At 37.0% G+C, this 115,343-nt stretch carries 107 protein-coding genes, 1 tRNA gene, 1 other RNA gene and 1 other annotated feature (1 of these 110 running past the window's edge); of the genes, 32 read left to right on the top strand and 77 right to left on the bottom strand.

The window, feature by feature from the left end; all coding sequences use genetic code 11:
- Positions 1–1,430: the 5' portion of a cell wall metabolism sensor histidine kinase WalK gene (walK, locus tag AB3I20_RS05350; RefSeq protein WP_086270682.1), read on the bottom strand. 406 nt of this gene lie to the left of the window's left edge; 1,430 of the gene's 1,836 nt are visible here — the first part of the coding sequence; it begins with the start codon at positions 1,428–1,430; the stop codon falls past the left edge of the window.
- Positions 1,431–1,433: 3 nt separating this feature from the next.
- The gene (yycF, locus tag AB3I20_RS05345; protein WP_067482900.1) at positions 1,434–2,138 is read right to left on the bottom strand and encodes a response regulator YycF; all 705 of its coding nucleotides are present in this window, start codon (positions 2,136–2,138) and stop codon (positions 1,434–1,436) included.
- 625 nt (positions 2,139–2,763) lie between these two features.
- On the opposite strand from yycF, the gene AB3I20_RS05340 reads away from it, so the two are divergent.
- Positions 2,764–3,606, top strand: coding sequence for an IS30 family transposase (locus AB3I20_RS05340; RefSeq protein ID WP_368027060.1), 843 nt, complete (start codon positions 2,764–2,766; stop codon positions 3,604–3,606).
- 60 nt (positions 3,607–3,666) lie between these two features.
- Here the strand turns inward: AB3I20_RS05340 and AB3I20_RS05335 are convergent, their stop codons facing one another.
- The 4 genes from AB3I20_RS05335 to AB3I20_RS05320 form a co-directional block, all read right to left on the bottom strand.
- On the bottom strand, positions 3,667–4,347 hold the full coding sequence (locus tag AB3I20_RS05335) for an MIP/aquaporin family protein (RefSeq protein ID WP_067482903.1): 681 nt from the start codon (positions 4,345–4,347) through the stop codon (positions 3,667–3,669).
- Positions 4,348–4,431: 84 nt separating this feature from the next.
- On the bottom strand, positions 4,432–5,292 hold the full coding sequence (locus AB3I20_RS05330) for a DegV family protein (protein WP_067482905.1): 861 nt from the start codon (positions 5,290–5,292) through the stop codon (positions 4,432–4,434).
- Positions 5,285–5,851, bottom strand: coding sequence for a DUF1836 domain-containing protein (locus AB3I20_RS05325; protein ID WP_067482907.1), 567 nt, complete (start codon positions 5,849–5,851; stop codon positions 5,285–5,287). Before AB3I20_RS05325 ends, AB3I20_RS05330 begins: the two co-directional genes overlap by 8 nt.
- Positions 5,852–6,323: 472 nt before the next feature.
- Complete coding sequence (locus tag AB3I20_RS05320) at positions 6,324–7,016, bottom strand: MurR/RpiR family transcriptional regulator (RefSeq protein WP_067482909.1); 693 nt, start codon at positions 7,014–7,016, stop codon at positions 6,324–6,326.
- 44 nt (positions 7,017–7,060) lie between these two features.
- Here AB3I20_RS05320 and AB3I20_RS05315 point away from each other — a divergent pair, with 44 nt between their 5' ends.
- The 4 genes from AB3I20_RS05315 to AB3I20_RS05300 all read left to right on the top strand — a co-directional run bounded on the left by AB3I20_RS05315 (position 7,061) and on the right by AB3I20_RS05300 (position 10,733).
- Entirely contained in the window at positions 7,061–7,678 is a 618-nt protein-coding gene (locus AB3I20_RS05315; RefSeq protein ID WP_067482911.1) for a hypothetical protein, read from the top strand.
- A gap of 12 nt (positions 7,679–7,690) precedes the next feature.
- Entirely contained in the window at positions 7,691–8,989 is a 1,299-nt protein-coding gene (locus tag AB3I20_RS05310) for a PTS sugar transporter subunit IIC (RefSeq protein ID WP_067482912.1), read from the top strand.
- 586 nt (positions 8,990–9,575) lie between these two features.
- Positions 9,576–9,648 (top strand) — tRNA-Lys (locus AB3I20_RS05305).
- A gap of 662 nt (positions 9,649–10,310) precedes the next feature.
- The gene (locus AB3I20_RS05300) at positions 10,311–10,733 is read left to right on the top strand and encodes a VOC family protein (RefSeq protein WP_067482913.1); all 423 of its coding nucleotides are present in this window, start codon (positions 10,311–10,313) and stop codon (positions 10,731–10,733) included.
- 113 nt (positions 10,734–10,846) lie between these two features.
- Here AB3I20_RS05300 and AB3I20_RS05295 read toward each other — a convergent pair whose 3' ends face one another.
- From AB3I20_RS05295 to AB3I20_RS05270, 6 genes are all read right to left on the bottom strand, one after another.
- A complete protein-coding gene (locus tag AB3I20_RS05295; RefSeq protein WP_368027058.1) occupies positions 10,847–12,574 on the bottom strand; it encodes an ABC transporter permease/substrate binding protein in 1,728 nt (575 codons plus the stop codon).
- Positions 12,567–13,760, bottom strand: coding sequence for a glycine betaine/L-proline ABC transporter ATP-binding protein (locus AB3I20_RS05290; RefSeq protein ID WP_071868952.1), 1,194 nt, complete (start codon positions 13,758–13,760; stop codon positions 12,567–12,569). The genes AB3I20_RS05295 and AB3I20_RS05290 overlap by 8 nt, the downstream gene beginning before the upstream one ends.
- 141 nt (positions 13,761–13,901) lie before the next feature.
- On the bottom strand, positions 13,902–14,534 hold the full coding sequence (locus AB3I20_RS05285) for a GntR family transcriptional regulator (protein ID WP_067482918.1): 633 nt from the start codon (positions 14,532–14,534) through the stop codon (positions 13,902–13,904).
- A gap of 127 nt (positions 14,535–14,661) precedes the next feature.
- The gene (locus tag AB3I20_RS05280) at positions 14,662–14,799 is read right to left on the bottom strand and encodes a FeoB-associated Cys-rich membrane protein (RefSeq protein WP_095803826.1); all 138 of its coding nucleotides are present in this window, start codon (positions 14,797–14,799) and stop codon (positions 14,662–14,664) included.
- Between the two features lies 1 nt (position 14,800).
- On the bottom strand, positions 14,801–16,942 hold the full coding sequence (feoB, locus tag AB3I20_RS05275; protein ID WP_071868946.1) for a ferrous iron transport protein B: 2,142 nt from the start codon (positions 16,940–16,942) through the stop codon (positions 14,801–14,803).
- Positions 16,939–17,412, bottom strand: a complete 474-nt coding sequence (locus AB3I20_RS05270) for a ferrous iron transport protein A (RefSeq protein WP_067482922.1) — start codon at positions 17,410–17,412, stop codon at positions 16,939–16,941. The genes feoB and AB3I20_RS05270 overlap by 4 nt, the downstream gene beginning before the upstream one ends.
- 410 nt (positions 17,413–17,822) lie before the next feature.
- Between AB3I20_RS05270 and nrdH the strand changes: the two genes are divergently transcribed.
- The 3 genes from nrdH to nrdF all read left to right on the top strand — a co-directional run bounded on the left by nrdH (position 17,823) and on the right by nrdF (position 21,342).
- Positions 17,823–18,047, top strand: coding sequence for a glutaredoxin-like protein NrdH (gene nrdH / locus AB3I20_RS05265; protein ID WP_067482923.1), 225 nt, complete (start codon positions 17,823–17,825; stop codon positions 18,045–18,047).
- A gap of 124 nt (positions 18,048–18,171) precedes the next feature.
- Positions 18,172–20,331, top strand: coding sequence for a class 1b ribonucleoside-diphosphate reductase subunit alpha (gene nrdE, locus AB3I20_RS05260; protein WP_067482924.1), 2,160 nt, complete (start codon positions 18,172–18,174; stop codon positions 20,329–20,331).
- A gap of 45 nt (positions 20,332–20,376) precedes the next feature.
- Entirely contained in the window at positions 20,377–21,342 is a 966-nt protein-coding gene (gene nrdF / locus AB3I20_RS05255; RefSeq protein WP_067482926.1) for a class 1b ribonucleoside-diphosphate reductase subunit beta, read from the top strand.
- 435 nt (positions 21,343–21,777) lie between these two features.
- Here the strand turns inward: nrdF and AB3I20_RS05250 are convergent, their stop codons facing one another.
- The 4 genes from AB3I20_RS05250 to AB3I20_RS05235 all read right to left on the bottom strand — a co-directional run bounded on the left by AB3I20_RS05250 (position 21,778) and on the right by AB3I20_RS05235 (position 25,135).
- Positions 21,778–22,488, bottom strand: a complete 711-nt coding sequence (locus tag AB3I20_RS05250) for an MgtC/SapB family protein (RefSeq protein ID WP_067482927.1) — start codon at positions 22,486–22,488, stop codon at positions 21,778–21,780.
- A 113-nt stretch (positions 22,489–22,601) separates the two neighbouring features.
- The gene (locus AB3I20_RS05245) at positions 22,602–23,408 is read right to left on the bottom strand and encodes a PTS system mannose/fructose/sorbose family transporter subunit IID (protein WP_067482929.1); all 807 of its coding nucleotides are present in this window, start codon (positions 23,406–23,408) and stop codon (positions 22,602–22,604) included.
- Positions 23,395–24,189 (bottom strand): PTS sugar transporter subunit IIC, encoded by a 795-nt coding sequence (locus AB3I20_RS05240; RefSeq protein ID WP_067482931.1) that lies wholly within the window; start codon positions 24,187–24,189, stop codon positions 23,395–23,397. The genes AB3I20_RS05245 and AB3I20_RS05240 overlap by 14 nt, the downstream gene beginning before the upstream one ends.
- A 19-nt stretch (positions 24,190–24,208) precedes the next feature.
- On the bottom strand, positions 24,209–25,135 hold the full coding sequence (locus AB3I20_RS05235) for a PTS mannose/fructose/sorbose transporter subunit IIAB (RefSeq protein WP_075491273.1): 927 nt from the start codon (positions 25,133–25,135) through the stop codon (positions 24,209–24,211).
- Between the two features lie 229 nt (positions 25,136–25,364).
- Between AB3I20_RS05235 and AB3I20_RS05230 the strand changes: the two genes are divergently transcribed.
- The 3 genes from AB3I20_RS05230 (at position 25,365) to AB3I20_RS05220 (ending at position 29,217) form a co-directional block, all read left to right on the top strand.
- Positions 25,365–26,072, top strand: coding sequence for a GntR family transcriptional regulator (locus AB3I20_RS05230; protein WP_067482933.1), 708 nt, complete (start codon positions 25,365–25,367; stop codon positions 26,070–26,072).
- Positions 26,073–26,199: 127 nt separating this feature from the next.
- Positions 26,200–27,405, top strand: a complete 1,206-nt coding sequence (locus AB3I20_RS05225) for a glycoside hydrolase family 88 protein (RefSeq protein WP_071868944.1) — start codon at positions 26,200–26,202, stop codon at positions 27,403–27,405.
- Between the two features lie 12 nt (positions 27,406–27,417).
- Positions 27,418–29,217, top strand: coding sequence for a beta-galactosidase family protein (locus AB3I20_RS05220; protein ID WP_075491275.1), 1,800 nt, complete (start codon positions 27,418–27,420; stop codon positions 29,215–29,217).
- Between the two features lie 460 nt (positions 29,218–29,677).
- Here the strand turns inward: AB3I20_RS05220 and AB3I20_RS05215 are convergent, their stop codons facing one another.
- From AB3I20_RS05215 to nagB, 3 genes are all read right to left on the bottom strand, one after another.
- Positions 29,678–30,511: a hypothetical protein gene (locus AB3I20_RS05215; RefSeq protein ID WP_095803827.1), complete on the bottom strand. Its 834-nt coding sequence runs from the start codon at positions 30,509–30,511 to the stop codon at positions 29,678–29,680.
- Positions 30,498–32,240, bottom strand: coding sequence for a DUF2264 domain-containing protein (locus AB3I20_RS05210; RefSeq protein WP_095803828.1), 1,743 nt, complete (start codon positions 32,238–32,240; stop codon positions 30,498–30,500). The genes AB3I20_RS05215 and AB3I20_RS05210 overlap by 14 nt, the downstream gene beginning before the upstream one ends.
- A gap of 692 nt (positions 32,241–32,932) precedes the next feature.
- Positions 32,933–33,634, bottom strand: coding sequence for a glucosamine-6-phosphate deaminase (gene nagB / locus AB3I20_RS05205; RefSeq protein ID WP_067482938.1), 702 nt, complete (start codon positions 33,632–33,634; stop codon positions 32,933–32,935).
- Between the two features lie 236 nt (positions 33,635–33,870).
- On the opposite strand from nagB, the gene AB3I20_RS05200 reads away from it, so the two are divergent.
- Positions 33,871–35,427, top strand: a complete 1,557-nt coding sequence (locus AB3I20_RS05200; RefSeq protein ID WP_067482944.1) for an ABC-F family ATP-binding cassette domain-containing protein — start codon at positions 33,871–33,873, stop codon at positions 35,425–35,427.
- Between the two features lie 90 nt (positions 35,428–35,517).
- Here AB3I20_RS05200 and AB3I20_RS05195 read toward each other — a convergent pair whose 3' ends face one another.
- The 6 genes from AB3I20_RS05195 to rplK form a co-directional block, all read right to left on the bottom strand.
- Positions 35,518–36,699 carry an MFS transporter gene (locus AB3I20_RS05195; protein WP_067482946.1) on the bottom strand — a complete coding sequence of 394 codons (1,182 nt, stop codon included), beginning with the start codon at positions 36,697–36,699 and terminating at the stop codon, positions 35,518–35,520.
- Positions 36,700–36,767: 68 nt separating this feature from the next.
- A complete protein-coding gene (locus tag AB3I20_RS05190) occupies positions 36,768–37,463 on the bottom strand; it encodes a TVP38/TMEM64 family protein (RefSeq protein WP_067482948.1) in 696 nt (231 codons plus the stop codon).
- A gap of 635 nt (positions 37,464–38,098) precedes the next feature.
- Positions 38,099–38,467, bottom strand: coding sequence for a 50S ribosomal protein L7/L12 (gene rplL / locus AB3I20_RS05185; protein WP_067482950.1), 369 nt, complete (start codon positions 38,465–38,467; stop codon positions 38,099–38,101).
- A gap of 50 nt (positions 38,468–38,517) precedes the next feature.
- Positions 38,518–39,021, bottom strand: a complete 504-nt coding sequence (gene rplJ, locus AB3I20_RS05180) for a 50S ribosomal protein L10 (protein ID WP_067482952.1) — start codon at positions 39,019–39,021, stop codon at positions 38,518–38,520.
- Between the two features lie 118 nt (positions 39,022–39,139).
- Positions 39,140–39,265, bottom strand: a sequence feature (ribosomal protein L10 leader region).
- Between the two features lie 82 nt (positions 39,266–39,347).
- Complete coding sequence (rplA, locus tag AB3I20_RS05175; protein WP_067482954.1) at positions 39,348–40,037, bottom strand: 50S ribosomal protein L1; 690 nt, start codon at positions 40,035–40,037, stop codon at positions 39,348–39,350.
- Between the two features lie 108 nt (positions 40,038–40,145).
- On the bottom strand, positions 40,146–40,568 hold the full coding sequence (gene rplK / locus AB3I20_RS05170; RefSeq protein ID WP_067482956.1) for a 50S ribosomal protein L11: 423 nt from the start codon (positions 40,566–40,568) through the stop codon (positions 40,146–40,148).
- A 327-nt stretch (positions 40,569–40,895) separates the two neighbouring features.
- On the opposite strand from rplK, the gene sdaAB reads away from it, so the two are divergent.
- Together sdaAB and sdaAA are read left to right on the top strand one after the other, a co-directional pair.
- Complete coding sequence (gene sdaAB, locus AB3I20_RS05165) at positions 40,896–41,564, top strand: L-serine ammonia-lyase, iron-sulfur-dependent subunit beta (protein ID WP_067482958.1); 669 nt, start codon at positions 40,896–40,898, stop codon at positions 41,562–41,564.
- A 16-nt stretch (positions 41,565–41,580) separates the two neighbouring features.
- Positions 41,581–42,453 (top strand): L-serine ammonia-lyase, iron-sulfur-dependent, subunit alpha, encoded by an 873-nt coding sequence (sdaAA, locus tag AB3I20_RS05160; RefSeq protein WP_067482964.1) that lies wholly within the window; start codon positions 41,581–41,583, stop codon positions 42,451–42,453.
- A gap of 242 nt (positions 42,454–42,695) precedes the next feature.
- Here the strand turns inward: sdaAA and AB3I20_RS05155 are convergent, their stop codons facing one another.
- Positions 42,696–43,169 (bottom strand): helix-turn-helix transcriptional regulator, encoded by a 474-nt coding sequence (locus AB3I20_RS05155; protein WP_067482965.1) that lies wholly within the window; start codon positions 43,167–43,169, stop codon positions 42,696–42,698.
- 128 nt (positions 43,170–43,297) lie between these two features.
- On the opposite strand from AB3I20_RS05155, the gene AB3I20_RS05150 reads away from it, so the two are divergent.
- A complete protein-coding gene (locus AB3I20_RS05150) occupies positions 43,298–43,843 on the top strand; it encodes a hypothetical protein (protein WP_368027057.1) in 546 nt (181 codons plus the stop codon).
- A gap of 480 nt (positions 43,844–44,323) precedes the next feature.
- Here the strand turns inward: AB3I20_RS05150 and AB3I20_RS05145 are convergent, their stop codons facing one another.
- The 5 genes from AB3I20_RS05145 to rpmG all read right to left on the bottom strand — a co-directional run bounded on the left by AB3I20_RS05145 (position 44,324) and on the right by rpmG (position 47,537).
- Entirely contained in the window at positions 44,324–45,424 is a 1,101-nt protein-coding gene (locus tag AB3I20_RS05145; RefSeq protein WP_368027056.1) for a lactate oxidase, read from the bottom strand.
- Positions 45,425–45,545: 121 nt separating this feature from the next.
- The gene (locus AB3I20_RS05140) at positions 45,546–46,379 is read right to left on the bottom strand and encodes an alpha/beta fold hydrolase (RefSeq protein WP_270492991.1); all 834 of its coding nucleotides are present in this window, start codon (positions 46,377–46,379) and stop codon (positions 45,546–45,548) included.
- 168 nt (positions 46,380–46,547) lie between these two features.
- Positions 46,548–47,093 (bottom strand): transcription termination/antitermination protein NusG, encoded by a 546-nt coding sequence (nusG, locus tag AB3I20_RS05135; RefSeq protein ID WP_067482980.1) that lies wholly within the window; start codon positions 47,091–47,093, stop codon positions 46,548–46,550.
- 99 nt (positions 47,094–47,192) lie between these two features.
- Positions 47,193–47,363: a preprotein translocase subunit SecE gene (gene secE / locus AB3I20_RS05130; RefSeq protein WP_067482982.1), complete on the bottom strand. Its 171-nt coding sequence runs from the start codon at positions 47,361–47,363 to the stop codon at positions 47,193–47,195.
- 21 nt (positions 47,364–47,384) lie between these two features.
- Positions 47,385–47,537, bottom strand: a complete 153-nt coding sequence (gene rpmG, locus AB3I20_RS05125; RefSeq protein ID WP_067482984.1) for a 50S ribosomal protein L33 — start codon at positions 47,535–47,537, stop codon at positions 47,385–47,387.
- A 159-nt stretch (positions 47,538–47,696) separates the two neighbouring features.
- Here rpmG and cbpA point away from each other — a divergent pair, with 159 nt between their 5' ends.
- Positions 47,697–48,335, top strand: coding sequence for a cyclic di-AMP binding protein CbpA (gene cbpA / locus AB3I20_RS05120; RefSeq protein WP_067482986.1), 639 nt, complete (start codon positions 47,697–47,699; stop codon positions 48,333–48,335).
- Between the two features lie 286 nt (positions 48,336–48,621).
- Here the strand turns inward: cbpA and AB3I20_RS05115 are convergent, their stop codons facing one another.
- On the bottom strand, positions 48,622–49,119 hold the full coding sequence (locus tag AB3I20_RS05115; protein WP_067482987.1) for a QueT transporter family protein: 498 nt from the start codon (positions 49,117–49,119) through the stop codon (positions 48,622–48,624).
- A 488-nt stretch (positions 49,120–49,607) separates the two neighbouring features.
- On the opposite strand from AB3I20_RS05115, the gene AB3I20_RS05110 reads away from it, so the two are divergent.
- Entirely contained in the window at positions 49,608–50,585 is a 978-nt protein-coding gene (locus AB3I20_RS05110) for a diacylglycerol kinase family protein (RefSeq protein ID WP_368027055.1), read from the top strand.
- Positions 50,586–50,678: 93 nt separating this feature from the next.
- Here the strand turns inward: AB3I20_RS05110 and AB3I20_RS05105 are convergent, their stop codons facing one another.
- The 4 genes from AB3I20_RS05105 to AB3I20_RS05090 form a co-directional block, all read right to left on the bottom strand.
- Positions 50,679–53,249 (bottom strand): ATP-dependent RecD-like DNA helicase, encoded by a 2,571-nt coding sequence (locus AB3I20_RS05105; RefSeq protein ID WP_368027054.1) that lies wholly within the window; start codon positions 53,247–53,249, stop codon positions 50,679–50,681.
- An 18-nt stretch (positions 53,250–53,267) separates the two neighbouring features.
- On the bottom strand, positions 53,268–53,924 hold the full coding sequence (locus AB3I20_RS05100; RefSeq protein WP_067482994.1) for a histidine phosphatase family protein: 657 nt from the start codon (positions 53,922–53,924) through the stop codon (positions 53,268–53,270).
- Positions 53,925–53,981: 57 nt separating this feature from the next.
- Positions 53,982–54,485: a tRNA (cytidine(34)-2'-O)-methyltransferase gene (locus AB3I20_RS05095; protein WP_067482996.1), complete on the bottom strand. Its 504-nt coding sequence runs from the start codon at positions 54,483–54,485 to the stop codon at positions 53,982–53,984.
- Between the two features lie 231 nt (positions 54,486–54,716).
- The gene (locus tag AB3I20_RS05090; RefSeq protein ID WP_368027053.1) at positions 54,717–55,574 is read right to left on the bottom strand and encodes a methyltransferase domain-containing protein; all 858 of its coding nucleotides are present in this window, start codon (positions 55,572–55,574) and stop codon (positions 54,717–54,719) included.
- Between the two features lie 103 nt (positions 55,575–55,677).
- Here AB3I20_RS05090 and AB3I20_RS05085 point away from each other — a divergent pair, with 103 nt between their 5' ends.
- Entirely contained in the window at positions 55,678–56,316 is a 639-nt protein-coding gene (locus AB3I20_RS05085; protein WP_368027052.1) for a copper homeostasis protein CutC, read from the top strand.
- A 220-nt stretch (positions 56,317–56,536) separates the two neighbouring features.
- Here AB3I20_RS05085 and mgtE read toward each other — a convergent pair whose 3' ends face one another.
- From mgtE to AB3I20_RS05065, 4 genes are read right to left on the bottom strand one after another with little or no spacing between them, the layout of a single operon-like run.
- Entirely contained in the window at positions 56,537–57,898 is a 1,362-nt protein-coding gene (gene mgtE, locus AB3I20_RS05080) for a magnesium transporter (RefSeq protein WP_067483003.1), read from the bottom strand.
- A gap of 17 nt (positions 57,899–57,915) precedes the next feature.
- Positions 57,916–58,815, bottom strand: coding sequence for an RluA family pseudouridine synthase (locus AB3I20_RS05075; RefSeq protein WP_368027050.1), 900 nt, complete (start codon positions 58,813–58,815; stop codon positions 57,916–57,918).
- Position 58,816: 1 nt separating this feature from the next.
- Positions 58,817–59,614 carry an NAD kinase gene (locus AB3I20_RS05070; protein ID WP_067483007.1) on the bottom strand — a complete coding sequence of 266 codons (798 nt, stop codon included), beginning with the start codon at positions 59,612–59,614 and terminating at the stop codon, positions 58,817–58,819.
- The gene (locus tag AB3I20_RS05065; RefSeq protein ID WP_067483009.1) at positions 59,611–60,297 is read right to left on the bottom strand and encodes a GTP pyrophosphokinase family protein; all 687 of its coding nucleotides are present in this window, start codon (positions 60,295–60,297) and stop codon (positions 59,611–59,613) included. Before AB3I20_RS05065 ends, AB3I20_RS05070 begins: the two co-directional genes overlap by 4 nt.
- Before the next feature lie 132 nt (positions 60,298–60,429).
- On the opposite strand from AB3I20_RS05065, the gene AB3I20_RS05060 reads away from it, so the two are divergent.
- Positions 60,430–61,005 carry a CYTH domain-containing protein gene (locus tag AB3I20_RS05060; protein WP_067483012.1) on the top strand — a complete coding sequence of 192 codons (576 nt, stop codon included), beginning with the start codon at positions 60,430–60,432 and terminating at the stop codon, positions 61,003–61,005.
- Positions 61,006–61,123: 118 nt separating this feature from the next.
- The gene (locus tag AB3I20_RS05055) at positions 61,124–61,801 is read left to right on the top strand and encodes a ClpXP adapter SpxH family protein (protein WP_071868925.1); all 678 of its coding nucleotides are present in this window, start codon (positions 61,124–61,126) and stop codon (positions 61,799–61,801) included.
- Positions 61,802–61,999: 198 nt separating this feature from the next.
- On the opposite strand, the gene pepF is transcribed toward AB3I20_RS05055, so the two are convergent.
- From pepF to spxA, 4 genes are all read right to left on the bottom strand, one after another.
- On the bottom strand, positions 62,000–63,811 hold the full coding sequence (gene pepF, locus AB3I20_RS05050; protein ID WP_368027049.1) for an oligoendopeptidase F: 1,812 nt from the start codon (positions 63,809–63,811) through the stop codon (positions 62,000–62,002).
- Positions 63,812–63,920: 109 nt separating this feature from the next.
- On the bottom strand, positions 63,921–64,937 hold the full coding sequence (locus tag AB3I20_RS05045) for a competence protein CoiA (RefSeq protein WP_368027048.1): 1,017 nt from the start codon (positions 64,935–64,937) through the stop codon (positions 63,921–63,923).
- Positions 64,938–65,150: 213 nt separating this feature from the next.
- Positions 65,151–65,807, bottom strand: coding sequence for an adaptor protein MecA (locus AB3I20_RS05040; protein WP_071868922.1), 657 nt, complete (start codon positions 65,805–65,807; stop codon positions 65,151–65,153).
- 291 nt (positions 65,808–66,098) lie between these two features.
- The gene (spxA, locus tag AB3I20_RS05035; RefSeq protein ID WP_067483021.1) at positions 66,099–66,497 is read right to left on the bottom strand and encodes a transcriptional regulator SpxA; all 399 of its coding nucleotides are present in this window, start codon (positions 66,495–66,497) and stop codon (positions 66,099–66,101) included.
- Positions 66,498–67,265: 768 nt separating this feature from the next.
- On the opposite strand from spxA, the gene AB3I20_RS05030 reads away from it, so the two are divergent.
- On the top strand, positions 67,266–67,973 hold the full coding sequence (locus AB3I20_RS05030) for an HAD family hydrolase (protein WP_067483023.1): 708 nt from the start codon (positions 67,266–67,268) through the stop codon (positions 67,971–67,973).
- Between the two features lie 110 nt (positions 67,974–68,083).
- On the opposite strand, the gene AB3I20_RS05025 is transcribed toward AB3I20_RS05030, so the two are convergent.
- From AB3I20_RS05025 to AB3I20_RS05010, 4 genes are all read right to left on the bottom strand, one after another.
- Positions 68,084–71,278 (bottom strand): DEAD/DEAH box helicase, encoded by a 3,195-nt coding sequence (locus tag AB3I20_RS05025; RefSeq protein ID WP_095803834.1) that lies wholly within the window; start codon positions 71,276–71,278, stop codon positions 68,084–68,086.
- A gap of 16 nt (positions 71,279–71,294) precedes the next feature.
- The gene (locus AB3I20_RS05020; RefSeq protein ID WP_368027047.1) at positions 71,295–74,447 is read right to left on the bottom strand and encodes an AAA family ATPase; all 3,153 of its coding nucleotides are present in this window, start codon (positions 74,445–74,447) and stop codon (positions 71,295–71,297) included.
- A gap of 6 nt (positions 74,448–74,453) precedes the next feature.
- On the bottom strand, positions 74,454–75,572 hold the full coding sequence (locus AB3I20_RS05015; RefSeq protein WP_067483029.1) for an exonuclease SbcCD subunit D: 1,119 nt from the start codon (positions 75,570–75,572) through the stop codon (positions 74,454–74,456).
- A gap of 152 nt (positions 75,573–75,724) precedes the next feature.
- Positions 75,725–76,342, bottom strand: a complete 618-nt coding sequence (locus tag AB3I20_RS05010) for a 1-acyl-sn-glycerol-3-phosphate acyltransferase (protein WP_067483031.1) — start codon at positions 76,340–76,342, stop codon at positions 75,725–75,727.
- A 132-nt stretch (positions 76,343–76,474) separates the two neighbouring features.
- On the opposite strand from AB3I20_RS05010, the gene AB3I20_RS05005 reads away from it, so the two are divergent.
- Positions 76,475–77,209 carry a tRNA1(Val) (adenine(37)-N6)-methyltransferase gene (locus AB3I20_RS05005; RefSeq protein ID WP_071868919.1) on the top strand — a complete coding sequence of 245 codons (735 nt, stop codon included), beginning with the start codon at positions 76,475–76,477 and terminating at the stop codon, positions 77,207–77,209.
- Positions 77,199–77,474, top strand: a complete 276-nt coding sequence (locus AB3I20_RS05000) for a GIY-YIG nuclease family protein (RefSeq protein WP_075491245.1) — start codon at positions 77,199–77,201, stop codon at positions 77,472–77,474. The genes AB3I20_RS05005 and AB3I20_RS05000 overlap by 11 nt, the downstream gene beginning before the upstream one ends.
- An 81-nt stretch (positions 77,475–77,555) precedes the next feature.
- Here AB3I20_RS05000 and AB3I20_RS04995 read toward each other — a convergent pair whose 3' ends face one another.
- The 4 genes from AB3I20_RS04995 to hisS all read right to left on the bottom strand — a co-directional run bounded on the left by AB3I20_RS04995 (position 77,556) and on the right by hisS (position 83,914).
- The gene (locus AB3I20_RS04995) at positions 77,556–79,535 is read right to left on the bottom strand and encodes an acyltransferase family protein (protein WP_368027046.1); all 1,980 of its coding nucleotides are present in this window, start codon (positions 79,533–79,535) and stop codon (positions 77,556–77,558) included.
- A gap of 293 nt (positions 79,536–79,828) precedes the next feature.
- Entirely contained in the window at positions 79,829–80,704 is an 876-nt protein-coding gene (locus AB3I20_RS04990) for a YitT family protein (protein ID WP_067483039.1), read from the bottom strand.
- 126 nt (positions 80,705–80,830) lie between these two features.
- A complete protein-coding gene (gene aspS / locus AB3I20_RS04985; RefSeq protein WP_368027045.1) occupies positions 80,831–82,600 on the bottom strand; it encodes an aspartate--tRNA ligase in 1,770 nt (589 codons plus the stop codon).
- Positions 82,601–82,615: 15 nt separating this feature from the next.
- Positions 82,616–83,914 (bottom strand): histidine--tRNA ligase, encoded by a 1,299-nt coding sequence (gene hisS, locus AB3I20_RS04980; RefSeq protein WP_270492987.1) that lies wholly within the window; start codon positions 83,912–83,914, stop codon positions 82,616–82,618.
- 424 nt (positions 83,915–84,338) lie between these two features.
- Here hisS and AB3I20_RS04975 point away from each other — a divergent pair, with 424 nt between their 5' ends.
- Positions 84,339–85,286, top strand: a complete 948-nt coding sequence (locus tag AB3I20_RS04975) for an aldo/keto reductase (RefSeq protein WP_271027060.1) — start codon at positions 84,339–84,341, stop codon at positions 85,284–85,286.
- Between the two features lie 199 nt (positions 85,287–85,485).
- On the opposite strand, the gene AB3I20_RS04970 is transcribed toward AB3I20_RS04975, so the two are convergent.
- From AB3I20_RS04970 to AB3I20_RS04935, 8 genes are all read right to left on the bottom strand, one after another.
- Positions 85,486–85,656 carry a hypothetical protein gene (locus AB3I20_RS04970; protein ID WP_169819333.1) on the bottom strand — a complete coding sequence of 57 codons (171 nt, stop codon included), beginning with the start codon at positions 85,654–85,656 and terminating at the stop codon, positions 85,486–85,488.
- A 415-nt stretch (positions 85,657–86,071) separates the two neighbouring features.
- Positions 86,072–86,518, bottom strand: a complete 447-nt coding sequence (dtd, locus tag AB3I20_RS04965; RefSeq protein ID WP_067483047.1) for a D-aminoacyl-tRNA deacylase — start codon at positions 86,516–86,518, stop codon at positions 86,072–86,074.
- A gap of 22 nt (positions 86,519–86,540) precedes the next feature.
- A complete protein-coding gene (locus AB3I20_RS04960) occupies positions 86,541–88,754 on the bottom strand; it encodes a bifunctional (p)ppGpp synthetase/guanosine-3',5'-bis(diphosphate) 3'-pyrophosphohydrolase (RefSeq protein ID WP_067483049.1) in 2,214 nt (737 codons plus the stop codon).
- A 305-nt stretch (positions 88,755–89,059) separates the two neighbouring features.
- Entirely contained in the window at positions 89,060–89,689 is a 630-nt protein-coding gene (locus AB3I20_RS04955; protein WP_218657966.1) for a hypothetical protein, read from the bottom strand.
- Complete coding sequence (locus AB3I20_RS04950; RefSeq protein ID WP_285603196.1) at positions 89,679–90,446, bottom strand: 16S rRNA (uracil(1498)-N(3))-methyltransferase; 768 nt, start codon at positions 90,444–90,446, stop codon at positions 89,679–89,681. The genes AB3I20_RS04955 and AB3I20_RS04950 overlap by 11 nt, the downstream gene beginning before the upstream one ends.
- On the bottom strand, positions 90,447–91,394 hold the full coding sequence (gene prmA / locus AB3I20_RS04945; RefSeq protein ID WP_368027044.1) for a 50S ribosomal protein L11 methyltransferase: 948 nt from the start codon (positions 91,392–91,394) through the stop codon (positions 90,447–90,449). It abuts the gene before it with no gap.
- Positions 91,395–91,407: 13 nt separating this feature from the next.
- Positions 91,408–91,899 (bottom strand): DUF3013 family protein, encoded by a 492-nt coding sequence (locus tag AB3I20_RS04940; RefSeq protein ID WP_067483057.1) that lies wholly within the window; start codon positions 91,897–91,899, stop codon positions 91,408–91,410.
- Positions 91,886–92,545, bottom strand: coding sequence for a DNA-3-methyladenine glycosylase (locus tag AB3I20_RS04935; protein ID WP_368027043.1), 660 nt, complete (start codon positions 92,543–92,545; stop codon positions 91,886–91,888). The genes AB3I20_RS04940 and AB3I20_RS04935 overlap by 14 nt, the downstream gene beginning before the upstream one ends.
- Before the next feature lie 139 nt (positions 92,546–92,684).
- Between AB3I20_RS04935 and AB3I20_RS04930 the strand changes: the two genes are divergently transcribed.
- From AB3I20_RS04930 to AB3I20_RS04915, 4 genes are all read left to right on the top strand, one after another.
- A complete protein-coding gene (locus AB3I20_RS04930) occupies positions 92,685–93,965 on the top strand; it encodes a replication-associated recombination protein A (protein WP_067483061.1) in 1,281 nt (426 codons plus the stop codon).
- Positions 93,966–94,035: 70 nt separating this feature from the next.
- Positions 94,036–94,230, top strand: a non-coding RNA gene (ssrS, locus tag AB3I20_RS04925) — 6S RNA.
- A 79-nt stretch (positions 94,231–94,309) separates the two neighbouring features.
- The gene (locus AB3I20_RS04920) at positions 94,310–94,594 is read left to right on the top strand and encodes a hypothetical protein (RefSeq protein WP_067483063.1); all 285 of its coding nucleotides are present in this window, start codon (positions 94,310–94,312) and stop codon (positions 94,592–94,594) included.
- Between the two features lie 76 nt (positions 94,595–94,670).
- Complete coding sequence (locus AB3I20_RS04915) at positions 94,671–95,147, top strand: universal stress protein (protein WP_067483065.1); 477 nt, start codon at positions 94,671–94,673, stop codon at positions 95,145–95,147.
- A gap of 126 nt (positions 95,148–95,273) precedes the next feature.
- On the opposite strand, the gene AB3I20_RS04910 is transcribed toward AB3I20_RS04915, so the two are convergent.
- The 10 genes from AB3I20_RS04910 to comGA form a co-directional block, all read right to left on the bottom strand.
- Positions 95,274–95,924, bottom strand: coding sequence for a uridine kinase (locus tag AB3I20_RS04910; protein WP_368027042.1), 651 nt, complete (start codon positions 95,922–95,924; stop codon positions 95,274–95,276).
- 182 nt (positions 95,925–96,106) lie between these two features.
- A complete protein-coding gene (locus AB3I20_RS04905; RefSeq protein ID WP_067483069.1) occupies positions 96,107–97,291 on the bottom strand; it encodes an acetate/propionate family kinase in 1,185 nt (394 codons plus the stop codon).
- Positions 97,292–97,316: 25 nt separating this feature from the next.
- The gene (locus AB3I20_RS04900; RefSeq protein ID WP_368027041.1) at positions 97,317–98,324 is read right to left on the bottom strand and encodes a class I SAM-dependent methyltransferase; all 1,008 of its coding nucleotides are present in this window, start codon (positions 98,322–98,324) and stop codon (positions 97,317–97,319) included.
- 171 nt (positions 98,325–98,495) lie between these two features.
- Positions 98,496–98,864 carry a competence type IV pilus minor pilin ComGG gene (comGG, locus tag AB3I20_RS04895; protein WP_368027040.1) on the bottom strand — a complete coding sequence of 123 codons (369 nt, stop codon included), beginning with the start codon at positions 98,862–98,864 and terminating at the stop codon, positions 98,496–98,498.
- Positions 98,842–99,264 (bottom strand): competence type IV pilus minor pilin ComGF, encoded by a 423-nt coding sequence (comGF, locus tag AB3I20_RS04890; RefSeq protein ID WP_067483075.1) that lies wholly within the window; start codon positions 99,262–99,264, stop codon positions 98,842–98,844. The genes comGG and comGF overlap by 23 nt, the downstream gene beginning before the upstream one ends.
- Complete coding sequence (locus AB3I20_RS04885; protein ID WP_368027039.1) at positions 99,224–99,526, bottom strand: hypothetical protein; 303 nt, start codon at positions 99,524–99,526, stop codon at positions 99,224–99,226. Before AB3I20_RS04885 ends, comGF begins: the two co-directional genes overlap by 41 nt.
- A gap of 25 nt (positions 99,527–99,551) precedes the next feature.
- Complete coding sequence (gene comGD / locus AB3I20_RS04880) at positions 99,552–100,004, bottom strand: competence type IV pilus minor pilin ComGD (protein WP_075491251.1); 453 nt, start codon at positions 100,002–100,004, stop codon at positions 99,552–99,554.
- A complete protein-coding gene (gene comGC, locus AB3I20_RS04875; protein WP_071868905.1) occupies positions 99,985–100,296 on the bottom strand; it encodes a competence type IV pilus major pilin ComGC in 312 nt (103 codons plus the stop codon). The genes comGD and comGC overlap by 20 nt, the downstream gene beginning before the upstream one ends.
- The gene (gene comGB / locus AB3I20_RS04870; protein ID WP_086270664.1) at positions 100,293–101,309 is read right to left on the bottom strand and encodes a competence type IV pilus assembly protein ComGB; all 1,017 of its coding nucleotides are present in this window, start codon (positions 101,307–101,309) and stop codon (positions 100,293–100,295) included. The genes comGC and comGB overlap by 4 nt, the downstream gene beginning before the upstream one ends.
- A complete protein-coding gene (comGA, locus tag AB3I20_RS04865) occupies positions 101,287–102,288 on the bottom strand; it encodes a competence type IV pilus ATPase ComGA (protein WP_368027038.1) in 1,002 nt (333 codons plus the stop codon). The genes comGB and comGA overlap by 23 nt, the downstream gene beginning before the upstream one ends.
- 131 nt (positions 102,289–102,419) lie before the next feature.
- Between comGA and ade the strand changes: the two genes are divergently transcribed.
- Entirely contained in the window at positions 102,420–104,147 is a 1,728-nt protein-coding gene (gene ade, locus AB3I20_RS04860; protein ID WP_368027037.1) for an adenine deaminase, read from the top strand.
- A 290-nt stretch (positions 104,148–104,437) separates the two neighbouring features.
- Here the strand turns inward: ade and trmB are convergent, their stop codons facing one another.
- The 4 genes from trmB to AB3I20_RS04840 form a co-directional block, all read right to left on the bottom strand.
- Positions 104,438–105,088 carry a tRNA (guanosine(46)-N7)-methyltransferase TrmB gene (trmB, locus tag AB3I20_RS04855; protein WP_067483086.1) on the bottom strand — a complete coding sequence of 217 codons (651 nt, stop codon included), beginning with the start codon at positions 105,086–105,088 and terminating at the stop codon, positions 104,438–104,440.
- 64 nt (positions 105,089–105,152) lie between these two features.
- Positions 105,153–105,935 (bottom strand): phosphotransferase family protein, encoded by a 783-nt coding sequence (locus AB3I20_RS04850; protein WP_172843754.1) that lies wholly within the window; start codon positions 105,933–105,935, stop codon positions 105,153–105,155.
- Between the two features lie 288 nt (positions 105,936–106,223).
- A complete protein-coding gene (locus tag AB3I20_RS04845) occupies positions 106,224–107,435 on the bottom strand; it encodes an ABC transporter permease (protein WP_067483088.1) in 1,212 nt (403 codons plus the stop codon).
- Positions 107,432–108,166 carry an ABC transporter ATP-binding protein gene (locus AB3I20_RS04840; protein WP_071868901.1) on the bottom strand — a complete coding sequence of 245 codons (735 nt, stop codon included), beginning with the start codon at positions 108,164–108,166 and terminating at the stop codon, positions 107,432–107,434. Before AB3I20_RS04840 ends, AB3I20_RS04845 begins: the two co-directional genes overlap by 4 nt.
- 145 nt (positions 108,167–108,311) lie before the next feature.
- Between AB3I20_RS04840 and AB3I20_RS04835 the strand changes: the two genes are divergently transcribed.
- The 3 genes from AB3I20_RS04835 to AB3I20_RS04825 all read left to right on the top strand — a co-directional run bounded on the left by AB3I20_RS04835 (position 108,312) and on the right by AB3I20_RS04825 (position 110,284).
- Entirely contained in the window at positions 108,312–108,746 is a 435-nt protein-coding gene (locus AB3I20_RS04835; protein WP_067483092.1) for an HIT family protein, read from the top strand.
- Entirely contained in the window at positions 108,739–109,089 is a 351-nt protein-coding gene (locus AB3I20_RS04830) for a YtxH domain-containing protein (RefSeq protein ID WP_095803843.1), read from the top strand. The genes AB3I20_RS04835 and AB3I20_RS04830 overlap by 8 nt, the downstream gene beginning before the upstream one ends.
- A 184-nt stretch (positions 109,090–109,273) precedes the next feature.
- Positions 109,274–110,284 carry a peptidylprolyl isomerase gene (locus AB3I20_RS04825; protein WP_067483096.1) on the top strand — a complete coding sequence of 337 codons (1,011 nt, stop codon included), beginning with the start codon at positions 109,274–109,276 and terminating at the stop codon, positions 110,282–110,284.
- Between the two features lie 82 nt (positions 110,285–110,366).
- On the opposite strand, the gene AB3I20_RS04820 is transcribed toward AB3I20_RS04825, so the two are convergent.
- The 3 genes from AB3I20_RS04820 to AB3I20_RS04810 are packed head-to-tail and all read right to left on the bottom strand — an operon-like array spanning position 110,367 to position 115,223.
- The gene (locus AB3I20_RS04820; protein WP_067483098.1) at positions 110,367–111,311 is read right to left on the bottom strand and encodes a 3'-5' exoribonuclease YhaM family protein; all 945 of its coding nucleotides are present in this window, start codon (positions 111,309–111,311) and stop codon (positions 110,367–110,369) included.
- A 1-nt stretch (position 111,312) separates the two neighbouring features.
- Positions 111,313–114,006 carry an AAA family ATPase gene (locus tag AB3I20_RS04815; RefSeq protein WP_368027036.1) on the bottom strand — a complete coding sequence of 898 codons (2,694 nt, stop codon included), beginning with the start codon at positions 114,004–114,006 and terminating at the stop codon, positions 111,313–111,315.
- Positions 114,003–115,223, bottom strand: a complete 1,221-nt coding sequence (locus tag AB3I20_RS04810; protein ID WP_067483124.1) for a DNA repair exonuclease — start codon at positions 115,221–115,223, stop codon at positions 114,003–114,005. The genes AB3I20_RS04815 and AB3I20_RS04810 overlap by 4 nt, the downstream gene beginning before the upstream one ends.
- Between the last annotated feature and the right edge of the window lie 120 nt (positions 115,224–115,343).

The raw sequence follows: 115,343 nt of genomic DNA, 5'->3' as shown, positions 1-115,343 counted from the left end.
TATTTTTTTTCTTGATTACCAACCATCATATCGAAACGATCAAGTACAAAATTGATTAGCTCATTAAAATTGACGTATTCTAATTGCAGCTGTGTGTGTCCCGTGTCCATTCGAGAAAGATTCAATAAGTCATTGATCATCCGAATCATTCGGTCTGTTTCATCTAAAGTGACCTTCAAAAAGTTCGGTGCAATTTCTTCGTCTTGCCACGCGCCTTCGCTCAACGCTTCAATATAGCTACGCATACTTGTTAACGGTGTGCGTAGTTCATGGGAAACATTGGAAACAAACTCACGACGTTCACGTTCTGTCTTTTCTTGCTCGGTTACATCATGTAAGACAGCAACCAAACCACTAATAAAGCCTGATTCACGACGAATCATGGAGAAATCAACGCGTAAAATCATTTGGTCACTTTCAGTGGAGCCTGTTGAACGATCGAGAACCATTTCATCTGGATTCTCTAATAATTTACGCAACGTATATTCTTCTTCGATGTCAAGCAAGGTCAAAATAGACTGACCAATTGCCTCTTCATTTTTAATATCTAACAAGGATAAAGCCATATCGTTAATCGTAATGACTTTTCCTCGACGATCGGTTGCAATGACCCCATCCGTCATATGCGAAAGGACACTATCCAACCGATTTCGTTCAGCTTCCATCGTATCTTGTGCTTCTTCGATTCGTTCAGCCAACTGGTTAAAAGTATCTGCCAATTGCCCCAATTCATCTTGTCCATGGACTTTTACTTTTCGACTATAGTCACCCCGCGCAATGCGGATAGCTTGTTCGCGCATTTCGCCAATTGGTTGTGTAATCGAACGTGCAACTAAGACCGACACAATCATGGAAATGAATGCCGCAATCAGAGAAGCCGTGAAAAAGATAATCGCTGTGTTACTAATTTCTGAGTACTTTTGTTCAATATCACTTTTGACGTAAAGAGCCCCGATGACGGCATCGCCGGTCGGGGACAGAATAGGCTGAACATTAATATTTACCCGCTTGTCATCTGAATCAAGTGCGACATAACGTTTAGTAGTAAAATCATCAACGGCTACATAATCATTTTTCTTACCGATAGAACTTTGTTCACTTACATCCGTTGTCCCCCGAATGATCCCTTTTTCGTCAACCACACGAATTTCGATAATATCGCTTGAAGCACTATTTTCGATAAAACGTTTGATATTCGCATTGACCTCATCTGGATCTGCCGTATCTTTTCGACTAAGTTCAGGACTAATTGTTGAAGCTAATGAGACAACTGTCTGATTCATATCTTTGATAAAAGTGTTGATCGTGGAGCGCTCCAAACCACGTATAAAATACGCACCAATAATTTCAATCGAAATCAATAAAATCAAAATAAATGTAATGGCGATTTTAAAATTGACTGATCGAAAAAAGCGGACCTTTTTCTTCATTGATTACTCCTGTTCTGGGTTACGCAAGTAGTAACCGACGCCACGACGCGTAACTAAATAGTTCGGGTGACTTGGATTATCTTCGATTTTTTCGCGCAAACGACGTACAGTAACATCAACTGTTCGGACATCACCAAAATAGTCGTAACCCCAAACAGTCTGTAGTAAATGCTCACGTGTCATTACTTGTCCAATATGTTTTGCTAGATAGAAAAGCAACTCAAACTCACGATGTGTCAACTCAATTGTTTCGCCACGTTTCGTTACCATGTAAGCATCTGGGTGGATTGTTAAATCACCAATTGTTAGTTCTGATGGTGTTACCTCTTCCACTTCTTTTGCAGCTGCTGCGCCACGACGTAAATTGGCTTTGACACGAGCTACCAATTCTCGATTCGAAAACGGTTTTGTCACGTAGTCATCCGCACCAAGTTCTAATCCTAAAACTTTATCAATTTCAGAATCTTTTGCAGTTACCATGATGATCGGCATGTCATAAGTTTTACGAACTTCTCGTGCTACTTCTAGCCCATCCATTTTTGGTAACATCAAATCTAATAAAATCAAATCAGGTACTACCTCTTCGACTTTTTCTAAGGCTTCTTCGCCATCGTACGCAGTGTAAACATCGTAACCTTCTTTTGTTAAATTAAACTTAACGATATCCGAAATCGGCTTTTCGTCATCGACAACTAAAATTTTCTTCATAAAGAGCCACCTCTTTTTTATTATTGTCATACCTTTTCATTATACCGTATTTCGAGATTTGTTTCATCCTTGCTTTTGAAATGAAATGGAAACTTAAAAAGGTTGTGGCGCAAAGCGTTTAGCTTCGAAAAAATAATGAGCAACTGACAAAAATAGCTTTTCATATTTTTGGACAGTTGTGAATTATTTCGAGGAGTTGCTTTGGGAACACCGTACATAAGGTTGTGGCACAAAGTGGTTAGCTTCAAGTAATAAGGAATCTTTTCTAAAAATAGCTTTCCATATTTTTAAGAAAAGAGGTCTTATTACCGAAGAAGCTACTTTGGGAACACCGTGAATAAAGATTGTGGCACAAAGCGTTCAAGCCCACAAAAAAACAAGGAACAAAAACACAAAATAGTTTCCTATTTTTGTGGTAACTGTTCCTTATTTTAAATAAATTGATTTTGATATCATATAAAAAGAATTAAATATAAATTACTCTTTCAAAAAATGAATCATTTCCCCAATTTTTTATCTCTTGAATATACACTTTAAGTGCAACAGTTGATTACAAAAAAAGACTCATAGCTAAAATCCAGTTAAAATAGGTTTGTTTAGAACACTATTTGAAAGGAAGACAGCTATGAGCCACTATAACCATCTTACAATACTCGAGCGAGAAAACATATTTTTATTCTTCAATCAAGGAAAGGCTATACGTTCCATTGCTTCTCTTATGAAGCGTAGCCCTTCTACAATATTGAGAGAACTTAAACGTAATACAAAAAATACTACGTATTCTCCTGTGCTTGCTCAAACTATATATTCTTATAGAAAACAGAACTGTGGGCGAAAATTACTCTTGTCTAACAACAGGGTCTGGACTATCGTTCGAAGATTATTTGTAGAAGAACAATGGTCTCCTGAAGAAATTTCTCATCGTTTAAAAAGTGAACGAACTGGTATTGCTATAAGCTACACGACAATTTATCGTGGTATTTATAATGGACTTTTTGAAACAGAGCCTCTAAGCCATGGAAATCGAGGATTGGTTCGTTCACTTAGACGCCGCGGAAAAACAAGACATGCCAAACATCATGTTGAGAGAAGAGGAAAAATTGAGAAGAAACTATCCCTATTTGTTAAGGACACGTTCATTGAATTATTTTCCTCTATCCATCCTAGTCGAGTGAAATCAATCACTCCTGATCGTGGAAAAGAGTTTTCAAAACATTCAGAAATCACGAAAGCTCTTAATGGTGTTCCTTTCTATTTTCCTGATTCGCATGCGCCTTGGCAACGAGGGACAAATGAGAACACCAATGGTTTACTCAGAGAGTATTTACCAAAAAATAAAGAGATGGATAGTGTTACTGATGAAGCAATTGATCAATATATTCTTAAATTAAATTTACGGCCAAGAAAATATTTACACTGGAAAACACCCTACGAAATATTTTTTGGAGTAACGTTGCACTTAATTTGACAATTCAAGCTACTAAAAAAAGCCAGAACATTTCTGTCCTGACTTTTCTTTTAAGAAGGCTTAAGCTTCTACGCTATCGTTTTCAGTATTTAATAGATATTTTGCAACAAGTGCTGCAAGAATCCCACCTACGATTGGCGCAACGATAAATACCCAAACTTGTTCTAACGCTTGACCACCAACTAAAACAGCTGGTGCTAAACTACGTGCTGGGTTAGCTGACATTCCTGTTAATGGAATCCCAACGAAGTGAATCAATGTTAATGACAAACCAATCACTAGACCAGCTAAGCTGCTGTTTCCTTTTGTTTGGCTGGTAACAGTCATGATAACTAATACAAAGATAAAAGTTAAAATAATTTCAACTGATAATGCACCTACTGTACCCATTTCAAAAACATTTTGTCCTAAGTTTTCAACACTTTTACCTGCTGAGTCAAGCAAACCAGATAATGTTAATGAAGCTGCAAATGCCCCAACAACTTGACCTACGATATAATAAACTAATTCAGTAACTGAAATTCTTTTATTCATCCACATTGCAATCGAAACAGCTGGATTCAAATGAGCGCCAGACACAGTACCAATACTGTAAGCTGCTGCAACAATTGTTAAACCAAATGCTAACGCGATGCCAGCAATCCCAACAATCCCTTCTGCTCCTCCGCCTAGTACGGCTGCGCCAGTCCCAACAAAGACTAGAATATAAGTGCCAATAAATTCTGCGATACCTTTTTTCATAAAAAAATACATCCCCTTTCCTTGCAATTATATCATTTTCTTGAAAATTTCCAAGGATTTACATTTCTGAGACATATTTTTCAATCAGGCTTCCAAAATTTGAACACCTACACCTAATAAACCAGGTCCAGTATGAACTACGAGAGCCGGTGAAATTTGGCCAAAATACATTTGTTGCACTTGTGGAAACTCTTGGCGCAACCTTGCTTCCATTGCATGCGCTTCCTCTTCCGCAGCTCCATGTGCGACAGCCAAATTGAAAACTTTTGCATCGCCTACTCGCTCTTTAATTAACGCTACAGTTTTATCCAGACTTTTTTTGCGACCTCTGGCTTTAGCAACCGTGTAATAGATTCCTTCCTCATTACATGAAATGATTGGATTCAATTTCAAAGCTGTTCCTAAAATGGATGCAACTAAACCAATTCGACCACCTTTTTGTAAGTATTCAAGTGTCGCTACATTGAAAAACACTTTCGTTTGCTTCACTAGAGTTTCCAATTTGTTAATCAATGTTTGCCAGTTCACTCCCTCTTCAAGCCATTTTGCTGCCTGAATAGCTGAGAAACCCGCACCAATTCCAATATTTTTTGTATCAAGGATATACGTTTCTAACGCCGTTTGTTGTTCAGCAATCAATCGCACAACATTATAGGTGCCAGATAAGCCACTAGAAATTGTAATTGCTAGCACTTTTTCGTACCCATCTGCTTTGATTTGATCAAAAATAGCAGTAATCGTTTCACCATCAGGTAGTGAAGTTCCTGGAATTTCTGTTGGTAACTTTTCATAAATCTCTTCTGGGGTAATGTCTACCTTATCAATATATTCACGATCTGAATAAATAATTTTCAAAGGAATCATATACATCTGATATTGTTCCATCAATTCTGCCGGAACATCTGTACCTGAATCGACTAAAATTGCAATTTTTTCTTTATTCATTTGGTTTCTCCCCTTTTAGATAATCTGTTTCTAACATAATTGTTTTTTCTGCAAGTAGTTTTAAGGCAAAAGATAATGTCGCCGTTTTGACAGCAATCATTTCGACTGCCATTGTTTGATTTAAAATGAGTGGTGCTTGCTCTTTTCCTTGTGCTTGTTGACTGATTAAATGAATCGCTGCTTCTTGTTCTTCACAAAATAAATTATAGGCTTCACGAATACCAATCACTTTTCCTTGAAACAAAATTCCATCTTTGATTTCTGGAATCGTCAAAACTTGTTTCAAAGTTGTAATCGCGATTAAAAAAGCAACATGTCGCTTATTGTAACGTTTTTTGATTGGCGCTGGAATCAAGCCTTGCTTGACGTAATTATTGACCATTGAGGACGTCAATAATGGATGCTTTTCGCCTTGGATAATCGGTGATAAATAACGATCAATCAGAGTGATTACCTGATCCATGTATAATTCTAAATCGGGTAATTCTTCCCAACGCGGCAAACGAAAGGTTTCAATATCTGTTCCCCACGCAACTAATTGTTCACGCATTTTTTCCATTAGTTCGTCTCCTTTTCTAATTTCATCCACATCATATCAAAGTTATCAAAAACATTCAATCTAGTTTTCAAAACTAGATACTTTCTTAATTTTCATTACACAAAAAATTTGAACAACGTGAACCATCGTCTCGAACAGCAAAAATGATTGACCCAAAATCCTTTTCAGAATTTTAGGTCAATCATTTTTATTAATATAGAAAACTTCTAGCCGGACTTCATTGATACTTTCACCAGAATGCGCGAAGAAAGAACATTTTTTTATAAAATATATTTTTAACAGTTGTACATTAAGCACAGTAAATGTATCCGATTTTCATCTATATTAAGCAAATGGACTTTTTGTGATCTACCCGCTTCCTCTAAACACGTTTATAAATTAACAAACATGTTCACAACTCAAGGAAACCCCTTACAATTTCAAGCCCAATATTTATACTAAGAAATGAAGAAACAGTGGCCACCTCGTTCTTCTACTCAAAGATCGATTTTAACGCTTCACTTAGTAATTGTTCGAATTGATTTAATGCTGTTCCAAAGAAAAGATTAGGTTGATATTCTGACAAAACCTGTGCTGTATATGTCTCTGTACTAATTGTTAACGTTGCTAACTGTCCAATTCGAGAATTTTTTTCGCCAACAAAGGCAATTACATCGATTCGATGATTTTTTGCCATTTCTGCAAGTTCTGTTAAACGAAAAGTATCGCCAGAATTCGAAATAATAATAATCAGAACATCTTTTTCAACATTTTCGCGAAGAAATTCTAAGTGACTGTTAGCTGTTGCACGAAATCCATAAAGATTAAATGTTTCAGAAAAATGATTAGCGATATTTTGAGAAAAACCTGATCCTAAAATCATGATTCTTTTTTCGCGATAGGCGGATAGCAAGTGGACGAACGTATCTCTGTCGGCACTTGAGAAAGTACTTGAGAAATTGTTTGAAGACTGCTTGTTTCCATAAGCAAAAACTAGTTCACTATAACCAGAATAACCAATCTTTTTTGCCATATTAACAATCGTTGCAGTTGAGACATACGTTTCTTTTGCTACGTCACGAATACCTAAATTTTTTAATGTTTCACGGTTTTTATCCATAAATCGCAAAACAGCAGCTTCTGAATCATTCAACTGATATTTTTCAATTAGCGTTTCCGTATTCAACAGGTTCACCTCAAATTCAATTCTTTAGTTAGGAGTATTATATTATGACAGAAAAACAGTTTATTCAAGACCCTTGGGCGAAAATGGTTACTAGAAATGGTTTGCGAGGGGACGAAGTTATTTCCGCGTTACAAAAATCTATTCGTAGAGGAAAAGAAAAAGAAGCCTGTGAATTTGCCTATGAGATGTACATCACTTCACCGCAATTTGAAGAAAAATTATGGCGTCGATTATTAGCTATCAGTGTGGAAGATGTTGGAATGGGAAATTCAATGGCTGCAATCATGATTAATAACTTGAACATGATGCGTAAAGAGTTTCAATATAATGAATCAGATCGTGCAATGTTTTTCTTTCATGCCATTCGTTACTTGTGCGAGTCAGAAAAAGATCGTTCATCTGATTTACTCAAAAATATTGTGATAAAGAGTTTTGCCATGGGTTATGTACCTGAAATTCCAGATATCGCACTCGACAAGCATACAACTCGTGGCCAAGAAATGGGACGAGGTTCAGAACATTTCTTACATGAAGCCAGTAAAGTGGTTCCACAAGCAAAAGTAACTAACAACTACAAAGAACAATATGAAGCAATCATAGAAAAATATGATCCAACGCACGTGGTTCCAAGTACCTTTGTTTTTAATCCTTGGCAAGTATAAGGAGGAAATTTTATGGAAAATTCTACGATCATTACAAAACTCAACGACATGCTTAGCCCTATTGCTGCAAAAATTGGGAATCAGCGACATCTTAAAGCAATTTCTAGTGGTATGATGTTTGGTTTACCGTTTATTGTAATTGGTTCTTTTTTTCTGATTTTTGCTAACCCACCTATCAACTTAGATCAATATACTCCCGAAACAGCCAATTTTTTCCTGAAATTTATGGCAGGCTGGAAAGATTTCGCAGTTGCAAATTATGATTTGATTACTGCACCGTACAATTTAACTATGGGACTTATCGGACTAATTAGTGTTTTTGGGATTGCTTTTTCTCTTGCTAGTGAATACAAAATCAATCCATCTATGAACGGTATGGTCGCAACAGTTATTTTTCTAATGGTATGCACACCTGTGACAGACGGAACGATAAATTTAAATTATTTAGGAACAAATGGATTATTTGTGGCTATTATCATTGGACTTCTGGTTGTTGAAATCAATCGATTATTTGAAGTAAAAGATATTAAATTAAAATTACCAGATACCGTACCACCCATGGTAGCAACCTTTATCAACACCTTGGTCCCGCTATTGACGAATATCATTCTTTTTTATGGAATTAACTTACTCTTCTTGAGTACAACTAAAAAGATTTTCCCAGAAACAATTATGAGCGTGCTAACACCTGCAACTGACATTGCTGGGAGTCTTGGCGGGTTCCTGTTAATAGTTACTTTAGGAAATATCTTATGGTTATTTGGAATTAACGGTTCATCAATTATTTTTCCAATCGTCTTTACTTTGGGGATGGCACAAACTGGACTGAATGCCGAGCAAATGTCTAATGGCGAAACGATGACCCATCTTATGAATCTACAAATGTTCCGCATCTCTGTTTTAGGTGGTGCTGGCGGAACACTTGGTTTAGTCATTTTAATGATGCGTAGCAAAGTTTCAGAATATCGTACGATTGGAAAACTATCGATTATTCCTGGAATTTGTTCCATAAATGAACCAATTATTTTCGGTTTACCCATTGTTTTCAATCCAATTTTGGCAATTCCATTTTTAGTTACGCCAATCGTCTCTTTATTACTAACCTATTTTGCTCAAAAACTGGGATTGATTGGTCTAGGATTTATCGTAGATCCGTCCTTCACACCGTTTTTTGCACAGGCGTATCTTTCAAGTATGGATTGGCGAAATATTGTCTTTTGTCTCGTACTAATTCTTATCAGTGCTGTCATCTATTACCCATTTTTCAAAGTGATGGAAAATAACAAGACGAAACTGGTGAATGAAGAATAATAAACAACTTTGTTTACCCGATTTGCTTAACCCTAAAAGATTTCTTTGTATCTTTTGAAATCGAAAATTTATTATGAATTTTACGAGCTATCCTTCCAAACATTCTTTTGAGAGAGGATAGCTCGTGTCACAAAATGAATAACTGCCTTTTTTAGCGTAACTGCTGATGCTGCAGACAAAATGATCTAAGTTTAGGACCTACTGAAGATTAGCATACCTCAGCTATACTGTTAATTTTGCTAAAATAAGTTTAAAAAAAACTAGCAAATTGGCAGTAATAGTCCAGACTCTTGCTTATTTCCCACAAAAAAACAAGCACGCCAGCCAAAGCATGCTTGTTTTTATTCTCGTTAAGAAATAAGAGGCCCGCCGAAAAATCGGCGGGAAAGGAGTAAAAATGAAAAAGTGTTAGGGTTCGTTCTTTTATTAAGAACTTTCTTTTGTTGGTATGCTTATATAATAGCCAGAAATTATGAATAAACTATGAAAAAAATTCTCTAACCTTGTAAACTTTTCTTTGATTTTTTTCTATGTCTTCTTGCATTTTAAAACGCTTAGTGCTAATATTATTAAGTACTTTTGGTACGGGCCGTTAGCTCAGTTGGTAGAGCAGCTGACTCTTAATCAGCGGGTCGCGGGTTCGAGCCCCTCACGGCCCATTGGGTGCCAAACCCACGAGAATGGTAGTTTGTCGGCGTCTTCGGACGTTTGGAAGACAGACTGCGCATTCTCTTTTTTTGTTTTCGAGCATAAAAATCAGATAAGCTACTTACTTTTTTCAACTTAATACTACGCAAAGAATCTAATTCATTAAAACTTCTATTCCTAATTTTCTGCTTATCCTCCCTCATTTTCGCTTTAACTGCTATTCTCATTTTCCAAATAAACACATATTTATAGTAGAAACACCTTGTTCAGCGTTATATTTCTAGCTAATGAAATGACTCTTAATCATCGATCTCAATAAGTATTGATATTTTTCACAGGCCGTTACTAAAGCAATTGTCTTCCAGCGGTTTTCTACTAATTTAAACTGAGTATAGGATAAGAAGATGCGGCATTGATTTAGCGCTCAATTGGTTAATTCTTTTCGTTCCCCAAAAGACTTACCTTCATTTGAATCACTACTGTTTTAAACTAGTTGTTCCTTTTCTTTTTCAGCAGACAGCGTAACGTTTGCTTTCCATTAATAACTCATTTAAGCTTTGAAGTATGAAATACAGACTGTCGCTTTGTCAGCTGTTCGTTGTCACGTAGGCATCCACTTTAAGTAACTCAAACTAGATTTTACTCTGCAGAAAAACCTTTAGGAGGAACCAACATGGACATCTATTTAACCTTTACTAATCAAGCAAAAGAAGTAATCCATTTTTACGAAGAAATCTTCTCAGTGACTTGTACCGACCTGACAACTTTTGGAGATATGCCTAGTTCACCTGATTTTTCTATCCCGGAAGAACAGAAACAGCTTGTTTTAAATGCTAGTCTGATGATTTATGGAACACGAGTTATGTTTTCTGACACACCAGAAGGAATGTCCGCTCCTGTTGTTAACGGTAATAATGTAGCTTTAGTCATTCAGACAACAACCCCAGCAGAAACCAAGCAGCTTTTCCAACAATTAAGTGAGGCCGGAGAAGTCACTATGCCTTTAGAGCCCACCTTTTGGGCAAAACTTTATGGAACATTCACCGACCGCTACGGAATTAACTGGATGGTCAATCTTCCATTAGAGGAGGACTAGTCCATCCATCCATTCAACTAGGTAACTTTCTCTTTGTACGGCAAAAATAACAAAAAGGAGTACAGCCAGACTGGCTGTACTCCTTTTTTGATAAACTCACAAACCAACTTCTGTTAAGCTTTCCAGCTAGCTACCTTGTCTTGGTTATTTTCAATCCAAGTTTTAGCAGCTTCTTGTGGATCTTTTCCATTGTTGATTTCTAGCATAACTTCTTCCATATCTTCTTTGGTCCAATTAAATTGGTCCAATACTTTATATGCTTCAGCTTGATCCTCTTTCAATCCTTTACGAACCATTGTATGGATCTGTTCTTCACTACCCATTCCATTTTTAGGATCTTCTAAATATTTCAACTCATATTTTGCGAACATCCAGTGAGGTGACCACCCAGTGATTACAATAGGTTCTTGCTTTTTAATTGCTTGCCCTAGTGCAACGGTCATTGCCCCTGACGAAGATGTTTCGACTGTCCAGTCCGCTAGATTATCATACGTATTGATTGTATTTTCTGCGGCGTTGACTACACCAGCACCGGGTTCGATCCCAATGATTTTTTTATTTGCTTGATTCGTTAAATCAGCAATTGAATCAACATCCATATAGTCTGGAACAACTAAACCAACTTTTGCGCCTTTTAAATTTGCTCCTAGATCAACGATTTGATCTTTATATTGAGCGTATTGAGAACCATGTGTTTTTGGCAACCAAGCAGAAACCATTCCATCTGATTCACCTTTTGCAATTGATTCCCACATGATTGAATTATCGAGGGGCGTCATCGTCACATCATACCCCATTTGACGTAGCACTTCGCCAACTACATTCGTTGATGCTACTTCTGTATCCCATTCGACATAAGATAAGTTGATTTTTTTCGTTTCTTTACTTGAAAAGACGCTACCGACACCTAATGCACCCACCAAGATAACTGCTGTTGCAATAATGATGGCTCCACGACGTTTTTTACTTTTAGCTCCTGCTACATCACTTACTTTTTTGGTACGTGGTTGATTCAAGTGTTGTGTGAAACGGTCAATGATAATCGCCAAAATAACTAAAGCAACACCATTAACGAATCCATTCCCAACTTGCGCTCGTTGTAAAGCAGACAGTACTCCACGACCCAGCCCAGGTGCACCAATCATTGAAGCAATAACAACCATAGATAATGAAAGCATCGTTGTTTGGTTGATCCCAGCCATAATAGTATTTTTTGCTAAAGGTAATTCTAGTTTAAATAATTTTTGCCAACCTGTGCTCCCAAATGAATCCGATGCTTCTACTAACTCTTTCGGTACTTGGCGAATGCCTAAATTCGTAAAACGAACAGTTGGCGGTAAAGCAAAAATAACGGAAGCGAACACACCAGGTACCATTCCAATTCCGAAAAAGGCAACTGCTGGAATTAAATAAACAAAACCAGGCATTGTTTGCATAAAGTCAAGAATCGGTTTGATTACACTCTGTGCTTTATCACTTTTTGCCATCAAGATTCCTAAAGGCACGCCAATGATAATTGAAATCACACTTGATAATAAAACAAGAGTAACTGTGTTCATCAAATCAGTCCATAAACCTTGATTATAGATAAACCATAAACCAATCAGTGTAAATAAAGTCAAACCTAGACGTTTTTTAGAAATAAAGAAAGCTACTATTGTTAATAGTAAAATGAAAATTGGTGCTGGTATAACCAACAAAATGTTTGTTATACCAGTCATGATTGCTTGCCCGATTGTCTGTAGGAAAGAAAACAAGCCAGAGAATGTCGTTGTGAACCATTCCGTCATTGTTTCGACCCAATCAGCAACGGGAATTTGATAGTTTAATAAATTATTCATGTTCACTCACCTCACTTGTTTCTGCCAACGCTTCAATCACACTTCCACGAATGACGACTCCTCGTAGCTTGCCATTATCAACAACTGCTAGTGGTGTTGGTGAATCATAAATGATATTAAAAATATCATTGACTAGCATATCTTTATCAATTGTTGTCACATTTTCATCTAAGAAATCAGTCAACGGTCGTTTTTGACGACGAGCTTCCAAAGCATTTTCAGCTGTAATGATTCCTTTCAAGTGACGCTTTTTATCCACGGCCATCAGCATACTTACTTCTTCGCTACGCATGCGTGTCAATGCGACATTTGGTCCATCCACTTCAATATTTGTTGTTAAAGCTGGCACCATGATGTTTTGGGCGGTTAAGACTTTCGAACGATCGACTTCTTCCACGAATTCACGGACATATTCATTCGCAGGGTTTGTCAAAATTTCTTCTCCTGTTCCGATCTGCATAATTTCTCCGTCTTTCATTAGTGCAATTCGATCCCCAATGCGTAAAGCTTCATTTAAATCATGAGTGATAAAAATAATTGTTTTTTGAACAGAAGCTTGTAATTCAAGTAGCTCATCTTGCATCTCACGACGAATCAATGGATCCAACGCAGAAAAAGCCTCGTCCATCAACAAAATTTCCGGATCATTTGCTAGCGCTCGTGCTAGACCGACGCGTTGCTGCATCCCGCCAGATAATTGGTTGGGGTATTGATCTTTAAATGAAAGTAAGCCAGAATTTTCTAACGCTTGTTCCGCTTTCTTCTGACGCTCTTCTTTAGGTACGCCACGTACTTCTAATCCATACTCCGTGTTTTCTAAAATTGTTCGTTGTGGAAACAACCCAAAGTTTTGAAAAACCATGTTGATTTTATGACGACGAACTTCACGTAATTCTTCTTTATTTAATTGGGATACATCTTCCCCATCAATATAAATATTTCCAGCTGTTGGCTCAATCAGACGATTCAATAATCGAATCAATGTGGACTTTCCACTTCCTGAAAGTCCCATGATGACGAAAATTTCGCCTTCTTTCACATCGAAATTAACATCATATACGCCAACTGTTGCACCAGTTTTCTTTAAAATTTCTGTTTTTGGTTGATGCTGTTGCATCATTTCTAATGCGGTTTGTGTCTTTTTACCAAAAATCTTTGTTAATTTTTTTACTTCAACTTTTGTCAAACCAATTCTCCTTTTTTTCGCAAGTTTCAAATTTTTTTCATGAAAAAAGTGACCACACAATAGTAACATCATGTAGTCACTTTGTCAAAAAAGAAAAAAAGAGCGAACAATCGCTTGTCCGCTCTGCGTTTTACTCAATTTTTATTCTTCTGGATAGAAAAAATTCATCATTCGTTGCAAGGTATATTCGTTTCCAATAAAGTGAACCGTATCACCTTCGCTAAATTTTGCATACGGCCCCGGGGAAACAAGTAGCTCTTCTTCATGCGAGATAGCAATGACTGTCGCACCAGTGACTTGCCAAATGTTTAATTCACTAATTGATTGATCCAAATGTTCCGCATTTTTGCTTAATTGCAGTTCAAACGGTAACAATGGATTCATTTTGTGGATGCGTTTTGTTTGGTTAACTAATTGATCCAGAAGTTGCGAAAAGTGATCCAACTCTTCTTTTTGTTTCTCAACACTAGCCATAATATCTGCTTTCGTTTCCTGAATGGATTGTACATCTTGATATTGTAATAAAAATTCTTTCGCTTTTTCTTTGGAAGCGACAAATGCACCACTACCATGACGAACTTCCATAATTCCCAAATCAACTAAAACATTGATTGCTTTACGTGTCGTTTCTGGTGAAGCATTATATGTGCTTGCTAAGGTTGAACGGGCATGGATTTTTTCGCCAACTTTGTAACGATTTTCCACAATTCGCTCCGCTAAGTCCACTGCAATTTGCTGGTAACGTGGACGAACAACTTTTTTCTTTTCCGCCATAGCTTATTCCTCTTCCCTTTCAAATCTTGTCAAAATCATCTTACTATGCTCCGTTAAAATAAGCAAAAAAAGCTGAAGTAAAGTGTTGCTCTTACCTCAGCTTTTTATTCGTTCTTACTCAATTTTCTTATTTTTCAGTGTTTGATGCTTTTTTCACTGGACAAGTAGTATGACAATCATCACAATTCTTGCCTTTCTTCACGCGAGAATAAACAATATATCCTGCACTTCCAAAAATCAACACACTTAATAAAAATGTTGCCATCTTACCTTTCTCCTTCCAATGAAAGTGACACAACTGATTCTTTTCGTACCATCGGTTTTTTTATGATGCCATACACTAAAGCAATCAATACTAAGCCAGCTAAATAAGTCATGATTGACAAGTTGCCACCTTCAAAGATCACATGCCCAATTTGATAAATGATAAAGCTGACTAAGTAAGCTAAACCACACTGATAGCCAATCGCAATCCAAGTCCATTTTTTCGAACCCATTTCGCGATGAATTGCACCAATTGCAGCAAAACATGGCGCACACAACAAATTAAATGCAAGCAATGAATAGGCAGCAACTGGTGTATACGTTCCACGGAGCACTTGCCAGATTTCTTGTCCATTTTCGGAAACTTCTGCATTTCCAAACAGAATTCCAAATGTTCCAATCACATTTTCTTTTGCCACTAATCCAGTAATCGTTGCAACGGCACCTTGCCAGTTTCCCCAGCCAAGTGGCTGAAAAACAGGTGCAATGATTCTTCCAAGCCAAGCTAAAATACTGTGGGTTTCTGCTACTGATTGACCACGGAAATTGTAAGAAGATAAAAACCAAACAGCAATACTTGAAACAAAAATAATTGTTCCTGCTTTTTTCACAAATGATTTACAACGATCATACGTTTGTCGTAAAATCGTCTGAAGTTGTGGAAAATGATACATTGGCAACTCCATAATAAACGGAGCTGTTTCACCAGCAAATAAGCGCGTTTTTTTCAACGCAATCCCAGATAAAATAATGGCACTCATTCCTAAAAAGTAGGCAGACGGTGCCACCCATGAAGAACGTGGGAAAAAAGCACCTGCGATCAATGCAATAATTGGTAATTTTGCGGAACAAGGCATGAATGTCGTGACCATAATCGTTAAACGACGATCTTGTTCATTTTCAATTGTTCGGCTCGCCATCACGCCCGGCACACCACAACCCGTTGCAATCAGCATCGGAATGAACGATTTTCCTGACAAGCCAAATTTGCGGAATAAACGGTCCATCACAAAAGCAATCCGTGCCATGTACCCACAATCTTCCAAAAAACTTAAACAGAGAAACAAAACCATCAGTTGCGGTAAAAAGCCTAACACTGCACCAACACCAGCAATGATTCCATTTAAGATAAGTTGCTGCATCCAGTCCGCGACTTGAGCGGCCTGTAACCAGCTTCCAACCGTTTCCGGTACCCATGAGCCAAAGAACGTATCATTGATCCAGTCCGTTCCCATCGTTCCAATTGTTTGAATGGCTAAATAATAGATAAACCACATCACTAACGCAAAGATTGGTAACGCCAACCAACGATTCGTTACGATGCGATCAATTTTGTCACTTAACGAATATTGGAAAGAATCAACAACTACCACACTCAAAGCTGTTAGTTGTGTGATAAATTCATATCTTTCATTGACTAGAATAGTTTCACTTTCTTCTGCAAAAATTTTTTCTGTTAACTGAATCAACTCTTCAATTTCTTTTGTTTGTTGCGTTGTTAGCTCTAATTCAGAACTAGCTAATGTTTCTCGTTCAAAGTACTTTAGAGCATACCAACGCTGATTTTTTATTGTGAAATCAAAATGCAAGACATCTTCAATTTCATTTAATGCTGCTTCCAATCGTGGATCGTATTCGCATGGTTCTGGTACGGTAAAGGTTTCTTGATTGGTTAACAACTTTGAGACACGTTCAAGTCCTTGGTTTTTGACAACGCTCATTGGAATAACTGGCACGCCTAACCCATAAGACAATTTATCAAGGTTGATTGTCTTTCCTTCTTTTTTGACCACATCCATCATGTTTAAGCAGACAACAACCGGAATACCTAAATCAAGTAACTGCGTAGTGAGATAAAGGTTTCTTTCCAAATTAGTCGCATCTACGATATTCAACACAACATCTGGGCGTTCATGAATCAAATATTCTCTAGCAACCATTTCTTCAGGTGTATATGGAGAGAGAGAATAAATGCCGGGTAAATCTTGAATGTGGATTGCTGGATGTTTTTTTAGGTTACCTGATTTTTTTTCGACTGTAACCCCTGGCCAATTTCCAACATATTGATTGGCTCCCGTCAACGCATTGAATAAACTCGTCTTCCCACTGTTGGGATTACCAACTAACGCAACTTCAATACTCATTCACTTCGCTCCTTTTGAACAAGAATCAATTCAGCTTCTTTTTTTCGCAATGTTAATTCATATCCACGTAAAGTAATCTCGATTGGATCGCCTAACGGTGCTAACTTTCGAATCGCTACTCGAACATTTTTCGTCACGCCCATATCCATTAAGCGTCGTTTCACTGCACCTTGTCCATGAAGAGCTACCACTGTCGCGCTTTCGCCAACAGTCAGCTGATCAAGAGATGTCCAGCTTTCTGCTATAGAATCTGGCTTCTTCACAAAAATCTGCGCTAGTAATTCTCGATTTACAGCAATTCGATTGTTCTTTAATAGAAGAATTGCGTTTTCCCCTGACAAATTCACAACCACAATTTTGGTCCCTGGGATGATTCCTAAATTTTGCAAATGATTTTTGACAGACTCTTTTGTCTGGATTTTGACAATTTGGTAAACTAAATTCTGTTTTGCTTGTGCTAAAGTTTCCATCCGAAATCCTTTCTTGTGAAAAAAATCATGTGGGGAAATGATTTCATTCCTTTTTGTTTCTATTTATTTTTGTTGAACAGAACAACGATTGATAATCATTCTCAACAAGAATAACTCCATCAATTGAGAAAGTCAATTAGCATTGTGAAAGATTACACTTTTGTTATAGATTCTTTTAATTTGATGAGAAAAAAAATCTTTTTAAGTGGTTATCCACAGCTTATTTTTACTTAATTATGGGATTTCCCTTACTGATACTTGCTTTCAATTGTTTTTCAAAAAACACAAAACTTAGTATTCCACAGTTTCCACAACACAATATATAGTGTTTCCTGTTTGACTTTTTTACTAAGAGTTTTATACTATTGATTATAGATAACGATGAAATGTGTTACGAGGAGGCACAAACGATGAACGTAAAAATTTTTTCTAAAAACAACTGTATGCAATGTAAAATGGTCAAACGTTTTTTAGCTGATAACGAAATTGATTTTGAAGAAGTAAATATTGACGAAAAACCAGAAGCAATTGATTGGTTGAAAGAACAAGGATTCCAAAGCGTCCCTGTGACAACTTCTGAGATTGAAACGGTTATTGGTTTCCGTCCAGATCAATTACGCAGATTAGCTAGCTAATTTGTTTATCAACTAAAAATAGGTAGTACACTTGGATTTGACGGCTCGACCAAAAGCCCCAAATCCTTTTTTAAAGCACGATTCTCCAAAACTAAACAAAAAGAAAAGAAGGTTGGGCGTACTTATGAGTCTTAAAAATTTAAAAGATGTCAGTTACTTTAAGTTAAACAACGAGATTAACCGACCAGTTAACGGTCAAATTCCTTTGAATAAGGATAAAGAAGCTCTTGCAGCTTTTTTTGAGGAAAATGTACAACCAAATACGATGACATTTCCAACAATCAAAGAAAAAATCGATTATCTGATTGAAAATCAATATATCGAAGCAGAATTTATCCAATTATATTCTGATGAATTTATTGAAAAGTTGTATCAATTTTTAGCAGACCAACACTTTACCTTTAAGTCATTTATGGCAGCTTATAAATTTTATTCTCAATATGCGTTAAAAACAAATGATGGCTCTGCTTACCTTGAATCTTACGAAGACCGCGTAGCTTTTAATGCCTTATATTTTGCAAATGGTGACGAAGCACTTGCGTTGGCTTTAGCTGATGAAATGATCCATCAACGTTACCAACCTGCAACTCCTTCATTCTTGAATGCTGGACGTAAACGCCGTGGCGAATTAGTTTCTTGTTTCTTAACACAAGTTACTGACGATATGAACTCGATTGGGCGCTCAATCAACTCTGCTCTACAACTATCTCGCATTGGTGGCGGTGTCGGAATCACTCTTTCCAACTTGCGTGAAGCAGGGGCTCCTATCAAAGGCTACGAGGGCGCAGCCAGCGGTGTCGTTCCTGTCATGAAATTATTCGAAGATAGCTTTAGTTATTCAAATCAATTAGGTCAGCGTCAAGGTGCTGGTGTTGTTTATCTGAACGTTTTCCATCCAGATATCATTGCCTTTTTATCTGCAAAAAAAGAAAATGCTGATGAAAAAATCCGTGTAAAAACACTTTCTCTTGGGATTGTTGTTCCTGATAAGTTCTATGAATTGACTCGTAAAAACGAAGAAATGTATTTATTTAGTCCTTATAGTGTAGAAAAAGAATATGGTGTTCCGTTCTCTTATGTTGACATCACGAAAGAATATGACAACTTAGTAGCCAACCCTAATATTCGGAAACAAAAAATCAAAGCACGCGATTTAGAAAATGAAATCTCAAAATTGCAACAAGAATCTGGTTATCCTTATATCATCAACATTGATACAGCGAACCGCGAAAACCCAATCGACGGTAAAATCATTATGAGTAACCTATGTTCTGAAATCTTACAAGTTCAAACGCCTTCTGTCATCAATGGCAAACAAGAATACGAAGTGTTAGGAACAGACATTTCATGTAACTTAGGTTCAACAAATATTGTTAACTTGATGGACAGTCCCGACTTTGGAAAATCCATTCGAACAATGACTCGTGCCTTAACCTACATCACTGATGCTTCTGATATTGATGTTGTGCCACCAATTCAAAATGGAAATCAACTAAATCATACCATTGGATTAGGTGCGATGGGCTTACACACTTACTTTGCAAAAGAACAAATGGAATATGGCTCTGAAGATTCTTTGGACTTTACCAATATCTATTTCATGTTACTGAACTATTGGACATTAGTTGAAAGTAATCAAATTGCTCGTGAACGTAAGGAAGTTTTCCATAACTTTGAAAAATCAGACTATGCGAATGGCTCTTACTTTGACAAATATATCACTGGCGAGTTCCAACCAAAATCTGAAAAAGTAAAAGCATTATTTGAAGGTATCTTCGTCCCAACTGCACAAGATTGGGAAGAGTTAAAACAAGCGATTATGAAAGATGGTCTATATCATCAAAATCGTCTGGCTGTAGCGCCAAACGGTTCAATTTCTTACATTAATGATACAAGTGCAAGTATTCATCCGATTACGCGAATGATTGAAGAACGTCAAGAAAAGAAAATCGGTAAAATCTACTATCCTGCACCTTATCTTTCAAATGAAACGATTCCTTATTACACTTCTGCTTACGATATGGATATGCGCAAAGTCATCGACATTTATGCAACTGCACAAAAGCATGTCGATCAAGGAATGAGTTTAACTTTATTTATGCGTTCAGAAATTCCAGAAGGCTTATATGAATGGAAAACAAGTAGCAAACAATCGACACGTGATTTAAACATTTTACGTCACTATGCTTTCCATAAAGGCGTGAAATCAATTTATTATGTACGTACCTTTACCGATGATGCAGAAGAAATCGGTAGCAACCAATGTGAAAGTTGTGTCATTTAACAAGCAAACGAATTTAGAAACGACAATCAATAAAGGAGCAAACTCATGTCAGAAACTTATTATGAAGCAATTAACTGGAATGAAATCGAAGATATTATTGACAAGTCTACCTGGGAAAAGTTAACGGAACAGTTTTGGTTAGATACTCGTATCCCACTTTCAAATGACTTAGATGACTGGCGGACACTTTCTGAACTAGAAAAAGAAACCGTTGGTCATGTATTCGGTGGTTTGACATTGCTTGATACGGTCCAATCAGAAAGCGGAATGGATCAGCTACGAAATGATGTCCGTACACCACATGAAGAAGCTGTTTTAAACAATATTCAGTTTATGGAATCTGTTCATGCGAAAAGCTATTCTTCTATTTTCAGTACATTAAATACCAAAAAAGAAATCGAAGAAATTTTTGAGTGGACCAATACAAACATCTATTTACAACGCAAAGCGGAACGCATCAATGAGATTTATAAAAATGGTACACCTTTAGAGAAAAAAGTAGCGAGTGTTTTCTTAGAAACATTCCTCTTCTATTCTGGTTTTTATACACCTCTTTATTATTTAGGAAATAATAAACTAGCAAACGTTGCTGAAATCATCAAATTGATTATCCGCGATGAATCTGTTCATGGAACGTATATTGGTTACAAATTCCAACTCGGCTACAACGAGTTACCTGAAGCAGAACAAGAACAATTGAAAGATTGGATGTACAATTTACTTTATGAATTGTATGAAAATGAAGAACGTTATACAGAAGAGTTATATGATGAAATGGGTTGGACAGAGGAAGTAAAAACTTTCTTGCGTTACAATGCAAATAAAGCATTGATGAATTTGGGGATGGATCCACTTTTCCCAGATACCGCAAATGATGTCAATCCAATCGTCATGAATGGAATCTCAACTGGTACAAGCAACCATGATTTCTTCTCTCAAGTAGGGAACGGCTATTTACTAGGTCACGTGGAAGCAATGAAAGATGATGACTATTTGATTGGATTAGAATAAGAAAACTTGATAATCTTTGAGAGAAAATTATCAAGACTTTCTCTCAGCAAACAAAGGTTTCCCAAATAGAAAAAACCGCCTAAAATTCGTTTTAAAAAACGGTGATTTTAGGTGGTTTTTCTATTTAATCATGTGTTAAAAATGACTGGGTCTTTCGTTTTGTCCCCGTCTCTTTTTGTAAGTAAACGGTGTTCCCAAAGCAACTTCTTCGGCAATAAGTCTTTTTTCAGAAAAATATGCGAAACTATTTTCAGAAAAATTTCCTTATTGCTTGAAGCTAAACGCTTTGCGCCACAACCTCTTTCCACGGTGTTCCCAAAGCAACTCCTCACAATAACGCCCAATTGTCCCAAAAATATGGACAGCTATTTTTTGTCAGTTGCTCATTATTTTGTCAGAGCTGAACGCTTTGCGCCACAACCTCTTTCCTGCTCATCAAGAAAGACTAACTAGTCGCAACTTAGTAATATTTTTATACGTGGAAAGTTCCTCAATCACGTCCGTGTAAGTCATTCCTTTTGGTAAATCAATCGTGTAAATATTCGTGTAAATGCGATAATCTTCGACAAATTTAACATCAAAATTCACATCTTCAATTTTAATTTTTCTCGCTTCAAAATAATCAGACAAAAAATCTTTGGTCTCCTGTCGGTGAATAAATTGGATCTCTAATTTTTTTGTCGTTGGAACGTGAATAATTCGCTTTACCATTGTCAAAGCAATCATCACACCAATGAAACTAATAATCGCAATCGAATAAAAACCCATCCCGATTGCAATCCCTAGGCCGGCTCCTGCCCAAAGAGAGGCCGCCGTTGTCAATCCAGTCACCGAGCGCTTTGTTACAATAATTGTCCCAGCACCTAAAAAACCAATCCCACTAACAACTTGAGCAATCAATCTCGCTTCATCTGAACGAATCACACCTGAAAGATCTGGATGTTGCATTGCGTCTTGCACTGCCCCACCAGCTATTTCCACTTGGATCAAAGCAATAATACATGCACCCATGCAAACTAAAATATGTGTGCGCATTCCCGCTGGACGATTTTTATATTGTCTTTCAAAACCAATCGCGCCCCCAAATAACATCGCCAAGCCTAAACGCAAGGTAATCTCTGGAATCGTTAATACCATATCTGCCATTTCAACATCTCCTCCCATTCAATATAGCACATTTTTTATGGGTAAGAAAAAAAGAAGACAGCCAAATACTCATTGATTTGGTCGTCTTCTTTTCAATCATGTCTTCTTTACGATTAGCCCAAAATTCCTAGTGCACTTAACGCAATCGATAAAATCAAGATAATCCAGATAACGCGTGTGGAATTCAATTTCTTATGACCTAACATCCAGTAAGTTAATAAAACTAGCAACACTGGTACTAGTGCAGGTAAAATAGCATCCAATGTATCTTGAATCACTAGTTCTACGCCATCTTTTTTATAGACAAACGGTACAGTTGCTTTCACAACGGAAGGAATCAATGCCCCGATAACCGTAACTCCTAAGACAGTCGCTGCATTCGTAAAAGCAGATAACTTATCTTTTAAGGTCGTAACTAACTTCACCCCTTGTTTATATCCCAATGGCAATAAAGCCGCTCGACCAAATAACAAAGCAATATTGGCAATAATCCAGATGACACATCCCACAATTGAACCACTCTGAGCTAAGGTACCTGCAATTGAGCCAAAAATTGTTCCCCAAATCACGTGGAATAACGAGTCCCCAACACCTGCAAGTGAACCCATCAACGCTGTTTTTAACGCAACGATCGTATCTTTTGCTCGATAGCCATCTTCTTCTTCAATTGCGACATCAATCCCCATAATCAAATTCCCAAAAATCGCGTTTGTGTTAAAAAACTGATTATGTGTTCGTAACATATCTTGCAATTCCAATGGATCTTCACCATAAAACTTTTTCAAGACAGGCAACATTCCGTATAAATACCCGGAACTCATCATCCGTTCATAGTTCCAGTTCAATTGACTTCCTAAAATGTAACGCCAACTAATTGCGTTTAATTCTTTTTTTGTTAGTTTTTGATTATTCATCACCATCAAATCCTCCCTCGAAAGTTCCAGTATTTGCTACTGTTTGAACACTTGCTGCTTTTTCGCTATCACGTTTAAAGACAATCATTGCTGCAATCACACCCACAATTGAAATACCTAACATTGGGACTTGCAAATAAGCAGCTAAAAAGAAACCTAAAAGCAAATATGGAATATATTGTTTTGTAGGAAGATAATGTAGCAAGATTCCGATACCAACTACTGGCAATACACCACCAGCTGTTTTTAGTCCATCCATCAACCAAGCAGGCGTATTTTCAGTAATTGTTGAAACAGCAGCATCACCGACAAGTAACATCAACAAGATTGGAATCGCACGTGATAATCCCCATAGGAAAGAACCTGATAACACAAGCCGAGGGATTCGACTAATCTTCATATCATCAATTGCACGATCAATGCGGTGTAGCAAGAAAACATTACAAAAGCGGGCTACTACATCAAGCTGCAGCATCAGTAAAGAAACTGGAACAGCTAACCCAATTCCATACTCTGCCCCTTTACCTGAAATCACCGCAAAAGCAGTTCCTAGCACGGCTCCCGTAAAGTAATCAGGAACTGAAGCGCCACCAAATGCTGCGATACCTAAACGCATCAATTGAAGCGTTCCACCGACCATTAATCCGGTTTTTAAATCGCCCATAATCATTCCGGAAATCATTCCGGCAATTGCCGGTTGCGTTAGTGTATTTGAAATAAGTGAATCATTAATGGCAATAAAAGCATAAACAGTAATAAGAATAATTTGATATATTTCTAAATGCATAGCTGTCTTCCTCCTAATATTAGCTTCTTAATTTTTCCATAAAGTCGATAACTGGATCATTTGGTACCAATTGCGCAGTTACTTTCACTTTTTTTGCGGCAATCGCTTCAAAAACTATTTCTTCTTCTTTCAATACTTTGATACTCTTCGTTACATCTCTTGCGCCTTCCTTATAACTCATGTTTCCAACATTGACCGTTTCCAATTGACCACCAGCTTCTAAGTATCTCAATACATCAGTTGGATTTTTAAAGACCAAGAATATTCTTTGCTTACCGTACTTACCTGATTGGATATTTTTAGCTGCAGTAGCAACATCTAAAACTGAAAGTCGCATAGATGTAGGCGCTGCCATTCTTAGTGAAGATTTTTGTAAAGAATCTGTAGCTGCTTCATCGTTAATCACAATGATTCGCTGTGTATTCAAGCTAGGTGACCAGATACCTGCAACCTGTCCATGAATCAATCGTTCGTCGATGCGGACATTCACGATGTTGGCTTTGCCTTCATATTCTTTGTATTTTTCTAAATCTTCATTGGAAACAACCGGATCTTTTTCTACTTCGGCTTCCAGCATTTTCTTTTTAACATTTGTAATCCCACTTATCGATAGCTGAATCAACTCACTAACACTAGCATGGCTATTCAATGTAGCTTCAATGACTAATGGTAAAGACATTCCCGCAATGATTTCTACCTCGTCATTTTCAAGATAGTTAGTCAATGCAACATTGCACGGTGTTCCACCCAATAAATCGGCAATGATCAAAGTCTCGCCGTTAAGGGCTTTCATTTTTTCTTCTAATTCATTTTCAAATTGTAGATTATCCCCGTCTGGTTTCAAAGAAGCTGTGTGAACATGTGCCTGCTTACCGACAATCATCTCCAAACTTGCTTTGACTCCTTCCGCCATATTCCCATGGCTAATCAATAGGATATTTCTCATCTGTCTTCCTCCCCCAAAATTGAATATTCAACTTAACATATTATGTTTTGCTTACCCATACTATATCACACCACTTTCTCCACGTAAACCTAACATCTTAACATATTATATTTTTTTCGATAAAAATCACATTTTGTGAATTGGCCTAGCGATAATCAATTGCTAAACTAAAGTTAACATGTTATGCTACTAGTTAGTATTTACCGCAGAGAATGGAGGGTATAATCGAATGATTCCCAAATATGAACAAATTAAGCAAGATTTATTAGCGGAAATAAAAAAACATAAATTTATTCCTGGCGATAAATTCTATTCAGAAGCTGACATCAAACAAAAATATTCTGTCAGCTCAATCACAGCTGTCAAAGCATTAAATGAGTTGACGACAGCTGGCTATCTTTACCGTATTCAAGGAAAAGGAACTTTTGTTTCTAAATCAAAAGTCTCCCAAAGTGTGAAATTCTCTGATATTGAACTTCATTCTTTAGATAAAGAGAAAGTCAAAGTTTTAGCTATTGAAGAAGAAAATCACCCTACTATTTTAAAGGAACTGGGCTTACCTGCCAATGCTTCCTACTATAAAATCAAACGTGTTCGTTTTTTTGAAGACGTCCCTTTTCTTTTACATATCACTCATCTACCTAAGAAGTTAGTAAAAGAACCACTGACAAAAGATCTCTCAACCTACGCAAGCATTTATGAGCGAGTACGTAAAGACTTTGATATTGATTTATTCTCTTTGTCTTCTGTTGAAACAGACGAAATTATTTTTTCTGATAACTCAGAATTATTGAATTTATTACAGTTAAGTTTTAGAGAACCTGTCGTCAAACAAGTCAAACATTCTTACTTAGCTGATCAAAGTGTTGCAGAATATATCGTCAGTTATAAACATTGGAAATATTTCAAAACAAAAATCGAAGTGGAAGCTGAGTAAGCGACCACTTTTTTTGCGTTTCTATCCTTTTTTAAATAAATAAAAAGAAATGGAATATTCGCTTTTTGTAGTTAAGTACGGTATACTAATCTAAGTTAATATGTTAACAAGTTAAAAGGAGGCTCTCATGAAACTTCAAGATAAGAAACAGGAACTGATTCAACTCGGTAGCAACGTACAACAAGACTGGTTGACACAACAATTAGATTGGTGCTGTCAAACAATCGAAGCCAACATGCAACGTTATGGGTTAGATTTCCCTTCTGCCTGTGCAACAAACGGAAACTATCGAATCAAACCAAATGATGATTGGACAAATGGTTTTTGGACTGGGATGCTTTGGCTCGCTTACGAATGGACTGGGAGAGAGACATTTTTAGTTCGTGCGATGGAAAATATCCATAGCTTTCAAGAGCGATTAGAAAATCATTTTGTTTTAGATCACCACGATATCGGCTTTTTATATAGTTTATCTGCCGGCGCGGGCTATACTGTTACCGACAGTTTGTTATGTCAGCAACAAATTTTACAAGCTGCAGATGTTTTAATGGCACGTTTTCAAAAAAAAGGACAGTTTATTCAAGCTTGGGGAAAATTGGGTGACCCCAAAGAGTATCGACTAATCATTGACTCACTAATTAATTTGCCATTGCTCTTTCGTGCAACAGAGATTTCTGGAGATATGCGCTATCAAGAAGTTGCCCAAAAGCACTATCAGACTTTACTAAAAACGGTTATTCGAGAAAATGCGACAACTTTCCATACTTATTATTTTGATCCGCTAACCGGCAAACCCAGCCACGGTGCCACTCATCAAGGAAACAGTGATGATTCGATTTGGGCACGTGGACAAAGCTGGGCAATTTTGGGTATCCCATTAAACGAAAGCTATTCACAAAATAAGCAAGAAAATGGGGCACAGAAAGATACGTCGTTAACAAATGCTGGCTTTCCACAAAACTATAACGAAATCGTTGATGTCTTTCTAACTAACTTGCCTCAAGATCTCGTTCCTTACTGGGACTTTGATTTTAATGACCAAGTCCCTTCAGACAAAGACAGTTCTGCCCTAGCAATTACTGCATGTGGTCTGCTGGAAGCAGAAAAAAGTAACGCCTATCCAGCCGCGAAGGAATTAGCTCAAGGAATGATTTATCAATTAGGTGAAAAGTATTCAGCCAAACATGAAACTGTAAACGAAGGTCTTCTACTACACGGTGTCTACGCACACGCCGAAGGAAAAGGCATTGATGAACCAAATCTTTGGGGCGACTATTTTTATTTCGAAGCACTCATGCGTTTAGCAAATCCCGAGTGGAAAAAATATTGGTGAGGAGAAAAAAAGATGCAGACATTTGAAATCAAAGAAGATTTTTTACTTGATGGAGAACCCATCAAATTAATCAGCGGAGCAATTCACTACTTTCGACTAGCACCTGCTCAGTGGGAAGACAGCCTGTATAACTTAAAAGCTTTAGGCGCCAACACGGTAGAAACTTACATTCCATGGAACATCCATGAACCTAAAGAGGGAACTTTTGATTTTGAAGGAATGAAAGATGTTGTCGCTTTTGTTAACTTAGCACAAGAATTAGGTCTGATGGTCATTTTACGTCCTTCTGTTTACATCTGTGCTGAGTGGGAATTTGGTGGTTTACCAGCTTGGCTTTTGAAAGAATCTGGTATAAGATTACGCTCGACTGACCCTCGATTTATGGAAAAAGTCAAAAATTATTACACTGTTTTGTTACCAAAACTAGCACCCCTTCAAGTTTCTCAAGGTGGTCCTGTTATCATGATGCAAATCGAAAATGAGTATGGTTCTTATGGCATGGAAAAAGAATATCTTCGACAAACAAAGCAATTGATTGAATCTTTTGCAATCACTATTCCGTTATTTACCTCCGATGGTTCTTGGCCTGAAGTTTTAGATGCGGGTACATTGATTGAAGATGATGTATTTGTTACTGGAAACTTTGGTAGCCATTCAAAAGAAAATGCAAACGTTTTAAAAACATTTATGCAACAACATGGAAAAAATTGGCCCATCATGTGTATGGAATACTGGGATGGTTGGTTCAATCGTTGGAACGAACCTATTATCAAACGAGATGCCCAAGATTTAGCAAATGAAGTCAAAGAGATGCTGGAGGTTGGCTCGCTTAATCTGTATATGTTTCATGGCGGTACAAATTTCGGTTTCTATAATGGTTGTTCAGCTCGAGGAATGTTGGACTTACCACAAGTCACAAGCTATGATTATGATGCGTTGTTAACTGAAGCTGGTGAACCAACTGAAAAGTACTATCTTGTGCAACAAGCAATCAAAGAGGTCTGTCCTGATGTTTGGCAAGCAGAACCAAGAACGAAAAAAATAAGTGCTCTTGGGAACTATCCAGTGACAGAAAGTGTTTCTTTTTTCAAAACAAAAGATCAAATGATGGCAGGAATTGCTTCGCCTTACCCACTAACCATGGAAAACATCAGTACAGGTTACGGTTATGTGCTGTATTCTGCTCAGTGGAAAAATTATCAGCACAAAAATAAATTACGACTTGTCGAAACCAGTGATCGAGCACATATCTATAGTGATGGCGAACATCAGGCTACACAATATCAAGAAGCACTTGGCGAAGAAATTATGATTGCTGGTCAAAAAGAAAACGAAGTAATCCAAATTGATGTATTAGTAGAAAATTTAGGTCGAGTAAATTACGGAGCAAAATTAAACGGCCCCGAGCAATCAAAAGGTATTCGTGGAGGAATCATGCAAGATATCCATTTTCATCAAGGATATGTTCACTATCCATTGACGTTGGAAAAAGAACAACTCGAAAAAATTGATTATCAAGCTGGAAAAGTGCCAGAGCAACCTTCATTTTATCAATTTAAGTTTGATTTAGCAGAAACAGCTGATACCTTTATTGATTGTTCTCGTTATGGTAAAGGCGTTGTGGTCGTTAACGGAATCAATCTAGGACGTTACTGGAATCAAGGACCACTTCTAACTCTATATTGTCCAAAAAGTTTCTTGAAGCAAGGAGAAAATGAACTTGTGATTTTTGAGACGGAAGGTATTGAAATCGAGGAGCTTTGCTTCGTTGATATGCCGAAAGAAAAGGTTATTGATCGGCCAAACCTGTAGAGGTTGTGAAAGAAGTGCCCAGCTCCAATAAATAAGCATAAATTAACGAAAATTGCTTCTCAAATTTTTGAGTAATTTATGCTTGTTTTGAAGGAGTTGCTTGGGAACACCGTGAATGAGGTTGTGGCTCCAAGCGTTAAACTTCAAGCAATAAGGAATTTTTCATAGAAATAGTTTCTCATGTTTTTATGAAAAAAAGACTTATTGCCGAAGGAGTTGCTTGGGGAACACCGTGAATGAGGTTGCGGCTCCAAGCAGCTTTCGAGCAATAAGAACATCTTTTTAAAAATAACTTCTCCTATTTCTATGAAAAAGAGGGATTGCCAACGTGGAGAGACTTTGGCAATCCCTTTTTTAATTTATGGCTTAAAACATCCATTTCGATGAATAGCATACATTACTAGAATAAATCACAGAAGGCTGAATCAGTTACTTCAGCCTTCTGTGATTTATTCTTTTGTTATTCATGACTATTTCGTCCAAAGACTTCGATTTGTGTCAATGCAGGAAATGGTGAATCATCATTTGCTTTTTTCAAGTTTTTGATTGTTAGTTTGCTTGTCTTTTTCATGGGGAAAGTAATTTCTTGAAATGACAAAGTATTTGTTGTTGGTACAACCAACGTTTCGCCATCTGAAAAAAGTAAAGTGATCTCTGTCCAAAAACTATCATGTGGATAATCGCCACGAAAGAGTACTTGTACCCGGTCTGTCTCAATCACTCGTCCAAAATCGATAACTAACTCTGCATCTGCTTGTTGATTGATCCCCCATGAAGCAAATGGATAGGAGCCATGAGAAAGGTTTCCATATTTACCATCAATTGCATTTTTAGCAAAAAAGACAGAATCATTTCGTGTTTCTACATTTGCAAAAGCATGTGGGTAAGCACCTGAATCATTTTTTTGGTCGTGTGTGTTGATGGACAAGTTTTGATAGTTAGTGATTTCAAACTCATAAGCTTTGCGAATCATCAACTGATGGCGAGCTGATTGAAATCCAGTTTCTACACTTGATTTCGTCAAGGACGCCTCCAATGGAAAATGATATTCCCATTTTTCTTCGGGCAAATAGATTAAATTTGGTGCTAATGTTTCATCTAACTGAACGACAAAATAACTTTCATTTGCCTCTGTAGTCACTACGACTTTATCTCCCAACTGATAACGGTAATCTTTGATTGCCAAGACAGCCATTTCTTCTCCTCTTGCTTCAAATGGACCTGTCTCTTTGTCATGATCGATTTTTCCAATAATTGGTTGATTGTATTGATCCTTCAAACTAATTTTCAGCATGTTTCTCTCCCTCTCCTGTTATGCCACCAACTAAACAAATCAAGCGATGCGTTCCTGGTTGCAACTGATTTTTTAAATACGGTAAACTAGTTCGTGGAAAAAACAAAGAAGTATTTGCTTCCAGTTGCGTTATCTTTGCTTTCTCATATCCTTCAATCGCTATAATTTGCGAACATAGTTCTTCTGAAATGATTTTCGCGGATAATGGTTCAACTATCCCCCCAATATTTTTCCCTTTTAACGGCAAACTAAATCCACCTTCTCTGATTTCGATTGGGATTGTCGTTTTGATTTCATGCACTCGCACATGCCATTCACCAAATGGATAAATTTCTGTCTGAATTTCTACTTCTCTAAACGGTCGCCAGAGATAACTTACACAATTGTTATCTGCGTGATAATCAATGACTTCTCCTTTCACTCGGTAATACTGACCGTCTCTAGAAACTGCCAGAACATTATCAAACGCACCTGCTTCATACTCAGAACTAGCTTTTGGAACACTGAACCCAAACTTGGTCGAATAAACAAATTTACTATACTTTGCTTCAGCATGAGCTTGGTTATGCACTAGATTTCCAAATGGATAGCCCAGGACATGTTGCCCATTTTTTGCCTGAACGACGAACATATTCCCCGCAGTAACTATCTGATTTTCTTTTTTTACAATTGATTCTGGCTCTGCTTGCCAAAATGGATGTGCTGGTTCCGTGGCTAATAACAAGAAAAATTTAAATGCCCAATAAGGCGATCCTGGTGCATTATATCCTTCCGCCATCACAAGATTCTCATAGTGATAACCAATTGACAATCGGCCATCAAAAGTAAAGATATCATGTGCCAACCAGGTCTGTAGATGATTCGATAAAAGTGTTTTTATTTGTCCCCAAGGAATTGCTTCCACTTCTGCAAAAATCAGTGCCGAAAAAAATGCACCTTGCGCAAATCGATAAGTCAGACTTCGTCCGTAAGGTAATGCTTCGCCAGCTGAGTCAAAAAAATAAATAAATTCTTGTGTAAACCGTCTTGCTCGATCAATAAATTTATCTGCCCATTCTGGCAGTTCTTCCTTCATAAATTTCGCAAAAATCAACCCATAATAATGAAAAGCAAAAGGTACATAATAATCTTTTTGCGTTGGTTTACCATCTACATACCAACCATTTTCAATCGCCATTGTATCAATTAAAGTCAGCTCTTCAATTAACTTTTCACGATTCAACTTTTCTCCACAATGAGCTAATGCCAAACGAATCAATACTTTGAAAAAAGTCCAATTATTTTTCGGAATTTTTTTATCCAAAGCTTGTGCTAGCCAAGCAACAAGATTGCGTTGACTCGTTGTAGACATTTCTACCCAAAAAGAATCTTTGTTTAATAATAAATTTAGCGAAAGTGCCGCCATTTCAACAATATATTGATCGTAGTCTTCGACTGTCCCCCAGTAGTATGGACTATCTGGGTCGGTTCCGTTTGAAACTTTTTGGATATAAACATCTCTTAATTCATCCTCTTGATTCATCGTCCAGTATGGTCCTAATCCCCAAAGCACGCGGATAAGCGCTTCCATATCCGCGCGTTTTTGATCGTATACTGCTCCGCTACTCCCCAAGTGTAATCCGGCCAATTCCGAATGAATCATCTCATTTCGTAAAGGCTGAATCATCTCTTCCAATGCATGTTGAAAATCTTCGCGCGTAAAAAAATGATGGCTCTCTTGCTGATACATCCAAGCTCCCCCCTTACCTCTTTCAGTCAAGAATAACAAGGCATCACTGCTTTTTCAACCCAACATTTCTTTCAAAATGAATGTTAGATGAGAAAAAAATTTTTTAGCTACTAACTTAACCTATTAACTTAGCACTAAGCATTTTCAACCTCAAGGATTCAGCCAGCTTTTCTTTTTTACTTAACCTAAAACAAATGAAAAAAAATTTATCAAATAATTTTACCCTTTTAAAAATAAAACTGGCTACCACGAATCGTTCGTTTCATCTAAGTTCATACAACAAAACAGGAGGCATGACAAAAGTTTTGTCATGCCTCCTGTTTTCGAGCAAATGGTGTTCCCAAAGCAACTCCTTCGGCAATAAGTCTTTTTTTCATAAAAACATGAGAAACTATTTCTATAAAAAATTCCTTATTGCTTGAAGTTTAACGCTTGGAACCACAACCTCATTCACGGTGTTCCCCAAGCAACTCCTCGAAATAATTCGTAACTGCCTAAAAATATGGAATGCTATTTTTGTCAGTTGCTCATTATTTTTTCGAAGCTAAACGCTTTGCGCCACAACCTCATTCACGGTGTTCACCAAGCAACTCCTCGAAATAGCTCACAGTCTCACCAAAATATGAAGAGCTATTTTGTGCGCCTGTTTGCTATTTTTTCGGAGCTAGTCGCTTGGAACCACAACCTTTTCTTTACAGTTTACTTGCAGCTTCTTCGTCGATGATTACAACAACGTCATCATGGTTTTGCAATGCACTTGCTGGCATTTCTGTCGTCACAGGTCCATCCACCATTCCTTTGATTGCATCTGCTTTGTTTTCGCCATAAGCCATCAAGACGATTTTCTTACCTTTAAGAATTGAACCAATTCCCATTGAAACAGCTTTAGTTGGTACATCTTCCACTTTATCAAAGAAACGTTTATTTGCATTGATTGTTGATTCAGTTAAGTCAACGACAGAAGTTGTTCCATCAAGTGGCGCACCAGGTTCATTGAAACCAATGTGTCCATTTTGACCAATTCCTAAGATTTGAATATCAATTGGATTTTCATCAATTGTTTTGTCATATTCTTTACATGCAGCACCTAAATCGTCCGCTTTACCATTTGGTACATAAGTTGCTTTGAATGGTTTTTTATCAAATAATTGAACATTCATAAAATGACGGTAGCTTTGTTCATCTGATCCGCCTAGTCCAACATACTCATCTAAGTTAACAGAAGTCATGTCACTAAAATCAATGTCGCTTGAAGTCATTTCTTTATATAAAGTAATTGGTGTACTACCTGTTGCCAAGCCTAAAACCTTTGCCCCATTTTCCATGCCGTCTTTGATTATTTCAAAAGCTTTTTTGCCGCCTTCTTCAGCGTTTTTCACACGAATGATTTCCATAGTGATTACTCCTTTGTGTTTTGGTATAGCCCAATTATAGCACCCTTTTTTTGGAATTACAATAATTAGTATAGACCAAATTCGTTTTTTTTCGTTTTCTTGACATTTTTCATTCATCTGTGTTAGTTTGCATAAGACGAGATAATTAAATTGATTTTTGCTGCACTTTAACCAGGATACTTGATGACTGCGGACACAATTGTCTGCAGTTTTTTTACTATTAAGAAGGAGAAATTATGAGTATATTAACACTAACAAATATCACCCAACAATTCGGTGATAAAATTCTTTACGAAGATGTCCAACTGCAATTAAATGCTGGTGAACATTTAGGACTGATTGGTCAAAATGGTGCGGGTAAAAGTACCCTGATTAAAATTATCACAGGGGAAATTTTGCCAGATAACGGTCATATCCAATGGCAAAAGAATATTCATCGTGGCTATTTAGACCAGTATGTCGAAGTTGACGAACAATTGACAATCCAAGAGTTTCTGAAAACTGCTTATGCCGATGAATTTGAAAAAGAACAAAAAATTGGCGAGCTTTATACCCAATACGGTGAAACTTTTGATGATTCACTACTTGAAAAGGCAGGAAAATTACAAACCGAACTCGATCAAGGAATCTTTTATCAAATTGATACACTTGTCGCTGAAATGAGTAGCGGACTTGGCTTAGATGTGTTGGGAGCCAACACATTGTTAAAAGAACTAAGCGGTGGACAACGTTCAAAAGTGATTTTAGCTAAATTACTTTTAGAAAATCCTGATGTTTTAATCTTGGACGAACCCACGAACCATTTAGACGATCAACACATTCAATGGCTGACACAATTTCTGCAAAGCTTTCAAGGTGCGTATATCGTGATTTCCCACGATCAAGAATTTTTAGACCAAATCACTACACACATTGCTGATATTGAATTCGGTCAATTAACGAAATACACTGGCCATCTAAAACAGGCTTTGAAACAAAAAGAACAAAACCGAGAAAGTTATTTACGTCAATATCATGCGCAACAAAAACAAATTGAGAAAACAGAAGCCTATATTCGTAAATACAAAGCCGGTTCTCGCTCGACAATGGCAAAGAGTCGCCAAAAACAATTAGATAAAGTTGATCGATTGAAGCCACCAACCAACACAGCAACTGCAGTATTTGATTTTCCTTTCACACCAATCGTGACAACATTAGCACTAGAGACTACCGATTTAGTCATTGGGTATGAACGACCTCTACTAGCACCTATCAACTTGACTATTCGCTTTGGGGAAACGGTTGCGATTCGTGGCTTTAACGGAATCGGAAAGTCAACACTGCTTAAAACCTTAATTGGTGAAATCAAACAGTTAGATGGTGATTTTCATTTTCCAGAAAACACCAAAATCAATTATTTTTCGCAAGACCTAACTTGGGAAAACCCATTAGAAACACCTTTGCAATATTTAAGTGGGCACTTTCCAAAAGCAACGATCAAAGAATTACGTCGTCAATTAGCCAAAGCTGGCTTAGTTAACCAGTTGGCAAGCGAACCTCTAGCTACGCTAAGTGGTGGTGAGCAAACAAAAGTAAAACTTGCACAGATGACTATGAACAGTGGCAATCTCCTGATTTTAGATGAGCCCACTAACCATATTGATCACGAAACAAAAGCAAGCTTGCAAAAAGGAATACAACAATTTACAGGAACTGTCTTAGTTGTTTCCCATGAACAAGAATTTTATCAAGAACTGGTTGATCGAGTGATTGAGATCGAAACGAATGAAGCAACGTACAGCAGCAAGCACTGAGCAAATGACAGGTGTCAAAACAAAAAAGGTGAAGCAAAACGTATTTTCGTTTTGCTTCACCTTTTTTTGTTTTTGATTATTACTAACTGTTTATTTCTTGCGGAATAAAACCAATTGACAGAAATAGGCACATGCTTGAAAAGCGAGTCCTGCAAGTGTGACACCCATCCAGCCAAAATGTTCCCACATCGTTGTTCCTACTAACGAACCTGTTGCTCCCCCGATAAAATACATAAACATGAAAATCGTATTATTCCGGTTACTTGCTTCTTCACCAAGACCTTGAACACGTGCTTGGTTAGAAACTTGACCAAATTGATTACCAACATCTAATAAAATAATTGCAAATAATAGAAGCGTTAGATGATCTCCGCCAATCAAAAGTAAGACAAAACTAAGTGTTTGCATCCACAATCCCATCGAAATAATCTTTCTTTCGGAATAGGAATCTGCTAAACGCCCAACAATCGGTGCTGCAACAGCTCCCGACAAACCAAAAATCGCTAAGATCCCTGCTTCAAATGTGCCCCAATGATAAACAGGACTGCTAATATAAAAAATCAAAGTTGACCAAAAAATAGAAAACGTTCCAAACATAAAAAAGCCGTTGAATGCTGATTCACGTAATAAACGTTGAGATGCAAATAAATGCGGTAAGCTCTTCAAAGAATCGATATAAGAAACTGATGCTTTTCGACTTTCTTGCGTCCTCGGCAATTTCACATAAAGCAACGCTGTTAACAGCCCCACAGCAAGCAACGCAAATAAATAGACCATTCGCCAAGAAAACACGCTGGCAATAATTCCTGATACTGTTCTCGATAATAAAATCCCAATCAATAAACCACTTAATAATTGTCCCATTACTTTTCCGCGTGCGGCTGAGCCCGCTAAGACAGCGCCATACGGAATAATGATTTGTGGCACAATAGACAGTAAACCAATTAAGAAAGATGCACATGCAAATAACGTAAACGATGGCGCAAAAAAAGCAGCCAACAACGAAATAGCAGACAATGCAGCCATTCGAATAATCAATTTAGGTCGATTTACCACATCGCCCAATGGCACTAAGAATAATAAGCCCAAAGCATAGCCGAGTTGCGTCAACATGGTTAAAATGCCAATTGCACTCGTACTAACTGAAAAACTTGTTGCTACTTTTGTTCCAATCGGTTGGATATAATACATATTGGCAACCACTACACCACAAGTAGTTGCTAGTAAAGTCGTCAATGCTCCTGTTAGTTGAATTTGGTTTTTTTGTTCCATTCTTTCCCCTCACTTCCAACTAATAGTGTAGCTCTTTCATAAAAAAAATGAAATCATCTAAGAACATTTTATTCACTTTTCTTTACCTTATCTAGACGATGTTTTTCACGGTCCTTATAAATAATAACAACTAACCCAATCAGTAGAAGTACACTAGCAATAATTCCTACTGCTGTTTTGTTATAGCCATGGAACAAGGCTTCGCCCCCACAAGCATATAAGATTGATGACGGTAATACACCTAAAATCACCGATAACGCTACTTGTTTTAAAGATAGATTCAGTGTATAGGCTGTAAAACTGACAATGGAAGAAGGAATCACTGGTACCATGTAGCCAATCATCACACCTATTTTAGGATGCCTCATTCGAGTAATTGCTTTCACCCAGCGATTTTCTTTGGTTGACTGATCCAAAAAAGTTAAGTGATGTAATAAAAAAATAGCGAATAAGTTTCCCAAGGCATTCCCACTAATATTGATGAGACTTCCAAGAATTGGACCATAACTAACCCCCACCAAAACGCCAACAATTGATGTCGGAATCCCTGGAACAACACACATCACTGTTGTTAATAAAATCAATAACGCCGCAGTAATTACCCCATGGGAACGTACTGTTTTTTGTAATAACGCCTGACTTGCCTTTGGATTTAACAAAATATCAATATCCTTTGCATATTGCAAATAGACATGATAACCAATAAAAGAAATCAATCCGATACCACATAGAATCAAAATGATTTGAACTATTCTCTTTTTCATTGATACTCCTTTTCTCAAATACTCCCTATTTATATCTTATTTTAGCATAGGTTTCTCTTTCTTTGTTTCCTCCTTAATCTAATCATACTTTCTAAACAACATTTGGAATAAAAAATCAAAACCACGTCCAATACCTGTTCACCTATATCTTTTATACAGCTATTAACTACTAACCAACATAAAAAGCACCTGAATCCGATCATATCAAAGATTCTGGTGCTTTATATTCAGCAAAGTTGATTCAATTTTGTGGTTATACCCATATGTTTTATCAATCAAATAATGCCTTTCTTTTCCTGGCTATTATTGCAACAAACAGTAACAATATTCCTGAAAGGAAAAAAACAATTCTAGTTCCAAAAATGTCTGAAATGATTCCGACTTAAAGATATACCTACCTTCAAACAGCTCTAAAAATGATATTACCCAGAATATGTAAAGAAAATATTTTTAATGATCTAAGTGTTCACGAATTTCATCCTACTATCTATGAACATCTATACTCATACAAAAAAAGATTAGTCCGTAAACAAGTTTGCAAAGTATATCAATTCTTAAAAAGTATGGTCAAAGAACAAAAAAAGCACCAAAATCCCATCATATCAAGGATTTCGGTGCTCTATAATCAGCAAAAATTATTTAACTGTTACTGATGCGCCAACTTCTTCAAGTTTAGCTTTTAATTCTTCAGCTTCGTCTTTAGACACGCCTTCTTTAACTGGTGCAGGAGCGCCGTCAACTACAGCTTTAGCTTCTTTCAAGCCTAAGCCAGTTGCTTCACGAACTGCTTTGATAACTTTAACTTTTTGGTCTCCAGCTGCAGTTAATTCTACAGTGAATTCAGTTTGTTCTTCAGCTGCAGCACCTGCTACAGCACCAGCTGCAGCTACAGGAGCAGCAGCAGATACGCCAAATTCTTCTTCAATAGCTTTAACTAGGTCGTTAAGTTCTAGGATAGTTGCTTCTTTTAACTCAGCAACGATGTTTTCAATGTTCAATGCCATGATAATTTCCTCCATTAAATGTTGTTTGTTTTATTTATGCTATGCGGCTATTAAGCTGCATCTCCATCTTCTTTGTCTGCGACTGCTTTGACAGCGTAAGCCACGTTGCGGACTGGCGCTTGTAGTACAGATAGCAACATAGAAAGAAGTCCTTCGCGGTTTGGCAATTTTGCCAAGGCTGTAATTTCTTCCAATGAAGATACTTTACCTTCGATGATACCGCCTTTGATTTCTAATGCTTTTGCTTCTTTAGCAAATTCATCCATGATTTTTGCTGGTGCAACTACATCTTCATTACTAAATGCAACGGCTGTAGGGCCAGTAAATACTTCGTCCAAGCCTTCTAATCCAGCTTGTTTTGCAGCACGTGAAAGGATAGAGTTTTTGATAACTTTCATTTCTACGTTTGCATCACGAAGTTGTTTACGTAAGCGAGTTACTTCATCAACAGTTAGTCCACGGTAGTCAACGACTACTACAGATGCTGCTGCTGTAAATTTTTCACTTACTTTATCAACGATTTCTGCTTTTTTTGCGATTGCTGCTTCACTCATTTTGAGTTTCACCTCCTGAATTTTGATGGAAGAGTTTTTAGTTGCCTCATTATGCTGTTCAAAAGAAATCCTTTTTACTTTGCTTAGCGAGTATTGTTCATCAACTAATTTCTTAGTAATTCACAATAAAAAAACCCTATGCCACCGTAGACATAGAGGGACTATTGAAATTATTCAATAAACGTCCTCGGTAGGAAATTAAGGCTAAGCCACCTACTGTCTTCGGTACAAGTTAATTATTAACCTCAACTAGCTTAGCACGCTAAACTAGTTGAGTCAAGAATTATTTTTCAGTTGGATCAATCAACTATCTAACTTAATTAAAATTAGAAAGAAGCTTGGTCAACGTGGATACCAGGTCCAAATGTTGTTGTTACAGTAACATTCTTCATGTATTGACCTTTAGCTGCTGATGGTTTAGCTTTCACTAATACATCATGGATTGTTTGGAAGTTTTCGATAAGTTTTGCGTCATCGAATGAAACTTTACCGATTGGAACATGTACGTTACCAGCTTTGTCAACGCGGTAAGTTACTTTACCAGCTTTTACTTCGTTAACAGCTTTTGTTACGTCCATTGTAACTGTTCCAGTTTTAGGGTTAGGCATTAAGCCTTTAGGTCCTAATACACGACCTAATTTACCAACAGTTGCCATCATATCAGGTGTTGCAACAACTACGTCAAAGTCAAACCATCCACCTTGGATTTTTTGAACCATGTCGTCGTCACCAACGAAATCTGCACCAGCTGCTTCAGCTTCTTTTGCTTTTTCGCCTTTAGCGAATACTAAAACAGATTGTGTTTTACCAGTTCCGTTTGGTAATACAACAGCACCACGAATTTGTTGGTCTGCTTTTTTAGGGTCAACATTCAAACGGTAAGCAACTTCAACAGTTGCGTCGAATTTTGCAATGTTAGTTTCTTTTGCCAAAGCTACTGCTTCTGCAACAGGATAAACTTTACTTGAATCAACTTTTTTTAATGCATCTTGCATTTTTTTGCTCTTTTTAGCCATTTTGTTTCCTCCTTGATTGTGGTTATAACGGTTGTACCTCCCACGTGTTCTATATCTTTCAATACAGAGCCAACTGAGAAGCTACTTTCTTGGGAACGTTAGAATAAATTATTCTACAACGATACCCATGCTTCGTGCAGTTCCTTCAACCATGCGCATTGCTGATTCAACGTTAGCAGCGTTTAGGTCTTCCATTTTCAATTCAGCGATTTCTCTTACTTGATCGCTAGAAATTGTAGCAACTTTATTTTTGTTTGGTTCACCTGAACCTTTTTCGATTTTAGCTGATTTTTTCAATAAAACTGCAGCTGGTGGTGTTTTTGTAACAAACGTAAATGAACGATCTTCATATACTGAGATTACAACTGGGATAATCAAGCCTGCTTGATCAGCTGTACGAGCGTTGAATTCTTTAGTGAATCCCATAATGTTGATACCCGCTTGACCTAGTGCAGGACCTACTGGTGGTGCTGGAGTTGCTTTACCTGCAGGAATTTGCAATTTAACGATTTTTTCTACTTTCTTTGCCACGAGACATACCTCCTTAAGTCCGTGATGTGGTTAATTGGAGATACATATTTCTCCTCCCACGTTTTCATCTATCAATTTTAAAAAAGTTAGATAAAAATATGCATTTCAATGCACACTGATACATTATAGCAAATTCAATCATATTTTCAAGAATTTTTTTGATTATTTTTATAATTATCAGCAAAAAGTGCTAAAAATTTTCTTATAAAGGAAAGATTTTTTTCTTTCTTTCGTCCTTTTGTGCTAAACTTACGCCAGAATAATTAAATGTACGAAAAATGAAGTTTGTAGAAACTTTTTTCCTTAAGAATTTGACGAGGTGAAAAAATGAAAGAGTTAAAGTATAGAAGCGTCTTTGATATTATCGGGCCAGTGATGATTGGTCCAAGCAGTTCTCATACAGCTGGAGCAGCTAGAATTGGCAAAGTGATTCGCAGTATTTTTGGTGAGCAACCAGATTCTGTTGATATTTACCTTTATGAGTCATTTGCGAAAACTTATCGTGGCCACGGTACCGACATTGCTTTGGTTGGTGGTTTGTTGGGAATGGAACCTGATGATGAACGTTTAGCTGATTCACTAAAATTAGCGTATGAAGCTGGGATGGAAGTTTTATTCGTACCAAAAAGTGAAAAAGCAGAACATCCAAACTCAGTCAAAATGCTTTTATCAAAAGGAAAACGGAAATTGTCAGTCACTGGTATCTCGATTGGAGGCGGAAATATTCAGATTTCCGAACTCAACGGTTTCAAGATTTCTTTAAGTATGGGAACACCAACACTTATTGTTGTCCATCAAGACGTTCCTGGAATGATTGCCAAAGTGACCAATATTCTTTCCGAAACAAACACAAATATCGGAACGATGACCGTGACAAGAGAGTCAAAAGGTGAAAATGCCATTATGATTATCGAAGTGGATGATCCACAAGTCGAAGAAACTGTCCGAAAACTACAACAGCTACCACATATTGATAGCGTGAATTACTTTGATTAAAGGAGTCTGCAAGCCTATGTTTTTATCAATTGAAGAATTAGTCGAACAAGCAAAAGACTACTCATCTGTCGCAGAGCTAATGATTGCAACCGAGATGGAAATGAGCGGCCGTTCGCGCGAACACATCATTCAAATCATGGAAAAAAATCTAGCAGTCATGGAGCAATCAATCACTGAAGGAAAAGCTGGCGTTACTTCTGTAACAGGAATTACTGGTGGAGATGCAAAACGTTTAGATACTTACTTAGAACAAGGTGATTTTTTGAGCGGTGATACGATTTTAACAGCAGTAAGAAATGCCATCGCAGTGAATGAAGTCAACGCCAAAATGGGACTCATCTGTGCAACACCAACTGCTGGAAGTGCGGGCGTTGTCCCCGGTGTATTAATGGCCGTTCGTGAACGTCTTTCTTTGACACACGAGCAACAACTAGACTTTTTATTCACAGCAGGAGCATTTGGATTAGTCATTGCAAACAATGCTTCAATCAGCGGTGCCGAAGGCGGTTGTCAAGCGGAGGTTGGTTCCGCTAGCGCAATGGCAGCTGCGGCTTTAGTTTGTGCTAAAAATGGCACACCTCATCAAGCTGCTCAAGCAATTGCCATTACTTTAAAAAATATGATGGGACTGATTTGTGATCCTGTTGCAGGACTAGTAGAAGTTCCCTGTGTGAAACGAAATGCTTTAGGTTCCTCACAAGCTTTTATTTCAGCAGACATGGCACTTGCAGGAATCGAAAGCGTCATTCCACCAGACGAAGTAGTTGCTGCTATGTATCAAGTTGGTCGTCAAATGCCATCGATTTTCAAAGAAACGGCTGAGGGTGGTCTAGCTACTACGCCAACTGCACAACGCTTAACCAATGAGCTGTTAACTAAACAAGCTTAAAAAGGTCGGGGCAGATAATTCTGCCTCGACCAACCTGAAGACAACAATCCTTTCATGGTTGTTGTCTTCAGGTTTTTTATTTTCTTTACCTATGTATTTGTTAACCGATAAATTCATGCATCCTATCACGGCCAGCCTACTACTATGTTGAAATACATTGTTGCTTCAGAAAAAGTTCTTAGCTTAATAATTGACCTTTTACTATAAACGAATGAATTATTTTTATTTATTATCTGCTCTATCTATTTATACCCTACAAAATAAAGGAACACTATAAGCATCGCTGAAATATCAAGCGAAACGATCACAATTATCAGTGCAGCCGCTCGTTTAAATTGTTTTGGAGTAATTTTATTCTTCCACGTAAAAATCATGGAAAGAGCAATCGGCGCGGAGTAAGGAATAAGTAGCGCAATTACTAAAAGAATAATCAAAGCAAGGTTCCATAATTTCAAATCTTGCATTTCAAATAATCTATTTTTTCTCACTCGTTTACTCAGATATTCTGAGTCCATCACTTCATTTTCAGAATAAAAATAATCAACTGGCAAATCAAACAATTGAGACAATAGAATAATATTATCCGTAGTAGGAATCGCTCGTTGATTTTCCCAATTAGAAATTGTTTGTCTAGAAACTAAGATTTTTTCTGCTAATTCTTCTTGTGTTAGTTCTTTTTTCAATCTTTCTGCTTTTATTTTTTGGTACATAGCCATCAAACAAACCCCTTTCCTATATAGTTTTTCGAATGTAAAGCCTTATGTAAAACACCTTTGATAGTTAATTACATCATTACGTAGTAAGTTATTTTTGTAAAGAAAAATTTTAGAAAGAAGTGTTGAGAATGTTGGCAAAAAATTTAAAAGTTGTTACAGGTTTATTATCAGTTATTACAATTTCTGGAGCTCTTGCCCCAACAGTTACTGTCTTAGCTGAAGAAAACAATCAGATTAAACTGACTAATGAACAAACAAGCACACAAGAAACATACGTCCTTAATGAAAATAATCAAAACTATAACCAAGCTGTGACATACTTAAAAGAAAATGCTAGTAGCTTTTCCGTAAAATACTTTGAAGCATATTTTTATGGAAAAACTGTCACTTCTGAAAATCACGATGAATTACTGAATGGTTATCTTGAGTTTTTAAGTACCAAGCCTCATTCCAGAGTTGGTATTGAAGTCATTTTGGGGATTATCGCCTCGGCTATTGCAATTATTCAAGGAATGTACAATGTTGGTAGATACGCTGCTAAGCAATGTGTATCTCGTGGTATTCTTTCTAAAAAAGAATATAAACCTAACGGTGGTTGGATAATGGCTGGAATTACAGCCTCATTTGGCTTTCCAGCAGCACTAGATTTTGATGATTACATGTACAATCGTTAATTTGTCTTACGAAAGGAATAGAAATGAACATATTTAGGGATATTTTTAAATTTTTTATTGATCACTATGATTTCATCGCAATCTTATTACTCTCAGGAGCCGTAATATCTTTATCTATCAAATCCGCTAGACAGCAAGATGAAATTGACCAAATTAAGCAGCAACTTCACACTTACGAAGTACAATATCTTTTATCAAGAAAAAAATAATTAGCCGAATTCACTAAATTGATTGTTCTTACAAAAATCTTGATAATAAAGTGGCTGTAACAAAGGTGGGCACCTTCAAAAAAATAAGAAGGACTTTCTAAAAATCTCTTCTCAAATGTTTGTGACACTTCGACTTATTTACGAAGGAGTTACTTCTTGAACACCGTTTATTCAGAGAAAGAGCAGTGACAAAAATTTCGTCACTGCTCTTTCTTCATTTTATTAGTGTATTTAAATGTAGATAGAAAGTTTTTGACTACAACTCCCTCACCTAATCCAACAATGTTGTATTTTTTACTTCTTCAATTGTTTTTGTTCCAGCCAATTGCATAGTAATTGATAGTTCTTTATTGAAATGTTCAAAAACAGAAGTTACGCCTTCTGCTCCGCCTAAATTCAACCCATAAATCACTGGACGACCAATTGCTACTAAGTCCGCACCACTTGCCAATGCTTTGAAAACATGTTCACCACGACGTACGCCTGAATCAAAAACAATTGGTACACGTTTATTAACTGTTGCAGCAATCATTGGTAATACTTCAAATGAGGCAGGACCACCATCTAATTGACGTCCACCATGATTTGAAACCCAGATACCATCTGCTCCAGCAGCAATTGCAACTTCGGCGTCTTCTGGTGATTGAATTCCTTTTACAAAAACAGGAAGATGAGTAAATTCTTTGATTTTTTTGATATCATCTGGAACTAGCCCTTGTTTAGCAGCAGCATAAATTTCAGCAATTCCTTTTCCTTCACCACTTCCACTAGCACTTCGCTCGCTATAAGCAGCTAAGTTAGGCATTGGTAATGGGAATTGGAATTGATTGATGACATCTTCTTCACGATAACCACCTAATGTTGAGTCCGCAGTAAGAATAATTGCTTTTGCTCCGGCTTCCATCGCTTGCGTCAAAATAAATTCATTGAAACCATCATCTTTACTCATATATAGTTGGAAAAATTGTGGCGCATTTGGTGCTGCTGCAGCGGCGTCTTTAATTGTTGTATTCGCATACGTACTGATTGAAAAAATTGAACCAGCTGCTGCTACACCTTTTGCAGTATCCGCCTCACCTTTTTCATGAGCTAATCCTTGCGCAGCTGATGGTGCTTGAATAATTGGTGTATCTAAATCAATACCAAAAACAGACGTGTGTAAATCAGCATGATCAATCCCGCGCAAGACGCGTGGCATAATTTTTTTAGTATTGAATGCAGAAGTATTTTCTTTCATCGTCCATTCATCTTCAGAACCGCCACGAATATAACCGAAAGCCCCCGCTTCCATACGTTCTTTCACGCGGTCTTCTAGTGATGCAATGTTTACGATTTCGATTGGATGTTCTTCATTACTTGTATGATAAGTCATTTTGACTCCTTCTTTCTTTTCAACTTTACGAAATTAAGTATATTACTCTTACAAAAAGTAAGCAAACATTTATACTCGACAAAAAGAGCGCTAGCTTAAAATAGCTAACGCCCAATATATTTCAACTAGCTGCATTCTCTTCCCAAATAAATTTCTGCACAAGTTGATCTACTTCTTGATTTTCATGAAGCATACTATGGGAAGCGTTATCTCCTTCGATGACTTTTTCCTTCACTTGGTTTCCGTGCTGGGTTAGCAAAGCAAATACAGCTAACGCACTATTGAGTGGCACCGTTCCATCACTTAAATCGGTTTGACTTAACTGCCCCGCAATTAACAACACCTTTGTCTGTGTAGGAACATTGTCAATCATTTGCTGATAGTCTTGATAGCGACTGGAAGTGACTGCCGGACCATTTGCTAGTTCATCTGTTAAAGTTTGTGCACTATCATCTGTAAAGTCATTAAATGGCGCACCAATCGCTACAAATTTTTCGACTTGAGGTAACGAAGTCTCTTGGCCATAAGTTACCAAGTAGCGCAATGCACTTACGCCCCCCATCGAATGCCCAACAACATTCACTTTTTCCACACCATACGTTGTTTGTAAATAGGTTAAACAGTTTTTGATCCACTCCGTCTGATTCCACTCATTGTTGACATTATCAGTAAACAAAACTTGAATCATTGGATTTTCTGCCTGCTGACTTAACTTGCCTGTTGCTTGAACCGTTCCATCTGGACTGACCGTCAACTGAAGCGATTGCTTTGCTAGTTGCTTTTCTTCTAACCGTTGCAACATGCCCTTAAAAGAATTGACTGTCCCACTATAGCCGTGAAAAAAAAGTGTTGGTGTCGTTGACTTCTTTGGCGCATCGCTCGTTTGCGTCGTTTTTTCAGTTTGTGTAGACGCATTGGAACTAGATTTATCATTTGTTCTTTGACAACCAGCCATGATGACCAGCCCTAATAAAAGTAAACTGATGATCAAAGCAGGATTGATTTTCTTTGAGTTAAATTTTTTCAATGACCTGATTCCTCCTTTTCACACACGATCTGCCTTATCTACTAAAAAAACCTGAAGCGCCAATCACTAGGATTAGCATTTCAGGTTTCTGTTTAATTAGTCAATTTTATCTACTTGATCGAAGTCAAGCTCAGTACTTGTTTCACGACCAAACATATCGATATTTACTTTTAGTTTTTCTTTTTCTTCATCGACTTCAGTTACGTGTCCTTCAAGTCCAGCAAATGCACCTTCAATAATTTTCACTGTTTCGCCAACGCCAACTTCTAAATCATTTTGGCGTACGCTCATACCGATTGAACGTAAAATGTGATTTGCTTCTTCAGGTAACAATGGAGCAGGTTTACTACCAGCACCGTGAGATCCTACAAAACCAGTTACTCCTGGAGTATTACGAACAACATACCAAGAACCGTCGGACATAATCATTTCAACTAGGACATAACCAGGAAATGTTTTATGAACCGTTTCTTTTTCTTTGCCATTTTTCACTTCAGTCTCTGTTTCTTCTGGGACAACGACACGGAAAATATAATCAGCCATTTTCATGCTTTGCGCACGAGATTCAATGTTTGCCTTTACCTTATTTTCATAACCAGAATACGTGTGCAGCACGTACCAATTTTTTTCAAAAGATTCCATTTACGGCTCCTCATTTCGTTGTAAAATAAAAAAACCTCAGTCACCCGAAGTTTTTCTTCCATCCAATTATAGCACAAATCACGCTCGTTTACTAGCGTCTTATTTAAGAACTAATGCAAACAAGCTTTGGATTGCTGTGTCCATAATGAAAAACATCAAAGCAAAAATAATTGATGTTTCAATGACAACTAAAGTGTCACGACGTAATTGTCTTTTTGTTGGCCAAGTAACTTGTTTCATTTCAGCCAATACACTTTTAATAAATTTCACCGTTGTGTCCTCGTTTCGTTCTTATTTTGTTTCTTTATGTAATGTGTACTGATTACAATATTTACAAAATTTATTGATTTCCAAACGCGCGCCACTTTTTCCTTCACTAACCGATTTGGTGTAGTTTCGAGAGCCACAAACGGAACAAGCTAATGCTGCTTTTTTCTTTGCCATCCGTGTCTACCTCCTAACTGAAAATCAAATTTATACATTCTAACAGTAGCATGGAAATAAGTTCTTGTCAATTTGTGATGAGTACTAGCTATTGTTTTATAAATACTTATGATATGATTAGTAAGAAATGAAGTAAAAATGAGATATGGGGGTATTATTATGCTACTTAAAACGCTTGTATATAAGAAAAAAGATCTAACAACTGTAACAGAAACAAATACATTAGAAGAAGCACTTGAAATCTTAGAAACATCTGGTTATCGTTGTGTGCCAATCTTAGATGAATCTGGAAAAATCTTCCGCGGAAATATCTACAAAATGCACATCTACCGTCATAAAGCAAACGGCGGAGACATGACTTTGCCAGTCACTCACCTGTTAAAAAATGCGACAAAGTTTATTTACGTGAATACTTCATTCTTTAAAGTGTTCTTCACAATTAAAGAGTTACCTTATATTGCTGTTCTCGATGATGAAAATCATTTCTATGGCATCTTGACTCATAGCACATTGTTAAACATGTTGTCACAATCTTGGAGCGTTGAGCAAGGAAGCTACGTTCTAACTATTGCTTCCACGGGTAAGCAAGGTGACTTAGCAGCCATTTCTAAAATTATTTCTAAATACAGCAGCATTGCCAGCTGTATCACATTGGATATTGGCAAAGACGAATTTATTCGTCGCACATTGATTACCTTACCAGCTGACACTGACCAAAAACTTTGCGATACAATTGTTGAACATTTGGAACGTAAAAACTACAAAGTTGTCGAAATCGAAAATTTAAGAGATATGTAAGTAACAAAAAAAGTTACGCTAAATTGGCGTAACTTTTTTTCGTATAAGATTCTATTTTCATCTCTTTTAGGCAAACTCTCAAAAATACAAAAAGAACTAGCCCTCACTCTAACAAGAGAGTTGGCTAGTTCTTTTTAACTTCATTGACTCACTTACCACCCATTTTGGCGGTGCTGTTTAAGCTGTTACTCGCGCAACTGCTTTGTTTATTGATTATTCATTAACCAACTGACACAAGCGAACTCCAAATAATTTTTTAGTCGGCTATTGCTCGTGTTAGAAAAATCTATACTCTTTTATCGAATCCAATTGCTCGATTCAAGTAATACATAATTGGTGCCGAGATTGCCATTGTCACGAACTCACTCAACGCCAATGTTCCATATGTGATCCAAAAAGGTTTCCCGCCTGTTGGCACTAGCATATACGCAATCAAGATCATACTCACTGTGAAAAATAGCGTATTCAATGCTAAGCGAACTTTGACATTTTTTACTTTATTATACAATAGAGCTGTAATACCTAATGCAAGCAATGTTTGTCCACCACCGAACAGGACATCTAAAATGCCAAAGCCAAAAAATGCATTATATACAACTACACCACCCAAGACACCCCATAATAATTTTCGGTTGAAGACGACTAAATGGTTCAAGCTTTCCGAAATCCGAATTTGAACGGGACCTGATGAAAGTGGTGTAATAAAAGTTAACGCCAAATATAAAGCCATCACAATTCCGTTAATCATTACTACTCTTAAACGCTGATTACTCTTTGTTTTCATTTCCTTTTCCTCTTTTCTCCTAGTTTTGTTAACGCGGGATGGTCGACGAACCGCAAAGGGTATTATAGCAGATGTCTTTTACTTTTCAACCATACTTTTGCTTTTTTAGTAGCCAGCACCAGTGCAAACGCTTGCAAAAACGTGCGTTTTATGGTATAAAGTAAGTGTAAGAGGACATAGGAATTCCCCGTCACGCAAACGAAGTAGGTTTTGCACGCAGAGAATTGTTATGAACTTAAATAAACAACAGAAAGGTGTGGGAATTTGAGCTACCTCTTACTATTACCAGGGTCTAGCAAGCAGCGGAAGAACTAAGTGGACATTTCGAACCTTAGAATTCTTCTCCTTACGCAGTTAAGGATTAAGCACTTGCTAGACTTTTTTTGTTTTTTTCGTGTAAGTTCTTTTTTATTTCGGATTTCCTCTGCTATAATAACTAGGAATCTGCAAAAAAAGATCTTTTTTTGCGTTAGCCACAGGAGGCACACATGAATTTTCATTATCATCTTTTAATCAACCGAGCTGCTGGAAGTGGCAATGGACAGAAAGTCGCCGATAAAATGTTACCTATCTTCGATCAGTATCGAGCTACCTATTCTGTCTACTATTCAGAATATCCCGGACATGATGCAGAGCTAGCGGAACAACTTGCCAAAGCTACACTGATGCCATGGACTACTGAAAATCAAGAAACATTGACTACCTTTCCACTCCTAGTTATCGTCGGTGGTGACGGTACGCTACACCAAGTTTTAAATACCTTTTACCAATTAGATTTGGAATTCCCCGTTGCTTATGTTCCAGCTGGTTCTGGAAATGATTTTGCTCGAGGAATTGGCTTATCTCGCAATACAGAACAAGCGGTCACTAATTTATTGAACACAACCGAGCCACAGGAAATCAATCTGCTGACTTATCAAGAACAAGTGACTGATACTAAAGGGGTTTTAGTCAACAATTTGGGAATTGGTCTTGATGCAGCAATCGTTCATGCAACAAACCATTCTGCTACCAAAGAGCGCTTAAATAAATATAATTTAGGCTCACTTTCCTATATTTTATCCATTTTACGTGTCTTTTTTACACAAAAAGGATTCCCAATTTTGGTAGATGTTGGCGGGAAAACAATAAATTTTGAAAAAGCTTTTCTTTGTACTACAACCAACCATCCTTATTTTGGGGGTGGCGTTGCTATTGCACCAACTGCTGAGGCATTTAAGCCAACGATTGATTTCGTTGTGGTTGAAAGAATTAATTTATTCAAAATTATTTGGATCGTGATTTTATTACTACAAAAGAAACAATTGAAATCAAAAAATTTCCATCACTTTACTACAAGCAAACTACGCATCGTTTCCACGACTCCCCAGTTTGGTCAAGCAGACGGTGAAGACATTGCACCTCAATCATTTGATTTACAGTTTGGAACAAAAAACCAGTCATTCTGGTGCCAGACGAAAAAATAAGGTCATGTTTCTAAAACAATTAATACATGCTAAAAAGCAATTAGCGGGTAAAATCAACGATGGTTGATTTTACCCGCTAATTTTAGTATTTTTTCATTGCAAACGAATCTTTTCCATCCCAATCATTGGATCGATTGTTTGATTTTCAATTGCTTCACTTGTTAAAATATACGTTTTAGGTTGTTCGTTTGATGCCACTTCTTTTTCCGTTTCGATCGTTTGTGTTTCAAACAAAGGAACTTCTTCGACAATAAATTCATTTCTTACTTCTTTTTTGTTGGAAACAGTACGCTCTTTTTTTTTGGCTGTCTTTACTACTTTTTCTGATACTTCACTTGTATAGGAGCCATCTTCAAAAGGATCATTTCCAGCTAACGAATCTTCATAAGCAGTCAACTTCGTCCGTGTCACAAGCGTCATGCTATCATTTTCTTCAATTCTTCGCTTCAAGGTTGTCATTCGACTAGCAGTTTCATTCTTCACACAAGTCAGGTAAGCTTGTTCTTCTCCAAGCAAAATCAACAGGTCTTTACTTCGGGTAACTGCCGTATACAATAAATTACGTTGCAACATTCGTTGATACTGATGCACCATTGGCAAGATAACCATCTTAAATTCACTACCTTGTGATTTATGGATCGAGCAACAGTAAGACAAAGTAATTTTATTCCACTCGTTTCGCTTATACGTTACCTCATTTGCATCAAATTGAATGACTAATTCATCCACTTTATCGTCAGAATCCTTTGCTAAAATAATTCCCGTAATCACACCCATATCACCGTTGAAAACATTCAATTCTGGCGTATTGACTAATTGTAATACTTTGTCGCCAATTCGATAAACTGTTTCATTCCATCGAACTTCTTTTTTATTTGGTCCACCTGGATTAAAAATTTCTTGCATCATTTTATTCAGTGCATCAATTCCTGCTGCCCCTCGATACATCGGAGCTAATAATTGAATATCTTGCGCAGTAAATCCTTTATTTTTAGCTTTTTCTACGATCTGCGAAATCAAAGGTTCGATTTGGTACGCATCACTTCTAAAAAAAGAGCGATCTTTTTGATTTTTCGTAAAATCACTAGGCAAGCGCCCTTCCTTGATTTCATGTGCTAACGGAATAATACTGGATCCGTCGCCTTGGCGATAAATCTCATTGAGCTCCATTTTTGGAATCTGTTCGATGTTTAGCAAATCATGTAAAACTTGCCCAGGACCAACAGATGGCAGCTGGTCTTTATCTCCAACTAAAATCACCTGCATATTTGTTGGAATTGCTTTAAACAAAGTATTTGCTAACCACGTATCAACCATCGACATTTCATCCACAATTAATAAACCGCCTTCTAATTCCTTGGTACTGACAGAAGGTGTTTTTTCACGCCCATTCAAGCCAAGTAGACGATGAATCGTACTTGCCGGTAAACCCGTTGTTTCATTCATCCGTTTAGCTGCCCGACCTGTTGGTGCTGCCAATAAAATAGGAAATAGTTCTTGCGTATATTTATTGGGATCTAGTTCAATTCCATTTAGTTCAGCAAACAAATTGACGATTCCGTTGATGACTGTTGTTTTCCCCGTTCCCGGCCCACCAGTTAAAATAAATAAAGGCGAGCGAATCGCTTCAGCAATCGCTTTTTCTTGTGAATCACCATATTGAATTCCAAAGATTTTTTCGACGCGTCGAATGTTCTTAGTGACTTCTTTTTCAGGATAATGAATTTCTTTTTTACGACTTAACAATCGTTGAATTGAATTGCCGATCCCCCACTCTGAAAAATACAAGCTGTTTTCATATAGGTTAGTTTCCTCTTGCTGGATTTTTCCTTCTTCGACTAGCTGAATAATGACTGTGGCAACTTGATCGGGTTCAATCTCAACTGGACGACTGGTTTCTAAAATCCGGATTGTTTGCTCCAATAGTGTGTCAGCGGGAACATAAGTATCACCTGTTTGGACACTGTGTTGAAAAATTTGATGTAAAATAGCCGCACGGATTCGTCTTGGCGAGTCAGAAGCAATCCCAATTTGTTCTGCCAAATTGTCCGCTCGTTTAAACCCGATTCCTTCGATATCTTCGACTAATTGATACGGGTTTTCTTGAATAATATCTAACGCTTCATTTTTGTATGCTTGATAGATGCTGAAAGCCAATTGACTACCGAAGCCATAGCGATTCAATCCCATAATGACTTGATCCATTCCGTGATTCAAGCGAATCGTTTCAGCAATCATGTCACGCTTTGGTTTCGTTAAACCAGAGATTTGTCGTAAAAGAGAAGGATTTTCAATGATTTTTTCAATGGCATCTTCCCCCAGCATCTCAACAATTTTTTCAGCTGTTTTTTTACCAATCCCTGGAAATTTTTCACTTGAGAGATACGAAACAATCCCATTAGCCGTTGTTGGTTTTTCTTGCTCATAACGTTCAACTTTTAACTGACGGCCGTATTTAGGATGGTCAACTAGTTCACCATAGAAACGATACGTCTCATTTTCTTGGATTTCCCCGAAACTCCCCGTAACGACAATTTCTTTTTCTCGATAATCTGCACTCGTTTCATTCACATGGACTAAGAGAACTTTATAAAAATTACTTGGATTTTGAAAAAAAATCGCGGCAACTGTCCCAACGAAATATGGCATTTCTTCTGGCTGCATCGAAGCCGCCTCCTTCATCTATAGTAACGGTTCTGGTTTATTCTCCAAGCCTAAAAAATCGACTTCATTCCAAACTTTTAGTTGGTAAGGTAATAAGTTATTTGGCTCTTCTGTCTCTAGTATAGTCAAACTGCTATTAAATAAGCCACCCATTTCACGTAATTGGCTCAGTTCTTTTCCTGTCATCCATTGAATTGCAGCCGTCAGTGACGCACCATGTCCCACGAATAAAATGGGACCATCATGTTGCGCCACTGCATCAGCTACAACTGTTTCAATTCGCGTAATCGCAGCTGTAATTGGCTCACCATTAAACGGTGTTGGATCATATTTATCTAAATGATTACGCAAATTAGGTAGATTTTCCGGGAATCTTTCATACATTTCTTCGATTTTTTGACCTTCCAGCAAGCCTAGTCCTAGCTCGCGAAGTTTATCCGTAAAAATAATTTCAACTGGGTGTGCCAGCATTTGATTGATTCCTTCAGCTGTATCACGTGCTCTCTTCGCCGTACTTGCATAAATGACTTCAAAAGGAACGTGCTTCACTTTTTTCCCTAGCGCTTTGATTTCTTCATAACTTTGTGGGAGTAAAGGTGAATCTCCATTACTTCCTTGGAAGCGACGTTCTTGGTTCCACTCTGTTTTACCATGTCGGGTAAAATATAAATCCATTTTTCCTCACACCTCACTCATTTATCTAGCATTCTTTTTACTATTTTTTATCAAAGATTAGTCTAGTTTATCATGTTCATAGTGGTGTGTTAATTCTAACGCAGGAAATCCTTGTTGGCGCAATGCTTCATATACGATCATCGCTGCCGTGTTCGATAAATTTAGTGAGCGTACATGTTCATCATTCATTGGGATGCGTAAACATTTTTCTTCATTATTACGCATAAATTCTTCAGGCAATCCTGTCGTTTCTTTGCCGAATAAAAAGAAATGTTCTTCACCATCTGCAAAGTTTTCATCACTATAGATTTTATTGGCAAATTTTGAGATTAAATGTAATTTTCGATCCCCCAAAAAATCTAAAAATGCTTCAAGATTTGGATAATACTTGATATTAACGTCATTCCAGTAGTCCAACCCCGCACGTTTTAAATGTTTATCATCTGTCGAAAATCCTAAAGGCTCGATCAAATGTAAAGGTGTGTTCGTTGCAGCACATGTTCGTGCGATATTTCCAGTGTTCGCTGGAATCAAAGGTTCAAATAAAACGATATGATTCATCTGTTGCTCATCCTCTCATGGTAATGTTCATTTTTTATAATAAATACGATTGAATTTTGGCATAAAAAAAAACGTATCAACTCGGTGTTAGTCACTGCGAGTCGTTACGTTAGTGAAGCTCTTCTCACTATCTTTTATCAGAACAGGAACCTGATAAAAACCAATGAAAAAACAACTTGTTGCTACTATATCACCATTAAATTATTTTTGCAACCACTTGTTAATAAAAACTCAATGTAAACGGTTTTTCTTAGTGCCTTTTAATAATTCAACATCGATTGTAATTTTTTCCAGCGGATGCTTGTACAAATTCTCTTTTATTTCTGGCGCAACTTGCCATTCCAAAGGTGACATCGCCAAGAGATCTTGTCGATTTTTTTTGGGGATTTCAAATTCATACGTGACACGCTGACGTTCAATCAAGTCTAATGATTCAGTAAACTTTGTGACAACTCGCTCATTTGAATAATTTTGTTTTTCTGGTTGATCCGGATAAAAAGCTTGTCGTAATTCTTTCAAATAGTTCTCTTGAGGTACAATTTTTAAAACCGTGCCATCATCTGTTAACACACGTTGAAATTCTTGATAGTGTGACGGCGAAAAAATATTTAAAATCGTTGAAAACTGTTGTGATGCAAACGGCAGGTTCGTCAAATCTGCCACACACCAGAATGCAGGGATTTCTTGTTCCGTTGCAGCATACACGCCTTCTTTAGAAATATCAAACCCAACTGCTGTATTTATTTTTTGCAATTCATTGATTTCATTTAAAAAACTACCTTCTCCGCAACCAACATCTAAAACACTCGCTCCTTCTGGTAGGTTTTTTGCAAGCAATTCGATTACCGGTTGGTACATTCCTGAACGAATCATTCGGCGTCTAGGAGCAAACATTTCTTGGTCATAGTCCGTTTTCACTGCATGTGATAAAAAATAAAGTGTTCCTTTTTTGGATAAATCAAAACGATGGCTGTTTTGACAAACTAAACCTTGTTCTGTTGCAACAATTGATTCCTGACAAACAGGACAACAAAACAATTGCTGATGTTTCAGTAAAAACTGGCGTCCACGGTCAATTTTTTTTAGCATATATTTCCCTCATTTCATTTTTATCTTACCTGTTGGCGAAAACTTTAGCAACCGGAAAAAATGTGTTACAATGCCCAAGAAGAAGAGCAAAGGAGTGCTGTTTATGATTAAAGAATTTTGTGCCGAAAATTACACCTCGATCCCTTTAGCGATTTCCCGCGGCGCGAACCGGATTGAGTTATGCGACAATCTTGCTGTGGGAGGAACCACACCAAGTACTGGCGTAATTGAAGAAGCTTTAAGTTACGCTGGTGAAAAAGAAGTCCCCGTGATGACGATTATTCGTCCGCGTGGAGGCGACTTTGTTTACAATGATATTGAATTAAAGATTATGCACACTGATTTGATTGAAGCAAAGAAATTAGGAACAGATGGTGTTGTTATTGGCTGCCTGACTCCTTCCGGTTGGCTGGATGAAGAGGCTTTAGAGTTGTTGATCGAAACAGCAGAAGGTCTACAGATTACTTTCCACATGGCATTTGACAGCATCCCCAAAGAGCGTCAATTCGAAGCGATTGATTGGCTAGTTGAACACGGTGTTGAACGAATTTTGACTCATGGTGGCGCAGCTGGTACACCAATTGAAGATAACTTTGCACATTTGAAAAAATTAATTGCTTATGCAAATAATCGTTTGATTATTTTACCCGGTGGTGGTGTATCTGATAAAAATGCAGAACAAGTTGCAAAAGAATTAGGTGTCACTGAAGTACATGGAACAAAAATTATTCCACTGGATTAACCACAAAAAGGGAGTGTGGCCTGATTAGGTCACACTCCCTTTTGATTATATAAATAATTGCTCGCTAATTTGTTGAAGCTGAACGCTTTGAGCCACAGCCTCATCCACGGTGTTCTCAAAACAGCTTCTTCGGCATAAGCCAATCTCTCATAAAAATATGAGAAGCTATTTTTAGAAAGAATGTCTTATTGCTTGAAGCTGAGCGTTTTGAGCCACAACCTTACATAAAATACCCCATAAACAAAGAAGCAATATTAAAATAAATCAACACACTTGTCAAATCACTTAAAGTGGTAATAAAAGGCCCACTCGCAACTGCCGGATCAAATCCCAAACGATCCATCAACATTGGAATCAAACTTCCCGCTAGGTTAGCAACTGTAATCGCAAATAACATTGCCATCCCAATAACAAAACCTAAAATAAAATTATTCTTCCAAAAACCAACAATCAAGAAAATAGTCAGACCTGTCACAGCTCCAGTAACTAAACCTGTGAAAACTTCCGCTAGAATCAATCGTGTAAAACTATTTTCTTTTTCATCCGAGATAGCCAATCGTCGCACGGCAACCGCCAATGATTGCGTCCCCGCATTCCCAGCTGTCCCCGTAATTAGTGAAATAAACACCGCTAAAATACTCGCTTCACTCACAAGGTCTTCGTAATGACTAATCAATGATGCTGTTGACATCCCTAAAAACAATAGCGTAATCAGCCACGGTAGTCGCCTGGATGCAGCCTTGATTGGATTTTCATTGACTTCTTCTACATTGACCCCAGCCAAACCAGAGTAGTCACTTGCTGCTTCATCATCAATAACGTCAATAATATCATCAACCGTTACGATTCCTAACAAATGATCATCATAGTCAGTAACTGGTAATGCTAGAAAGTCATAGTCCCGAAATGTTTGCGCCACGTCTTCTTGGTCATCACCCACATGCACTGAGATAATTCGTTCACTCATTAAGTCAGCGATCATTGTATCGTCATCGTTGACAATCAAATCGCGCAAAGAAATAACACCAACTAGTTTTCCTTCTTGATTGACCACATAAATGTAGTAAATCGTTTCAGCCACATCTGCCTCATTTTTCAACACATACATCGCTGAACGGACGGTTTGATTTGCAACGATTGAAACAAATTCCGTTGTCATGATAGCGCCGGCTGTTTCATCTTCATAGTGTAACAATTCTTTGATTTCACTGGCATCTTCAGTGGACATCAAACTTAAGTATTTAGCTATTTGTTTTTTATCTAACGTATTTAACAAATCGACCGCATTATCGGTATACATTTCTGCCAACATATCCGCGGCATAGCTTGGTCGCATCTCTGCCAAATATTCCTTCATATGTTCATTATCTTCTTCAATCACGTCGAACATATCAGCTAATTCTTTCGGCGAAAGATACGTATAGATCAATTGACGATCATCTTCAGGGAGTGACTGGTAGAACTGCCCCTGCTCATAAATATGCATCTCCAAGAAATCATTTCTAAATTCTTGAATATTATTTGTCTTCAAATCCTGAGACAACTGGGCAAATCTTTCCTCTAATTCTTGATTTTCGTCCAAACCAATCTCACCTCACCTTAATCTTTAAAACGTTTGATCACTGCTGTCATGTCTTCTGCTAGTGGCTGCTTAAATTCTAATAATTCTTGAGTAAAAGGATGATAAAAGCGTAAATCATAACAATGGAGCGCCTGTCTTTGGATACCCAAATCCATGCGTCCCTCATACATATCATCACCTAGCAAAGGACAACCTATTGCAGCAAAATGAACCCTAATTTGATGCGTACGCCCTGTATGAAGTTGAATATCAACTAACGCTGCATCTGAAAAAGCTTGATCAAGCCAATACTCTGTTTCCGCAGCTCGACCTTCTGGGGAAATCGTTCGTTTCAGTAACGAAGTATAGTCCCTCGCAATCGGCAATTCAATGCGTCCATGCGTTTGTAATTCATTTAGTTTTCCGCTAACTAATGCTTGATATTTCTTCGTAAATTTCTTTTCTCGAAGTTGCGTATCCAACTTGGCATGAGCAAAACCATGTTTGGCAAATAGCATCAATCCAGATGTATCTCGATCCAATCTGGTTACTACGTGGATCACTTGGTTTTCATACGCTTGTTTTTTGTAATACGCTTTGACCCGATTCGCCATCGTACCATTAGGATGGTATTGTGCCGGAATCGAAGAAACACCCGCTGGTTTATTGACTACCAAAACATGTTCATCTTCAAAAACAATGTCGATTGGTGTCTCATCTAAAAGAACCGTTTCATGCTCTCCTTCAGCAGGAATCACAATGGTTACCTTATCATTGTCTGTCAGAGAAAACAAGACATTTTCGACTTGGTCATTGACTTTGATTTCGCCGCCTTGGAATTTTATTTTTGCTAATAAACCTTTAGAAATCCCTTGTTCTTTCAAGAAATATTTTACTTGTTGCGGATGCTCCTTTTGATAAACCCATGTAAACTGCATACTATCCCTCACCAATAAAGGCATCCTTCACGCGATGCCAAAAATGCATATGTCGATAAGAAGCAAAATGGATGCGTTCTTTCGCAATTCGGTAATAAATTGAATGAATGTGTCCCTTTGCCACGTCCAATTGATCAACTGTCACCAAATAATCTTCTGTATTTTCTAACTTGATTTCAACCCACTCATCTTGCCCAATTACAATGGGGGAACCTAACGTCCGAAAAACACGATTATTCAAAGAGGCAATTTCTGTTAATTGAAAGGCATTGATACTAGGATGGATAACCGCTCCACCAATACTTTTATTGTACGCAGTAGAGCCAGTCGGTGTCGAAATCGCCAATCCATCACCACGAAAACTTTCAAACAATTCATCTTTGATATACACATCAGCAACCATCGTCCGGTTCGCACGTTTGATTGTTGATTCATTCAATGCAAAAAAATGTTTATCTGGTTGATCATTTGTGTAACTAATTCGCACATCGAGTAACGGATAACTAACACTTTGTTCGCGCGTCGTCAATAAACTATCGACTAACTCTTCTAGTTCGTAATCGCGCCAGTCTGTATAAAAACCAAGATGCCCAGTATGCACACCTAAAAAGCGAACTTCATTCAACCGATGATTAAACCGATGAAAAGCCGAAAGTAACGTTCCATCCCCTCCAACCGAAATCACCAATTCTGGATTTTTTTCATTGATTTTGATACCAGCTTGCGTTAAAAGAGCAACCAACCGTTCGGTAACTTCTAATGTTTTTGCTTCATTATTATGAACAATGGCTACTTTCATTCGTTGCCTCCTTGCTTCTCATCTTCTTTATCCAGCAATGTTCGATAATAAACATCATCTGATTTTCCTCGACCATGAGAAAATAGGCGCTGTGCCTCTTGAATTTCTTCACGAATATTAGACATTTCTTCATCTAATTGATAGGCAGCTTCTGCGGCACGTTGCAATCGTTCACTCATTTCTTCTGGAAAGACGCCTTGGTATTTATAATTTAGTGAATGTTCAATTGTTGCCCAAAAATTCATCGCTAATGTTCGAATTTGGATTTCAGCTAATATTTTCTTTTCGCCGCTAATCAACTGAACAGGATATTCGATTACTAAATGATAGGAACGATACCCACTCGCTTTTTTATTCGTAATGTAGTCTCTTTCTTGAATTACCTTCATGTCTTTACGGTTACGAATCACTTCCACAACTTGGTGGATATCTTCGACAAACTGGCACATAATACGTAACCCAGCAATATCGGACATTTCTTCTTCTAACCGTCCCATCGGAATATGTCGTAACTGAGATTTTGTTACAATGCTATCGACTGGTTTCACACGACCAGTTACAAATTCAATTGGCACATGTTGATTTTGTTCACGGAATTGTTTACGAATCCCACGTAACTTAACTTTCAATTCTGATACAGTTTGTTCATATGGTGCTAAAAATGTTTCCCAATCTCGTTCCATAACTCATACCTCTACTTTGCACTGACATTCATTGCCTATTTTACCATACAACCAAGAGTTTCCGTAATCGTTCACCCTTTCATTGACCAGAAAAGAAAATTTAGGCAAAATAAAGAAAAAGGGGCGAATAACATGGCAGAAAATTTAGAGATTGAATTCAAAACAATGCTTTCTCAATCAGAATATCAACAATTAATTACCCATTATCAATTGACAGCAACCGATTTTAAAACGCAAACAAACAGTTACTTTGACACACCTGATTTTCAATTAAAAGCAAAAAATTGTGGACTACGCATCCGAAGATATGAGAACTTGGCAGAATACACATTAAAAACGCCAACAACATCTGGACTTTTAGAAACAACTGATACACTAACCAAAGCTTGTGCTGACGACATCCTCCAATCAAATGTGCTACCAATCACAGGTCACGTCTTTGAAAAGTTAATTGAGCTTGGCATTCACTCCTCTCAACTCATCAAAACTGGAGAGTTAACGACTAAACGTGCAGAGTTTCACATAAAGGAAGGCCTCTTAGCTATCGATCAAAGTTGGGCACAGAATTTACATGACTATGAATTAGAGCTCGAAGTACAGGACACGACTACTACAAGCGCTGATTTTTTGCAGTTTCTAAGTTCTTTCAACCTTCCTTATCGTCCGGCGAAAAATAAAATCCATCGAATGATTGAGGCAAAAAATTAGATTTCTTTCATTTTCACAAGGCGCATGAGTTCATTTTTTGCGCCTTTTCTGTTAAGTTATAGTCTGTGGATGAAAGTATTCACTAATTATATAGAATCTATTTTTGGGGGAGATTCATATGATCGAAATTTATCTTTTCGTGAACCCTTTGGGGAAATACTGTTTTAATATGGAACGGCAGCTGTTACAGTTCATCGAAGAAGAATATGGGACGACAAATCTAAAAAACAAAAAAGTTCAATTTCGTTTTTTACCTTTAGTTAACTTGCAGACAATCGGGGATGTCATGCAAACACGAGGCATTGATCGTCAAGATTTAGAAGAACGTAACAATTTATTTTCAACAATCTACTCTGCATCACTTGATTGTAAAGCTGCACAGTTTCAAGGAAAGAAAAAAGGACGTCAATTTTTGATTAAATTGCAAGAAGCTGTAGGCTGTAAAGATATTCCTTATTCACAAGCTTTATCTGAGGAACTTTTTGCGTCTATTGGTGGAGATTTAGCAATGTTCAAAGAAGACCGTCAATCTGAATTTGTAAAGGAAGCTTTTTTCTCTGATCAGAAAATCGCTCGAGAGATGGGGATTACCAAACATCCTTCCGCGGTTGTTTATAACTACGCATATGATTGTGATTTCGGCGTTTTAGTCGAAGGGACAAATACTGTTCACCGTATTCAAGAACTTTGTAAAGTAACTGATGAATCCTATCAAATTTTTACTGGTCAACAATTACATACAACTGGTTCAAAATTTACAACTGGCGCAAGCCACTTATCTTTACTTTCAAATTAACTTTTATTCAAAACAAATAAGATCTATTTAACATCCAAGACAGATTGAATATTCTGTTTTGGATGTTTTTTATTTCACTAAAAATAAAGAGCCTCGACAAAAGTCGAGACTCTTTATTCAGCTTCATAAATTCTTTTTTTGTATCTGCACACGAAAAATTCGTTTTCTCATTTGAAACATTCTTTACCCTCTTGATTTTTATAACTCATCAATCAATGCTTCTAATTCATCCAAACGTTTTTCAAACATCGCCATTGCATCTTCAATATAAGCTGCTTGCGTCATATCAACACCTGCTTTTTTCATTACTTCCACTGGATAATCGCTGTTTCCTGCTTTCAAATAAGCTAGGTAGTTACCTAACGCATCTGGTTCTTTCGCCCAGATTTTCTTCGCTAATGCAGACGCTGCAGAAAAACCTGTCGCATATTGGAAAACATAGTAATTATAATAGAAATGTGGAATCCGTGACCATTCATATTTGATTTCTGGATCTTCTTCTACTGCTGGTCCGTAATATTTTGCATTTAATTTTCCATAACTTTCACTTAAATATTCACTTGTTAATGGCACACCTTTTGCGTCTTCAACATACATAAAATGTTCAAATTCAGCAAATTGTGTTTGACGGAAAATTGTTCCTTTGAAACCATCCAAATAATGATTTAACACGTATGCACGCACACGAGGATCTGTTTCTGTTTCCAACAAATACTCAGTCAAAATATTTTCATTTGTTGTCGAAGCAATCTCTGCCAAGAAAATTGAATAATCTCCATAAACATAAGGTTGGTTTGAACGAGTAAAGAAACTATGCACGCTATGACCCATTTCATGAACTAAGGTAAATAATTGATCTAATGTATCATGCCAATTCAACAAAATGTATGGTTTCGTATCATAGCTTCCTGAAGAATACGCTCCGCTGCGTTTTCCTTTGTTTTCAACCACATCGATCCAACGATCAGCAAATGCTTCTTCAACAACTGCCATGTACTCTTCACCCATTGGCTGTAAAGCTTCTAAGGCTTTTGCTCTTGCATCCTCATAAGAAAACTTGATTGGCGCTTCCCCTAATACCGGAGTATACAAATCATACATGTGTAGTTCTTCAACATTTAATAAACGTTTACGCAATTCCATATAACGATGTAATAATGGCAAATGCTTATTCACTACTTCAACCAATGTATCATATACACTTTCAGGCACATGGTTGTTGCTTAAAGAAGCTTCACGAGCAGAATGATAATGACGTGCTTTCGCTTTAAAATTGTACCCTTTGATGTGTGCACTCAAAGTCGAAGCAAAAGTATTCCTAAATTGTTCATATACTTCATATAGTCCTTTAAATGCCGCTTCACGTACAGAACGGTCTGTACTTTCTAACAACTGACCATAGCCCCCATGAGAAAGTTGGATTTTTTCGCCATTTTCTCCTGTTATAGTTGGAAAAACTAAATCAGCATTATTCAATACGGAAAATGTACTACTTGATGCACCAAAAATTTCTCCAGCACCAGCTAAAAGTGCTTCTTGATCAGCCGATAAGACGTGCGCACGATTATCTACCATTTGCTGAACAAAATGGCGATAGATTTCTAATTTTGGCTCTTCTTCAAAGTAACTCCAAATCGTTTCATCTGATAATTGGAGAACTTCTGGTTCCAACCAAGAAACTGATTCACCCACTTTTGCCATTAAGCTACCCGCACGTGAATGCAAAGCTTGATATGTCGTGTTTGCAGTATCTTGATCATTCTTCAAATGAGCGTAAACGTACAACACTTCAATTTTACGATAAACATCTAAAACAAACTCAAGCGCATTCAAAAATGCGGTTGCGCCGTTAGCTAGCGTTCCCTTATACTTTTCTGCCTGTGTCAGTTCCTCAGATAGTTCTTGATATTTTTCGTCAAATTCTTGATCATTTGCAAAAATTTTCGTCAAATCCCAAGTTAAATTTTCAGATAGTTCTTCGCGATTCGGTAATTGGGTTGTTTCACTCATGAAATCGACTCCTTTTTCTTAATCTTTCTTCATCTTATCACAAATTTTCTCAGACAAAAGCTTCTTGCTTAAATTCGTCTAAATATTCTAACAAAAGTTTTTTAACTTTTTAGTTATCCACTTTCTTTTTCCATAGGTCACAACACTCTTCAAAAAATCGCCAATACATTTGTTCTTTCGAAATCAATGGAAACAACCACTCTGGGGCCACGTCTTCAAGCTTTTCACGCCAGCAAAGATAATGAAGCAGTCGTTTTTCCTGCAACGTTTCCTCAAATAGTACTCGATACACAAGCACGTTTGTCCCAAAGAAAAAGAAAAATGCACTTTGCTGATAGATCCATGAGGAAAGATAGAGAAGATGCTTTCCTCTCATATAACAAAACTCTTGAACTTGCAAAAGAGCATCTTGTTTCCGGCGCAATTGCCAATCAAGTTCCTGATAAATTTCTTTTTTAGCTCGACTAGCAACGATTTGTGTGTCACTAACCAACTGATTGGTCAGAATCTTAGTTAAAGAACAAGTATAAAATGACCACTCCATTACCCGATAACTGATTTCCTGAGCGACAGACAACGTCAACTCATGATAAAGATACAACTTTCCTGTGTGTCTATCCACCGCCCAAAAATGAACATGACGTTGCTCGTCATAGCGGCAAGCACCTTTCATTAATTGTGATAATTTGGGGCCTGCTAACAACTTTTTGTTAATCAAACTACTGCTAAGAATCCACCAAACGGTGAACTGCTTACGCTGATAATTCGTTGTCCGTTCAATAAATCGTGAATAAGCTAATGGTGAACATTGGATCTCAAATGCAAAATTTTCGCTAAGTAAATCTGGTCTTTGGGCTAATTCAGACAAATAAGGTTCTATTTCTACCTGTTCAGCGAATTTTTTTAACCATTGATAGAAGACTTCTTTCAGGAATACATGCTCCTCTGATTCTGCTTCGCTAAAAACTTGACATACACTACTTTTCTTATGTGCAAAATGTGCACGAACTTGCTTTCCTTGTTTTAAAATCACCGGCAACCGACAGCCTGGACAAAAATAAATTTCTTGTTTCACAGCTTGACTAGCAATGAATCTTTTTCCATATTGATTGATTGCACACAACATTGTACTCTCCCTTTTTTGTTTCTCAAAAAAAGTTACGCGATTTTCAATGATTTTTTTTACAAAAAAAAGAAACTGGGACAAAACTAAAAATCCAGTCGTTCTTAATCTATTTTTCAATCAAAAAAAGCCTAAAATCTACGTTTTCAACAACGAGTTTTAGGCTTTTTTTCATTTAGGCTGCTTTTACCTCAGCTTCTTTTTCAATGACAATATTTAGTTGAAATAAAATCTAGTGCGTTCAATCGCATTTCGTTCCATTAAACATTTTCCATGCTCACTCAACGCGTCTGCAGTTCGATCACTCTTCTTAGAAAATTCAAGAATTCTCGCAATTTGATTTTCTACATCTGCTTGGTTAAGATTTTCGAGCCAAAAATGTACCGATAAATAATACTTTTCGTCAAACAAATATAAATCTGTCCAAGCAGACTCTAATCGCACATCTTGAGCCAACTGAATCATTTGTTCAAAATCATCAAACACAAAAATCGCACGACTCTCATCTGCTTTTACAGGCTCATCTTCCGCATCTTTGGGTTCATCATAATCATCCATCATTTGCTGGCGCAAGAACTCACTAACATCATCTGAGTCAATCGGACCATCGTGTGCTTGAATCATTTCTTCATCAGGCAAATTCTTACTAATAAATAATTCTAGCCCATCACCCTTTGGCAAAACTTGGAAAGTCACAGCTTCGCTTCCACGAAATTCTTCTTCGATATCGACTTCTTCTAAAATACTATAGAAGAAATTCTCTATCTCCTTGTGATTACCCAACAAATCTAAAAAAGAAACACCTCGTTCTTCTAAATCTTCATGACCAATCAATACGCGGATGGTATTTTCATTGATATGTTCCATTTCCATTTCGCAACACCTCACTTTGCCGCAACGGTTAATATAGCTTCATTGTAGCGAAAACCAGTTAAATGTAAAGAAAAACCTTACTTTACCAATAGAAAGTTAAAAAATTTTTCTTTATTGAAACAGCTACTGAAACAATCACCCTACGCTATTTTTTATAATTGTGTAATGATTTCTTATCTAATCACAAATAAATAACCATAATCCTTGAACTAAAAATATCAGCCAAATTTTTTATTATAACAAAAAACTTGGAAGACCATCTACAGACAGTCTTCCAAGTTTGATAATCTTTTATAATCCAGCCATTAACTGGGCCTGACGTAACTCTAATTGGCGAACATCGCGTGGTAAGAAACGGCGAATTTCATCTTCATTGAAGCCAACTTGCAAACGTTTGTCGTCAATCATAATTGGACGACGAAGCAATCCAGGGTTTTTTTGAACTAAGTCTAGTAGCTCTGGCAATGGTAGCTCATCTAAATCCATATTTAACTTTTGAAATACCTTTGATCGCGTTGAAATAATTTCTTCTGTACCATCTTCTGTCATTTGTAAAATAGCTTTTAATTCAGCGCTATTCAACGGTTCAGAGAAAATATTACGCTCAACAAATGGGATTTGATGCTCTTGCAGCCACGCACGAGCCTTTCTACAGGATGTACAACTTGGGGAAGTATATAGTGTTAACAACGTGCACCACTCCTTTTCGTGAAAATCATCACATTTTTGTAACAGAAGACTCATTTCATCTTCCATCTGTTTCTATTATACCTAATCGCAAATTAAATAGCTACCTTTTTTTATACATTTTTTTTCAAAAATGAATGTTATCTAAGGTTTTTTTACAGTTAAAGCAAGGTTTTTCATTTTGATACACATTTGAAAATGAGAAAACTCCAATCGTTTTGCAATTTTATTGCAAAATTAAACAGCCTGAAAAACTGTACTATTTTAAAATCACTAAAGCAAAAAGAAATCGGATACATTAGATCAAACATGTTTTTTATTCCTACGAAATCAATTAAGCCTATTCAGCAGTCGATAAAAAAAGTTTAACATAACGCCTATTTCATCTGTACTAAATAACAACACTGTTAACATAAAAAACAAGTAATTAAAATTATTCTAAATTAAAAACAAAGATAGTGTTATTTAAAGTTTCCTGCAAAATTTTGCTACTGTATCAAAATTTGATTTCTAAACAATTTCTTTAGATTTAAAAGAAAAATTATCTCTCAAAAAAATCTCAAAAAAGCTTAATTGATTGTTCTAGTCATCTTTTTCTTTTTTTATATCATTTTTGGTGAAAAAAACTGAAATTTAAAAACGTTGCTACAACAACAACTAGAAAATACAGTAATAAAAACCTTTATTATCAACGTTTATCGAGATTTTTTTCTGATACAATGATGAAGGATTTGTGAAAAAAACAAATGAAAATCGAAAGGCGTGTAAGATTTGATTAAAGCTGTTGTATTTGATGTTGACGATACAATGTATGACCAACAACAACCATTTAAAAATGCGGTGAATAAAGTGGTTCCGCTGGTTTCAGATGAAGATATGCATCCATTATATATTCGTTTCCGTCATCATAGTGATGAAAACTTCCCAAAAGTGATGGCTGGGGAATGGACATTAGAATATATGCGGGCACATCGGATTAGCCAGTCGCTAAAAGATTTAGACTATCCACATATTACTGAAGAAGATGGTTTGTTTTTCCAAAAAGTATATGAAGACGAACTAAACAATATTTGTCTACATGATGAGGTTCGCAAAACACTTGACTTTCTAAAAGAAAAACACGTACCTATGGGTATTATCACGAACGGTCCAACAGATCACCAATCAAAAAAATTAAGCCAACTACAATTAGCAAATTGGATTCCAACTAAAAATATGATTGTTTCTCAAGCAACTGGTTTTCAAAAACCTGAAAAAGAAATTTTCCAATTAGCAGCCGCAACATTTTCAATGGAACCAGCAGAAACACTCTACGTTGGTGACAACTATGACAATGACGTTCTTGGCGCGCATCGTGCAGATTGGCATTCTCTTTGGTTTAATCACCGTGGAAGAACGATTGATACAACACCTGTTTCAGACATCGAAATTAGTTCATTCGATCAATTACTTGAAACAATGGAATCTGTCTTTGCTTAATCAAGTTAAAAATACTCAGGACAAGTAGTTTGTCCTGAGTATTTTTGTTAGCAAAAAATTAGGCAAATTTTTTCTCAAAAAACGGATTAAATCCGCACTTTTTTTGAGTCCTACTCTTCCAATTCACCCACACTTAAAATCATGCGAATATCGTCTTCCGTTAACTTCGTCAATTGTTCTTCGTTTCCTTGAATTACTTTTTGGAACAATTCTCGTTTTTCTTTTTGTAAAGAGTTCATTCGTTCTTCAATCGTTCCTTCAGCAATCATTCGCCAAACTTCCACCACGTTTTTCTGACCAATGCGGTGTGCCCGTCCGGCTGCTTGTTCTTCGATTGCGGGATTCCACCACAAATCGTACAAGATAACGGTGTCTGCTCCTGTCAGATTTAGTCCGGTCCCACCAGCTTTCAATGAAATCAAAAAGACATCTCGCTCACCGTCATTGAAAGCATCAACCATTGTTAAACGATCTTGTGGTTTTGTACTTCCACGTAAATAGAAAGTTGTCATTCCTAGCTCTGCCAGCTCTTCTTCCAAGATGCTCAACATCCCAGTAAATTGAGAGAAGAGTAATACACGTCGGTTGTTTTCTTTGGCAGCTACTAACATATCTTTCACTTGTTCTAATTTTCCTGACCCACCTTGATAATCATCAATAAACAAGCGTGGATCACAACAAATTTGGCGTAAGCGTGTTAAGCCAGCTAAAATTCCAATCCGATTTTTCTTAAATGCTTCTGCATCCATTGAAGCTACTTCTTCACGCATTTGGCGCAAATAAGCAAGATAAACCGTTTTTTGTTCTTCTGTTAAAGCAGAATATAAATTCATTTCCGTTTTTTCTGGCAAATCTTGAAGCACCGTTTGCTTATCTCTTCTCAAGACAAACGGACGAATCATTTGTGCAATCTCTTCTGTCGAAAGTTCTCTGAATTTCGTTCGATTTGGAAAGAAACCAGGCATGATTGTCGCAAATAATGACCATAGTTCTTCTAAATTATTTTCAATTGGTGTTCCACTCAGTGCAAATCGTTGTGGAACTTGTAGTTCTCTCAAGGCTTGCGCCGTTTTCGTACTACTATTTTTTACCATTTGTGCCTCATCTAAAACCAAATATTGAATCGACATTTCTTGATAATCAGCAACGTCTTGTCGCAAACTTGCATAAGAAGTTACGCGAATATCAACGTCATTTTTAAGAAGTGTTTCCCGTTCTTTTTTATTTCCATTTATCACTTGAACACTTAAAGAAGGCGCAAATTTTCTGATTTCTGCTTGCCAATTATAAATCAGACTTGCAGGAGCAACAATCAGTGCAGATAACCCATTCTTTTCTTCTTTTTCTGAAAGTAAAAAAGCGATTGTTTGTAGCGTTTTACCTAGCCCCATCTCATCAGCTAAAATTCCACCAAATTGATAATGACCGAGCATTTTTAACCACTGGAACCCTTGTCTTTGATAATCGCGCAATTTCGCATTCAGTCCCTCAGGTAACGCCACTTCATAGTTTTCTGGTTGGATCAGATCTTGTACCATTTTTTTGAAAGAATCGCTAAAGGTTGTTCGACTTCCTGATAATTGGCTTTGAACAATCAGACCTTGATTTTTAGGTACATGGATTGTTCCTGCTTCCGAACGAATTGATTCTCTTAACTGACGCAAAACCTCACTTGTTTGTTGAAATTCTTCTGAGTCAAAAGATAAAACTTGTCCATTTTCCAACGTGTAGAACGCATCATTGCGCAACAAACTTTGTAGCACATGATCGATCTCTTTTTCCTGGATTCCTGTGACATCAAACCGGATATCTAACCATGAACCTGTTTCAGTCACTTCGATTTGCGGTTGGTGCTTTTGAGCATCTAAATATAATTCACGTAATTTTTTTCCAATTCGTACTTCACCGAACTGGCGAAAAACAGCTAATTCTGTTCTGAAAAATGCGTATAATTCTTCCCCCGCAGGCAACACCCGCTCATAACCTGTTTCATTTTCTTGATAGTGATACATCTTGAATAAGTCAATCACTCGTTGTTCTTGTGCTTGATCTCGTAAAATTTCACGAGAAGAGTCTGATTGTACTTCATGCTTCTCATCAGTTGAATAAATGACATCTTCATAAATAAAATCAATTCGCGCTTGAATTTTCCCTTTGGATTTCCGGAAGAAAAACACGAATTCAACAGGGATATCTGCAACTTCCGATTCCACCTCTTCTGTCACTTCCACTTCTGCAATTTGGGTTAACAGAGGTAACAGTTCTTTAAAAAGTGAAGAAAGTTGTTGTTTTTCAAATCTGACTTGAGGTGTTTCAAAACGCTTCATTAGTTGTTGCCAGGTAAGATAGATGGTTTGCTGTTGTTTCGTTAAGGAATAGAACGTTCCTTGCATCATTCCCCATTGATAGTGAGTAAAAAATAAATCAAATGTATTTTCAGCACGTAATAGATACGCATCTTCTTCTTTAACTACTTTAAAATGCAGTGGCTTTTCTTGATCTGAAAATTCAATTCCCTGATACGTTTGTTGATCAATTATCACTTGTAAACGGGTTGTTTGATTCATCTGCTCCAACAAATATTTTGCTTGCTCTACGGGTAACATCAAATATCGCTTATCTAATTTTCCTTTGACTTGTAGACCGCTGACACCCAGTAGTTGTTGGGTTTGTGCCGTTCCAGCGAATAAGCTCAAAATCGTTTGATCTTCTCCTTGAAACGCGCGTTTATTCAATTCAAATTGATATTGTTTATTTACGGTGTAAGCTTCATTTTCGGTATAAGCTTGCAAAAAATCATAAATATTTTTGACAATATAGGTTTTCTTAGGTGCTTTTAAGTAGCCGATTCTCAAAGAAACTGCTAGTAATGATAGTTCTGGATGGTATTGATTTGTTTCAATCGCTTCAACTTGATACTCGACAATTAACGGTTGAATCGCACGCGTTGCTTGTTTCGTTTGTAAACGCGCAAATCCCTTAGTTAAAATCTCGCCCTCGCTAACTGTTCGAACTGGTTCAAGCATTGGCTGGTCTTTTCTCATCACTCGGGAAACATTTTTCGAACGTAGATATAATTCAACAGCCACCGTATGCTTACAATAATGATGCTCTTCCCAATAAGGACATTGGCAATAATCAACTTCCTTTGCTGTGCCATCTAAATCGACCATGTACAATTCGCTACCTAATACTTCAGCATGCCATACGATATTTTCTTGATCAGGAACAACCGATAACACTCGACCTTCTTGCAAGTATTTGCGTCCGCGTTCAATCACTTTTTCCGGAATACTCCATTTCATCGTTATCAATCTCCCTTTATCCAAGATGATAGCGAACGGTACTTTGTCCACTACCTTTTGCATCAATTCTTATTTGTTGTAACACTCGTTCTTTTAGTTCTCTGACGTGACTGATGATTCCTATCATCCTTCCTTCGCTTTCAATCGTTTCCAAAGCTTCCATTGCCATTTCTAGTGCTTCCTCATCTAATGAGCCAAAACCTTCATCGATAAATAACGCCTCAACGGTAATTCCGCCTGACTGTGCCTGAATGACTTCGGCTAACGCTAATGCTAACGAGAGAGCAGCAATGAAACTTTCTCCTCCAGACAAGGTGTGCGCACTTCGCGTCATCCCAGCTTCGTCATCATACACGTTGATTTCCAATCCAGTTTTGCCACGATAGCTCCCAACTGAATCGGCTAACTCAAACTGATACCGATTTTTCGTTAGACGTTGTAAATGAGTATTGGCAACTTGGAGTACTTCTTGTAAGTACACTTGAAGTACATATCTTTCTAAACTGATTTTTTTCACGTTTTCCCCATTGATTGTTTGCGAAAGCTGTTGTAGCTGTGCCAACTCATCCAGTTGCTTTTGACTTGTTTGATAAAGTGCTGCAAATTCCGTCACAATCGCTTGATTATTTTCTTGTTGCTCTTGGATTTTATAAAGTGCCGTTTGCTGTTCTTCAATTACTTGCTTTCCTTGCGCAATCTGTTCAGCTAAATGGGTATCCTCTGGCACTTCAACTGACAAATCCACCGACTCTAGTTGTGCTAGTTTCGCCTTCGTAATCAATTGGTCTTCTTGATATGTTGCGACAATCGTTTTGTACTCCTCATATTCAACTTGTTGCTGAGCAAAAGACACTCCTTCATCTGCTGAATTAAAATACTCTTGTTCGGCTAACAAATCCTGAATTTTTGCTTCTGTTTTCATTTGTTTGACAGCCAATTTTGCTAATTGTTCTGTTACTTGACTAAGTTGCGCTTTCGTTAACTCAATGGATTGATTGAGTTTATCTCCGACTGCTTTTTCTTGAGCTAATTGTTTACTTTGCTCTTCTATCTGTTGAGCCAGCTGCTGGACAACTTCTTCCAGTGTATCAATTTCAACTGTTGCTAATTGTTTCTTCAATGTTTCCATTTGACCAATACTGTGCTGGTGTTTCGCCAATAAATCTGTCTGAATTTTTTGTTGTTCTTCAACTGCTTGGCGATTTTTTTCAAGTTTTGCTTGCAGGGCTACTTGCTCAATCTTGGCTTTTGCCAACGTTTGCTCTTCTTGAATTATTTTTTGTTCAATCTTACTGAACAAATCTGATATTTGTTCACTGGTAATCGTTATGTTTGATGCATCCTCGGCCAAAGGAAAATCTTGTAATGATTCACTCAATGCTTGTTCACAAGTTGTTACTTTTATCAATGAATCAGCTAACTCTTTTTCTTCTTTTGCCAATTGTTGTTCAAGTTTAGCTACGTACGCTTCATTTTGACCATGACGTTGGTTTAATGATTCTGCATAGGCTTCCGCATCTGCTAGCTCTTTTTCTAGCTGTTGTACAGCTTGTTGTTCAGGTACTTCATGACTGGTATTTTCTAGAGGATGTTCTACTGAACCGCAGACAGGACAAGGTTCCCCTGGCAAAAGTAATAATTGCAATCGAGCAATCTGCTGTTTCGCCCACTGACTTTTAAGTTGGGCAATCTTCACTTGATGTTTTTTTCGTTTCTCTTGAATTTCTGTGGCTTCACTACTTAACTGAGCTAGTTGTTTCTGGCTCTTTGTTTTTTGTTGGTCAAGTTTTTGTGTCACTTGTTGTGCACTTTCCCACTCTCTTTTTTGTTGCTGCAAGTTTGCGAATGCAAGCTGTTGCTTTGCTAGTTCTTCTTGTGTTGCTAGTAGTTGCGTTATTTCTTGTTGGCGTATATTCAATACCCCTTGTTGCTGTTGAAAGTCCTTTAACTGTTGTGTAGCGACGGCTAGTTCTTCATCGATCAATCGAAGTGATTTGCCTTGTTCGGTGTATTCTTTGACACGAGGAAGTAATGTTTTCTTTTCTTGATAGTCATCATTTAACCGTTCAATTGCTTTTTGCAAGTTTTGCCGTTCTTCGACTTTTTCTTTCCACTGCGTGAGTTCTTCTTGTAACTCGTCCAACAGCTCTTTCTGCTTTAATTCATCTTCAAGAAGCAATTTCCGTTCATTTTCGTATTCTTTGTTATGTGATACAGGATCAAGCAAACGTTGTCCAAACTCATAATAACGAATCCATTGTTTTTTTTCTGTTATTTCGTCTTGCATTTCAAGCAAATTCCCCATTTTTTCGAGTAACGTTTGCTTTTCCGCTCTTTGTTTTTGTACCGATTGGATTTGGTAATACTCTTTTTCTAGCTTTCCTTGAACAACTTGCTCTTTTTTCAACTGTTGTTGAACGAGTTGGATTTTCTCTGCTAACACTTGCTGTTCTTTTGTCCAATACTGCATCACTTCTTCAAAGCTCAGTTCAGAAAAATCTCGTTCTTCTAGAGAAACAAAACGTTTTTGTAAAAGCAATAATTCTTGTTCTAAGTAATCAAGCGTTTTTTGTTGTTTCTTGGCTTTTTCTTTTAAAATTTCATTGAACTGTTGGAAAATCTGCGTACCAAATAAATTACGGAGTACTACTTCCTTTTCGCTACTAGATGAAATCAAAAAATTACGAAATTCCCCTTGCGGCAATAGTACGATTTGTGAAAATTGCTTAGCATCTAAGTGCAAGAGTTCTTTAATCAGCTCGTCGACTTCCCCGCGTTTCGTTAACTGACGCACTTCTTTTCCTGATTCGTTAAAAATTGTTAAGGAAACTTTCGCTGATTGCTTACGATTTCCGTCGCCTTTTAACTTAGCCAGCACTTGCTCAGGTTTGCGCGTGACTTCATAAGTTAGCTTCTGATGTTCAAACGAAAAAGTGACACTGGTTTCTTCTGCCGGTGTCGCAAATAATGAACGCATCTCTTTTCCCGAGCGCAGTCGCCCTGAAGTTTCTCCAAACAAAGCATAGGTCATCCCATCAAAGATTGTCGTCTTGCCTGCACCTGTTTTACCGCTAATCAAAAATAGTGGTGCTTCAGTCAAAAGCGAAAAATCAATGGTTTCATCAATAAAGGGACCAAAGTTTTTTAATCGTAATTTTTGTGGTTTCATCACTGATCATTCCATTTCCATTAGTTCTTGTAGAGTTTCTGTGAGCCACTTTTCTTGATGATCTGTCAGTGGTTCATCCGTTATTTCTTTAAAGAAAGTTGTCGCCATTGATTTCGGATCTTTCATTTCTACCGACTGTTTTGTCGTTATTGTATCCAGACGGCCGTTCACTCGTTCCACGCCTAAGATTCTTGGATATATTTTCCGCAACTGATTCATCATATTGGGGATGATTGTTCGGTCTGTTAAGTAGATTTGTGTGTAATTTTCCCGATTAACTGTTTGGTAAAAAGCTGGGCTCAATAGTTCTTTAAAATTTGCTTGTAGTTCTTGAATATCATGAAGAGGTGTTAATTCACGGAAAGTCAATTGTAAACGATCATTCAAATCAACTATCCAGACACCTTTTTTCTGATTGATTTCTGATAAAGAAAACTTCAACGGTGAGCCACTGTAGCGTGCATTTTCTTGGTGCAAAGCCGCTTGATTATGCAAATGACCCAATGCAACATAGTCAAAATCTTTCAGCAAGTCGCCAGACACTGCATCTAAACCACCGACTTCAATCTTTGTTTCTGAATCAGATTTTGAGCTTCCCGTTACAAAAAAGTGACTGACTAATACTTGTTTTTTATTTGGTTCAAATAGCGTCTGCATTTTTTCAACGACTAAAGTCATTGCTTGTTGAATCGTACGAATTTCATCGTCTTCAAAATATAAACGAGCAGCAATTGGTTCAAAGTAAGGTAACAAAAAGAACTGTGTGTCACCAAACGTAATCGGTTGAAACGCTTCAGCAAACTGAGTGCGCAAGAAAAAATCAGATTGACTAAACCAAGGTGTCCCTGTCGACAATCGAATGCTACTATCGTGATTGCCAGAAATTGCGAAAATCGGAAATTTTTCTTCTAAATTCCAATCAATCATCAACTGATTAAACAACTCGACTGCTTCCGTCGCTGGCACGCTTCGATCATACAAATCACCTGCGATGATGATTGCATCAACTTGTTCCTCTTTTGCTACATTCAAAATATCTGAAATAACTTGCTTTTGTTCTTCAAGCAAATCATAGCCTTGTAATTTTTTTCCAATATGCCAATCGGCTGTGTGCAAGAAACGCATATACTCACCTCAAAAAAATGTCCTTCTAATGATTATAACACTTCCCAGAAGGTCGTAACAGAAATGTTTCACATCTCCTATATCCATAAAAAAACAGAGACGAAACAAAAAACTACGAAAAAATCAAAATTGATTTTCTCGTAGCTTCTCATTTATTTTATTTCATATTTAAAATCAGGATTTACTTCTTTGTCTAATTGATCAAACGCACCTTGTGTTCGACGTTCGACTTCTTCCAAACCTTCCTTATCCATTTTCTTAATGTCAGATAAGTCAATTGGTTCTCCAAACCGAACCGTTACACGTTTGCGCTTAAACAGATCCCCCAATGTCAATGGTCCTTGGTAAACAGCCGGAACGATTTTCACTTTTGCCATTTTAGCAATCAACGCCATCCCACCTTTCAACTCTGTCGCATGGCGCGTACCACTTGGAAACATGATTAGACCCAAGTCTGTTGATTTCAATATTTTTACAGGTGTTTTGATTGCGCTTGGTCCTGGTTTATCGCGTTTGACCGGAAAAGCATTCGCATGTGTCAAAATAAATCGTAAAATCGAATTTTTGAACAACTCTTCTTTTGCCATAAAGCTAAATTTCTTTGGTGCCGCCCCAACAGCCAGGTACAATGGATCCCACCAAGTGCGATGTGGCGCAACTAATATGTAATTCTCGTCTTTAGGCAACAATTCTTTATTTTCATAATGGGCATTGCCGTTGACTATCGCTAAGACAACTCGAACAACCCCGCGCATAAATCGATAAAACATAGACTCTTCCTTTCTCTTTGCTGAACATAGATAGTATGCCTAAAAAAATCTTCCTTGGCAAGCAAACTTGGTTCTTTTTAACAAACATAGTATAATACAAACGATTATTTTATTCACTTTGGAGGGAAACCCATGCTTCACGAAGACGAACGAATTGACCAATTATACGCAGAAGATATTAAAATTATCCAAAGTGCGCAAGTTTTTTCCTTTTCACTTGATGCTGTTTTACTCGCAAATTTTGCGCGTGTGCCGAAAAGAGGACAAATCGTCGACCTATGTGCTGGAAACGGTGCAGTCGGTTTATTTTTAAGTAGAAAAACGAATGCACAGATTGATTTGATTGAACTACAGCCTCGCTTAGCCGATATGGCGAAAAGAAGCGTTGTGCTTAACCATTTAGAAGACCAAGTCACTGTTCATACCACCGATTTAAAAAATAGTTTAGCAGTTGTTCGTCATAATTCTTGTGATCTTGTTGTCTGTAATCCACCCTACTTCAAAGGATTGCCCACAAACAAAAAAAATCCAAATGAACACTTAGCCATTGCGAGACATGAGATTTATACAACACTCAATGACGTTATCCAAATCTCTAGTAAACTTTTAAAGACAAACGGGCGCTTTGCAATGGTTCATCGACCTGAACGCTTTTTAGAAATTTTAGATGTCATGCGTGAACACCAAATCATTCCAAAACGCATTCGCTTTGTCTACCCAAAAGCTGGAAAAGATGCCAATATTTTATTGATTGAAGGTATCAAAGAAGGAAAATTAGACGGGTTTAAGGTTTCTTCACCACTTATCACTTATGATGAAGATGGTCAGTATACGCCAGAATTACGTGGTATGCTTTATGGAGACTAAGCATTATTTTTATGTTCTCGCTTGTAAGGACGACACTTTTTATGGTGGATATACAACCAACCTTGAGCGAAGACTTGCCGAGCATAACAACGGTACAGGCGCCAAGTACACTCGCTTACGTAAGCGTCGCCCTTTACAAATGATTCATGCAGAATGTTTTGAAACTAGAAGTGAAGCAACCAAAGCAGAGTCTGCCTTTAAAAAATTAACTCGAAAACAAAAAGAACTTTATTTAGACACGCATCTTTCCGTTGATCTTCCCTAAGGTGTAATGGGAAACACTTATTCTTATTCCTATTTAGAACAAAAAAAGACTTGAGATGAACCTTCATCTCAAGTCTTTTTCTTATTGTGCTGTATCTAAATCTTCTGATGTATTTGCCATCGAGGATGAAGTTGCGCCATTAGTTAAATCTTCACTGTCCTGATTCGTTGCCTCGTCAGTTACTTCTGAATCTTTCGTTAACTCACTGCTTGAACTTTTACCACCTAATAACGCTTGGCTAACAAAGTGCGCATAATGGATCATTCCTTCAGGGTTTGGATGAACTTGATCGTCGTAGAACCATTCATCGTGATCTTTGCTGTAGTCATACCAATCAATCAGGGTCATATTATCATATTTTTTCGCCATTTTAGCTAGCATATCATTTACATCATTTTGCCAGCGTTTAGTTGGTACTCGAACATTTACCCAGTAGACTTTGCGATCACCTATCGTGTCCATCACACTATCAAATTGCGTTTCTGAAAATGCACCATTAGTTCCTAAACCAACCAACACGGTATCTTTCAAGAGCTCTTGTTTTTTCAGTTCTTCAAGATAAGGTTCGCTCGTATAAAGCTGGCGTCCGACGTCACCGTCCACAACTACTTTAGGATAAATTTCTTTTAAGTCCGTGGCTGCATCAAGCATAACCGAATCGCCAAAAGCTGTCAGTTCCAGTTTTTGTGCTTTCTTTCCTTGTGCCTTAGTCAAATCATATTTATCCAAAACACTCTGATCAAGTGTTCCAGAAGCTTTGCCATTTTCTTCTTTACTTTTTTCTGCTAATTTTTTATTCGCAGCAATTTTTTCTTGTAACTGTTGTTGATCCGCTGTCACAGCATTCTTTGGCGCAATCGTAAAGCCAACTAATGCAATGATGACAACTAGTAAACCTGGAACTAGCCACGGCTTTTCAAGACTAAGAATTGGTTTTTGGAACCAGCCCTTAACAACTGAAAATGTTTTGCTATAATCAAAACGTGCCAATGGTCGTTCAATATAGCGATAAGACAATTCACTAATCAACAGAATCAAAGTTACTTCAATTAACGTGTGCATCAAGACGTGGTCGCCAATATTAGAAACTTTTGCCTCATAAAAAATCATCACAGGAAATTGGTAAAGATAGATGCCATAACTTCGCTTACCAACCCAAGTAAAGATTGGGTTCGTTAACCACCTATTCCAGCTTGCGCCAGGATGAGCTGTCACCGCAACTAACACCACACACAACAAGCTAACTAACAACATCCCACCGTAATAAACAAAGTCCATATGGTCATTGAAGAAAAAGAATGCTGAAACCAATAAGACAAACGAAATCAATCCAGCGATATTCAATGTCTTCTTCGCTTGTTTAGGTATCTCTTTTTTCAATCGTGTGCTTGGCCAAACAAAAGCCAACGCACAGCCGAGCCAAATCGAAAATAGTCGTGTATCTGTTCCATAATAAACACGAGTTGGATCTGCGCCAGGTGAATACAAAATCATCATCAGGATAGCTGAAATTCCCGACATTCCCAATACGGTGTAAAAAATCCATTTTTTCTTTCGAACTAAAGTCATCAGTACGACAAAGATAATTGGCCAAAACAGATAATTTTGTCCTTCAACTGCCAAAGACCAAATGTGAGTAAACGGTGATTCGTTGGCAAACCGATCAAAATAAGATAGCCCATTATTGATTTGCCACCAGTTATTCACATAAAACAAACTACTGATAACCGTGCCTCGCAAGTTATTTAACAAACCTCGCTGAAACAAAGTAATATACGCTGAAGCAGTAACTAATAAAAAGACTAAGCCCGGATAAAGTCGCTTCATCCTTCGAACATAAAACTGCCAAATATTTATTTTTCCATTTTGTTCCCATTCTTGTCGCAATAAATCGGTAATCAAATAACCAGATACCACAAAAAATATCGGTACGCCCAAATAACCACCTGTCATTACTCTTGGTAACAAATGATAGAGAATAACGCCCATTACGGCTAAAGAACGAATACCATCAAAGCCTGTGATATAGCGACTTTTTTTCAATCTTTTTTGTTTTTCCATTCAATCTTCCAACTTTTCATAAACTTTTTTCATTTGTAATATACGTTCATTATAAGAAAATAGCAAGACTTATTTAAACTTCTTGCCATCTTTTCTATCATCCCATAAAATTTGGCAAAAGAACAATGATTTCATCGACTTTAAGAAATTTTCAAAAGAAATAACGTAGCAACTTTTTTCACTTCCAGTCAAAAGTTAACGAGATAAGTTATTTTTTTGAAGTCATCAATAAGCAGATACAAAAAGAGGATAAAACGAACAGTCGTTTTATCCTCTTATTTTTTATTTTCTGATTAGACGCCATCTTCATAAAAACGTCCTAGAATTTGAACATTCTCTGCAATACTTACGAAAGCATCCGGGTCAGAGGCTTTCATTGCTTCTCTTAATAGCGGAAGTTCGTAACGTGTCACGATTGTCATCAAGACTGTTTGTTTGTCATGTTTGTACGCACCTTCTGCTTCATTGATAATCGTGATTCCTCGACGCATACATTTTTGGATTTCATTCACGACTTTTTCAGGATGTTTCGTCACAATCATAACCTGCATTTTCTTCTGCTTCGTGTAAAAAACATCTGTCACTTTCCCACTAACAAAAATCGACAACGTGCTATAAAACATATATTGCCAACCAAACAGAATTCCAGCAACAAACACAATCAATGCATTGAAATAAATCGAAATAGAACCAATGGATTTACCAGTTTTCTTTCGTATTGTGATACTGACAATATCTAATCCACCAGAAGACAGACCATTTCTAAGTACTAAACCAATCCCAGCTCCCATCACTGCTCCACCAAATAATGCACAGATGATTGGATCTGTTGATAACACGGTTTCGGGTACGATGTGAATAAATAGCGAGGTCAAAGTAACCGTGATAAACGTGAAAATTGTAAATTTTTTACCGATTTTAAACCATGCTAGGAAAAATAATGGAATGTTCAATAGATAAAGAGTTGTTGACACTGGTACTTCAAAACCAATCAACGTTTTGGATAAGGTTGTTAAAATTTGCGCCAGACCAGTAATTCCACTTGAATAAATATGACCCGGTTGATAAAAAAGATTTAACGCAATAGATGCAATTAATGCATAAACAATAGATACCGAAAGTTTGGTCGTATAGTCGTGATAGGCCCAATTTTCGAACGTTTTTTTCATGAAAAAGCCTCGCTTTACATAATTATGGCTCTATTATAAGGTTTTTTCTTATAAAAAAAAAGAGAAGATGACAAAAGCTTAACACTTTTACCGTCTTCTCAGAATCATTTACAATTTAGCTGATTTTTATTCTTCAATTTCAGTGACATCAATACTTAATTCTGCCAATTGAAGTGGAGAAACTAAGCTTGGTGCTTCACTCATGACATCAGCTGCTTTTCCGTTTTTAGGGAAAGCAATCACTTCACGGATATTTTCTTCACCTGCAAGTAGCATAGCAAAACGATCTAATCCTAAAGCAATTCCGCCATGTGGAGGGAAGCCGTAGTCCAACGCAGTTAATAAGAAACCAAATTGTTCTTCCATTTGTTCTTTCGTGAATCCAAGTGTTTCAAGAACTTTTTCTTGTAACTCACGAGTGTGAATCCGAATTGATCCACCACCAAGTTCATAACCATTTAAGACAATGTCGTAAGCTTCAGCATAAACTTTCGCTGGGTCTGTACCCAACAAGTCAACATCTTTGGCTTTTGGCATCGTAAATGGATGGTGCGCAGACACATAGCGACCTTCTTCTTCTGAGTATTCAAATTGTGGCCAATCAGTTACCCATAAGAAGTTGAATTTTGCTTCATCAATCAATCCCAATTCTTTGGCTAAGCGTGTACGAAGCGCACCTAATGACGCTGCGACAACTTCTACCCTATCTGCACAGAATAACAGTAAATCGCCCACTTGTGCATCCGTTGCTTGAATGATGTCTTCTCCCGCTTCACCCATGAATTTTGCGATTGGTCCTTTTAACCCATCTTCTTCTACTTTTAACCATGCAAGTCCTTTTGCTCCAAATTGACCAACATATTGACCTAAATGATCTAAATCTTTTCGAGAATAATTGCCAGCAGCACCTTTCGCATTCAATGCTTTTACTGCCCCACCATTTTCTAAAGCCATTTGGAAGACTTTGAATTCGATTGATTTCACCGTTTCACTCAAGTCAATCAATTCCATTTCAAAACGTGTATCTGGTTTGTCACTACCGTAACGGCTCATCGCATCATCATAAGTCATTCTTGGGAATGGTAATGTTACCTCTAATCCACGGACGTCTTTCATGACTTTAGCAATCAAACCTTCAGTATAAGTTTGAATTTCTTCAGAAGTTAAAAACGTTGTTTCAATATCGACTTGGGTAAATTCCGGTTGGCGGTCGCCACGTAAGTCTTCATCTCGGAAGCAACGGACGATTTGGTAGTAACGATCAAATCCTGCATTCATCAATAACTGCTTAAATAATTGTGGTGATTGAGGCAACGCATAGAAATGACCTGCATGAACACGAGAAGGAACTAAATAGTCACGCGCGCCTTCAGGTGTTGATTTACCTAAATAAGGTGTTTCAATGTCTAGAAAATCATTGTCATCCAAATAATGACGAATAGCTTTAGTTGTTTCGTGACGCATTTTGATATTCTTTGTCATTTTTGGACGACGTAAATCTAAATAGCGATATTTCAAGCGAACTTCATCGCTGATTGTTTGGTCATCTTCAATTGAAAACGGAGGTGTTTTCGCTTGGTTTAAAATCGTAATTTCATTGGCAATAATTTCGACTTCACCTGTCGCCATTTTCGGATTGACTGCATTTTCGCCACGACGTTTGACGATACCAGTAACTTCAATCACATATTCACTTCGGCATTTATCAGCTACTAACCAAGCATCTTTTGAAATTTCTGGGTTGAAGACTACTTGTACAATTCCTTCGCGGTCACGTAAGTCAATAAAAATCAATCCGCCTAAATCACGACGCTTTTGTACCCACCCTTTCAGTGTAACTGTTTGATCTAATTGTTCTTGGGAAACAAGTCCACAATAAATTGTCCTTTTTGCCATCGTTCTCTCTCCTTCTTACTCAAATAATGTCGTTGTCATTTCATCATACACTTCATCAAATCGTTGATAGATTTCTTGTAATGAAAAGCTTTTTTCTTTACGATCTGCCATTGACTTCACATTAATTGTTTGGTTATTTAATTCATCTTCTCCAAGCACTAGCACTAATTTGGCATTTGCTTTATCCGCTGTCTTGAACTGGGCTTTCGCTTTACGATTCATAACATCACGATCTGCAGAGAAGCCAAAGTTACGAATTGCTTGAACAACTTTTAGTGCTTCAAGATTTGTGGCTTCACCAATTCCAACTACGTAAGCATCTAATTCATTTAAGGCTGGAATAACTACTTCTTCTGCCTCCATAGTTAACAAGATACGTTCGATTCCCATTGCAAAACCAAATGCTGGTGTTTCTGGTCCACCAAGTTCTTCTACCAAGCGATCATAACGACCACCCGCACAAATCGTCGCTTGGGCACCCATTTTTGGCGCATCACTCATAATTTCAAAGATAGTATGTGTATAGTAATCTAGACCACGAACCATATTGCTATCAATCTCATAAGGAATTTCTAGTGCATCTAACATCGTTGTTACTGTTTCAAAATGTTTCTTAGCTGATTCACTTAAATAATCTAAAATCGAAGGTGCATCCACAACAAATTTTTGGTCTCGTTTATCTTTACTGTCAAGGACACGTAAAGGATTTTGGTGTAAACGGCGTTTTGAATCTTCACTTAATTCATTTTCAACTGGTTCTAAGTAGTCAATCAACGCTTGGCGATAAGCTTGGCGTGTTTCTTGATCTCCTAAAGAATTGATAACCAAGCGAATTTGTGTGATACCCAACTGTTTAAAGAAATCTAGCGCCATTGCCATACTTTCAACGTCTGTTGCTGGATTATCTGAACCAAATGCCTCAACACCAATTTGGTGAAATTGACGCAAACGGCCTTTTTGTGGACGTTCATAGCGGAACATTGGCCCCATATAAAAAGTTTTGTAAGGTTTAGCAAACTCTGGTCCAAATAATTTGTGTTCTACAAACGAACGAACGATTGGCGCTGTTCCTTCTGGACGTAAAGTTACATGACGATCACCTTTGTCATAAAAATCATACATTTCTTTTGAAACGATATCTGTCGTATCTCCTACACTACGTGAGATAACTTCATAATGTTCAAAAATCGGCGTGCGCATTTCATTGTATTGATAATCTCTAAATAATAAGCGTGCTGTCTCTTCAATAAATTGCCATTTTTCTGATTCACCGGGTAAAATATCATTCGTTCCTTTTGGTCTTTGGAAGTTCATACATCTCTCTCCTTTTCTTTTATGTAACTAAGTGAAAATAAAAAAATTCACCCCTGTTCACAATGAACAAGGGTGAATGAAAGTCATACACGGTACCACCTAATTTTGAAAGATTTCTCTTTCCTCTCACGAATAACGCTCGTACGCGGGACGGCTTTGCACGCGTCCATCTCCAGAGTGTCTTTTCGGTAACCAACTCTTGAATCATTTTCAGCCTCGATGATTCTCTCTTTCTAAAAGTATCGGTAACTTACTCGCTCTTTCAGTGATTTTCTATATTACCTACAACTTACTAAAAACACATCTTAAAGTCAAGAATATTTGCCCTAAAAGTTGGACTATGCTCATTTCATTTTTCAAAAGACGATTTAGTTTTGCATTTTTTTTGTTTGTTTTAAACTAAAAGCAAAGGGAGGAATGCAACATGGCAGAAGTAAGAATCGGACATTCACAAGTATATGCAGAACAACTTGGTTTAGGAGCAAATGCCGTTGGCGGTCACAATTTATTTCCTCATTTAGAAGATGAAGTTGGGAAACAAATCATTCGAACAGCACTCGATAATGGAATCAATCTTCTTGATACGGCTTATGCCTATGGTTTTGGACGTTCTGAAGAACTAATTGGTGAAGTTTTAAAAGAAAAAGAATATGATCGTTCACGCGTAATCATTGCAACTAAAGCGGCTCATGACCCCAACAATCCTGGGAAATTCAATAATACACCCGAATTTTTGACACAGGCTGTTGAAGAGGCATTGAAAAGACTACAAACAAATTATATTGATATTTTTTATATTCATTTTCCAGATGAAACAACGCCAAAAAATGAAGCAATTGCTGCTTTGCATCAATTAAAAGAAGCAGGGAAAATTCGAGCAATCGGCGTTTCAAACTTTTCTTTAGCACAACTAAAAGAAGCGAATCAAGAAGGGTATGTGGATATCATCGAAGACCATTACAGCTTGATTCAACGAAAAGCAGAGACCGAACTTTTTCCTTACATCAAACAGCATAAAATTAGTTTTGTTCCTTATTTCCCATTAGCTTCAGGTTTGTTGACTGGTAAATATCAGATTGGACAACCACTTTCATTTTCCAAAGGTGACCTTCGATTAAAACAGCCAAATTTTCAGGGCGAACGCTTTGAAAAAATCATTCGTACGGTTGAGCAGCTAAGACCACTTGCAGCGAACTATCAAACGAACATCGCTCAATTAGTCTTAGCTTGGTATATGAAAAATCCGGTTATCTCTGTCGTAATCCCGGGTGCAAAGAAACCAGAACAAGTTGCAATCAATGCTCAAGCTTTAGACATTCATTTGACAAATGAAGACTATCAAAAGATAGATCAATTATTTGCCGAATTTTAATTAGGACAATCTTGTTTCTTTTTTCTTCACTAGCTAAGAGACTGGGATAAACCTAAAAAAACCAGTCGTTTTGAACACATTTCCAATTAAAGAAAGCCTAAAACCAACGTTTTCAAAAACGAATTTTAGGCTTTTTTTTCTATTTAGACTTCCTTTTCTCCCAGCACCTTTTTTGTATTCAACACTGACAAAATATGCCTTATTTCCCGTCGTACTTACCATCTTTGCTAAACAAAAAATAAACTACTGTTCCGAACCCGACTAGTGCAATAATGCTTCCGACAATCGGAACCCAATTAGCATATTCGCCTGCTAACATAAGTATTGCCCCGCCAATAAATAAAAAACCACCAGCTAATAAATTTTTCATCATTACTCCTCCTCTTTTTCATATTTCTCCATCAATATAACACGGAATCACAAAAAAATTGTCCTCACTGTATCGCAAAACTCAGGTCCAAGTTCCTGTGTAAGAAATTCGTGCAGAAAGTAAGTTTGGCGCAGCGATTGATTTCTATGTTGAAAAAGTAAATCCTCTTAACTGGACTTGATGTAACCCGATTGATTGCGAAACTTTACAACGTCCGGCTTTTTTTCATTCGATGTTCCAATAAGTTTCAGAAAAATACATTCACTCCTAACTTTATCAACGACTTTGGGTTGTACAAGAGTATTGTCCAATCCAAAGTACAAATGAAAAACAAAAATCGACATAGCATCTACCTGCCATGTCGATTTTCACCTAAACTATTTTCGTAGTTAAGGGAACCGTTATCTCTGGTTTTTTATTTGTTTTGGGAGTCGATTAAAATGGTTACGGGGCCGTCATTCACTAAAGACACATCCATATCTTCACCAAACTTCCCAGTTGAAACTGGAATACCACGTTGTTTCAAACCAGTATTAAATGCTTCGTACAATGGAATAGCTGTTTCTGGACGAGCAGCAGCAATAAAACTTGGTCGGTTCCCTTTTTTAGTATCTGCAAATAACGTAAATTGTGAAATGCTTAGTATTTGACCACCAATATCTTCAATACTTGTGTTCATTTTTCCTTGTTCATCTTCAAAAATACGCATTTGTGCGATTTTTTTGACCAAATACTCCACATCGTTTTGAGTATCTGTTTCATGAATACCTAATAAAATTAATAGCCCTTGATTGATTTTACCAATTTCTTGACCATTAATTGTAACTGCCGCACGACTCACTCGTTGAATGACTGCTCGCATCAAATTCTCCCTCTCTTCACGTTTATCCGTTCATTCGACGTACACTATAGACATCTGGAACAGACTTGATTTTATCTACAATACTTTTTAAGTGTGTTAAGTTCTGAATCCCTACAGTTAAATGGATTGTTGCCATCTTATCTTTATTTGTGCGAGCTTCCACACTATTAAGATTTTTTGTCATCGAATTAACTGTTTGTAAAACATCATTTAACAGTCCTGAACGATTGTATCCATAAATTTCTAGGTCAGCATCGTATTCTTTTTTTGAATTTGAAGTGTCTTCCCACTCTACCTCGATTAACCGTTCAGCAACATTTGGTTTATCTGGCTGAACATTAGGACAATCACGACGATGAATGGAAATTCCTCGACCTTTTGTAATATATCCAACGATATTGTCTCCTGGAACTGGATTACAACACCGACTGATGCGAATAAGCAAGTTTTCGACGCCTTGAATCACCACGCCGCCTTCATGACGAACCTTCATTTTTTCTGGTTCTTTTTTCGGTTGGTTCATCAATTCATTGGCTTCTTGTTTTTGTTGCTCGATTTTTTGTTCACGACGTTCTTTTTCAGTTAATCGATTTGCCATCGTTAACGGACTGATTTCACCATAACCTACAGCAGCATAAATATCATCTTCGTTATTGTAATTAAAACGATCCAATACTTCTTGCAATTTTTCTTTGGTCAAAATATCTTTTGGTAAGAAACCAAGATCAGAAATACATTTGGTAACTGATTCATGGCCTTTGACAATATTCTCTTCGCGATCTTGTGCTTTAAAGAAACGTTTGATTTTATTTTTTGCTTTACTTGTTGCAACAATTTTTAACCAGTCACGGCTTGGACCAAATGAATTAGGCGAAGTTAAGATTTCAATGATATCGCCATTTTTCAATTTGTAATCTAATTGAACCATTTTCCCGTTCACTTTTGCACCAGTTGTCTTGTTTCCAATATCGGTATGGATACTGTAAGAGAAATCTAGTGGTCCTGATCCTTTAGGAAGCTCAGTTACATCTCCTTTTGGCGTAAAGACATACACTTTATCGCTGAAAATATCTCCTTTGACACCTTCCATAAAGTCAGATGCATCATAACTTTCGTCTTGCAATTCAATAATTTCATGGAACCAGCTTAATTGTTTCGTCATTCCATCAGGTTCTACTTTATCATTTTTTCCTTCTTTATAAGCCCAGTGTGCTGCTACCCCAAATTCCGCGATTTCATGCATTTCTTGCGTGCGAATTTGAATTTCAACAGGATTTCCCGCTGGACCAATCACTGTCGTATGCAAAGATTGATACATGTTAGCTTTTGGCATAGCAATATAATCTTTAAATCGCCCAGGCATTGGTTTCCATTTCGTATGGATCGCGCCTAAGACTGCATAACAATCTTTGATTGAATCAACGATGACTCGGATAGCCAGTAAATCATAGATTTCACTAAATTGTTTTTTCTGGTCTTTCATTTTTCGATAAATCGAATAGATATGCTTTGGACGGCCATATATTTCTGCATAGATACCTAGTTCTTCTGTTGCCAATCGAATATCTTCCACCGTAGCATTCACGTATTGCTCACGTTCTTCACGTTTTGATCGCATTAAATGAACGATTCGGTAATATTGTTTTGGATTCAGATAACGTAGAGCGGTATCTTCCAATTCCCATTTGATTCGGCTAATCCCCAAACGGTGTGCTAATGGTGCATAGATTTCTAGTGTTTCTTGTGCGATTCGACGTTGTTTGTCTTCACGTAAGTGTTTTAGCGTGCGCATATTATGAAGACGGTCTGCCAATTTCACCATGATTACACGTAAGTCTTGTGCCATTGCTAACAACATTTTACGATGATTCTCTGCCAATTGTTCTTCATGAGATTTATATTTGATTTTTCCCAATTTCGTCACGCCGTCAACCAGCATGGCTACATCATCACCAAATTCTTCTCGCAAATCATCCAAAGTTACTTCTGTATCTTCAACTACATCATGTAAAAATCCTGTTGCTACAGTGTGTGGATCCATTTTTAACTCAGCTAAGATTCCAGCAACTTGGATCGGATGAATAATATAAGGCTCCCCAGATTTTCTAAATTGTCCGTCATGTGCTGCTGTTGCATAGTCACATGCTTTTTGCACGAATGCAACATGATCCGGTCCCATATATTTGCTAACAAGCGCAATAACGCCAGGACCTGTTAAAATTTCTTCTTTTGACATACAAACCGATCCCCCTTTCGTTTCGATAGCAAAACAGGAGAGGTATCTGAAATCACAATTTCTAAATTACAGTTAACTGGTATAAAGAATTCGTTTTTCCACGAATGGTATTAAAAAATAACTCCGAAAAAACAACGCATCATCACACAAAAACCTAAAAATGATTTGTGGTGCCTTTTGTCAATTCCATCGGAGCTAGTTAATTTGTCCCAACCTCTTTTATTTTTTATCGGACTCTTGAACGGTTATTGCTACTATTATACAAATTGTCGTTTATTTTTTCAATTCTATCATGTTCAAATTTATTAAGAAAAGTTCAAATGACTTATGGCAATTCTTGTAATGCCATTCGCAACTAATTTTTGCTTTTCTTGTGATGTAATCTGGTGCACGTTAATTGTTAATGCTAGCTTAGTCGCCGTATCCGATTTAAAAATTTCCGCTAGACGTAAAGCTTCTCGATAAGGCAAATCTTCTCCTAATGATAAACGTGTCCACCCTAATGGTTTCATCGCACGCTCAAATTTCACCAGTGTCAGTTCCTTTACTTGACGTGTGTCTAAATAAAAGCTTAATTTCCCATTACTTAAAGCTAGAGAAAACAACGACTCGCGCAATTCTTTTACTCGAACTGGGTGTTCAAAAATATCTGCTAGGTTCACACAAACTTCGAGAAACCCCGCTCCTGCTTGATACGCATGTGCGGCTTCAAACACTTTTTTCTCCACTGTACTTGCTCCCAATGGAAAATCAATTACACTCCCAATTTGGATCGCTGAATCTGCTAAAAGATACTTTACTCGTGCAATTTGAGTAGGCAAAACAACGATTTCCGTTGCGCCTCCTGCAACTAACCGGTACACTGTTTCTTTTAACAAGTCATCACTCATTTGATGATCCAATAATCGTACGCGAATGGATGCCTTATTTTCCATCCTGTTCACCTAGTAATTCCCATTGATAGCTCGCGGCACTCAATAAATATAATGGCGCTGTTTCCGTTCGCAAAATCCTTGGGCCTAAGCCACAAATAACTGCACCTTCTGCCGATAGTTTCTCCACTTCATCTGTCGTTAATCCACCTTCTGGCCCAAAAATTGCCAAAATACGTTGTCCTGAGCCCGATTTTTGTAAGGCTTGTGCTAAGTTAGCTAATTCTCCTCGCTTAGCTGACTCTTCGTAGGCAACTAACACCTTGTCGTAAGAAGAAATTTGTTGATAAAATTCGCTGGCTGTACTCAACAATTCTACTTGTGGTACTACTTGGCGATGTGATTGTTCGGCAGCTTCTTGAGCAATTTTTGCTAAACGTTGTTGTCGTTTGTTTCGCTTCTTTTCATCCCATTTAACAACCGACGTTTTTGCCGGAAAGCCAAGAAATGCGTGTGCTCCAAGTTCCGTTCCTTTTTGCACAATCCAGTCTAGTTTTTCACCTTTTGGATAACCACTTGCAATGGTAATCATACTTGGTAATTCCTTTTGCCCTTGTTCTTTCATTACCTCTTTTAATTCAACTTCATTTTCTGTGATAGCAGTAATTTCAGCGATGATTGCCACTTGGTCGCTAAAAGCTAAGTAAACACGATTTTCTGGCGTCATACGCATAACGCGAGTTATATGATGATATGGCTCACCAACTAATACAAAACGGTCTTTTTGCTGGTATGGTTCTTCCAAAAAATAACGTTGCATTTAGTCCACCTCAGGTTTTTTCAAAATAATTGCATACCAATCTTTTTGTTGGAAAATTTGATCAACTACAAATCCTTGCGCTTCCATAGCATCAATAACCATTTGTTTTTTATCTTCAATAATTCCAGAGACAACCAGAGTGCCTGTTTGCTTTAATAAACGCCAAGCATCAGGAATCATCAATAAAATAATATCAGCTAAAATATTAGCAACAATTACGTCACTCTCAATCTCGATTCCGTTCAATAAATCATTGGCAGCAACATGAACATCTTTTGTAATTTCATTCATGTCCATATTTTCCTTTGCTGAACGAACAGCTACATCGTCAAGATCGTACGCATAAACTTCCTTTGCACCTAAATATTTGGCAGCAATACTTAACACGCCTGAGCCTGTACCAACGTCTAGTACCGTCTCACCACCGCGTAAAACAGATTCCAATGCTTCCAAAGTCAGCAAGGTCGTTGGATGTGTTCCTGTTCCAAAAGCCATACCTGGATCTAATGTAATGATTTTTTCCATTGGATCTTGTGTCGTATAATTTTCCCAGCTCGGAGCAACAGTCAACATTCGCGTAATACGGACAGGATGATAGTACTTTTTCCAAGCCGTTGCCCAGTTACTTTCTTCTACTTCACTAACCGTTACAATATTTTTCCCAATGGCCAGGCCAAATTCAGGCAATTGTGTCACGCGGTCTTTGATAAAAGGTAGAATTTCTGGCAAGAAAATTGTTTCTGGAAAATATGCCATGACTAGCGCACCCTCAGTTAATGAGGTAAAATCAGCTTTATCTAAAATTTCACCATACTGATCTGATTTAAAATTTTCAACATCAAGCGCATCTTCGATAGCCACACCACTTGCTCCTGCTTCCATTAAAATATTGGCAACAGCTTCGACTGCCTCACTCGCTGTTTCTACTTTTACTTCGTTCCATTTCATCGCTATCGACTCCTTAATAACTAGGGTAAGGTAAATAAGTTGTTGTATTTTGTTCCTGTTGTTTCTGTTCAACTAACTGTGCTAGTTGTTGATTATCCCAGTGTAATTCAAAAATTGCATCTTCATCGTCTGCATCTAAAAAGTCCAACAAATCACTTTGTCCCTGATCTAGTACATCCTGTAAATAATCAATAATTGCATCTGCAACTGCTTTTTCTAACCCCTTTTTACCTTCATAAGGAATTACTGCTAAGTAGTCTTCTTCGTCAAATGAAGATTTTTGTGGGTTAAATAATAAAATACCATCCTCAAATTCAATAATTTCTTCTTCAGACACAACACCTTGTGCATCGTCGATTTCTAAATGTGCTTTGTTTTCTGCAAACAAGCGAACAACTATCTCAATCGTATGATTTTTTGTATCCCAATCTAATGCAACATCATAAGCATCAATGTTTTTTTCAATGGACTCATCCAAATAACTCAGTAAATTATTTTTTTTCATCTTCGTTCCTCCATCCCCAATCGTTTTGATCGATCAGACTCTTTTTTTGTAAAGAAATATATGGATTTCCCGAAACAATGTAGCGTAACGGCATATCCGTCCACTCATCCTTATTCGGAATACCAATTCTTGGCAAAGCAATAATTTGTTTTGGTTCTTTACGTTTCTCAAAATTCAAACGCAGCGTACTTTCACTATCCATAATTGATTGGCCATAAAGTTCTGGACCAATGGCTAAAGCTTTCACTAGCTTACCTGGACCGTTGCTAATGTCTGGTCCCTCTTTTCCTCCACGATTTTGACTCATCTGTTCAATCATAGCTGCTGGCTGAACTGCACGAATCATCACACCTTGGGGGATTCCCTCAGGTTGAGTAATGATATTCAAAATCCGATGTGTATGCATCGTATAGAGATAGATTGTTCCTGCTTTTTGATACATCGCCCGCACCCTTGGCGTATCTCGCATGCCATAACTGTGCGCAGCTCGGTCCTCTGGCCCAAGATAAGCTTCAGCATCAACGATGTAACCAGCTAATTTGCCCATCGGTGTTACATGTTCTAAATACATTCCCAATAAATTTTGCGCAATTTCTGGTGTTGTTTTATTTTCAAAAAAAGTTTCGATTTTCTTTTTTTCCGTCATTTTTTTCACCTACTTTATCATACACAATATTTTCGTTAGATGCTATGAAAACAAAACGTTTCCTTTGTGTTCTTTCCCCCAGTTTTTTTGCAAACTATGCTATAATAAACGAACGAAAAATTGAAAGGGAGGCCACTTCATGCAACAACCTTTAGCTTATCGAATGCGCCCTCGCACAATCGATGAAGTCGTTGGACAACAGCAACTAGTCGGTGAAGGAAAAATCATTCGCCGAATGGTTGACGCGCGAATGTTGTCATCAATGATTTTATATGGACCACCTGGAACTGGAAAAACCAGTATTGCTAGTGCCATTGCTGGTTCAACAAACTATGCTTTTCGTATGCTGAATGCTGCAACTGATTCAAAAAAAGATTTACAAATTGTGGCTGAAGAAGCCAAAATGAGCGGCACAGTCATTCTGTTACTCGATGAAGTCCATCGATTAGATAAGACAAAACAAGATTTTCTTTTGCCTCATCTTGAAAGTGGACGCATTATTTTAATTGGCGCTACGACCGAAAATCCTTATATCACAATTAATCCTGCGATTCGGAGTCGAACACAAATTTTTGAAGTCAAACCTTTAGATGAAACAGATATTCAATCAGCCATTCAAACAGCCTTACTTGATAAAGAACGCGGGCTTGGAGAACTACCGATTCAACTTGATGAGGATGCCTTACTTCATTTATCACGAGCAACAAACGGCGATTTACGAAGTGCTTTGAATGGTCTTGAACTAGCGGCTCGTTCAACCAAACCAATGGAAGATGGACGCATCCACCTCACCTTAGCAATCATTGAAGAATGTGTACAAAGAAAAGCATTGACTCATGATAAAAATGGCGATGCTCATTACGATGTCATCTCGGCTTTTCAAAAGTCGATTCGTGGAAGCGATGTGGATGCAGCACTTCATTACTTGGCACGTTTAGTGGAAGCCGGCGATCTTGCAAGTATTTGTCGACGTCTAATGGTTATTGGCTACGAGGATATCGGCTTAGGAAATCCTGCAGCAGCAGCTCGTACTGTTAATGCTGTTCTTGCAGCAGAACGTTTAGGATTACCCGAAGCACGAATTCCTTTGGCAGATGTCGTAGTTGACCTTTGTCTTTCCCCTAAATCCAATTCTGCTTATACTGCATTAGATGCTGCCATTGCAGATATTCGAGCTGGAAAAGCCGGAGAAGTACCAGACCATTTGCGAGATAGTCATTATCAGGGTGCGAAAGAATTGAAACGTGGACTTGATTACCAATATCCCCACAACTTTGAAAACGCTTGGGTCAATCAACAGTATCTACCAGATAAATTAAAAAATGAAACCTATTATCAGCCAAAAGAAACTGGAAAATATGAACAAGCCTTAAAGCAACAATATGAGCGAATCCAAAATTGGAAAAAGCATTCTTCTTAAAAATAAAACGGTTACTTTTTAAAGAGCGCTCCCGTTGCTCTTTTTAAATTCCTATGCTACTATAGAGATGGGAAATCTGTGATGTTCGAATTGTCCTCTTTGTGTGTTGACCGAACATTTTTATTGATATCTTGGGACCTGTCTTGTGTCACTGCTGGTAACATGCCTTATCATTTGGTAGTTCGAAGCTTCGACCGTGGGACCCACCTGCTAGAATTTGCGGGATCAATACTACAGGACAAACAACGGCATTAACGGAGATTACCCTTTGTTTAAGAATGAAGCAATTTGCTTTTAGCAAATTGCTTTTTCTGTTTTTATTCTGATTTTTTGGAGGACGTTTCATGATTCGTGTGTTGATATCTATTGCAACCATACTATTGGTATTTGTTAGCTATTATTTACTCAAAAAACAATCTATTTTCTTTGCTTTAATTGAACCATCCGAAAAAAACCAAGCCTTTTTACAGTTTTCTGGTGTCGTCTATGCCTTTCTTGGTGCTTTAGGCTTACTCGTAGTCTTTTTTAATCAGAGAATGCTCGCTTTCTTATTCCTAATCGTAGTTATTCTAGCTTCAACTGTCTTCAGTATTTCATTTGCTAAAAAAATATCTGCTACTAAGCAGTAAAATAATTTTCTTTTTTTGCAAAGTGCTTTACAATAAAGATAGTAAAAGAACTGATCTTTGAAGGGAGCGAACACTTATGTTACAACAATATAAAAAAATCATGGTCGCCGTTGATGGCTCTGCCGAAGCTGAGTTAGCTTTTAAAAAAGCGGTCAATGTTGCAAAACGTAATAATGGAGAACTTTTATTAGCACACGTTATTGATACTCGTGCATTTCAGACAGTTTCTTCATTTGATGGAATGCTAGCTGAACAAGCAACAGAAATGGCTAAACAAACACTAGCTGATTATGAAAAGAGCGCAAAAGAAGCTGGTTTAGAAAAAGTTTCAACTGTTGTGGAATATGGTTCACCAAAACCAATCATTGCCAAAGAGATTCCTGATGACAATGATATTGATTTGATTTTATTAGGTGCAACTGGGCTAAACGCTGTAGAACGTTTATTCATCGGTTCAGTTTCTGAATACGTTATTCGTAATGCAAATTGCGATGTCCTTGTGGTACGTACAGATTTAGAAAATCAATTACCAAAAGATGATGACAAGGAATAATCTAACTAAAAAAACCGCCAATCGTCGTGTACGATTGGCGGTTTTTTTCATTTTTAAAACATTTATCACAAGATGAGTTACACAAAGCAAGTCTATTTTGGTTTAAGAATTTTTATCGTAAGTGAACTACTTGATACTAGGATGATTATAGTCGTTATTATCAATAACTAAATCAGCAATTTCTCTTACATGATTTTGGTTAAGATGTCGTTGATAAACCGGAATATAACGCGTACGATATTTATCCATAATCCATTCACCGAATTTAGGCACATCCCTTTCTCTCCCTCGTCGCATAACCTCCTCCATTGACACCTCTAAAAAGATTTTATAATCAATAAATGAAAGTAACTTCTCTCTAAATAAAAGCGAGCCTTCTAAAAGCACAATTGTACGCTCACCAATAGTAATCATCCGATCATTAGCATATGTAGCTGACACCCAATCAAGACCCTTGATTGTCTTGTTAAGAACACATTCTTGCTTCAAAGGAATCAAAAGTTCATCCAAAAGTTTTTGGCTGTTGAAAGCATGATAAAAGGCATCCACTTCGCTATTTTTTTCTTGAGACCATGTAATCGATGGAAGTGGCTTGTGAAAGTCATCGTAATGAATGACTTGTATATCGTAACCGTTCTTTCTAAGATGAGTGGCTAATTGTGCTGTAAAGTTCGTTTTCCCTGAAGCATAACTACCATCAATTCCTACAACACTTGGCGTCTTTAACTTTTTAATCTTCTCTTCAATCAAATCATAAATTGGATACGATAAGTTCACTCTCTTACTCCTTAGCTACTTCTATTATTTTTAATTTTATAAAACAACATTGCTGGCTGGCAGACAGAAACTGATCTGTAGATAGTTAATACCTTTTTTATCCTTCATTTTCATCTCTAGATTATGTAAAAAGAATGCTAAACTTAATTTAAGTTTAGCATCCCTTCTGTTTCAACATTTTATTATCCGCGTAAACGTTCCACGTCGCGAGCAATCATTAGTTCTTCATCCGTTGGAATAACTAACACTTTCACTTTGGATTCTGGTGTTGAAATTTCAACTTCTTCACCACGAATACTATTCAATTCGGGATCCACTTCACACCCAAACCAAGTCATTCCTTTAATGATCTCACTACGTACGTGTGCATCATTTTCACCGATTCCAGCGGTAAAGACAATTGCATCAACGCCATTCATAGTAGTTACATAACCACCAATGTATTTACGAATACGGTCAACAAAAATATCATAAGCTAAGCGGATATGATCTTTTTCGTAATTTTTCTCTAGATCACGCATGTCACTTGATAATCCTGTTAAGCCTAATAAACCAGATTCTTTGTTTAAAACTGTAATCATTTCATCGATTGTCAAATCTAATTTACCCATTAAGTATGGTAAAACAGCTGGATCTAAATCACCTGAACGAGTCCCCATTGTTACTCCTGCTAGCGGTGTGAATCCCATTGATGTATCTACTGATTTTCCACCATCAACAGCGGTAATAGAAACGCCATTACCCAAATGACAAGTAATGATTTTTAAGTCTTCAATTGGTTTATCTAATAGGCTAGCTGCACGTTCTGAAACATATCGATGACTTGTACCATGGAAACCATATTTTCTTACTTTAAAGTCCTCATAGTAAGAAGTTGGTAAACTATACAAGTAGTTATGTTTTGGCATAGTTGCATGGAAAGATGTGTCAAATACTGCAACACTGATGATATCAGGCAAGATTTTTTTGAATGCCTTGATTCCCATCAAGTTTGCTGGGTTGTGTAATGGGGCAAATTCTGCCAATTCTGCAATTCGTTCCATTACTTCGTCAGTCACAACAACAGAGTCACTATAAGTTTCTCCACCATGAACGACACGGTGTCCAACACCTGTGATCTCGTCATAAGAACTCAAGATTGTTAATTCAATCAATTGATCCAATAACATTCTAACAGCTATGTCATGGTCAGCGATATCCAAAATTTGTTCGAACTTTTGATTGTCACCATATTTAATTGTAAAAATAGAGTCGCTTAAACCGATACGCTCAACGATTCCTTTGGCGATAACTGTTTCTTCAGGCATTTGATATAATTGCCATTTTAAACTTGAACTTCCAGCATTGATTGCAATTGTTTTAGACATAGTACTCTCCTTCTATTTTGAATGATTACAGAGCAGATGATTTCCAATCTTCAAATTCTTTAAAGAATTCTGTCACCTTTTCTGGTTCTTTAAGTGAAGCAAGTTTAACAAGCAATACTTCTTTGACTTGTTTCGCTTGCGGACCTTTTTTCTGTAAAATTAAAATACTTTTTTGTGATTCTTTTTTGCGGAATAATTCATCTGGCAACTGAACCATCCCTTGAAGATAACCTTCTTCTTTAAACCATTTTTTGATCATTTCACTTTGATCAGTTTCTAGGAAGTTACTTGGAATCAAGAACAAACCAAAGCCATCTGGTTTTACATATTTCATTGATTGTTCTAACAATAAATGATGTGCATAACTATGGCCTTCGTCTGCGCTTGTCAAAAATTCACTCGCTTTTTGATCGTTTGGATAATAACCAATTGGTAAATCACTAATAGCTACATCCACAGGGTCAACCAATAAATCCTGTAAACCATCTTGATGAAAGTACTGCACGTTTGCTTTTGTCAATTCACTTGTCGACGCAGCCACGGACAACAACGTATCATCAATATCTACACCAAATCCTTCAACTTGATAGTTGGCAATCTTCAAATTTAAAAGAACTGTTAGTAGTAAGTTACCCATTCCAGCCGAAATATCTAAAATTTTGACTGCTTCTTTTTTATTTGTGAACAACTGTTCAATCAAGAAAACAAATAGATAACCAATACTATCTGGTGTTAGCTGATGATTTGCTTGCAGTCGTTCTGTTTGACCACCTTTTAATAAAAGCAATTGTGACAGACGGCGCCACTCTTCTGGTTCAAAAGACAATTTTTGCAACTCTTTATAAAGAGCCTCAATTTGTTGGACAATTTCTGGTGTTGGCACGCCATCAACTACCCGAACTTGATAATCATCATTTAAATTTTCAGCATTCTCGACATAAGCCTCTAAAAAGGAAGTTCCCAATGCATTTTGTAGCAACTGAATTGCTTCAAGGTTTTGATTAAACCCTTGCTCCATTTTTTCTGGTAACATGGTGCACCTCATTTCTAGATATATTATAACAATTTTTTCACCTGTTTAATTCTATCGGACAATCACAAAAATTTCAATCGTTTTCACAGTTTTTTTGTTTGTGAAACGGCAAACATTCTTTAGCTAAAACAGTGATATAACAGAAAAGAGGACGTTTTCATGATTATCCCTTCATTCTGTACTACTAACTGTATCATTCTGTATCGTTTCTGTAAAATAAAAGTCAAATGTATCAACTGTAATTTGAAATTTCATCTTTTCGTATTCAATCTCATATTCAACTACTCCTGTAGTATAGATATATTTACCTCTCTGTGTTGTATTTTCAGCTTGTAAAAGTTCTGATAGACAAAGCTCCTTCATTGTTTGTGCTATGTAAAAAAACTTTGTTCGTTGATTAAAATCAATTGTTAATCGATAGCTATCAAGCACTGCCGTTAATAAAAAGCCACAAAGCAAAAACAATAATAAAGTAGAAAATAAAATGTTTCCCTTAACCCTGTTTTTCTTTCGTTGGTCATGGCTTCGTCCATTTGCCATACCCTCGTTCTCCGTTTTCAAATTTAACTTCCAGTATGACTTCATTGCCCTTCTCCTCAAAACTAAACTCGCTCACATTCATGAGCATTGGTTGATGTCCGCCAGCAACTTGTCTTTTTCGAATAACTGATTGATATTGTTCAATAATATACGTTTTATTTTCTATCACATAGCAAAATTGTCTGCTTTGTATATCCAGTAATGTGCTACCCGCCACTTCATTTTCAAATTGCGTCAAAAAAATCAACCATTCTTTTTGATCCTTCCTTTGTAAATACTGATCTACCTGGTCTGCGCGTCGAATAATCAAGGTAATTGTTAGTATCACTCCACTAAAAACAAGAAAAGATATCAAACACTCAATCAGAGTAAAGCTTGGATACTTCTGAATTTTTTTCAATTTCCAATACGACCTTCCCCTTAACTTCAATCCCGACTTTTTGAATAGCACCTTGTTCTGCTTGAAAAACAATCTTACTTTTTATTGGTTGTTCTCGATTAATATATTTTGCTCCCTCATGCAGCCGATAATTTCGTGCCTCTTCATAAATAATGCGTGCAAGTTGAACTTCTCGATTACTCTTTTGTCCTTGCTCTAACAAAAAGGTCTGATGTGCACTGATGCCATAGACGATGATTAAGGTTAAACCCAATGCTGTCATTGTTTCCAATAATATGTAGCCAGACTTATTCGATTTTTTTCGTATAATGACCACTTCCTAACTGGAATTGATAAGTAATTGTTTGTTTTTTCTTCGGCCAGTAAAACTGATAAGTTTTTAGTGAACTGTTATTTCCCGTTCGACCAGCAAAAGTCACTGTCCCATGACGTTGAATTTTTAAATTTTCTGGTATTTTTAGATATGCCCAATCAAACGTGATGTATTTAGGTACACCAAAGTAAATTTTTTGTTGATCATCGGTTAGATGCATTCGAGTCGCTTGCTGACTGACAATCGCAATCTTTTGCGTTGCATAAATTCGTTTTTCAAACTGACTGAAAAATTGATGCACCACTATGTCTTTTTGCAAATGATCAAACGAAAAAATAGGAACTGCTACGAAGAACAACGTAATTAGAAAAACAACTAATGATTCTACTAAAGTAAACCCTGCGTATTTATTTCTTATTGTAGACATCTGCGTGTTCTTGCTTGATATAGCCCTCTGCAAGTAGCTCATCAATAGTTGGAACTTTTCCATCATTTTGTAAAGCATACAATTCTTTTTGTGTATCAACTAACTGAACCACTGCTGCTTGGCTTTCTTTATCCACATGATTTTTGTATTTTGAAAGGTTGGGTACAAATAATAAAATCAACACACTGATAATTAACAAAACTATCAGCATTTCAATCAAAGTAAACGCATTCGCCTTTCTCGATAGATTTACCTTAAATTGCTCGTTCTTACTTACATTTTCTATCCTCATGAAATAACCTCCTCAAGATTTCCATAAATTGGTAATAAAACCGCTGCATAAATCATTAATATTAAACAAGCAATCACTAAAAAGAGTACGGGTTGAATCCAACTTAACCATCGATTTAACCGTTCAAAAAAATGTTGTCGTGTGTAATTACTATAAAATAATAATTCTTTACCTAAATTTCCCTTTAACTCTCCTTGCTGAACGATTGTGCTGAACTCTTCGGTTAAAAAAGAGTATTTTTCAAATTGAGTTGCTAATGAAATTCCTTTTTCCAATTCATTTGCCATTTGTAAAGCTAACTGTTGCATCAAGCTTCCTGTTTTTGTCTCTTTTAAACAAAAAACGACTTGTTTCAACTCAAGACCTTCATTAAAAAGTTTCCCTAATTCCAACGAAAAATAAGCAGATTGATACAACGTATAAACTGGACCTAAAATTTTCAACTGACTAAGCCACTGACTCCGCCGTAATGAATTTCCCTTCCGATCAAAAAATCGAATAGCTCCATATAAAAGAATTAGCAACACCAAAATGCCGAACACGTACCAGTGAAATGTTTGGATCAACTGAATTCCCCAATGATTTTGGGGAACCATCTCTGAAATTAACAACTGTGGTAAGACAATTTGACGCATACTAAACAAGATGCCAATCAAAAACAACGAAAGCAATGCAGGATAGCTTAATAATTTTTGCAACTCTTTGCGAAATGCACCCATTCGTTGAAATTGGTCGGCTATGCTTTCCAATGTAGTTATTAAATTCCCGTGAACTTCAGCCAATTCTACCTGTACAAGATAAGTTTTATTAAATCCACAGTAAGCTAGTATTTCCGTAAATGATCCACCAGAAATCACTATTTTTTGAGCTTGTTCTAGTAGTTCAACCGGAAATAATTTCAACTTAATTACTAACTGCAATGCTTCTTGCAAACTGAAGCCATTGCTCAATAAATCAGCAATGATTTGAATAAACTGTTGTTGCTGTTTTTTATTCAATTTCTTCAAATGGATATGACCTCCAGTCGTTTCTTTCTGCCTGAAGATGACTTGTTTGCCAACATTTTTCTTTCACCACTTGAAAGGTAGCTTCTTTATCACTTCGCTTAGTTGGTTCTTCCTGTATTTTTTCAAAAAACTGATAACTCCATAACACAGCAGAAGACTGTTCTTTATCTGGTAGTATTTCTTGATAAACAATCCCTTTTAAACAGTCTATTAATGCTTGCTGGTAACCCATCAATTCTTCGATTCTTGGCAGGATCCCTGCTAGCTCTCTAGCATGAATCGTGGCAAACACCCGATGGCCAGTCAATGCCGCACGTAAAGTCATTTGGGCAGTTAACGCATCTCTTATCTCTCCAACAATCAATAGATCTGGTCGATGACGCAAAGAAAGTTTTAACAGTTCCTCATAGCTTTGGTGAATTTTCTCATTGACTTGTAGTTGTAAAAATGTCGCTTCTTCCAGCTCTACAGGATCTTCCACCGTAATGATTTGTTCTGCATTTTCTTGGGCTAAACGATACATTAAAGAGGTTTTTCCTGATCCGACCGGACCACTAAAGAGATATAATCCTCTTTCCTTAGTATACCGGTGTAATGCTACTAGATCTTCTGTAGAAAAACAGCGAAAATGCTGGTCACTAAGTGGATAAAGCAAACGAATCACCAAGGTTTCTCGGTGCTGATAATCCCCAACAGACGAGAGCCTCAATCGAATTTTCTCATTGACACTTGAATGCTCGCTCCTATAAGTCAGTGCACCAGATTGTACTTTTCTTTTTTCGCCAATATCCATTTGCCCTAAGTACTTGAATCTGGAAATCAACTGTTGGCCTATTTCTTTTGAAAAATTCTGCTTTAATGTTCGGTTTTTACCTTTACGTTCAAAAAGTTGATAATCTTCTGCTTTTGGCAAAATGTAAACATCTTCTATTCTTCTTTTGTAGGCATCCGCAATGATTTTATCTGATAATTTTTTAATGTCCATTATCCTCCCCTCCAATAAAAACATACGCTTTTATCAATTTTTTATCGTAAATTTTGATAATTTCATAAAAAATGTTGGCTAAATCCGAATTTGTGTTATACTATTAAAAATTTATCTTAGGAGGCGCCACCTTGGAATCATTGCTAAAAAAACATCTTTTAGTTGCGAGCAAACAACAACCAGCAGATTTAGTTATCAAGAATGCCAAAATCGTCAATGTCTTTACCAGAAAAATTATGTCAGGTACCCTTGCTATCAGTGACGGAAAAATCATTGGAATTGGCGAATATGAAGGGAAACAAACTTACGATGCAAATCATCAGTACTTAGTTCCAGGTTTTATTGATGGGCATGTTCATATTGAAAGCTCTCTGCTTTGTCCACAAGAATTTGCTAAAATTTCTGTGTTGCATGGTGTGACAACTGTTGTAACAGATCCTCATGAGATTGGAAACGTTGCTGGCAGTACCGGCTTGAAATTCATGCTGGAAGATGCTAAAAAAGCACCGATGAATATTTTTTTCATGCTCCCTTCTTGTGTTCCCGTTACACCTTTTGAAACAAATGGCGCTGTCCTAGATGCCGAAACCTTGGCGACCTTCTTAGAAATGCCTGAAGTTCTTGGCCTTGCTGAAGTAATGAACTATCAAGCAGTCGCAAATGCTGAAACAGAAATTTTAGACAAACTTCAATTAATGCTTGATCATCACAAAAAAATTGATGGCCACGCAGCTGGAATTACTGGTGATGCGTTGAATGTTTATCCTGTTGCTGGTATTCGGACTGACCACGAAGCCACAACTGCTGAAGAAGCGAGAGAAAGACTTGATTTAGGGATGTACTTGATGATTCGTGAAGGGACTGTTGCAAAAGATTTAGCTGCTCTCTTTCCAGCCATTACCCCAGAAAATTCTCGACGTTGCTTTTTTGTTACTGATGATAAGTTAATTAATGATTTAGTGAGTGAAGGATCGATTGATTATATCGTCCGAAAGGTGATTGAATTAGGGATGGACCCATTGCAAGCAATCCAAATGGCAACACTAAATGCAGCGGAATGTTTCGGTTTATCCACGATTGGCGCTGTTGCGCCAGGTTATCAAGCCGACTTTTTCTTAACAGATAACCTTGAAACATTACCAATTCGAGAAGTATTTCATAATGGTGAACAACTTGTGAACAATGGAAACTTTATCAGTGAAACAAGTGAACAACCAAAAAATTCTCTGATTGAGCACTTACCAAGCATGGCAGTTGCACCTCTAACAAAAGATTCTTTAAACCTGCCTTTAAGTTCAAATGAAGCCCATATCATCGAGATTATTCCTAACAGTTTGCTTACTAATGATTTACTTGCAGAAGTCACTGTTCAATCTGGGGTCTTTGTTCCTTCTATTGAAAAAGATTACCTGAAAATTGCTGTTATTGAACGACACAAAGAAACTGGAAATATTGGTCTGGGCATCGTCAAAGGTTTCGAACTAAAAGAGGGCGCCTTAGCAACTACGATTTCGCATGATTCTCATAATATTGTTGTCGTCGGAACAAACGATGAGGATATGCTTTTTGCTATAGAACAGCTAATCAAAAAAGGTGGTGGCATGATTGCTGTCAATCATCAACAGGAATTAGCAAGCTTACCACTTAAGATTGGCGGATTGATGTCTCAAAAACCTTTTTTAGAAGTGAATCAAGAATTAACTAGCTTAACAAATGCTGCCCATCAAATTGGTGCTAGTCAGCTCTTCGATCCCTTTTTGACCTTATCATTTTTAACATTATCTGTTATTCCTGAGTTAAAAATCACAGATATGGGACTTTTTTCCTTTTCAAAATTCCAACTTATTCCGCCATGCTAACAAGAAAATGTCTGTAGCAGAAATAGTCCGCTTAGTAAATAAAAAAAATTACCAGAACTTGTTTCTCAAATTTTTGCGTAATTTAAGTTTACTTGGAAGAAATTACTTCTTGAACATTGCAGCTGAAGGTTATGGCACAACGCACTTAACCCCGAAAAATCACTCATAGCTGACAAAAATAGCGTTCCATATTTTTAGATTGTTGTGAATGATTTTGAAGAGTTGATTTAGGAATATCTCTTATTCGAAAAAAGGAGGTGTGACAAGACTTTTGTCACACCTCCTTTTAATTATTTTGTTTTATCTTTAAATTGCGCTTCCACTCGATAAATCCGTTGGCCACGAGAAGAAAATTTTTCTTCATACTCTGTCATAATATTTCCTTCAAATGTGCTCTCATGTAAATCAAGCCAGACTTGTTTGATAATCATACCATACTGTGAAAAACTTGCTAAGGAATACTCAAACAATCCTTGATTATCTGTTTTGAAATGGATTTCACCAGCTGGTCGTAAAATTTGTTCATCCACCGCTAAAAAGGTTTTAAAAGTCAAACGACGTTTTTCATGACGCTTTTTTGGCCATGGATCAGAAAAGTTCAAATAAATCTGATCGACTTCACTGTCCGCAAAATACTCTGTCAGTGCTGAGCCATCAACATGAAGTAATTTCAAATTAGGTAGCGGCTCTTCAATCAATTTATCTAATGCCAGAGAAATAACACTGACTTGCATTTCCACGCCAATGTAATTGATTTCTGGATGTGCCTTTGCCATTCCATTGATGAATTGACCTTTTCCCATTCCAATTTCGATATGAATTGGATGATTGTTACCAAAGAGTTCAGCCCATTGACCTTTCCATTCAGTTGGATCACTAATAACAAACTCTGGGTGTGCCGCTAATAATTCTGTTGCACCAGGACGATTTCTAACACGCATAATTCATAATTCCTTTCTCAAATAAAAAAGGTTGGCCAAATCTCCAAAGAGTTTGGGCTCAACCTCAGCCACTAAAAATTCGTTTTAATTGTAAAATTTCTTCATTCATTCGTCGGTCATCTCCTCGAAGGCAATACCGAGTAATTTCTTGTAATAAATTCATCACCGCGTACCAGTGAAGTTTCTCGAGAACTTCATTCGTTGGGCGAATACCATAACTAATCAACCATTGATTCCAATTTGAAAGTGGAACATAATTTCCTAAAATCGTTCCAATATCAACTGCTGGGTCAGCGAACATGATTGAATCCCAATCAACTAAATATAAATAATTTTTACAGACTAGCCAATTACGATGGTTCACATCTCCATGAACAACAGCAAAATCTTTTTTATCTGTATGAGGAACCTGTTGACTCAAAAATTGATGCACAAGTTGGATAAACTGATTTTTTTTTAGTATTTCTGGGAGTTCTTGGTTGTATTTCTTCAACATCGTCTCAGGTGTGACAACGCGACCACCTATTCGATTCAACATTGTTTTTAATGATTCAGAATGATGTAAATGGTATAAAACATCAATAACATCGTTTCTTTGCCCAATTTCTGCGGTAGTCAATAAGCGACCATCTAACCACTCTTGAGCTGTTAATGTATCTCCGTTCCCTGTTCTTTTAGTCCAAACAAGTTTTGGAGTAATTCCTTCTCGAGATAACGCAGCAAGCATGGGGGTCGTATTACGCTTGATGAAGACCTTATCCTCATCACGCATGCCTATGTATGTTTTTCCTGTATCACCTTTGATGGGCCGTAACCGCCACTCTTGGTCTAACTGAAACTCCATCATGCTTTCTCCCATCCTCTTAAACTCTTTCATTTGCAGTAATTATTATTCTAGTCGCCCAGACACATAACGTCAAGCACATATACGTTCTTTTTCAGCATTTTTTCATTCAAAAAACCAACTTTTCTAAAAAAGAAAAATAGGGGCTAAGACAAAAGTAGCTTAAATAGAAAAAACGCCTAAAATTCGTTTTTGAAAACGTTGATTTTAGGCGTTTTTTAAATTAAAAAATGCGTTAAAAATGACTGGATTTTTAGTTTTGTCTCAGTCTCATTTCGTCTTGGACAGTTCTTACTCTGCCAGTTTTTTCAGACGTGTAGGAACGTACATTTTTACGAACAGAAAAACAAAGATCAGATAAACCAAAATAGGAATCCAGCGTTCTATTCCAGACAAAACAAACGCTGCAATTACTCCAAAAATAAGAGCTGCTAAAACTAATATTCCCAACAATAATTGCTGAATAGCTGTTTTTTTCTGCGCCTCTTTTACAGGATACAATTGAACTAACACCATATAGCGAAATTGACTATACAATGGTAGCAATTGGAAACCAATCAAGTACAAGAATAATGCGCCAATAATCAGACTAAATGTTAAATCTGTTACCCCTACGATCAGTAAACTGCCAATCAATAGTAATCTCAAATATAGTCCACTAAAATCTGAACCACGGGCAAATCGTCTAGCATACAAGTAAAGATATGTTTTACTTTGATCCCCTTTAATTTTCTTCAATAGCGGATCTAGGTAACGACGTCGTTTTACCTTTGCTGAAATTTCTGGTACATCGGTAAATAAATTGATAAATTGATAAATTTGATGAAGGCGGCTTTCTTCCATTTGAATCATTTTTTCCCAATCAAGCTGTACTTCATTTTTTCGCCATAAATACCAATAATAAATACCTGCTTGTATCAAGGAACCAGCTAAACCTAACCAAATGGATGCATAAAAAGTAAGTAATAAAATGGCAAAAGCTGAAACATACCATCCCATTTTAAACCAACGTAACACTTGACTAGAAAATCGAAAAAGTTCTGCCCGTTTCACTTGTAGATGACCCGTTTTTAGGCTGATAAGTAAGACCAAATAAATTAGGTACATTGAAAATGGCTGACCGGTACTCACTACTATTAACGGCATTGCAAATCCACTAGCTAAAAATAAAACAACTGATGGAAATACACAAGAATAGCGAAACGCTTCACTTAAGTACGCTCGCATTGCTTTTTCTTTCGGCAATAAAAAAACAATATCTGCTGCCTCTGCAAAAGTAGCAATTTTTCCTACCGCCAAGCTAAGCAGCCAAAAAATTGAAACAATCAGTCCACCAAATACAAAAGAAGGAGTTAAATTCTTTAGCCAACTGGAATAATAAAAGCCAATTCCTCCCACCAAAAAAAGACAAACTAACACAAAATGATCATTGAAAACATAGCGCATATACTTTAGCATTTTTTTTTGGTGTCTAGCTAAACGTTTTCGAAAAAAATCATTCATGCTTCTTGCTCCTTCGTTAATGCGACATAAATCTCATCCAGTGATGAATCCGGAAGATTGAATGCTTGCCTTAGCTCTTGTAGTGTCCCTTGCGCTCGAACTTCACCATTATGTAAAACAATAAAGCGATCACAGTATTTTTCAGCAGTTGCCAAAATATGCGTTGACATCAAAATCGCAGAACCACTTTGTTTCATTTCAACCATCAATTCTAACAACGCATTGATTGCTAAAGGATCAAGTCCTAAAAAAGGTTCATCAATGATATATAGCGATGGTTCAATCAAAAAAGCACATAAAATCATGACTTTTTGCTTCATTCCTTTTGAAAAATTAGCAGGAAACCAGTCTAAACGTTTTTCCAAGCGAAACGTCTCTAATAATTTTTCTGCTCGTTTCAGCGCTACTTCCAGTGGAATATCATAAGCCATAGCAGTCACTTCAATATGTTCACGTAAAGTTAATTCTTCATATAATGAAGGTGTTTCTGGAATATAGCCAATTTGTTTCCGATAATTTTCACTATCACTTTTTAATGTTAGATCATCAATTTCAATTTTTCCTTTAGTTGCTTCTAACAACCCAATGATATGTTTGATCGTTGTACTTTTACCAGCACCATTTAAGCCAATCAAGCCAACCATTTCACCTGAATGTACTTCAAAACTTATATCTTTTAAAACAGGAAGATGTCCATATCCCCCCGTCACATGTTCAATCGTTAAACTCATTTCTTTTCCTCCAATGATCTTGTTTACTCGCTCTTTTATTATACCATGAAGAAAATGGCGACAATTTGTTTTTTTCCTTACAACCATCGGAACTTATGGTAAAGTTAACTTAGCCAAAATATTCTTAGCAGAAAGGATGTCTCGAATGGAAAACTGTATTTTTTGCAAAATTATCAACCAAGAAATTCCTAGCTATAAAATTTATGAGGATGACAAAGTGTATGCGTTTTTGGACTTATCACAAGCTACAAAGGGCCACACCTTAGTCGTACCCAAACGCCACGTTTCTGATATTTTTGATTACGACCAAGAACTAGCTGGTGCTGTCTTTTCACGTGTGCCGAAAATTGCTCGTGGTCTAGAAAAGGCATTTCCTGATATGAAAGGTTTAAATATTTTGAATAACAATCGCGAGTTGGCATACCAGTCAGTATTTCACTCGCATATCCATCTGGTACCACGCTACGCAAAAACAGATGATTTTTCAATTCATTTTGGTAATCATCAAGCAGATTACTCAGCAAGTGAATTGACAGCTATTCAGGAAATCATTGAAGCGCAGGTGAACGACATTGATTAAAAACTTTCTTAAAGGTCTCGTATTTGGTTCAGCTGTAGGTGCTGTAGGTGGACTTCTTTTTGCCCCAAGAAGTGGCAATGATACCCGCCAAAAATTAATTGACGAGTTAGATGAAGCTGCTGATTTAACGATGGAATTAAATAATAGTCTCAGCCACTTTAAAGAGGCATTGATTGAAACAAAAGAAACGGCATCTACCCTTATTCCAGAGTTTCAAGACTCTATTCAAAAAGATGTACAGGAATTTAAATTTCAAGCAGAACCAAGAATTGCTCAAATCCAAGAACAAGTAGAAAAAATTTCTGCAAGCTTGCCTGAACTTCCTGAAGAAAATCTTCATTAATTGAGTCAAAATACAACGATTATGCATTCTAAACTGTTTTTTTGTTATACTCTCGTAATGAATGTGATTAAAACATGAATTTTCTTTGAAACTATTCACTAGAAGCTTTTTTTTAGGAATTAGAATATGGTATAGTTGTAGATGTGAACAACTAAATATAAAAAAACAGGAGTGCAAAACTAAAATGAAAAGAAAAAAAATAATTTTAGCAGCGACTAGTGCCTTAGCTGTCCTAACGCTAGCTGCTTGTTCTGATGGTACAAACAAAGATATCGCTACAATGAAAGGTGGAACAATCACTGTTTCTGACTTTTATGACGAAGCAAAATTGGAATCATCTAACCAAACTTTAGTTCAACGAATGATTATTTACAAAGTATTCAATAACAAATATGGCGACAAAGTAACTGATAAAAAAGTTGATGCTGAATACAAAAAACAAGCAGAATCATTAGGTGATGGTTTTGAATCTCAATTGAAAGCTGCTGGTTACACAGAAGATTCTTACAAAGATTATATCCGTAACAACCTAGCTCTTGAAGCTGGACTGAAAGCACATGTTGATATCACTAAAGATGACTTAAAAACTGCTTGGGAATCTTTCCATCCAGAAGTTGAAGCACAAATCATCAAACTTTCAAGTGAAGATGATGCGAAAAGTGTCAAAGAAAAAGCTGATAAAGGTGATGATTTCACTAAATTAGCAAAAGAAAACTCAACTGATACAACAACTAAAGATGACGGTGGCAAAATCAAATTTGATTCTGAAACAACAACTGTCCCTAACGAAGTGAAAGAAGCTGCTTTTAAATTAAAAGATGGCGAAATTTCTGACGTGATTTCTGCAACAAATGCTTCCACTTATGCAACTGATTACTACGTTGTAAAAATGGTTAAAACTTCTTCTAAAGGCGACGACATGGATAAATACAAAGATGAATTAAAAGAAATCGCCACTCAAACAAAATTGAACGATAGCGCATTTACAACAAAAGTTATCGGTGAAGTATTAAAAGAAGCTAACGTGAAAATCAAAGACGATGCTTTCGAAAGTGTCTTGAGCGCATTCACAACATCTTCTTCAGGTTCAGAAGCAACATCTGATTCTGAAAAATCAACAGATTCTTCATCTACAGAAAAATCAACTGAAGCAACTGATAGCTCAGAAACAGCAACTACAGACTCTTCAAAATAAATTTTGCAACTAAAAAAGAAGTAAAGCAGACTCGTGCTATTGAGTCGCTTTACTTCTTTTTTTTATTGTTTAAACAAACTAGTTAAATCTCTTTTGGTACATAGAAACTGCGGTTATCCATACCAAAAATTCGATCTGTATATTTTCCAGGTTCCGTTTGACGAATAGAAGTCAACATCATTTGCATTGACGCATCAATATTATCAATTTGATGTAAAATTTCAGCTTCCATGATTCTTGGTCGCACAGGTGAACCATATTCCAATAGCCCATGATGTGCTAGCACCATGTGTCTTAGCACTAAAACATCTTCATCTTCTTCACTGATTTTCAATGCAATACAAGCTTTAGTAATTTCTTCATCTACAAGGACTAAATGCCCTACCAAATTACCAGCTAACGTGTATTCTGTTGACATTGGACCAGATAACTCAATGACTTTACCCAAGTCATGTAAAATAATCCCAGCATATAGTAATGCGCGATTGATTTCTGGATATTCATCTGCAATTGCTTTTCCTAAGTGAAGCATCGTTAATGTATGATAAGCTAGACCACTAGCAAACGCATGATGATTTCTTTTTGCTGCTGGAAACTCGAAAAATTGTTTTTGATACTTATTTAATAAATACCGTACGATACGATTCCAGTGTGCATTCGTAATTTCAAACAATAATTGATTGATTTCTTCTTCCATTACTTCTTTTTTTATTGGCGCCCGTTCCATATAAAGACTAGGGTCACTAGGTTCATCAATTTTTGTTAAACGCATATGGATAATTTTCACTTGAGGATTTCCTTGATACATTTCTCTTTTACCACTCAAAAATACCACAGTTCCCGCAGTAAATTTGCTGATTTCTTCCTCAGAAGCATCCCAATATTTTCCATCAATCGTTCCAGAAGTATCTTGGAAAGTAAACGCAATAAATTTTTTACCGTTTTTTGCCATTCTTACATCAGCATTTTTTATTAAGACGAACAATTCAAACTGTTCATCAATGACTAATTCACGAATTTTTTTCATCTTATGCTCCTTCTAACCTTTTCACGGATTGTTGTAACTCTTGATAATAGCTTAACATTTCTTTGTCAGAAGAAAAACAAATTATCTGATACTTTTTACCAAACTCTGCTAAAAGTTTTGCTAAGTAATACTTTCTGTTCGAATCATAATGTAGCCATCCATCGTCAATAATTACTGGACAAAGTGCTCGATTTGCTTCCAAAGAAAGATAAGCAAACCGCATTGCCATGATTAATTGATCTTTGGTACCTGTAGACAGTTCATAAATAGGAAACTCTGTCTTTCCATCTGTGAGCGTCAGCAAGTCTTCTTTTAATAAAATCCTTTGATACTTGCCGTCAGTTAGTAATCCAAAATAATAAGTAGCCTCTTTTAACAACTGTGGCAATTGTCGCTCACTCATTTCAGTCGATAGATCGCCTAAAAAAGTGCCGGCAACTTCATATGCTCCCCACTGCACCATCAAGTGTTCTAATTCTGCCTTTTGACGGCTTTCTTCTTGATACAGTTCATCAAGTGTACCATCTTTTTGTAATTCCTCAACTTGAATGTTCAAGCGTTGTTGTTGTTCACTTGCAGCTTTTTCTTCTAGTTGTCGTTGTCGTTGCAGTTGGTCTAAACGAATGATTTCTTGTTCTAAAAATACGCGTGTCATTTTTTCAGGAAATAATGGTGTTACTATTTTACTTAACTCAGCAAGTCTTTCTTTTTTTTGAATCGTTTCGTGGGCTTTTTGCAGAAATAGTGGCACCTCAGATGGATAAGCAAGCTGTGCCTCATTAAGTTGTTGCGTATACTCTTGTAGCCACGCTTTTTGTTTCTTCTTCAATTGATTAATTTCTTGCGTGAGTAAGGTATTTTGCTGGTAGCTACGAGCAAATTTCATTTGTTCCATTTCTTGAACAAATTGTGCCAGTAGGTCCATTTTTTCAGAAATGAGTTTATCTTGAACTGGTAGCCATTCTTGAACAACATCAAATTTTTGCTCTAGGAATAGTAACTTTTCTTGAATCTCTCTTTCTCTTTTTTGCTTTCGTTCATAAATAGCACAAAGACGTTGATAATCCGTAACTTCTTGACCATACTCCTTCATCAGCTCCACTGTATTCAATTGCTTTAGGGACCATTGAGTAGCCAAATACTGTACTTGTTGATCAAGCTGTTGTTGCATTCGTTGATTTTGTTTCCTATTTTCTTCAACTTCTGCGATTTGTGCAGAAGCGACATCCAATTGCCCCAGTTTTTCTTGCCACATTCCTTTGACTTCTAATGAATTACTTTTGCTATCTTTTTCTTTGTTAAGAAAGTAGCTTCCTACAAGCCCTGCTCCACCAAGTAATGAGATTATTTTCCAAGGGAAAGGCAATAACAAGCCTAGGACGATGAAAACTCCACCAGCAACCATATAAGGAATACTATTACGCTTTTTTTTCTCCATCTGCTGGTTCTGTAAAAGAAAAGGGTAACGCGCTTCTAACTGGCTAATTTCTGCATCAATCAATTCCTGTTGTTCTTTTGCAATTTGTAGTCGAATTGTCAATTGTTGGTCTTCTTCTTGAAATTGTCTATTTTGTGAAAACAGTGCCTTCCATTCGGGGCTTTGCTGAAATTCTACTGGCTGATTTTGTCTTTGCCAACCCCAGCGTTCTTCTAAAATCTTTAACTCTGCTTCTGTTTCTCGTGTTTCTACCTGAAGTCTTTGCCATTCATTGACTAACTGCTCAACTTGAGTCTGTTCCTTTAAAAGAGCTTTTAATTCTGTTTCTTGTTCTAAGAAAAAATAGTATCGTGCTGATTGCTGATCCATGCCGCTATGTTTTTCTAACGTTGATTCTAGTTCTTCCAAACGTTCACTCATTTGTTGATACCTGCTAGAAAACTCTTGCAAATCTGTCAGTAACTGTTCACTTGGTAATTCATTAAGTGTATTTTCTTGTAATTCTTGCCATTCTTCATAAAGTGAAAAATTGATTTTTTGCTGATTTAGTTGCAATAATTTTTCATTGTTCCTTGATAATTCTTGTCTCAACTTATCTTGCTTTTTTTTTGCAGCCTGTTCTTGCATTACAAGTTGGCTAAAAAAATCTTCTTGTGCTTGTTTCTGATAAATTTTTTCTTGTAAACTTTTCCAACTATTTAATTTTTGATTAATAAGTAATTTTTGACCTTTTTTCTTATATAAATTTTGAGCTTGATTATAATACTCTTGTCGCTTTTGAAAAACTTGTGAACTTCCAGTAATACCTAGTGAAATCAGCATATCATGTAGTTCTTTTTCTCTAAGATGATCCAATTCTGATAACTGTTCTTGTTGAAAAGTGAAAACTTGCTGAAATAATTCTCTAGTCAATGGTGAAATCAGCTGTCCTAGGAGTACTTCACTTCCTGTTTGTTCACCAAAAACAACTTTTGCCTTTCCACGATTCTGTTGTTTATAGCGCTCGACCATAAATTCACCATGAACAGGATGTTCGAACCAGACACGACCACCATAAGCCGCTCCATCTTTTGGTGTATAGTCTTTCTTTTTTCTCCCTTTTGATGGAAAACCAAAGAGGATTGCTTGAATAAACTGATAAACAGTCGATTTTCCTGCTTCGTTTTCGCCATAAATCAATTGATTACCTGAAGAAAAATCAAAACTCTTTTGGCGCCATTTTCCAAAAGCATTAATCTCAATCCGTAAAATTTTCATTCATTATCCTCCTTGAATTGAAAATCCTGATTGATTAATTCTTGTGCAGCAAGTAATGTCTCACTCTGATAATCAGGTAACTCATTCAATAATTTTGTTGCTTCTGGATGGCTATACAATTCACTCAAAATTTGTTTGAAATCTTGAGGAATTTGATAACTTTCAAATAATTGATACTTCAATTTTTTTGAAACAGTTACGGTTATTTGTTTCTGAACAGTATCCTTCATAAGAACAATACGCCATATAAATAAATTTGATGTATACTTTCTTAATTCTTCAATTAAATATTCTAATACTTCACCAGAATCAATTCGCTCCACAATATCCATTCCCAAATGTTCATAGTTAACAATCTCTAGCTCAATTAGATGAAATTTATTGTTAGAAATTTCCAGTTGTCGTTGAACCATGGGGAAAATCTCGTTAGTTGTTCGAACTTGCTCAAAAGAAATTTTTTGACGATGCCAATATACTTCAGCTACTTCTATAGGCGTTGTTTGATATTCACTTCGCTTCAATTCTACTAATGAAACAGACGTTGAAGTTTGTTCCTTTCTCGTGTGTCCTTGAGGTGCGCCAGAATATACGATTCTTCCATGATTGCTAACGATAGTTGGAACATGGATATGACCTAACGCCCAATAATCATAATTTTTTTCTTGCATTTGACTGGAACTAAATGGAGCATAGTTACCATGATCTTTTGTGCCCAATTCCCCGTGATACATTCCAACATGATAATCGACATTTGCTCGAGAGGGGAACTCTAGTACTTTTTCTTGTTGTATCCATGGATGACAATAGCTAAAAGCACTGATAGCAACTTTTTCACCCGAATTTAGTTTCAGCACTTTTGTTTTTACTTCTTCATCTACAAACAAATGAACATTTTCAGGAAATTCAAACCAATATCTTTCTTTCTGATAATAATCATGGTTCCCAAAAATCATATATACAGGAATATTTATTCGGTTTAAACGTTCCATTTGTTCAAAAAAGTGTTTTTGTGTTTTAAGTGAAGGTTTGTTTTGATGAAAAGTATCTCCAGCAAACAGAACAAAGTCAACTTCATGGAACACTGCTTGATCTACAATATTTGCTAGAACAATCTGATTTGCCTGTATTAATTTTTCTTGAACACGTTTATCGAATGGAATGGATCCTTCAAAAGATCTATCTATATGTAAATCAGCCGCGTGGATAAATTTCACTATCAAATTCCCTCCTTTTTTCTTTTATCATAACATTTTTATGTGTTTTTTTCACCCGAACACGAAAGTTTGTTCGCTTTTTTAATATAGAAATTTTATGAGAATACAAAAAAACAGATGAGC

It is taken from the genome of Enterococcus sp. C50 (assembly GCF_040887505.1).
In the GTDB taxonomy this organism is placed as follows: domain Bacteria; phylum Bacillota; class Bacilli; order Lactobacillales; family Enterococcaceae; genus Enterococcus_B; species Enterococcus_B thailandicus.
This window is presented reverse-complemented; position numbering and strand designations above follow the sequence as displayed.

Bases quoted from the DNA above. Each gene is read 5' to 3' on its own strand.
- yycF (WP_067482900.1), bottom strand. From the start codon at position 2,138: ATGAAGAAAATTTTAGTTGTCGATGACGAAAAGCCGATTTCGGATATC.
- AB3I20_RS05340 (WP_368027060.1), top strand. From the start codon at position 2,764: ATGAGCCACTATAACCATCTTACAATACTCGAGCGAGAAAACATATTT.
- AB3I20_RS05335 (WP_067482903.1), bottom strand. From the start codon at position 4,347: ATGAAAAAAGGTATCGCAGAATTTATTGGCACTTATATTCTAGTCTTT.
- AB3I20_RS05330 (WP_067482905.1), bottom strand. From the start codon at position 5,292: ATGAATAAAGAAAAAATTGCAATTTTAGTCGATTCAGGTACAGATGTT.
- AB3I20_RS05325 (WP_067482907.1), bottom strand. From the start codon at position 5,851: ATGGAAAAAATGCGTGAACAATTAGTTGCGTGGGGAACAGATATTGAA.
- AB3I20_RS05315 (WP_067482911.1), top strand. From the start codon at position 7,061: ATGACAGAAAAACAGTTTATTCAAGACCCTTGGGCGAAAATGGTTACT.
- AB3I20_RS05310 (WP_067482912.1), top strand. From the start codon at position 7,691: ATGGAAAATTCTACGATCATTACAAAACTCAACGACATGCTTAGCCCT.
- AB3I20_RS05300 (WP_067482913.1), top strand. From the start codon at position 10,311: ATGGACATCTATTTAACCTTTACTAATCAAGCAAAAGAAGTAATCCAT.
- AB3I20_RS05295 (WP_368027058.1), bottom strand. From the start codon at position 12,574: ATGAATAATTTATTAAACTATCAAATTCCCGTTGCTGATTGGGTCGAA.
- AB3I20_RS05285 (WP_067482918.1), bottom strand. From the start codon at position 14,534: ATGGCGGAAAAGAAAAAAGTTGTTCGTCCACGTTACCAGCAAATTGCA.
- AB3I20_RS05280 (WP_095803826.1), bottom strand. From the start codon at position 14,799: ATGGCAACATTTTTATTAAGTGTGTTGATTTTTGGAAGTGCAGGATAT.
- feoB (WP_071868946.1), bottom strand. From the start codon at position 16,942: ATGAGTATTGAAGTTGCGTTAGTTGGTAATCCCAACAGTGGGAAGACG.
- AB3I20_RS05270 (WP_067482922.1), bottom strand. From the start codon at position 17,412: ATGGAAACTTTAGCACAAGCAAAACAGAATTTAGTTTACCAAATTGTC.
- nrdH (WP_067482923.1), top strand. From the start codon at position 17,823: ATGAACGTAAAAATTTTTTCTAAAAACAACTGTATGCAATGTAAAATG.
- nrdE (WP_067482924.1), top strand. From the start codon at position 18,172: ATGAGTCTTAAAAATTTAAAAGATGTCAGTTACTTTAAGTTAAACAAC.
- nrdF (WP_067482926.1), top strand. From the start codon at position 20,377: ATGTCAGAAACTTATTATGAAGCAATTAACTGGAATGAAATCGAAGAT.
- AB3I20_RS05250 (WP_067482927.1), bottom strand. From the start codon at position 22,488: ATGGCAGATATGGTATTAACGATTCCAGAGATTACCTTGCGTTTAGGC.
- AB3I20_RS05245 (WP_067482929.1), bottom strand. From the start codon at position 23,408: ATGGTGATGAATAATCAAAAACTAACAAAAAAAGAATTAAACGCAATT.
- AB3I20_RS05240 (WP_067482931.1), bottom strand. From the start codon at position 24,189: ATGCATTTAGAAATATATCAAATTATTCTTATTACTGTTTATGCTTTT.
- AB3I20_RS05235 (WP_075491273.1), bottom strand. From the start codon at position 25,135: ATGAGAAATATCCTATTGATTAGCCATGGGAATATGGCGGAAGGAGTC.
- AB3I20_RS05230 (WP_067482933.1), top strand. From the start codon at position 25,365: ATGATTCCCAAATATGAACAAATTAAGCAAGATTTATTAGCGGAAATA.
- AB3I20_RS05225 (WP_071868944.1), top strand. From the start codon at position 26,200: ATGAAACTTCAAGATAAGAAACAGGAACTGATTCAACTCGGTAGCAAC.
- AB3I20_RS05220 (WP_075491275.1), top strand. From the start codon at position 27,418: ATGCAGACATTTGAAATCAAAGAAGATTTTTTACTTGATGGAGAACCC.
- AB3I20_RS05215 (WP_095803827.1), bottom strand. From the start codon at position 30,511: ATGCTGAAAATTAGTTTGAAGGATCAATACAATCAACCAATTATTGGA.
- AB3I20_RS05210 (WP_095803828.1), bottom strand. From the start codon at position 32,240: ATGTATCAGCAAGAGAGCCATCATTTTTTTACGCGCGAAGATTTTCAA.
- nagB (WP_067482938.1), bottom strand. From the start codon at position 33,634: ATGGAAATCATTCGTGTGAAAAACGCTGAAGAAGGCGGCAAAAAAGCT.
- AB3I20_RS05200 (WP_067482944.1), top strand. From the start codon at position 33,871: ATGAGTATATTAACACTAACAAATATCACCCAACAATTCGGTGATAAA.
- AB3I20_RS05195 (WP_067482946.1), bottom strand. From the start codon at position 36,699: ATGGAACAAAAAAACCAAATTCAACTAACAGGAGCATTGACGACTTTA.
- AB3I20_RS05190 (WP_067482948.1), bottom strand. From the start codon at position 37,463: ATGAAAAAGAGAATAGTTCAAATCATTTTGATTCTATGTGGTATCGGA.
- rplL (WP_067482950.1), bottom strand. From the start codon at position 38,467: ATGGCATTGAACATTGAAAACATCGTTGCTGAGTTAAAAGAAGCAACT.
- rplJ (WP_067482952.1), bottom strand. From the start codon at position 39,021: ATGAGTGAAGCAGCAATCGCAAAAAAAGCAGAAATCGTTGATAAAGTA.
- rplA (WP_067482954.1), bottom strand. From the start codon at position 40,037: ATGGCTAAAAAGAGCAAAAAAATGCAAGATGCATTAAAAAAAGTTGAT.
- sdaAB (WP_067482958.1), top strand. From the start codon at position 40,896: ATGAAAGAGTTAAAGTATAGAAGCGTCTTTGATATTATCGGGCCAGTG.
- sdaAA (WP_067482964.1), top strand. From the start codon at position 41,581: ATGTTTTTATCAATTGAAGAATTAGTCGAACAAGCAAAAGACTACTCA.
- AB3I20_RS05155 (WP_067482965.1), bottom strand. From the start codon at position 43,169: ATGGCTATGTACCAAAAAATAAAAGCAGAAAGATTGAAAAAAGAACTA.
- AB3I20_RS05150 (WP_368027057.1), top strand. From the start codon at position 43,298: ATGTTGGCAAAAAATTTAAAAGTTGTTACAGGTTTATTATCAGTTATT.
- AB3I20_RS05145 (WP_368027056.1), bottom strand. From the start codon at position 45,424: ATGACTTATCATACAAGTAATGAAGAACATCCAATCGAAATCGTAAAC.
- AB3I20_RS05140 (WP_270492991.1), bottom strand. From the start codon at position 46,379: ATGGCTGGTTGTCAAAGAACAAATGATAAATCTAGTTCCAATGCGTCT.
- nusG (WP_067482980.1), bottom strand. From the start codon at position 47,093: ATGGAATCTTTTGAAAAAAATTGGTACGTGCTGCACACGTATTCTGGT.
- rpmG (WP_067482984.1), bottom strand. From the start codon at position 47,537: ATGGCAAAGAAAAAAGCAGCATTAGCTTGTTCCGTTTGTGGCTCTCGA.
- cbpA (WP_067482986.1), top strand. From the start codon at position 47,697: ATGCTACTTAAAACGCTTGTATATAAGAAAAAAGATCTAACAACTGTA.
- AB3I20_RS05115 (WP_067482987.1), bottom strand. From the start codon at position 49,119: ATGAAAACAAAGAGTAATCAGCGTTTAAGAGTAGTAATGATTAACGGA.
- AB3I20_RS05110 (WP_368027055.1), top strand. From the start codon at position 49,608: ATGAATTTTCATTATCATCTTTTAATCAACCGAGCTGCTGGAAGTGGC.
- AB3I20_RS05105 (WP_368027054.1), bottom strand. From the start codon at position 53,249: ATGCAGCCAGAAGAAATGCCATATTTCGTTGGGACAGTTGCCGCGATT.
- AB3I20_RS05100 (WP_067482994.1), bottom strand. From the start codon at position 53,924: ATGGATTTATATTTTACCCGACATGGTAAAACAGAGTGGAACCAAGAA.
- AB3I20_RS05095 (WP_067482996.1), bottom strand. From the start codon at position 54,485: ATGAATCATATCGTTTTATTTGAACCTTTGATTCCAGCGAACACTGGA.
- AB3I20_RS05090 (WP_368027053.1), bottom strand. From the start codon at position 55,574: ATGCTAAAAAAAATTGACCGTGGACGCCAGTTTTTACTGAAACATCAG.
- AB3I20_RS05085 (WP_368027052.1), top strand. From the start codon at position 55,678: ATGATTAAAGAATTTTGTGCCGAAAATTACACCTCGATCCCTTTAGCG.
- AB3I20_RS05075 (WP_368027050.1), bottom strand. From the start codon at position 58,815: ATGCAGTTTACATGGGTTTATCAAAAGGAGCATCCGCAACAAGTAAAA.
- AB3I20_RS05070 (WP_067483007.1), bottom strand. From the start codon at position 59,614: ATGAAAGTAGCCATTGTTCATAATAATGAAGCAAAAACATTAGAAGTT.
- AB3I20_RS05065 (WP_067483009.1), bottom strand. From the start codon at position 60,297: ATGGAACGAGATTGGGAAACATTTTTAGCACCATATGAACAAACTGTA.
- AB3I20_RS05060 (WP_067483012.1), top strand. From the start codon at position 60,430: ATGGCAGAAAATTTAGAGATTGAATTCAAAACAATGCTTTCTCAATCA.
- AB3I20_RS05055 (WP_071868925.1), top strand. From the start codon at position 61,124: ATGATCGAAATTTATCTTTTCGTGAACCCTTTGGGGAAATACTGTTTT.
- pepF (WP_368027049.1), bottom strand. From the start codon at position 63,811: ATGAGTGAAACAACCCAATTACCGAATCGCGAAGAACTATCTGAAAAT.
- AB3I20_RS05045 (WP_368027048.1), bottom strand. From the start codon at position 64,937: ATGTTGTGTGCAATCAATCAATATGGAAAAAGATTCATTGCTAGTCAA.
- AB3I20_RS05040 (WP_071868922.1), bottom strand. From the start codon at position 65,807: ATGGAAATGGAACATATCAATGAAAATACCATCCGCGTATTGATTGGT.
- AB3I20_RS05025 (WP_095803834.1), bottom strand. From the start codon at position 71,278: ATGAAATGGAGTATTCCGGAAAAAGTGATTGAACGCGGACGCAAATAC.
- AB3I20_RS05020 (WP_368027047.1), bottom strand. From the start codon at position 74,447: ATGAAACCACAAAAATTACGATTAAAAAACTTTGGTCCCTTTATTGAT.
- AB3I20_RS05015 (WP_067483029.1), bottom strand. From the start codon at position 75,572: ATGCGTTTCTTGCACACAGCCGATTGGCATATTGGAAAAAAATTACAA.
- AB3I20_RS05010 (WP_067483031.1), bottom strand. From the start codon at position 76,342: ATGTTTTATCGATTTATGCGCGGGGTTGTTCGAGTTGTCTTAGCGATA.
- AB3I20_RS05005 (WP_071868919.1), top strand. From the start codon at position 76,475: ATGCTTCACGAAGACGAACGAATTGACCAATTATACGCAGAAGATATT.
- AB3I20_RS05000 (WP_075491245.1), top strand. From the start codon at position 77,199: ATGGAGACTAAGCATTATTTTTATGTTCTCGCTTGTAAGGACGACACT.
- AB3I20_RS04995 (WP_368027046.1), bottom strand. From the start codon at position 79,535: ATGGAAAAACAAAAAAGATTGAAAAAAAGTCGCTATATCACAGGCTTT.
- AB3I20_RS04990 (WP_067483039.1), bottom strand. From the start codon at position 80,704: ATGAAAAAAACGTTCGAAAATTGGGCCTATCACGACTATACGACCAAA.
- aspS (WP_368027045.1), bottom strand. From the start codon at position 82,600: ATGGCAAAAAGGACAATTTATTGTGGACTTGTTTCCCAAGAACAATTA.
- hisS (WP_270492987.1), bottom strand. From the start codon at position 83,914: ATGAACTTCCAAAGACCAAAAGGAACGAATGATATTTTACCCGGTGAA.
- AB3I20_RS04975 (WP_271027060.1), top strand. From the start codon at position 84,339: ATGGCAGAAGTAAGAATCGGACATTCACAAGTATATGCAGAACAACTT.
- AB3I20_RS04970 (WP_169819333.1), bottom strand. From the start codon at position 85,656: ATGAAAAATTTATTAGCTGGTGGTTTTTTATTTATTGGCGGGGCAATA.
- dtd (WP_067483047.1), bottom strand. From the start codon at position 86,518: ATGCGAGCAGTCATTCAACGAGTGAGTCGTGCGGCAGTTACAATTAAT.
- AB3I20_RS04960 (WP_067483049.1), bottom strand. From the start codon at position 88,754: ATGTCAAAAGAAGAAATTTTAACAGGTCCTGGCGTTATTGCGCTTGTT.
- AB3I20_RS04955 (WP_218657966.1), bottom strand. From the start codon at position 89,689: ATGGAAAATAAGGCATCCATTCGCGTACGATTATTGGATCATCAAATG.
- AB3I20_RS04950 (WP_285603196.1), bottom strand. From the start codon at position 90,446: ATGCAACGTTATTTTTTGGAAGAACCATACCAGCAAAAAGACCGTTTT.
- prmA (WP_368027044.1), bottom strand. From the start codon at position 91,394: ATGAAATGGAACGAAGTAAAAGTAGAAACAGCGAGTGAGGCAGTCGAA.
- AB3I20_RS04940 (WP_067483057.1), bottom strand. From the start codon at position 91,899: ATGAAAAAAAATAATTTACTGAGTTATTTGGATGAGTCCATTGAAAAA.
- AB3I20_RS04935 (WP_368027043.1), bottom strand. From the start codon at position 92,545: ATGACGGAAAAAAAGAAAATCGAAACTTTTTTTGAAAATAAAACAACA.
- AB3I20_RS04930 (WP_067483061.1), top strand. From the start codon at position 92,685: ATGCAACAACCTTTAGCTTATCGAATGCGCCCTCGCACAATCGATGAA.
- AB3I20_RS04920 (WP_067483063.1), top strand. From the start codon at position 94,310: ATGATTCGTGTGTTGATATCTATTGCAACCATACTATTGGTATTTGTT.
- AB3I20_RS04915 (WP_067483065.1), top strand. From the start codon at position 94,671: ATGTTACAACAATATAAAAAAATCATGGTCGCCGTTGATGGCTCTGCC.
- AB3I20_RS04905 (WP_067483069.1), bottom strand. From the start codon at position 97,291: ATGTCTAAAACAATTGCAATCAATGCTGGAAGTTCAAGTTTAAAATGG.
- AB3I20_RS04900 (WP_368027041.1), bottom strand. From the start codon at position 98,324: ATGTTACCAGAAAAAATGGAGCAAGGGTTTAATCAAAACCTTGAAGCA.
- comGG (WP_368027040.1), bottom strand. From the start codon at position 98,864: ATGGCAAATGGACGAAGCCATGACCAACGAAAGAAAAACAGGGTTAAG.
- AB3I20_RS04885 (WP_368027039.1), bottom strand. From the start codon at position 99,526: ATGACAGCATTGGGTTTAACCTTAATCATCGTCTATGGCATCAGTGCA.
- comGD (WP_075491251.1), bottom strand. From the start codon at position 100,004: ATGTCTACAATAAGAAATAAATACGCAGGGTTTACTTTAGTAGAATCA.
- comGC (WP_071868905.1), bottom strand. From the start codon at position 100,296: ATGAGGATAGAAAATGTAAGTAAGAACGAGCAATTTAAGGTAAATCTA.
- comGA (WP_368027038.1), bottom strand. From the start codon at position 102,288: ATGGACATTAAAAAATTATCAGATAAAATCATTGCGGATGCCTACAAA.
- trmB (WP_067483086.1), bottom strand. From the start codon at position 105,088: ATGCGTGTTAGAAATCGTCCTGGTGCAACAGAATTATTAGCGGCACAC.
- AB3I20_RS04850 (WP_172843754.1), bottom strand. From the start codon at position 105,935: ATGATGGAGTTTCAGTTAGACCAAGAGTGGCGGTTACGGCCCATCAAA.
- AB3I20_RS04845 (WP_067483088.1), bottom strand. From the start codon at position 107,435: ATGAATGATTTTTTTCGAAAACGTTTAGCTAGACACCAAAAAAAAATG.
- AB3I20_RS04840 (WP_071868901.1), bottom strand. From the start codon at position 108,166: ATGAGTTTAACGATTGAACATGTGACGGGGGGATATGGACATCTTCCT.
- AB3I20_RS04835 (WP_067483092.1), top strand. From the start codon at position 108,312: ATGGAAAACTGTATTTTTTGCAAAATTATCAACCAAGAAATTCCTAGC.
- AB3I20_RS04825 (WP_067483096.1), top strand. From the start codon at position 109,274: ATGAAAAGAAAAAAAATAATTTTAGCAGCGACTAGTGCCTTAGCTGTC.
- AB3I20_RS04820 (WP_067483098.1), bottom strand. From the start codon at position 111,311: ATGAAAAAAATTCGTGAATTAGTCATTGATGAACAGTTTGAATTGTTC.
- AB3I20_RS04815 (WP_368027036.1), bottom strand. From the start codon at position 114,006: ATGAAAATTTTACGGATTGAGATTAATGCTTTTGGAAAATGGCGCCAA.